Source organism: Micromonospora sp. WMMA2032, from assembly GCF_002688545.1.
Classification (GTDB): domain Bacteria; phylum Actinomycetota; class Actinomycetes; order Mycobacteriales; family Micromonosporaceae; genus Micromonospora; species Micromonospora sediminicola.
Genome location: NZ_CP024052.1, coordinates 4954854 through 5067848 on the forward strand (window position 1 = coordinate 4954854; position 112995 = coordinate 5067848).

Here is a 112995-nt window from a genome sequence, read left to right on the forward strand (position 1 = left end):
CAGGCGCACGCCGACCCGTGGCTGGGGTTCACCGAGCTGGACGGCGCCGGGCAGCTCGTCGCCGAGGTCTCCCCGTACGCGGCGGACCTCGACTGGGCCGACGTCAACGAGCCGGAGGAGCTGGGCGGGGTGCTCACCGACCTGGGCCGCGCGGTGGCCCGGATGCACTCGGTGGCCGACGACGAGTCCAGCCACGACCTGGTCGACTACTCGACCGAGGACTCGATCGTCGCGGCGGTCGACGCGGACGCCGACGGCTTCGTCGACTACCTGGTCGACTTCGCCCACCGGTACGGGATCCGGGCCCGCGAGGACCACCAGCTCTTCGTGGACCTGTTCCGCAACGGCCGGCTGCCCGGCATCTGAGCGGGGCGCCCGCCCCGCCTCACTGCGCGAAGTCCAGCACCACCTTGATGTCCTCGCCGGTCGAGGCGTACGCCTCCCGGTAGGCCGAGACCGGCACCCGGCGGGTGATCAGCGAGTTCAGCCACGACCGGTCGGCCCGGGCGAGCGCCTGGGCGGCCAGGTCCCAGTGCCGGCGGCCGGCGTTGACCGAACCGAAGACGACGTTGTTCTCCAGCACCAGCTCCCGGTTCAGGGCGCCCGCGTCGAAGTCGATGGTCCGGCCGCCGCTGGAGACGCCGGTCAGGCAGACGATGCCGGTGGGGCCGGCCTTGCACATCGCGTCCAGCACCACCGGCGGCGCGCCGGTGCACTCGACCACCACGTCCGGTTGCAGGTCCAGCTCGGCGACGCTCGACGTGTGGTACGTGGCGCCGAGCGCACGGACCAGGTCCGGCTTCGGGCCGGTGGTGTTGCGGTCCAGCACGTGCACGGACAGCTCCCGCTGGCTGGCCAGCAGCGCGGCCAGCAGGCCGATCGGCCCGGCCCCGGTGATCAGCGCGGTCTTCGGCTTCCACTCGGCCCGGCGGCCGATCCGCTCGATGTGGTCCCAGGCCTTCGCCACCACGCTGGTCGGCTCCAGCAGCATGCCCACCGACGCCAGCGCCTCGTCCAGGCCGACGGCGAACTTGGGTTGCAGCCGCCAGCGGTCCCGGGCGAACCCGGGCAGCCCCTTGATGCCGTGCTCGGTGTACCGACCGTTGCGGCACATGTCCCACTCGTCCACCGCGCAGTTCGCGCACGGTACCGGGTCGGGGTGGCGGACCACGCCGGCCACCAGGTCGCCCGGGTGCAACGTGCCGGTCGGGTCCTCCAGCACCCGGCCCAGCGACTCGTGCCCGAGCACGAGCCGCTCCTGTCCCGGCGGCGCCTCGCCGTACTCCCCGGCGATGATCTCGTGGTCGGTGCCGCAGACGCCCACCGCCAGCGCCTCGACCAGGATCGCGCCCTCCTCCGGCTCCGGTTCGGGCCACTCGTCGGTGAGTCGGAGCGAGTCGGGGACGCCCGGGGTCACAGTCACAGCGCGCACGGTCCTCATCTTTCCCCGCCGTGCGCCGGTCCGCTCGGCAAAGCGACGATCCGGGCCGGGCGGCCCGACCCGGCCCGCAGCCGCCGGCCATAGGATCAGCGCATGACTCCGGAAGAGGTCGGCCGGCGGGTGGTCGCGCTGCTCGCGCCCGTGGAGGCCGCCGCGTCGGTCTCCGGCGGTCAGGGGTACGCCCGCGCCACCGTCGACGTACCCCCGGCGAGCTGGGCCGACGCGGTGCGCGCGGCGCGCGACGACGCCGAGCTGGGCTTCGACTTCCTCGACTGGCTGTCGGCGGTGGACGAGCTGGCCGACGGCTTCGACGTGGTGGTGCACCTCTGGTCGGTGCGGCACCGGCACGGTCTGCTGCTGCGCACCCGGGTGCCCCGCGCGGCGCCGGTCGTGGCGTCCGTGGTCGACGTCTTCCCCGGCGCCGACTGGCACGAGCGGGAGACCCACGAGATGTTCGGCATCGACTTCGCCGGGCACGCCGAGCTGCGACCGCTGCTGCTGCCGCCGGAGTTCGAGGGGCACCCGCTGCGCAAGGAGTTCGTGCTCGCGTCCCGGGTGGCCAAGCCGTGGCCCGGCGCCAAGGAGCCGGGCGAGTCGGAGGCCGGCGGCGGGCGGCGACCGGTCCGGCCGCCGGGCGTGCCGGCGCCGGGGGAGTGGGGGACGACGCCCACCCCGGCCGGCGCGGCCGGGGCGGGCGAGGGCCCGCGCGGCGGTACGCCGGCCCGCCCGGCCCGGGAACGTCCGGCGCGCCCGGCCCCCGGTGGACGTCCCGCACGTCCCTCTTCCGGGGAGCGCCCGGCGGGTCCGGCGGGTCCGGCGGGTCCGGCGGTCGAGCGTCCGGTGCGGCCGGTTCCCGGGGAGGCCGCGACCGGACCGGGCGGCGCGGAGCCGGCCGGGGCGGAGACCGAGGAGCCCGCGACCCGACCGGGCCGCGCGGAGCCGGCCGGGGCGGAGACCGGTGAGCCGGGGCCGCTCGGGCGTCCCGTGCCCGGGGAGCGGCCGACCGGGCCGCCCCGCCAGGAACCGCGGCCCGACGCGGCGGGGGAGTCCTGATGCCCGACTGGTTGGAGCTGGTCCTGCGGGTGGTGGGCGTGCTCGTCGCGTTCCTCACCCTGCCGCTGATCGTCGGCCAGGCCGAGCACAAGGTGATGGCCCACATGCAGGGCCGGCTCGGCCCGATGTACGCCGGCGGCTTCCACGGCTGGGCGCAGCTGGTGGCCGACGGGATCAAGTTCGTGCAGAAGGAGGACGTCACCCCGCGCGAGGCGGACCGGCCGGTGTTCCGGCTCGCGCCGGCGGTGGCCCTGGTGCCCTACCTGCTCGCCCTGCTGGTCATCCCGCTCGGGCCGGGTGACCTGGTCGCCCAGCCGCTGGACATCGGCCTGTTCTTCGTGCTCGCGGTGGTGGGCATCGGCGTGCTCGCGGTGCTCATGTCCGCCTGGGCGTCGGCCAACAAGTACAGCCTGCTCGGCGGGCTGCGCGGCGCCGCCCAGCTGCTCGGCTACGAGCTGCCGCTGGTGCTGGCCGCCGCCTCGGTGGCGATGGCGGCGGGCACGCTCAGCCTGCCCGGCATCGTGGAGGCGTGGCATCCCTGGTGGCTGCTCTGGCAGGCGCCGGCCATGGTGATCTTCTTCGTCGCCGGGCTGGCCGAGATCCGCCGCCCGCCGTTCGACATGCCGGTGGCCGACTCCGAGCTGGTCTTCGGCTACATGACCGAGTACACCGGCCTGCGCTTCGCGTTCTTCCTGCTCGCCGAGTACGTCGGCATCGTGGTGATCGCGGCGCTGACCACGGTGCTCTTCCTCGGCGGTTGGCAGGGCCCGTTCGCGGACGCCCAGCTCGGCTGGCTGTGGACGCTGCTGAAGGTGTTCGCGGTCGCCTTCGTGATCATCTGGCTCCGGGTGAGCTACCCGCGGCTGCGCGAGGACCAGCTCCAGCGTCTCTGCTGGCTGGTCCTGGTCCCCCTGGCCCTGGCCCAGCTGGTCCTCACGGCCGCCGTCCGCCTGGCCCTGTAACCCCCTCACCCGCCCTCGTCGATCTTGCACTTCCTGCCCCGGCAAAAGGTGCGAGACACACGAACCGGGGGCCCGAAGTGCAAGATCGACGAGGGAGAGGGCTCAGCGCAGCGGGGTGTGTGCGGGGTCCACACGCTCGTCGGGGGTGGGGGGCGGGGGTGGAGTGCCGTCGCCGAAGGGGCGGCCGCCCAGGTCCTCCCGGCCGTGCGGGGTGAGCCAGTTGCTCAGGTCGGGGCCGAGCGGCACGATGCCGGTCGGGTTGATGTCGCGGTGGACCTCGTAGTAGTGCCGCTTGATGTGGTCGAAGTCGATCGTGTCGCCGAAGCCCGGGGTCTGGAACAGGTCCCGCGCGTACGCCCACAGCGCCGGCATCTCGCTCAGCTTCTGCCGGTTGCACTTGAAGTGGCCGTGGTAGACCGGGTCGAAGCGGACCAGCGTGGTGAACAGCCGCACGTCCGCCTCGGTGATCGTGTCGCCGACCAGGTAGCGCTGCCCGGCCAGCCGCTCGCTCAACCAGTCCAGCCGGTCGAAGAGCCGGTGGTACGCCCGCTCGTACGCCTCCTGGCTGCCCGCGAAGCCGCACCGGTAGACGCCGTTGTTGACGTCGGCGAAGACCTTCGCGTTGACCTCGTCGATCTCGGCGCGCAGCGGCTCCGGGTAGAGCTGCGGCGCGCCCGGCCGGTGGTGGGCCGTCCACTCGGTCGACAGGTCCAGGCTCATCTGCGCGTAGTCGTTCGTCACCACCTGCCCGGTCGGCACGTCCACCAGCGCCGGCACGGTGATGCCCCGCTCGTAGCCGGGGAAGCGGGCGAAGTAGGCGTCGGCGAGCCGCTCGATGCCGAGCACCGGGTCCCGGCCGCCCGGGTCCAGGTCGAACGTCCAGCTCCGCTTGTCGTGGGTGGGCCCGGCCACGGCCATCGAGATGGCGTCCTCCAGGCCGAGCAGGCGCCGGACGATGATCAGCCGGTTCGCCCACGGGCACGCCCGGCTGACCGCCAGCCGGTAGCGGCCCGGCTCCACCGGCCAGCCGTCCCGCGCGTCGGCGGTGATCCGGGTGGCGATGTAGCGCTGGTCCCGGGTGAACTCGCCGCCCGGTTCCACGTACTTGCCGCCGGTCCGGTCGAGAACCTCGTCGTTGCTGCCGGCCACGCCCACCTCCCGAGTCGACTTCCGCTCCCATCATGGTCGCTCCGGCCGGTCCCGGCAGGCCGAGCGGGGCAGCGGGGGGCATAGGCTGCCGGCCGTGACCGATGTGGAGGCGGCGGCCCGACGCTTCATCGCCGACGTGTGGAACGGCGGCCGCGAGGAGAGCGCGTACGAGCTGGTGGCCCCGGACTGTCCCGGGCTGGGTGGCACCGGGCCGGAGGCGACGCTCGCCTGGCACCGGGACCGGCGGGCGTCCTTCCCCGACCTGCGCTACAAGATCGTCGAGGTGGTGGCCGGCGCCGGTCGGGTCGCGGTGCACTGGCGGGCCGCCGGCACGCAGGCCGGGCAGTTCGGCCCGGTGCCGCCGACCGGCCGGGTGGTCAGCTATTCCGGCGCGACGTTCCTGCGCTTCGACGACGCCGGCCGGATCGTGGACGTGTGGAGCGTGAACGAGCTGTTCCAGGTGCTCCAGCAGCTGGGCGTGGAGATGCTGCCCCCGCTCACACCCGGCGGGGCGTGATCCGGCTGATCGGCAGGTTCACCGGGAACGGCTCACCGGTGTCGACGAACTTCGTCCACCGGCCGGTCTCCGTGTAGACCTCGTGCACCGGGTCGATCTTGTAGGTGTGGACGACGATGCCCTCGTCCTCGATCTCGATCCGCCAGTGGAACGGGATCCCGGCCTGCGCGTAGAGCGCCGGCTTGAGCACCCGGTCGATGGACCGGGTGCTGGGCGAGACGATCTCCACGGCGAGCACCACCTCGTGCGGCTCGTACCGGGACGGTTCGCGCGCGGCAGCGGTGGCGGTGGTGACCAGGACGTCCGGAATGAAGGAGCGGGTGCGGTTGATGCGCACCTCCACCCCCTGGGTCACGTCGTACCCGTCGGGGCAGTCCTCGTCGAGAGCCACCATGAGCAGGGCGGCGATGCTCTGGTGGATCCGGGTGGGGGAGGGGGACATGAGCAGCACTCCATCGAGCAGTTCGCGGCGGCGACCGTCCTCCGGCAGCGCGTCCAGATCGTCGGTCGTCCACCCGCGCTCCGGCGGGTGGTCGCTCTCCAGCGCGGCGGTCATCGACAGGTCCTTCCCGGTGTGCCGTTCTCCCCGCGCTCAGGATACCGCCGCCAAGAGTCGGGGGGTGGTCGCGCGCGCCCGGGCCACAGGGCAGGATGGGCGGCATGAGCGAGCACGGTGGAGTGCCCGGCGCCGGGCTGGTGAAGGGGCTGGCGGTCACGTTGAAGACGATGACCCGCCGCTCGACCACTCAGCAGTACCCGGACGTGGCCCCCGAGTTGCCGCCCCGCTCCCGCGGCGTGATCGCGCTGCTGGAGGAGAACTGCACGGTCTGCATGCTCTGCGCCCGCGAGTGCCCGGACTGGTGCATCTACATCGACTCGCACAAGGAGGAGGTGGCGGTGCCCGGCGCCGCCCGCCCCCGCCAGCGCAACGTGCTCGACAAGTTCGACATCGACTTCTCGCTCTGCATGTACTGCGGCATCTGCATCGAGGTCTGCCCGTTCGACGCGCTCTACTGGTCGCCCGAGTTCGAGTACGCCGAGTACGACATCAAGGACCTGCTGCACGACAAGGACCACCTGGGCGAGTGGATGGCCACCGTGCCCCCGCCGCCGGCCCACGACCCGCTCGGCGACCCCTCGAAGGAGGAGACCACCGCCGCCCGCAAGGCCACCGGCCCGCCCGCCCGTCCGACCCCGACCCGGGTACGCCCCGACGCCGCCGACTCCCCGGGCGGAGGCGCGGCCTCGTGACCGGCGCGGACGTGCTGCTGCTCGCCCTCGGCGCGGTCGCGGTGGGCGCGGGCGCGTTGGTGGTGGCCACCCGGCACCTGGTCCGGGCCGGGTTGTGGCTGGTGGTCTGCCTGGGCGCGCTGGCCGGCGACTACCTGGTGCTCACCGCCGAGCTGGTGGCCTGGGTGCAGGTGCTGATCTACGTGGGCGCGGTGGTGGTGCTGCTGCTGTTCGCGGTGATGCTGACCCGCGCCCCGATCGGTCCCTCCGACGACCTGGACCGGCCCGGCTGGCCGGCCGCGCTCGTCGGCGCCGGCAGCGGTCTCGGCCTGGCCGTGCTGCTGGTCGACGCGTTCCGCTGGTCCCGGGTGGAGCTGCCCGCCGCAGGCACCGCCGAGCGCCTCGGCGAGCAGGTTTTCCGCTCCTGGGTGCTGCCGTTCGAGGTGCTCTCGGTGCTGCTGCTCGCCGCGCTGGTCGGCGCGATCGTGCTCTCCCGCCCGGACATCGGCCGCCCGTCTTCGTCCGGCCCGACCGTGGCGCCGGCCGCCGGCAGCGGCCCGGCCGACGAGGGCCCGGCCCGGCCCGAACCGGCCGCCGTGGCCGCCGACGAGGGCGGGCGCCGGTGAGGCCGGTCATTCCGTACGTCACCGCCGCGCTCCTGTTCGGCCTCGGCGTCTACGGCGTGCTGCGCCGGCGCAACGCGGTCCTGGTGCTGATGGCGGTGGAGCTGATGCTCAACGCGGTCAACCTGGTCCTGGTCACCGCCGACACCACGGTCCGGGCGGCGCTGCCGCACTCCGGGCAGGTGTTCGCGCTGTTCGTCATCGTGCTCGCCGCCGCCGAGATCGGTGTCGGGCTGGCCATCGTGCTCCAGCTCTACCGGCTGCGGGCCAGCGTGACAGTTGACGACGTCCCGCTCGGCGAGCGGGCGCCGGCCGTACCGGACGAGGTGCGCCAGGGGCGACCCACGGGTGTGCCGGACGAGGTGCGTCCATGAGCACGTCGACGGTGTGGCTCGCGGCCGCGCTGCCGGGCGCGCCGCTGGCCGCCGGCCTGGTCGGGCTGCTGCTGCCGCCCGCGTCGAGCGGGGACCGGGCGCCGGCCCGGCGGTCCGCCGTCGCGCTGGGCGTGGCCGGCGCGGCGGTGGCCCTGCTGGCCGCGTTGGTGCTGCTGGTCCGGGTGGACGGGCCGGTCGAGGCGGCCACCACCTGGGTCGACCTGGGCGGTCTGCGGGTCACGCTGGGCCTGCGACTGGACGGCGTGGCGGTGCTGGTCGCCACCGCGGTCGCCGCGGTGGCGCTGGCGGTGCAGGTCTACTCGACCGGCTACCTGCGGCGCGGCCCGCACGACGACGTCGACGTCGACCACCGCTACCCGCCGTACGCGGCGCAGCTCAGCCTCTTCACCGCCGCCATGCTCACCGTGGTGGTGTCCGGTGACCTGATCATGCTGCTGGTCGGCTGGGAGGTGATGGGCATCTGCTCGTACCTGCTCATCGCCCACGACCGGCGGCTGCCCGAGGCGCCCGGCGCGGCGGTCAAGGCGTTCCTGGTCACCCGGGTGGGTGACGTCGGCTTCCTGCTCGGCATCGCGCTGCTCGGCGTGGGCGCGGGCAGCTTCCGGATCGCCGACGTGCTGGCCCACGACTACGGCGCCGGCACGCTGACCGCCGCCTGCCTGCTGCTGCTCGCCGGCGTGGCCGGCAAGAGCGCCCAGTTCCCGCTGCACACCTGGCTGCCCGACGCGATGGCCGGCCCGACGCCGGTCTCCGCGCTGATCCACGCCGCCACCATGGTCGCCGCCGGGGTGTACGCGGTGGCCCGGCTGTTCCCGCTGTTCGAGCAGGCCCCGGCCGCGCTCGCCGTGCTGGGCGTGATGGCGTCGGTGACCATCCTGCTCGGCGCGTTCGCCGCCACCGCCCAGGACGACATCAAGCGGGTGCTCGCCTGGTCGACGGTCTCCCAGATCGGCTACATGACCGGCGCGCTGGCGGTCGGCGCGCCGGCGGTCGCGCTCTTCCACCTGCTCACCCACGCCGCGTTCAAGGCGCTGCTGTTCCTCGCCGCCGGCGCGGTGATCCACGCCGTGGGCACCACGCTGATGTCCCGGATGGGTGGCCTGCGGGCCGGCATGCCGGTCACGTTCTGGTGCATGGTGGTCGGCCTCGGCGCGTTGGCCGGGGTCCCGCCGCTGTCCGGCTTCTGGAGCAAGGACGGCGTGCTCGCCGCCGCCGAGGCCGCCGCGCTGGACGGGGCCGGTCCGACCGCGCCCTGGGTGGGCTGGCTGGTCTGGCTGGCCGGGCTGCTCGGTGTCGCGGTCACCGCCTGGTACGCGACCCGCCTGCTGCTGCGCACCTTCTTCGGCGCCACCCGGATGCCGCTGGTCCGGCCGCACGACCCGCCGGCGTCGCTGCGCCTGCCGGTGCTGCTGCTCGCGGTCCCGGCCGCGCTGCTCGGCCTGGCCGCCTTCCTGCCCTGGTTCGCCGACCGCCTGCGGGTGCCGGCCGACGCGGCCACCGGCGAGGCGGTCGAGCTGGTCCACCTCGCGCCGAACCTGATCCTGCCGTTCGTGCTGCTGCTGGTCGGCGCGGGCGTCGGCTGGGCCGGCTGGCGCCGCGACCCGGCCGCCGACCCGGCCCGCTACCTGGGCCCGCTGCGGCCGGTGTTCGCCCGGGCGTTCCGGCTCGACGACGTCCAGCACGCCCTCGTCGTACGCCCGACCGGCGCGCTGGCGCGGGCAGTGCGGACCGGCGACGAGCTGGGCGTGGACGGTCTGGTCGAGGGGAGCGGCCGAGCGGCGGTGGAGCTGGGCGGCGGGCTGGCCGCGCTGCACCGGGCGGCGTTGCCGCGCGCGGCGGCCGGCGTGCTGGCCGGCGCGCTGCTGATCGGCCTGGCGGTCGCCCTGATCGGAGTCACCTCATGACGTTCGGGCAGGTCCTGCTGGTCGCGGTGCTCGCGGTCCCGGCGCTGGGCGCGATCGCGACTGCGGCCGTGCCCGGGGACCGGGCCGGCCGGCTGGTCGGCACCGTCGCCGCCGCGCTGACGCTGCTGGCGACGCTGCCGCTGGTCGGCGGCGAGCACGGCTGGTTCGGGTACGGGCCGCGCCCGGCCGTGCAGCCCTGGCACCGGCTCGACCTGCAGTGGGTGCCCGGGCTCGACCTGCGTTTCCACCTCGGGGTGGACGGCATCTCCTGGCCGCTGGTGGTGCTGACCGCGCTGCTCACGCTGCTGTGCTGCGCGTACACGCTGTGGCGGGTGCCGGCCGGCGGCGGCAGCGGGCGGGCCCTGGTGGCGCTGCTGCTGGCGGTCGAGGTGGGCATCCTCGGCACGTTCCTCGCGCTCGACCTGGTGCTCTTCTTCCTCTTCTTCGAGGTCGTCCTCCTGCCCATGTACGCGATCATCGCCGGCTGGGGCGGGAACGACCGGCGGCGCGCGGCGCGCAAGTTCGCGCTCTACACGCTGTTCGGCTCGGTGCTGCTGCTGGTCGGCGTCTACGTGGTGGTGGCCGAGGCGGGCACCGCCGACCTGGTGGCGTTGACCGGCGGCGTCGGCCTGTCCCGGGGCACCCAGTTCGCCGCGTTCACGCTGCTGGCGCTGGCGTTCGCGGTGAAGAGCCCGCTCTGGCCGCTGCACTCGTGGCTGCCCGACGCGCACACCCAGGCGCCCACCGTCGGCAGCGTGATCCTCGCCGGGGTGCTGCTCAAGATGGGCACGTACGGGCTGATCCGGGTCGCCGTCGGGGTGGCGCCGGAGGGCGCCCGCTGGGCGTCGCCGGCGCTCGGCGTGCTCGCCGTGGCGGCCATTCTGGTCGGCGGCCTGGTCTGCCTGGCCCAGGACGACCTGAAGCGGCTGATCGCCTACTCCAGCGTGGGCCACATGGGCTTCGTGCTGCTCGGCGTGGCCACGCTCACCGCCACCGGGCTCCAGGCCGCGTTGATCGGCAACATCGCCCACGGGGTCATCACCGGCCTGCTGTTCTTCCTGGCCGGCGCGGTCAAGGACCGGACGCACACCGGCGCGCTGGCCGAGCTGTCCGGGCTGCGGGAGACCGCGCCCCGGCTGGCCGGGCTGCTTGGCTTCGCGGCGGTCGCCTCGCTGGGGCTGCCCGGGCTGGCCGGCTTCTGGGGCGAGGCGTTCGCGGTGGTGGCGGCCGTGCGGCGGGGCGGCCCGCTGTGGCTGACGCTGGCCGTGCTGGCGGCGCTGGGCGGGGCGCTGACCGCCGCGTACTTCCTCCGGCTGCTGCGCCGGGTCACCCACGGCCGGCCCGGCCCGGCGGTGGCCGGCCTCACGCCCGGCCTGGCCGGCGCGGAACTGACGGCCTGGGCGCCGCTGGTGCTGCTCGCCCTCGCGGTCGGCCTGGCGCCCGCGCTGGTCCTCTCCTACGCCTCCGGTCCGGTGGAGGCCCTGCTGGGGGTCGTTCCATGAGCCTGGTGCAGAGCGTCGACAACGTGGCGCTGCTGCCGGCGTACCTGGCCGCCGGCACGGCCGTGCCGGTGCTCCTGGTCGACCTGCTGGTGGCGCGTCCCGCCGTCACCGTCGCCGTGGCGTCGCTCGGCGCGGCCGGCACGGCGCTGGGTGCCGGGCTCGTCGGCGCTGCCGGCGACCGGCGCACGTTCTGTGTCGCGGCGGACTGCTCCTGGGTGTGGAACGGCCGGGCCGCCCTGGTGGCGGTGGTGGTCGCCCTGCTCACCCTCGGTGTGCTGGCCATCTCCGGTCCGCTGCTGCGCGCCGGGCGCACCCCGACCGGCGAATACTGCTTCCTGCTCGCCTGCGCGATGACCGGCGGCGTGGTGCTCGGCGCGGCCGGCGACCTGATCACCCTCGTCGTGGCGCTGGAGACGCTGACCCTGCCGCTCTACGTGCTGGTGGGGCTGCGGCGGGGCAGCCTGGCCGGCGCCGAGGCGGCGGTGACGTTCTTCGTGGTCAGCGTGGTCGCCACCACGGTGACGCTGCTCGGCGCGGCGCTGCTCTACGCGGTGACCGGCACGCTGCACCTGGACCGGCTCGGCGCCACGCTGGCCGCCCGGGACGACCTGACCGACCTGCCGCTGACCACGGTCGCGGTGGCGTTGGTGGTGGCCGGGCTGGCGTTCAAGGTCGCCGCGGTGCCGTTCCACGCCTGGGCGCCGGCCACCTACGACGGCGCGCCGCTGCCGGTGGCCGCCTACCTGTCGACCGCCTCGAAGCTGGGCGGCGTGGTGGCGCTGCTGGCGGTGGTGCAGCGGGCGCTGCCGGGCGAGGTGACCGGTCCGGTGCTGGCGGTGCTGGCGGTGCTGACCATGACCGTGGGCAACCTGGTGGCGCTGCGCCAGCGGCGTACCGTGCGGTTGCTGGCCTGGTCGTCGGTGGCGCAGGCGGGCTACATCCTGGCCCCGCTGGGCGCGCTGGCGCTGGCCGCCGGCCGCACCCCCGACGCCCGGGCCGGGGCCTACGCGGCGGCGGTCGCGTACACCGTCTTCTTCGTGCTGCTGGAGCTGGCCGCGTTCGCCGCGGTGGTGGCGTTGCGGCCGGCGGACGGCGACGGCGGCACGCTGGCCGACCTGCGTGGCGCGGCCCGCCGGCACCCGTGGGTGGGCGGCGCGTTCGCGCTGGCGCTGATCGGGCTGGCCGGCCTGCCGCCGGGGCTGGCCGGGCTGTTCGCGAAGGTGACGGTGGTGCGGTCGCTGCTGGCCGGGCACGCCGGCTGGCTGGCCCTGGTGGTGGCGCTGAACGCGGTGCTCGGCCTGGCCTACTACCTGCGGGTGGCCGCGTCGCTCTACGCCGCGTCCGACCCGGCCGCCGCCCCGCTCCGCCCGGCGCGCCTGGTGCTGGTGGCGCTCGGCGTGGCCACCGTGGCGGCCGTGGTGATCGGTGTCGCACCGCAGCTCGTGCTGGACGTCGCCGCCCGCTGAGGCGGTTCGTGCCCGGGTGGGCGGTTGGTTCAGCGGGCACACAGCGATCCCCAGCCAACTTTCAGCCATGAGCCGGATGGTTGACGGGTACCGGTGTGTTGAACCGGTCAGCGGGTCCCCCGCGTGGGCCCGCGCACCGAAGGAGCGATCGTGCATCACAACCGTCTGAAGACCGCAGCGCTGCTCGGCCTGTTGACCTCGCTGATCCTCGCGGTCGGCTACTGGTTCGGCGGTAGCGGCGGTCTCGTCATCGCCGTCGTCGTCTCGTTGCTGATGAACGGTGTGACCTACTTCTACTCCGACAAGCTCGCCCTGCGCTCGATGCGGGCGCAACCGGTCAGCGAGGCCCAGTTCCCCGAGCTGTACCGGATGGTGCGGGAGCTCTCCACCCAGGCCGGCAAGCCGATGCCCCGGCTCTACGTGAGCCCGACGGCGCAGCCCAACGCGTTCGCCACCGGGCGCAACCCGGAGCACGCGGCGGTCTGCGTCACCCAGGGGATCGTGGAGATCCTCGACTACCGGGAGCTGCGCGGCGTGATCGGGCACGAGCTGTCCCACGTCTACAACCGGGACATCCTGATCTCCAGCGTGGCCGCCGGCCTGGCCGGCATCATCACCATGCTGGCCAACATCGCCTGGTTCATCCCGCTCGGCTCCTCCGACGACGAGGACGGCCCGAACCCGGCCGTGCTGCTGCTCACCCTGATCCTCGGCCCGATCGCGGCCACGGTGATCCAGCTGGCGATCAGCCGCAGCCGCGAATACCAGGCCGACGCGTCCGGCGCCGAGCTGAGCCGCGACCCGCTCGCCCTGGCCAGCGCCCTCCGAAAGATCCACATGGGTACGCAGAGCCGCCCGCTGGCGCCGCAGGGCCAGCTCACCAGCACCGCCCACCTGATGATCGACAACCCGTTCAAGCGGGGCGGCGGCATCGCCGCGATGTTCGCCACCCACCCGCCGATGGAGCAGCGGGTGGCCCGCCTGGAGCAGATGGCCCGCAACTCCGGGCCGGTGCAGTTCCAGCGCTGACCCGCCGCACTCCGCACCGCGCCCGCGTCCCACGACGCGGGCGCGGTGGTGTGTCCGGGCACAATGCGTTTCCCCCGGTCATGTCGCGCCGTTAGGGTCGAAACGTCTCCCGCTCATTACCACCCGGAGGTTCGACCGTGGCCGCACTGCGCCAGTACCTGGGCGTCTGGCGGATCCCCGGCGCGCCGATGCTGCTGATCCTCGGCATCGTCGGCCGGCTCGGGATCGGCATGACCCCGCTGGCGCTGCTGCTCGTCGTCGAGCAGGTCACCGGCCGCTACTCCCTGGCCGCCGTCGCCGGTGGCATCTACGCGCTCGCCGGCGCCGCGCTCAGTCCGGTCGCCGGCCGGATCGCCGACCGGGTCGGACCCACGCCGGTGCTGCTGGCCACCGCGCTGGCCCACCCGCTCGCCCTGCTCGGGCTGCTCGCCGCCAGCCGCTCCGGGGCCGGCAACCTCGCCGTGATCTACCTGGCCGCCGGCGTCGCCGGCGCCACCTACCCGCCGCTCACCGCCGCGATCCGGGGCGCCTGGAACGACCTCACCGCACCGGCCACCGGCCGGGCGCACCTGCGTAACACCGCGCTCGCCGCCGAGACCTCCCTCTTCGAGGTCGTCTTCGTGCTCGGGCCGCTGCTGGTGGCCGGGTTCGTGCTGCTCGCCGACGCGTCCGCCGCGCTGGTCGGCGCCGCCGTGGTCACCCTGGTCGGCACCGGCACGGTCGCCCTCGGCCGGGTCATGCGCGGCTGGCGCCCGCACCCCCGGGAGCACCACGCGCGCGGCCTCGGCCCGCTGCGGGTCGGCGGCTTTCCCGCGCTGCTCGTCTGTGTGGCCAGCCTCGGCATCGCGTTCGGCGCCTCCGGCGTGATCGTCCCGGCCTTCGCCGCGAACACCGGCACCGCCGACCCGGAGAGCCTGGCCGGCGTGCTGCTCGCCGTCTGGGGCATCGGCAGCGCCGTCGGCGGTTTCTGGTTCGGCGTGCGCAAGCCGGCCGCCAACATGACCCGCCAGTTCGCCTGGCTGCTCGCCATCGTCGCGGCCAGCCTCGCCGTCTTCGCGGTGATCCCCGACCCGGCGGCGCTCGGCGTCGCGCTGGTGCTCGGCGGCGCCGCCATCGCCCCCGCGCTCACCCTGGAGAACACCCTGGTCGGGCGCATCGCCCCGGCCGGCATGCTGAACGAGGCGTACACCTGGGTGGTCACCATGTCGGTGGCGGCCAGCGCCGCCGGCGGGTCGATCGCCGGGCTGATCGTCGACCACGCCGGCGGCGTGCCGTGGGCGTTCGTCTTCGCCGGGGCGGCGGTCGGCGTCGGCGCCCTGGTCGCCGCGCTGCCGGCCGGCCCGATCGCCCGGGCCGAAGCCACCGCCGTACGCGCCGAGCAGTCGCTCGCCGCCTGAGCGCTCACCGATCGCCGGTCACCACCACCCGCTCCACCCCGGGCAGCCCCGCCACCGCGTCCCGGATCGGCGTCGGGTCCTCACCGTCTGCCAGCAGAACCGAGGTGACGACCCGTCCGGTGGGGTCCGGCCGGGACGCGACGGTCAGGCCGCCGCAGCGCAGCCCGACGTCCCCCCGCGCCTGCGAGATCCGGTAGCTCACCTCCCCGAGCTGGGGATCACCCGTGCCCGGCCGGAACACGACGTCCAGCCGCACCGGCCGGTCGGCGTGACAGCGGGCCGACGGCGTCGCGGACGCCGCGCCCGCGCCGCCGCCGACCGGCACCGGCGACGCCGCCGGCCCGAGCAGCGCCGGCAGGGTCGCCGCGCCACCGGCCACCGCCACCGTCGCCACCCCGGCCAGGACCGTCGCCCGTCGCCGGCTGCGCGCCCGACCCCGGGCCCGTACCTCCGCCGACGGGCTCAACCGCAGCCCGGCCACGTCGTGCTCCAACGCCCGCAGGGCGTCACCGATGCGTCCCGACATCGATCTCCTCCTTCTCGTCGGTGAGCAGAACGGCGAGCGCGGCGCGTGCCCGGGACAGGTGCGACTTGACCGTCCCCACCGGCATGCCGGTGCTCCGGGCGATCTCCGCCACGGGCAGGTCGTGCAGGTGGTGCAGGACGACGACCAGTCGCTGCGCGTCCGGCAGCCGGCGCAGCGCCGCCAGCACCGCGACCCGGTCCGGGCCCGGGCCGGGCACCGGGGCGTCCCGGCCCAACCGCGCCCGGGCGGCGAACCAGCGCCGCAGGCCACGCCAGCGGTTGGCGGTCAGCCGCCAGGCCACCATCCGCACCCAGCCCTCCGGATCCTCGTACGCCCCGACGGTCGACCAGCGCTGCCAGGCCCGCGCGTACGCCTCCTGCGTCACGTCCTGGGCCTCGGCCAGGTCACCGCAGAGGGCGTAGACGTGGTGCACGACCCGCCGGGCGGTCGCGGTGTAGAAGGCGTCGAATTCCTCGGACCCGTCCATACCGACCTCCCCGTGTCCGCTCTCACCACACGACACCCCGCGGCGGGTCCGGCGGTTGCACCGGGCTCAGGGCACTCCGGGCCGTACCCGGTCCGCCTCGCCGGTCGACGGTTCCTCCCGGTTCCGGTGGGGGTGGCCGCGGCGGTCCTCCGCCGGCGGCCCGGCCCTCCTCCGGGAGCGCCGCGCCGGCCCGGGGCGGGCGAGGAACCCGGCCGTGACCACACCCAGCGCGAGGATCGCCGTGGCGCAGGCCAGCAGCGTGGGCCGCGCGCCGAGCGCGGCGGTCAGCGGGCCGCCGAGCATGGTCCCCAGCGGGACCGCCAGCACGGTGACCGCCCCGTTGGCCGCCAGCACGCGGGGCAGGTCCCCGGCGTCGGCACGGCTCTGGACCAGCGCGGTGGAGGTCGGCCGGTAGGGCGCCCAGGCCAGGCCGGCCAGGGCGAAGGCCGGCAGCGCCAGGGCGAACGGCGCACCCAGCCCGAGCGGCAGCAACGCGGCGCCGAAAGCCACCACCACGCCGACGAGCGTGGGCCGCAACGGCCACCCGCGCAGGTGGCCGGTGACCAGGCCGCCGAGCAGCGAGCCGACCCCGAACGCGGTGTAGTAGGCGCCGAGCGTCGCGGCGGAGGCGTGCGGGTCCTCGCTGACCAGCACCGGCATGGCGACGTAGAAGGGTCCGAAGAGGAAGAAGAAGCCGACGGTCAGCGACAGCAGGCCGAGCAACGACCGGTCCCGCCCGATGATCCGGAACCCGGAGGTACGCGACGGACCGTCCCCCGCCGCCCGCCCGGCGCGCCGCTCACGCGCCGGAACGGCGAGGCGGTAGCTCACCGCCAGCACGGCGAAGCTGGCGGCGTCGACCGCGAGCACCCACACCGGGCCGACCTGGACGATGAGGAGACCGGCCAGCGGCGGACCGACCACCGTGGCCGCCTGCCCGAAGAGACCGAGCAGCGCGTTGGCGGCCAGGTGGTGCCGCTGCGGCAGCAGCTCGGCCACCAGGGTGAACTGTCCGGCCGCCCCCCACGGGTGCAGCAGCGACGACACCGCGAGCAGGGCCACGTAGAGCCCGACGTCCAACACCCCGGCGAGGTGGGCGACCGGGATCGCCCCCAGCGCGACCGCGCGGACCGTCGCGTCCCAGCCGGCGAGCTGCGCGCCGCCGCGTCCGCCCAGCAGCCGGCCGAACAGCACCGTGCCGGCCGCGCCCGGCAGCGTGTACGCGGCCACCGCGAACGCCGTCCAGGTGCCCCGCTGATCGACCGGCGCGAGGTGCAGCGCCAACCAGGTGACCGCGACCAGGGCCAGCCCGTCGCCGAGAGCGGAGACGGCGAGCCCGGGCAGTAGCCGGCGGAGCACCGGTTGGGCGAACACCGGCCGGTAGGGGAGCAGCATCGTCGGTCGCATGGTGCCCAGCCGACCGCATCAGGGGCGCGTACCCCAAGCAAGTTGCCCGAGGGCAGAAGGCCGGCCGCCGTGCGGGCGGCCGGCGGGCGCGACTACCGGTAGTTGGTGAACTGGAGCGCGACCCCGAAGTCCTCGCCCTTGAGCAGCGTGATGACGGCCTGGAGGTCGTCCTTCTTCTTGCCGGTGACGCGGAGCTGGTCGCCCTGGATCTGCGCCTGGACGCCCTTCGGGCCCTCGTCGCGGATCTTCTTGCTGATCGCCTTGGCCTTGTCCGACTCGATGCCCTGGATCACCTTGGCGTCGATCTTGAAGATCTTGCCCGACGGCCGGGGGTCGCCGGCGTCCAGCGACTTCAGCGAGATGTTCCGCTTGACCAGCTTCTCCTTGAAGACCTCCAGCGCCGCCCGGACGCGCTCCTCGGTCTCCGCCTGGAGGCCGATCGCCTCCTCGCCCGACCAGGAGATCTCGGCGCCGGTGCCGCGGAAGTCGAACCGCGTCGCGAGCTCCTTCTCCGCCTGGCGGAGGGCGTTGTCGACCTCCTGGCGGTCGACCTTGCTCACGATGTCGAACGACGGGTTCGCTGCCATGCTTCTGCTCCTGCTGTCCGGCGGTGTGTCCTGTTCCGTCCCGTGCTGACCAGCCCGGGACCCCCTGACGGTACCCGCTTGCGACGGAGCCGGGGGCAACCGCTATCCTTGCTTCCGCCGCCGCGTTGCGACGCGGTGGGGTGCCCTGGCGGGTTGCCCGAGCGGCCAATGGGAGCGGACTGTAAATCCGTCGCGAAAGCTACAGAGGTTCGAATCCTCTACCCGCCACCAGGTGCAGATACGGCCCCTGACCAGCAGAGATGCTGATCAGGGGCCGTTGTCATTGGCCCTCCGGCCGGTCATGCTTCCTCGAGCAGCCGGCGCGCTTCGGCGACGACCTCGGCGTCCAGCTCCGCGGTCCCGGTGTCGGTCTGCCTGTGCAGCTCGTGGACGGCCTCCACGTACTCGTAGGCGTTCTCGAGGTCGATGAGTTCGCCGGCCAGGGGAGTGCCCGCACAGGTGATGAACCGGTCGACCCAGGACGTGAGGTCGCGAGGTGTGATCGCCCCGGCGAGCAGTCGTCGGGCCATGACGCGGAGGATTTCCTCCTCGGCCTTCCGGCTGTCGTCGCCGTAGTGGGTCAGGGAGAGCTCCGCGAGGGCGCCGGGCAGCCACCGGAGCAGCTCGTCGTCCTCGCTGCCCCGCACCGGGGAGACCCCGGCCAGGATCCGCAGGGTGGGAGTGTCGACCCCGGCCACCAGGCAGTCGCAGGCGGCCCCGACGACGTCGGTCGCGGTCGCGGCGCCGACGCGCCAGAAGGCGACGGTGCCCTGGAGGTGGGCAAGGGCCTCGTCGTCGGTCACCGACACATGATCGGTCGGTGGGCCGGAGTTGTCGCGAGGTTTCGGAGACGCCGGACCGGTGTCGCCCACGCCGGGATCCGCGGGTGTGTGGGGTCCGCCCGGATCCGCCGCGTCCGGCATGTGCGCAGTCACCTCCGGCGCCCCCGCCGGATGGGGACGGGTGTCCGCGAATCGGACAGCGTGGGCCCTTGCCCAGACATCGACGATGGTGGAGTCTGGTCGGGGGTCGCCGTCACCGCCCGGACCGCGGTCCACTGTCGTCAGCGTAGATGATCATGAAGCGTGGTGAGTGAATTCGGTCTTACGCGCAGTTGGTCGGGAAGGCGCTGTGTGGCGTCTTCCGTAGCAGCGCCGGAACCGATCGTGACACCGAGCTGGGTCGGAGGGACGGGCGCGGGAGTCGAACGGATGATTTCCCTGTCTGCCGCGACAGGGGCGGTTCTCCACGCCTTTTGCGCGTGCCCCCCGTGTGGCACCATCGTGGAACCTCCACCTTCGCTGAAACTCTCTCGACAGGAGCAATCATGTTTGGTCGAAGGTTTGGCCGACTGCTTGGCTCACTTTTCGTCCTGGCTGCCTTCTTGGGCGGCGCTGCTGGTCTCGTCGGCGACGGCAGCACCGGGGGCGCGGTCCTCGTGGACATCACCTGGAACTGACCGGGGCTGCCGGTCGGCGTCGTCGGTCGGGCTCGGGCGTGCCTCGACGCTCGCCGACCTACCCGTGACCCGCGACGGCCACGAAGCAGGGCGGCGCCAGCCCGAAGGAGCGGCATGACCGGACGCGACCATCCACGACGCCGGTCGTCCGAGGACGCGTGGATCATCACGGCGCCGATGGCGCTGGTCGCCGTCGCCTGCGCCACGGTGACGGCACTCGTGGCGGACCATCCTGTCGGCAGATGGCCGCAGGCGGTGCTTCTCCTCGTACTCATGGTCGTGGCGGGGTTGCCGCTGCTGACCCTCGTCGTCCGCCGGCAGACGGTCGGCGTCACGTTGGCCGAGCTTCCGCTCGTGCTGGCGCTGTTCTTCCTGCCGCCGCTGACCGTGGTGCTGGTGCACACCCTGGCGTCTCTCATCACGCACCTGCGGCACCGCTTCGCGGCGCCCAAGGTCTGGTTCAACGTCGCCCGGGTGGCCGCCGGCACCTCGCTCGCCGTGCTGGTCCTCCAGGCCTTTCCACCGCTGGAGGGGGTCGGGCCCCGCACCTGGCTGAGCATCTCCGCGGCGGTGGGCACGTTCATGCTGGTCAGCATGACCAGCGTGACGGCGGTGCACGTGCTGCTGCACGGGTGGCAGGCCGGCTGGGGCGTGCTTCGCAGCACCCGCACGGTGATGCTGACGGCCGCGATCAACGTGTCCGTCGGCCTGATCATGCTGATCCTGCTGCGGAGCAGTTGGTGGTCGCTGCTGCTGCTCGCCGCGTTGGGCGCGGGATTCGCCCTGGTCTACCGCTCCTACGCCCAGTTCTTCCGGCAGCACCGCACCCTGACCGACCTCTACGAGTTGACCCGGGCGGTGGTGGAGAGCGGGCAGAGCGGCACCCTGGCGGACGTCCTCATCGGTCGGGTCCGTGCCCTCATGCAGGCCGAGTACGCGACCCTCTGGCTGCCGGCCCAGGGGCGGCATCCGGCGACCCTGCTCACCGCCCGCCCCGACGACCCGGGTCTGCTCGACATGGCCCCCGTCCCGCAGGCGCTGCGGGACAAGGTGCGGGAAACCGGGCGTACGGTGGCGGTCGGGCACGGGGTGACGACCGACGGCGAGTTCCGGGCCCGGCTGACGCAGCAGCGGGTCAAGGACGCCGTGGTGGTGCCGCTGCGCTCCGGGCCGGTGGTGATCGGCACCCTCGAGGTGGCCAACCGGCTCGGCGACGGCAACTACTTCACCTCGGCGGACATCGCGCTCGTGGAGACGGTCGCGGCGCACGCCGCCGTGGCGCTGGAGAACTCCCGCCTGGTCGACCGCCTGCGGCACGACGCCGACCACGACACGTTGACCAAGCTGCCGAACCGGCGCCGGATCAGCGCGGCGGTGGCCGAGGCGGTCAAGATCGCCGCTCCCGGCGAGGTGGTGGCGCTGCTGCTCTTCGACGTCGACCGGCTGCGCCAGGTCAACGAGTCGCTCGGCCACGCGGCCGGTGACAAGGTCCTGGTCGAGGTGGCCCAGCGGCTGCGCGTCTGCGCGCCCTCGTCGGCCCTGGTCGGTCGCGCCGGCGGCGACGAGTTCCTGGTGACGTTGCGGTTGGAGAGCGCCGAGGCGGCGCTGGAGCTGGCCGGTCAGCTGCGGGAGCAGATCCGCGACGAGATGGTGTTCGACGCGCTCACCCTGGACGTGGACACCGCCGTCGGGGTGGCCGTGCACCCCGAGCACGGCAGCGACGCCCAGGCGCTGCTGCAGCGGGTGGACCTGGCGGCGACGGCGGCGAAGGCGGTGCCGGGCAGCGTCCAGCTCTACAGTCCGGGGCTGGAGTCCCGTTCGCTGCGCCGGCTCGACCTCGCCGGCGACCTGCGCCGGGCGCTCGACGACGCCGCGCTGGAGGTCTACTTCCAGCCCAAGGTGACCCTGCGCGACCGTCGGCTGGTAGGGGTCGAGTGCCTGGCCCGCTGGGAGCACCCGGCGCACGGCACGGTCGCGCCGGAAGACTTCGTGTCGGTGGCCGAGCACACCGGCCAGCTCGGCCGGCTCACCGAGTTCGTGCTGCGGGAGAGCCTGTGCCGCAGCCGCGACTGGAGCCACGGCGACCAGCCGCTCTCCGTCTCGGTCAACCTGGCCGCGCGGACGCTCACCGACCAGCACTTCCCCGCGCTGGTGCGCGACCTGCTCGCGGAATATGGCGTCCCTCCGCAGCGGCTCACCCTGGAGATCACCGAGGCCGGGGTGCTGGACGGCACCGAACGTCCCATCCCGACCCTGCGGAGCCTGCGCGACCTCGGGGTCCGGCTCTCGGTGGACGACTTCGGCACCGGCAACTCGTCCCTGGCGCAGCTGCGCCGGCTGCCGGTGCACGAGGTGAAGGTGGACCGGTCGTTCGTGCAGGGGATGGCGACCGATCCGAGCGACCTGGCCATCGTCAACGCCGTGGTGACGCTCTCCCAGCAGTTCGGGCTGACCGTGGTGGCCGAGGGGGTGGAGAGCGAGTTGACCCTGGAGCTGTTGCAGGACATCGGCTGCGAGATCGGCCAGGGCTTCCTGTTCAGCCGGCCCCTGCCGTACGAGCGACTGGAGACCTGGTTCGGCGCCCAGGTCGATCCGGAGACGGTCGCCGCCGGGGAGCTGCCGCGCCTGCGTGTGGTGCCCTGATCAGGTGTGACACCCGACGGGGGGATCCGATTTCACCTCGGCGGCGCGGTCGTGTACTGTTTCCTCTGCGCGACACCCCCCGGGGTGATCGGGTAGGCCCCCTTAGCTCAGTCGGCAGAGCGTCTCCATGGTAAGGAGAAGGTCTACGGTTCGATTCCGTAAGGGGGCTCAGAGGGTCCGGCTGGACCCGCCACGGCGGTGTAGCTCAGATGGCAGAGCAAGCGGCTCATAATCGCTGTGTCGCCGGTTCAAGTCCGGCCACCGCTACTCTCGTCCTCCGGCTGACCCCGGTGGTCGGTGGGATGGGCGCCACAGGCGCCCACTTTGCATGTCTGCGTCGTCAGCGCGTACGCTGACACGCCGTAGTTCGTTATCCGTGAGCGAGGAAGGCACTCCGCCGTGGCGAAGGCGACCGATGTCCGGCCGAAGATCACTTTGGCGTGTGTGGAGTGCAAGGAGCGCAACTACATCACGCGCAAGAACCGCCGTAACGACCCGGACCGCATCGAGCTGAAGAAGTTCTGCCCCCGGGACGGCAAGCACACCGTCCACCGCGAGACCCGCTGATCCGCGGCCGGCGCTGCCGGCCCCGTAGCAGCTTCCGAACGCCGATCCGCCCGGTCGGTGGCCCCCGGGCCGCCCGACCGCACGGATCGGCGTTCGTGTTTTCCGTGTAGGTTCGCGGCATGTCCCTGGACCCGTCCTTCGTCGGCCGGACCTATCCGCCGACCGCCCCCTATCAGGTGGGCCGAGAAAAGATCCGCGAGTTCGCCACCGCCGTCGGCGCGACCGACCCGGCGCACCACGACCCGGAGGCGGCCCGGGCGCTGGGCCACCCCGACCTGGTGGCGCCGCCGACGTTCCCGGTGATCGTGACCATGGCCGCCAGTCGGCAGATCGTCGAGGACCCGGCGTTGGGCGTCGACTACAGCCGGGTGGTCCACGGCGACCAGCGGTTCGCGTACACCCGACCGGTGGTGGCCGGGGACGAGCTGGTGTGCGCGAACACCATCGAGGAGATCACCAACCGGGGCGGCCACGGTTTCCTGACCACCCGCACCGACGTGAGCACCGTCGCCGGCGAGCCGGTGGTCGCGGTCTGGTCCAAGATCGTCGTACGCGGGGAGGCGTGAGGATGGAGCTGCCCGTCCAGACCTACCGGGTGACCCGGGCGGACCTGGTCCGCTACGCGGGCGCCTCGGGGGACTTCAACCCGATCCACTGGAGCGACCGGACCGCCACCGGAGTGGGCCTGCCCGGGGTCATCGCCCACGGCATGTTCACCATGGCCCTGGTCGGTCGCGCGGTCGCCGGCTGGGCCGGCTCGCCGGACGCGGTGGTCGACTTCGGCGTCCGCTTCACCCGCCCGGTGGTCGTGCCGGACACCGACGAGGGCACCGAGATCGAGGTCGCCGCGGTGGTCAAGGAGGTCACCGAGGACGGCCTGACCAGGCTCGACATCACCGCGACGTGCCGGGGAGAGAAGGTGTTGTCGCAGGCCCGGGCGTTGGTCCGGACGACGGGCTGAGGGTTCGCCCGACGCGCGAGGGGTGGACCGGTTGGGAAAGTCGCACGACTACCCGTACACTGGTCCGCCGTGGGGCAAGTGACCCCCGCTCGGCACCTTGTGCCCGGGCGGAGGTGAGTTGCCGCACAGGGGTGTAGCTCAATTGGCAGAGCAGCGGTCTCCAAAACCGCAGGCTGCAGGTTCAAGTCCTGTCACCCCTGCGCCTCAGGCCTGACCGTTCCCGTGGGTCGCGCCGCCTCACCGGCGGCGTCCGGCCCGTGGTGGTGGCACCGGTGGGGTGGTTCCGAGGCACTCGGGGCCCTCCCGGCCGGTCCGCCGGCCGCGGCCCGTCGCGGGACGGTTGGTCCGGCCGGTGTGATCAACACGCCGCGCACGCCGCCCGGCGTGCGACCCCATATCCCGCACGGAGGGCGAAGTGGCCGAGAGCAAGCGGCGCGGCGAGGACGACGGCGACGAGCGTCTGGACGACGCAACCGTCGACGGCGTGGCCGACGACGACGCCACCGACGCGGACGAGCCGGTTTCCCGGGGTGGCACCGCCACCCGTAAGCGGGCCAACGCCGAGCCGACCGAGGGCCGCAAGACCCGCAAGGACACCGAGCGGATCGGGCTGTTCGCCCGCATCGCGCGGTTCTTCCGCGAGGTTGTGGCCGAGCTGCGTAAGGTCATCTGGCCGACCCGCAAGGAGCTGCTGACCTACACGGCCGTGGTGGTCACCTTCGTGGCGGTGATGCTGGCGATCGTGGCCGGCCTGGACTACGGCTTCGCCAAGGCCGTGCTGTGGGTCTTCGGCAACCCCAGCTGACCTGCGGACAGCGATACTGACGGAAGTGAGCGAGCGTGCCTGAGTACGACGAGACCGCCGAGACCCCGGACGAGCAGTCCGCGGTGGCGACGGCGGCCAACAACGAGTCGGTCGAGGCCGCCAGCGAGCCGGAGTTCCCGACCACCGAGCCGGCCCCGGACGAGGACTTCGACCCGGTTGCCGAGCTGCGCCAGAAGCTGCGGTACGCGCCCGGCGACTGGTACGTGGTGCACTCGTACGCCGGCTACGAGAACAAGGTCAAGACCAACCTCGAGACCCGGATCACCTCCCTCGACATGGAGGACTTCATCTACCAGGTCGAGGTGCCGACCCGGGAAGAGGTCGAGGTCAAGAACGGCAAGCGGTCGCAGGTCCAGGCGAAGGTCTTCCCGGGCTACATCCTGGTCCGGATGGAGCTGACCGCCGAGTCCTACTCCTGCGTCCGGAACACCCCGGGGGTCACCGGCTTCGTCGGCGCCACCGACCGGGCCGACCGGCCGGCGCCGCTGAGCCTCGACGAGGTGCTCAAGTGGCTGGCCCCGGCGGTCGAGACCGAGCAGAAGAAGGCCAAGCCCGAGGTCAAGGTCCTCGACTTCGAGGTCGGCGACTCGGTCACCGTCACCGACGGCGCGTTCGCGTCGCTGCCGGCGACGATCAGCGAGATCAACGCCGACCAGCAGAAGCTCAAGGTGCTGGTGTCGATCTTCGGCCGGGAGACGCCGGTCGAGCTGAACTTCAACCAGGTCGCCAAGATCTGACGTACGTCGGCACCGGCGGCCCGCCCTCCCGGGGGTGGCCGCCGGTGCGTCGTCTCACCGGCTCGCCCACCTCGGCGAAAACTCGGTAGAGGTTTGCGCTACCCTTTAACGTCGGCCCTCCGCATCGCGCTGACCGTGCGCGCCCGCGGGCGGCGGAGAATCCCAGTTCCAAGCCCCAGGAAGAGACATGCCTCCGAAGAAGAAGCTCGTCAAGACGTTCACGCTTCAGCTGCCGGCGGGCCAGGCCACCCCGGCGCCGCCGGTCGGCCCCGCGCTCGGCCAGCACGGCGTGAACATCATGGAGTTCTGCAAGTCCTACAACGCGCAGACCGAGTCCCAGCGGGGCGACATCGTCCCCGCCGAGATCAGCGTCTACGAGGACCGCACGTTCACCTTCGTGCTGAAGACCCCGCCCGCCGCCCGGCTGCTGATCAAGGCCGCCGGCGTGCAGAAGGGCTCGGGCGTCCCGCACAAGGAGAAGGTCGGCTCGGTCACCCGCGCCCAGCTGCGCGAGATCGCCGAGAAGAAGATGGCGGACCTCAACGCCAACGACATCGACCAGGCCGAGAAGATCATCGCCGGCACCGCCCGGTCGATGGGTCTGACCGTCGCCGACTGATCTCGCTCCACCGCTCCACCCGATCTTTCTGTTCGTGGGAGGGCCGCATTCGTCGCGCGCCCGCCAGAGACCACAGGAGTCACCAGAAATGCAGCGCAGCAAGAGCTACCGCAAGGCCGCCGAGGTCATCGACCGGTCGAAGCTCTACACCCCCGCCGAGGCCGTCAAGCTGGCCAAGGAGACCACCAACGTCAAGTTCGACGCCACGGTCGAGGTCGCGATGCGCCTCGGCGTCGACCCCCGCAAGGCGGACCAGATGGTCCGCGGCACGGTCAACCTGCCGCACGGCACCGGCAAGACCGCCCGCGTGATCGTCTTCGCCGCCGGCGCGAAGGCCGAGGAGGCCGTCGCCGCGGGTGCGGACGAGGTGGGCACCGACGAGCTGGTCGCCCGCATCCAGGGTGGTTGGCTGGACTTCGACGCGGCGATCGCCACGCCGGACCAGATGGCCAAGATCGGCCGGATCGCGCGGATCCTGGGCCCGCGCGGCCTGATGCCGAACCCGAAGACGGGCACCGTGACCATGGACGTCACCAAGGCCGTCGCGGACATCAAGGGCGGTAAGATCACCTTCCGGGTGGACAAGCACTCCAACCTGCACCTGATCATCGGCAAGTCCTCCTTCTCGGAGGCCCAGCTGGTGGACAACTACGCTGCGGTGCTCGACGAGGTGCTCCGCGCCAAGCCGTCCGCCGCCAAGGGCACCTTCCTCAAGAAGGTCACCCTCACCACCACCATGGGCCCGGGCGTCCCGGTCGACCCGAAGATCGTGAAGAACCTGCAGGAAGCCTCCTCCGAGGCCTGATCGACGCGTACCGCCCGACGGGGCCCCGCCACCACTCGTGGCGGGGCCCCGTCGGTCTGTCCGCTGTGGCACGCTCGGCGCATGCGGCTCGAAGACGTCTGGCTCCGCTACCACCGGCGCGGCCCGTGGGTGCTGCGGCAGGTCGACGTGGCGATCGGTCCGGGTGAGGTCGCGGTCGTGCTCGGCCGCAACGGCGCGGGCAAGTCCACGCTGCTCCAACTCGCCGCCGGGGTGCTGCGGCCGACCCGGGGCCGGGTGGCCGACCGGCCGCCGACCGTCGGCTGGGTGCCGGAGCGGTTCCCCGCCGACCAGCCGTTCACCGTCGGGGCCTACCTGTCCGCGATGGGTCGCGTCGCCGGCCTCCCGGGTCCCGCCGCCGACCGGGCGGTGCGGCACTGGGTCGAGCGACTGGGCCTGAGCCGATTCCACGACGTGCGCCTGCCGCAGCTGTCCAAGGGCACCGCCCAGAAGGTCGGCCTGGCGCAGGCGCTGCTGCGGCCGCCCGGCCTGCTGGTGCTCGACGAGCCCTGGGAGGGGCTGGACGCGGCGGCCCGCGAGCTGGTCCCGGAGATGATCGGCGAGGTGCTGGCCGACGGCGGCGCGGTGCTGGTCAGCGACCACCGCGGGGAGACGGTCCGCCTGCCGGGCGCGCGGCAGTGGTCGGTCACCGCCGGCACGCTGACGGAGGCCGTGCCGTCCGGTGGCCCGGTCGTCGCGGTGGTCGAGCTGGCGGTGCCGGTCGCGGGGCTGGCCGCCGCCGTCGCCCGGCTGCGCGCCGACGGCCACCAGGTCCTGCGGATACGCGACCACGCGGCCCCGCCGGCCGTCGGGTCACCGGAGCGGGCCGCGGAGGCCGACGGCTCCGGGGAGCGGGCGTTCGCCCCCGAGCCGGGCCCCACCGATCCGCCGGTCGCCAGTTCCGGTGCCGACCCGGAGGTGCCGGTCGCCGGCTCCGACGCCGATCCGAGGGGGCCGGTCGCCGGTTCCGGTGCCGAGCCGGAAGTTCCGGTCGCCGGCTCCGACGCGGATCCGAGGGGGCCGGTCGCCGGCTCCGACGACGACCCGGAGGTGCCGGTCGCCGACTCCGACCGTTCCGGCGTGGCCTCGGAGGTGGGCCGGTGATCGCCCTGGTCCGGCTGCGGCTGGCCGGCTTCGTGCGGACCGGGCGGGCGTTGGCGCCGGTGCTGGCCGGCCTACTCGTGCTGGGGATCCTGCACGGCGGCGGTCGGGCCCGGCCGGCGGAGGCCTACGGGGTGTCCGCGGTGGTGCTGTTCCCGGTGCTGGCCTGGCAGACCAAGATCCTGCTGGACGTCGAGCCCGACGTGCAGCGCCGGCTGGCCCGGGTGGTGGTCGGGCCGGTCCGGGAGCGGCTCGCCGGCCTGCTCGCGGCGTTCCTGGCCGGGCTCGCCGTGGTGGTGGTCGCGCTGGCGGTGCCGTGGCCGCTCGGCGGGGTGACGCCGGCCGCCGGGCCGGGGGAGCGGTCCGTCCTCGTCGGGGTGGTCCTCGGGCTCTGGGCGCACCTGCTCGCCCTGCCGGCCGCGGTGGCGCTCGGCGCCCTGGCCAGCCGGGCGATCACCCGCAGCGCGGGCTACGGGGTGGCGGTGCTGGCGGTGGGCGCGGTCGGGGTGGTGGTGTTCGGCCTCTCCGACTCGGTGGCGCCGTGGCTGGTCCCGCCGGTGATGGCCACCGCGCGGGCGGTGACCGGCCCGGTCTCGCCCGACGCCGGCCTGCTCCTCACCGGGTGGGCGGCGCTCTGGGCGGTGGTGGCGCTGGCCGGCTACTCCTGGGGTCGTCGCACCCGGGCCTGACCCGGGGCGGGGTGACCGGGAGCACACGGGGCGATTTGGCGCTGCGCGAGGCGTCGCGTAACCTGGTGCGGTAGTTCCACCCAAAGACCGCTGGTCACCGTGCCCTGGCACGGTCGAAGGTCCCGCGACGACGGGCGACCCGCGCAGGGCGGCAAGCGAAACTCGGTGTCACGCACGGTCCGCCGACTGTGCCTGTGCCGCCGGCCCTCGCCCCGTGCGCCCTGCGCCGGGGCTTTTCTCGTTGTCGTGGTGTCTCCGCCGCCGTCGCGAGTTCCTCGTCGCCGGCGTACCAGCTCCGAGCAACGAGAGAGGAGGGACATGGCGGACAAGCCGATCCGGGCCGACAAGGCCACGGCCGTCGCCGAGCTGACCGAGAGCTTCCGCGCCGCGGGAGCCACCGTGCTCACCGAGTACCGCGGGCTCACGGTTTCGCAGCTCACCCAGCTGCGACGCTCGCTCGGCAAGGAGACCAGCTACACGGTCGCGAAGAACACGCTGGCCAAGCGTGCCGCGGCCGATGCGGGCATCTCCGGCCTCGATGAGCTGTTCACCGGTCCTACCGCGCTGACTTTCGTTTCGGGCGACGTCGTCGAGGCGGCGAAGGGCCTTCGCGACTTCGCGAAGGCCAACCCGAAGCTCGTCATCAAGGGCGGTGTCTTCGAGGGCAAGGCCATTTCCGCGGCCGAGGTCACGAAGCTCGCCGACCTGGAGTCCCGCGAGGTGCTGCTGGCCAAGCTGGCCGGCGCCATGAAGGGCAACCTGAGCAAGGCCGCGGCCCTGTTCCAGGCTCCGCTCGCCAAGACCGCGCGTCTGGCGGCCGCCCTGCAGGACAAGCGCGAGAAGGAAGAGGGCGCCGAGGCGGCCTGAGGCCCCGCGGCGCACCCACGTTCTTAGTTTTCACTTGTAGAAAGGACGCCAGACATGGCGAAGCTCAGCACCGACGAGCTGCTCGACGCGTTCAAGGAGATGACGCTGATCGAGCTCTCCGAGTTCGTGAAGCAGTTCGAGGAGACCTTCGAGGTCACCGCCGCCGCCCCGGCCGCGATGATGATGGCGGGCCCGGCCGCCGGCGGTGCCGCCGCCGAGGCCGAGCCGGAGAAGGACGAGTTCGACGTCATCCTCGACGCCGACGGTGGCAAGAAGATCCAGGTCATCAAGGTCGTGCGCGAGCTGACCGGCCTGGGCCTCAAGGAGGCCAAGGACCTGGTCGAGGCCGCTCCGAAGGCCGTCCTGGAGAAGGCCAACAAGGAGACCGCCGAGAAGGCCAAGGCCAAGCTCGAGGGCGAGGGCGCCAAGGTCACCCTCAAGTGACCTTGCGTTGACCTGACGCGCGTCCGGCTCACGTGAGCCGGGGCACACCGCGTCGCGGCGGGCGGTGATCCGGGAACGGATCACCGCCCGCCGTGTTGGTGGTGCCCGACGGCGGTGGCGTGAGCAGGGCGTACAGGTTCCTCGCACCGGCCTCCCAGCGACGCCCGCCGGTAGCCCGTCGGTGGGAAAGACACCCCGAGCGGTAACCGGCCCTTGACGCGGCACGGGCCCGGCAGGCACGCTGACATCAGCAAGACCTTCCGCGCTTGCAACGGCCGCCTCTCGGGTAAGGCAACGGCAGCACCACCGCCGCGGCACCCGAGCGGACCGGCAGGAGCGTCGCGTTCCGAGCGGCCCGGTGGACCCGGTTTTTCGAGGTCCCAGGGCTTGTTCCGCGACGACCTGCGGGGTGGGCTGGACAGCGGTTAGCCTCTCGGCTACACTGCTAGTTTGCGCTGCCTTCCGACTTGACCCCTGCTCGGAAATGTCCGTTTGCGGATATTTCTGGTGGGGTCATTGGAGTGCACGCGTACCAGCCGTTCTGCAGCACCGGTCCTCGGAAGGACGCATCTTGGCAGCTTCCCGCCCTGCGAAGACCAGTCGTACGTCGAGCGCATTCGCGCCCCGCCGAGTTTCTTTCGGTCGGATCACCGAACACCTCGAGGTCCCCAACCTCCTCGCCATCCAGAACGAGTCCTTCGACTGGCTCGTCGGCAACGAGGCTTGGCAGGGCCGGTCGGCGGACGACCCGCACGCACGCTCGGGTCTCGCGGAGATCCTCGACGAGATCAGTCCCATTGAGGACTTCTCCGGCACCATGTCGCTCTCCTTCTCGGCTCCGCGCTTCGACGAGGTCAAGGCCTCGATCGAGGAGTGCAAGGAGAAGGACCTGACCTACTGCGCGCCACTGTTCGTGACCGCGGAGTTCACCAACAACACCACTGGCGAGATCAAGAGCCAGACGGTGTTCATGGGTGACTTCCCGATGATGACGCCGAAGGGCACCTTCATCATCAACGGCACCGAGCGCGTCGTGGTCAGCCAGCTCGTCCGCTCGCCGGGCGTCTACTTCGACAAGCAGCCGGACAAGACCTCCGACCGCGACCTCTCCAGCGTCAAGGTCATCCCGAGTCGGGGTGCCTGGCTGGAGTTCGACATCGACAAGCGCGACACGGTCGGCGTCCGCATCGACCGCAAGCGTCGGCAGGCCGTCACCGTCCTGCTCAAGGCCATCGGGTGGTCCGCGGAGCGCATCCGCGAGAAGTTCGGCTGGTCCGAGCTGATGATGACCACGCTCGAGAAGGACCACATCGCCGGGCAGGACGAGGCCCTGCTCGACATCTACCGGAAGCTCCGCCCTGGCGAGCCGCCGACCCGTGAGAACGCCCAGACCCTGCTCGACAACCTCTTCTTCAACCCGAAGCGGTACGACGTCGCCAAGGTCGGGCGCTACAAGTTCAACAAGAAGCTCGAGCTGGACGTGCCGATCACCACCGGCACGCTCACCGAGGACGACATCGTCGCCACCGTGGAATACCTCTGCCGGCTGCACGCCGGTGAGGAGGGCTACGAGGCCGACGACATCGACCACTTCGGCAACCGTCGCCTGCGTACCGTGGGCGAGCTGATCCAGAACCAGGTCCGGGTGGGTCTCTCCCGGATGGAGCGGGTCGTCCGCGAGCGGATGACCACCCAGGACGTCGAGGCGATCACGCCGCAGACCCTGATCAACATCCGCCCGGTGGTGGCGGCGATCAAGGAGTTCTTCGGCACATCGCAGCTGTCCCAGTTCATGGACCAGACCAACCCGCTGGCGGGTCTGACCCACCGGCGCCGGCTGAGCGCGCTCGGCCCGGGTGGTCTGTCCCGTGAGCGGGCCGGCTTCGAGGTCCGCGACGTGCACCCGTCCCACTACGGCCGGATGTGCCCGATCGAGACGCCGGAAGGCCCGAACATCGGCCTGATCGGCGCGCTCTCCACCTTCGCCCGGGTCAACCCGTTCGGCTTCATCGAGACGCCGTACCGGAAGGTCATCGACGGTCGGGTCACCGACCAGATCGACTACCTGACCGCGGACGAGGAGGACCGGTTCGTCAAGGCGCAGGCCAACGCCCCGCTGCGGGCCGACGGCACGTTCGCCGAGGACCGGGTCCTGGTCCGCCGTAAGGGCGGCGAGACCGAGGACGTCGCGCCCGGCGCCGTGGACTACATGGACGTGTCGCCGCGGCAGATGACCTCGGTCGCCACCGCGATGATCCCGTTCCTCGAGCACGACGACGCCAACCGCGCGCTCATGGGCGCGAACATGCAGCGTCAGGCGGTGCCGCTGGTCAAGGCCGAGGCCCCGCTGGTCGGCACGGGCATGGAGTACCGCGCGGCCGTGGACGCCGGCGACGTGGTCGTCGCCGAGGTCGGCGGTGTGGTCGAGGACCTGTGCGCGGACTACATCACGGTCCACCAGGACGACGGCCACCGCCGGACGTACCTGCTGCACAAGTTCCGCCGCTCCAACGCCGGCTCCTGCGTCAACCAGAAGCCGGTCGTCTTCGAGGGCGACCGCGTCGAGGCCGGCCAGGTCATCGCCGACGGTCCGTGCACCGACGAGGGCGAGATGGCGCTCGGACGCAACCTGCTGGTGGCGTTCATGTGCTGGGAGGGTCACAACTACGAGGACGCGATCATCCTGTCGCAGCGCCTCGTGCAGCAGGACGTGCTCACCTCGATCCACATCGAGGAGCACGAGGTCGACGCCCGGGACACCAAGCTCGGCCCGGAGGAGATCACCCGCGACATCCCGAACGTCAGCGAGGAGATGCTCGCCGACCTCGACGAGCGCGGCATCATCCGGATCGGCGCCGAGGTCGTCCCCGGCGACATCCTGGTCGGCAAGGTCACGCCGAAGGGCGAGACCGAGCTGACCCCCGAGGAGCGGCTGCTCCGCGCGATCTTCGGTGAGAAGGCGCGCGAGGTCCGTGACACCTCGCTGAAGGTGCCGCACGGCGAGACCGGCACGGTCATCGGTGTGCGTACCTTCTCCCGCGAGGACGGCGACGAGCTGCCCCCGGGCGTGAACGAGCTGGTGCGGGTCTACGTGGCCCAGAAGCGCAAGATCCAGGACGGTGACAAGCTCGCGGGCCGCCACGGCAACAAGGGCGTCATCTCCAAGATCCTGCCGGTCGAGGACATGCCGTTCCTGGAGGACGGCACCCCGGTCGACATCGTGCTGAACCCGCTCGGTGTGCCGTCCCGGATGAACATCGGCCAGGTCCTGGAGACCCACCTCGGGTGGGTGGCCAAGACCGGCTGGAGCGTCGACGGTGACGACGAGGAGTGGAAGCGCCAGCTCAGGTCGATCAACGCGCACGAGTCCGAGCCGGACACCAACGTGGCCACCCCGGTCTTCGACGGTGCCCGCGAGGAGGAGATCTCCGGCCTGCTGGCGTCGACCCTGCCCAACCGGGACGGCAACCAGCTGATCGGGCGCACCGGCAAGGCGCAGCTGTTCGACGGTCGCTCCGGTGAGCCGCTGCCCGACCCGATCGCGGTCGGCTACGTCTACATCCTGAAGCTCAACCACCTGGTCGACGACAAGATCCACGCCCGCTCGACCGGCCCGTACTCGATGATCACGCAGCAGCCGCTGGGTGGTAAGGCGCAGTTCGGTGGCCAGCGCTTCGGTGAGATGGAGTGCTGGGCCATGCAGGCGTACGGCGCCGCCTACGCCCTGCAGGAGCTGCTGACCATCAAGTCCGACGACGTCCTCGGCCGGGTCAAGGTCTACGAGGCGATCGTCAAGGGCGAGAACATCCCCGAGCCGGGCATCCCGGAGTCGTTCAAGGTGCTGCTCAAGGAGCTGCAGTCGCTGTGCCTCAACGTCGAGGTGCTCTCCAGCGACGGTGTGGCCCTGGAGATGCGCGAGACCGACGACGAGGTGTTCCGCGCCGCGGAGGAGCTGGGCATCGACCTGTCCCGGCGCGAGCCGAGCTCGGTCGAAGAGGTCTGAGGCGGTGATTCGGGGGCCGGCTCGCCGGCCCCCGATCCCGCCCGTTAGCTAGCAGTACAGACGACGACATAGGGGACACAGTGCTCGACGTCAACTTCTTCGACGAGCTGCGCATCGGTCTCGCCACCGCCGACGACATCCGTCAGTGGTCCCACGGCGAGGTCAAGAAGCCCGAGACCATCAACTACCGCACCCTCAAGCCGGAGAAGGACGGGCTCTTCTGCGAGAAGATCTTCGGTCCGCAGCGGGACTGGGAGTGCTACTGCGGTAAGTACAAGCGGGTCCGCTTCAAGGGCATCATCTGCGAGCGCTGCGGCGTCGAGGTGACCCGCTCCAAGGTTCGCCGGGAGCGGATGGGTCACATCGAGCTGGCCGCTCCGGTGACCCACATCTGGTACTTCAAGGGCGTGCCGAGCCGGCTGGGCTACCTGCTGGACCTCGCCCCGAAGGACCTCGAAAAGATCATCTACTTCGCCTCGTACGTCGTGACGAGCGTGGACGCCGAAGCGCGTCACCGCGACCTCTCGACCATCGAGAACGAGATCCTGGCCGAGAAGCGGCAGTCCGAGAACAGCCGCGACTCGGAGATCGAGAAGCGGGCCGCCAAGCTCGAGGCCGACCTGGCCGAGCTGGAGGCCGAGGGCGCGAAGGCGGACGTCCGGCGCAAGGTCAAGGAGGGCGGAGAGCGCGAGATGCGCCAGATCCGCGACCGGGCCCAGCGCGAGATCGACCGCCTCGACGAGGTCCTCGACACCTTCCGCAAGCTGGAGCCGAAGCAGCTGGTCACCGACGAGCTGCTCTACCGCGAGCTGCGCGACCGCTTCGGTGAGTACTTCACCGGCAGCATGGGCGCCGAGGCCATCAAGGCCCTGGTCCAGAACATGGACCTGGAGGCCGAGGCGGAGAACCTCCGCGAGACCATCCGCTCCGGCAAGGGTCAGCGGAAGATCCGCGCGCTCAAGCGGCTGAAGGTCGTCGCGGCGTTCCAGAACACCCGGAACTCGCCGCTCGGCATGGTGCTGGACTGCGTCCCGGTCATCCCGCCGGACCTGCGCCCGATGGTGCAGCTCGACGGTGGCCGCTTCGCGACCTCCGACCTGAACGACCTGTACCGGCGTGTGATCAACCGGAACAACCGCCTCAAGCGGCTGATCGACCTCGGCGCGCCCGAGATCATCGTCAACAACGAGAAGCGGATGCTCCAGGAGGCCGTCGACGCGCTGTTCGACAACGGTCGTCGCGGTCGTCCGGTCACCGGCCCGGGCAACCGGCCGCTGAAGTCGCTCTCCGACATGCTCAAGGGCAAGCAGGGCCGGTTCCGCCAGAACCTGCTGGGCAAGCGCGTCGACTACTCCGGCCGTTCGGTCATCGTGGTCGGCCCGAAGCTCAAGCTGCACCAGTGCGGTCTGCCCAAGCAGATGGCGCTGGAGCTGTTCAAGCCGTTCGTGATGAAGCGGCTGGTGGACCTCAACCACGCGCAGAACATCAAGTCCGCGAAGCGGATGGTCGAGCGGCAGCGGCCGGTCGTGTGGGACGTGCTGGAAGAGGTCATCGGCGAGCACCCGGTGCTGCTGAACCGCGCGCCGACCCTGCACCGCCTGGGCATCCAGGCCTTCGAGCCGCAGCTGGTCGAGGGCAAGGCCATCCAGATCCACCCGCTGGTCTGCACCGCGTTCAACGCCGACTTCGACGGTGACCAGATGGCGGTCCACGTGCCGCTGTCCGCCGAGGCCCAGGCCGAGGCGCGGATCCTGATGCTGTCGTCGAACAACATCCTCAAGCCGGCCGACGGCAAGCCGGTCACCATGCCCACCCAGGACATGGTCATCGGCCTCTACCACCTCACCCACCTCACTCCGGGGGGCAAGGGCGAGGGCCGGGCGTTCAGCTCGGACGCCGAGGCGCGGATGGCGTACGACAACGGCGAGCTGCACCTGCAGACCCCGGTGAAGATCCGGCTGCACGACGTGGTCGGTGTCGACAACGGCGCCGGCGCCGAGCCCTGGACCGCCCCCGAGGGCTGGACCGAGGGCGAGCCGGTGACGGTGGAGACCACCCTGGGCCGGGTCCTGTTCAACGAGACGCTGCCCCCGGGCTACCGCTTCGTGAACTACGAGATCCGCAAGGGCCAGCTCTCCGCGATCGTCAACGACCTCGCCGAGCGCTTCCCGAAGGTGGCCCTGGCGGCCACCCTGGACGGGCTCAAGGAGGCCGGTTTCCACTGGGCCACCTGGTCCGGCGTCACCATCGGCATGGAGGACGTCATCGCTCCGCCGCGCAAGCGGGAGATCCTGGAGCGGTACGAGAAGGAAGCCGACCGGATCGACAAGCAGTACCAGCGTGGTCTGATGACCGCCGAGGAGCGTCGCGGCGAGCTCATCGAGATCTGGACCAAGGCGACCAACGAGGTCGCCAAGGAGATGGACACCGCGCTGCCGCAGGAGAACCCGCTGTGGAAGATGATCAACTCGGGTGCCCGCGGTAACCTGCTCCAGCTCCGGCAGATCGCGGCGATCCGTGGTCTGGTGGCCAACCCGAAGGGCGAGATCATCCCGCGGCCGATCAAGGCCTCGTACCGGGAGGGTCTGTCCGTGCTGGAGTACTTCATCTCCACGCACGGCGCCCGCAAGGGTCTCGCGGACACCGCCCTGCGTACCGCCGACTCGGGTTACCTGACCCGGCGTCTGGTGGACGTCTCGCAGGACGTCATCATCCGCGAGGAGGACTGCGGCACCGACCGGGCCATCCCGATGCAGATCGGTGAGCGGATCGACGGCAAGCTGGTCGTGCACGAGCACGCCGAGACCAGCGTGCACGCCCGGACGCTGGCCGACGACATCAAGGGGCCGGACGGCACCGTGGTGGCCCACCGGGGCCAGGACATCAACTCCATCGGCGTCGACGCGATCGTCGCCGCCGGGACCGAGACGGTGCGGGTGCGCAGCGTGCTCACCTGCGAGTCGAAGCTGGGCGTCTGCGGTGCGTGCTACGGCCGCTCGCTGCCGACCGGCAAGACCGTGGACGTCGGCGAGGCGGTCGGCATCATCGCCGCCCAGTCGATCGGTGAGCCGGGTACGCAGCTGACGATGCGTACCTTCCACACCGGTGGTGTCGCGGGTGAGGACATCACCCAGGGTCTGCCCCGTGTCCAGGAGATCTTCGAGGCCCGGGTGCCGAAGGGCAAGGCGCCCATCGCCGACACCCCGGGTCGCATCCGGATCGAGGACGGCGAGCGGTCCCGCAAGATCGTGGTCATCCCGGACGACGGCAGCGACGAGATCGTCTACGACAAGATCTCGAAGCGGGTCCGGCTCCGGGCGCACGACGGCGACCACGTCGAGGTCGGCGAGAAGCTCACCGAGGGCACCATCGACCCGCACGAGCTGCTGCGCATCCTCGGCCCGCGCGCGGTCCAGGTCCACCTGACCCAGGAGGTCCAGGAGGTCTACCGCTCGCAGGGTGTGCTCATCCACGACAAGCACATCGAGATCATCATCCGCCAGATGCTCAAGCGGGTGACGGTCATCGACTCCGGCTCGACCGAGTTCCTGCCGGGTGTGCTGGTCGACCGGGCGCTGTTCGAGTCGGAGAACCGCCGGCTCGTCGGCGAGGGCGGCGAGCCCGCCGCCGGTCGCCCGGTGCTGATGGGTATCACCAAGGCCTCGCTGGCCACGGATTCCTGGCTGTCGGCGGCCTCCTTCCAGGAGACCACCCGGGTGCTGACGGACGCGGCGATCCACGCCCGCAGCGACTCGCTGATCGGCCTCAAGGAGAACGTGATCATCGGTAAGCTCATCCCGGCCGGTACGGGCATCAGCAAGTACCGCAACGTCCGGGTCGAGCCGACCGAGGAGGCGAAGGCCAAGGTCTACTCGATGACCGGCTACCCCGAGACCGACTACGGCTTCGGGCCGGCCAGCGGCCAGGCCGTGCCGCTGGACGACTTCGACTTCGGGTCGTACCGCTAATCCGCACGAACGACGAGGCCCCCGGCATCCGCCGGGGGTCTCGTCGCGTCTCGGGGCATGATGGAGGGCATGACGACCGTGCCCGGGCAGGTGCCCGTCGTGCCGCAGGCGCAGCGCCATCCGCACGATCCTGAGCCGGTCCGCTCCACCAAGGCCCGCGCCGTCTTCGCCCTCGGTCTGATCGGGGCGCTGACCGGCTTCTTCGTCGGCGGGGTGGTGCCCGCGACGCTCGCGCTCACCCTGGCCCGCCAGGCCCGCCGGGAGGCGTACGCGTCGGGGGGTTACCTGACCGGCGCCGACTGGCTGCGCCGCGGCGAGCGGTTGGCCCGGGTCGGTCTGGTGCTGACCGCCGTCGCGGTGGTGGCCGCGGTGGTGATCGGGCTGGTCCGGCATGCCGACGCCTCGTTCGGGCACGACTACGCGCCGAACTTCGACTGACCCGGCGGGGGAGCGGCACCGCGCCCGCCCACCCGGTGGTGACCGGCGACGGTAGCCTGGCCGGTGTCCGCCGCGTGGCGGGTGAGCCATGTGGACAGGAGGACCCCGTGACGGAACCGGCTGCGCCGCCGGGAGGCGACCCGAACCGCCCCGGTGCCGGGCCGGATCCCGCCGCCCCGCCGGCCCCCGAGCCGGTGAGCCCGTGGGCGCCGCCGACCGCGCATCGGGAGGGCTCCGCCGGCGCTCCCGGCCCGTCGTCCGGGGCGACCCCGCCCGGGTACGCCCCGACGCCGCCGAGCCCGTCGTCCGCGGGCCCGTCCGAGCCGTTCACGGGAGCGCCGTCCGGTCCGTCCTCGGCCCCGCCCGGCGCACCGCATTCCGGGACGCCCGCCCCCTGGCCGCCGGCCGGCCCGTACCCGCCCGCCGGTCCGGCTCCGGGGCACCAACCCGGGCACGGATTCCCCGCCCCGGCGCCCGGGACCGGGCACCACCCGGGGCAGCCGGGCCACCTCACCGGCCCGCACCCCGGGAGTGGACCGGGCCAGGGATTCGGGGCGTATCCCGGAAGTGGGCCGGGCTTCGGTGGCCCCGGGGCGTACCCGGGGAGTGGGCCCGGGCACGGCGGCGGGTGGCCGGCGCCGGGGAGCGCGCCCGGCGGCGGCTGGGGCCCGGCCGGGCCGGCGCTGCCGCCGCCCCCGAGTGAGGCGCCCCGGCCACCGAAGCGGGTGGAGCCGGTCCCGGGCACCCCGTTCGGGGTGGTCCACCTGGACGTGCCGCCGGTCACCTCCGGGCTGGCCATCGGCTCGCTGGTCACCGGCGTCGGCTCGATCCTGGTGTCGCTGCTGGTCTTCTGCTTCGGCGTCGCGGGGCCGGACTACGGCGGCGCGTGGGCGGCCGGGGCGTTCACCCTGCTCGGCGGGCTGGCGGGGGTCGGCGCGATCGTGGCCTGGCTGCTGGCGCGGCGGCAGATCCGCCGTCCGGCCCCGCCGCCGGCGGTCCGGTTCACCGGTGGGGGACTGGCGGTCGCCGGGCTCAGCTGCGGCGCCGCGGGCCTGCTGCTGAGCGTGGTCGGGCTGGCGCTGGCCCTGGTGGTGCAGATCACGTGACGCCGTCGGCGCGTCGTCCGGGGCTGATGACCAGCGCCGACCGGTTTGTCCCGGTGTTCGGGAGGCGGGCGCTGCCGGGGGCGACGGGTCGCACGACGGACGAGCCGGTACACTTGTCATCGTAGGTGCCCATCAGGGGCGCACCGACGATCCGGGCGTCGACCGGCGGGGCTGTGAAGCAGCTTCTCCGGACCGATCCGTTTTGACCGGCGCGCTTGTGGTAGGTACTCTTTCCCCTTGTGCCCGGGCTCGCCCGGGCAATGCGTGCGTGCGCGGGAACCGGTCAGCCGGTCATCCACTGTCGCACCACCACAGACCCAAAGATCCGGTACGCCGCGCGAGCGAACGCACCGGACCGTGACTCGGGCGACACGCCCGACCGCGGGTGCTGGGGCCTCCGCCAGGCGGCCCTGGTTGGAATGTAGGAGAGCCGTCCATCAGGCCGGCTAGAGCAGACGGCGCGGTCGCCTCGCAGCGGCCGAAGGGAGCGGAGAAACCCGGTGCCCACCATTCAGCAGCTGGTCCGAAAGGGCCGTCAGGCCAAGACGACCAAGACCAAGACCCCTGCGCTCAAGGGGTCTCCCCAGCGGCGCGGCGTGTGCACCCGCGTGTACACCACCACCCCGAAGAAGCCGAACTCGGCGCTGCGCAAGGTCGCTCGTGTCAAGCTCAGCAGCCAGATCGAGGTGACCGCCTACATCCCGGGCGTCGGCCACAACCTGCAGGAGCACTCGATCGTGCTCGTGCGTGGCGGCCGTGTGAAGGACCTCCCCGGCGTGCGGTACAAGATCGTTCGCGGCTCGCTGGACACCCAGGGTGTCCGCAACCGCAAGCAGGCTCGCAGCCGTTACGGCGCGAAGAAGGAGAAGAGCTGACATGCCGCGTAAGGGACCCGCTCCGCGGAAGCCGCTGGTCGCTGACCCGGTGTACAACTCGCCGCTGGTCACCCAGCTGGTGAACAAGATCCTGCTGCGCGGCAAGCGTCAGCTCGCCGAGCGCATCGTGTACGCCGCCCTGGAGGGCTGCCGCGAGAAGTCCGGCACCGACCCCGTCGTCACGCTCAAGCGCGCGATGGACAACGTGAAGCCGACCCTCGAGGTGCGCAGCCGTCGTGTCGGTGGCGCCACCTACCAGGTTCCGGTCGAGGTCCGGCCGGCCCGCGCGACCACCCTCGGTCTGCGCTGGCTGGTGACCTACTCCCGGGCCCGGCGCGAGAAGACCATGGTCGAGCGGCTGATGAACGAGCTGCTGGACGCGAGCAACGGCCTCGGTGCCGCCGTCAAGCGGCGCGAGGACACGCACAAGATGGCCGAGTCGAACAAGGCCTTCGCGCACTACCGCTGGTAACACCTGAGGTTCCGGCGCCCCCGGGCGCCGGAACCACCACCAGTTGTGTCGAGACGACGATAAGTAGGGATTGAAGTGGCCGCCGCAGACGCGCTCGCCAACGTACGCAACATCGGCATCATGGCGCACATCGATGCCGGTAAGACCACTACCACCGAGCGAATCCTGTTCTACACCGGCATCACGTACAAGATCGGTGAGGTCCACGAGGGCGCCGCCGTCATGGACTGGATGGAGCAGGAGCAGGAGCGCGGTATCACCATCACTTCCGCCGCCACCAAGTGCGAGTGGAAGGGCCACACGATCCAGATCATCGACACGCCCGGCCACGTCGACTTCACGGTCGAGGTGGAGCGGTCGCTGCGTGTTCTGGACGGTGCGGTCGCGGTGTACGACGGCGTGGCCGGTGTGGAGCCGCAGACCGAGAACGTCTGGCGCCAGGCCGACAAGTACCACGTCCCGCGGATGTGCTTCGTCAACAAGCTGGACCGCACCGGCGCGGACTTCTTCCGCTGCGTGCAGATGATGATCGACCGGCTGAACGCCACCCCGCTGGTGCTCCAGATCCCGATCGGCCTCGAGGGCGACCACATCGGCGTCGTCGACCTGGTCGGCATGCGCGCCCTCACCTGGCGCGGGGAGACCCAGAAGGGTGAGGACTACGCCATCGAGGAGATCCCGGCCGAGCTGGCCGACTCCGCGGCGGAGTGGCGCGAGAAGCTGATGGAGACCCTGGCCGACGTCGACGACGCGGTGATGGAGAAGTACCTGGAGGGCGAGGAGATCTCCGTCGAGGAGATCAAGGCCGCCATCCGTCGGGCCACCATCGCCAGCAAGGCCAACCCGGTCCTCTGCGGCTCGGCGTTCAAGAACAAGGGCGTGCAGCCCATGCTCGACGCCGTCATCGACTACCTGCCGTCGCCGCTGGACGTCCCGGCGATCGAGGGCACGGCCACCGACGGCGAGACGCCGATGCAGCGGAAGCCGTCGCCGTCCGAGCCGTTCTCCGGCCTGGCCTTCAAGATCCAGACCGACAAGCACCTCGGCAAGCTCACCTACGTCCGGGTCTACTCCGGCGTGGTCGAGTCCGGGTCCCAGGTGGTCAACTCCACCAAGGACCGCAAGGAGCGCATCGGCAAGATCTACCAGATGCACGCCAACAAGCGTGAGGAGCGCGGCTCCGCCAAGGCCGGCGACATCATCGCGGTCCAGGGTCTGAAGCAGACCACCACCGGTGACACCCTGTGCGACCCGGCGAACCCGGTCATCCTCGAGTCGATGACCTTCCCGGAGCCGGTCATCGAGGTGGCCATCGAGCCGAAGACCAAGGCCGACCAGGAGAAGCTCAGCACCGCCATCCAGCGGCTGGCCGAGGAGGACCCGACCTTCCGCGTCAAGCTGGACGACCAGACCGGTCAGACGGTCATCTCCGGCATGGGCGAGCTGCACCTGGACATCCTGGTGGACCGGATGCGCCGCGAGTTCAACGTCGAGGCGAACATCGGCAAGCCGCAGGTGGCGTACCGTGAGACCATCCGCCGCACGGTGGAGAAGGCCGAGTACACCCACAAGAAGCAGACCGGTGGCTCCGGCCAGTACGCCCGCGTGATCGTGAGTCTCGAGCCGCTGCCCATGGGCAACGACTCGCCGACCTACGAGTTCGCGAACGCCGTCACCGGTGGCCGCATCCCCCGGGAGTTCATCCCCTCGGTGGACGCCGGCGCCCAGGACGCCATGCAGTACGGCATTCTCGCCGGCTTCCCGCTGGTGGGTGTCAAGCTGACGCTGCTGGACGGGCAGTACCACGAGGTCGACTCGTCCGAGATGGCGTTCAAGATCGCCGGTTCGATGGTGATGAAGGAGGCGGCCCGCAAGGCCGACCCCGCACTGCTCGAGCCGATGATGGCTGTTGAGGTCACCACTCCTGAGGAGAACATGGGTGACGTCATCGGCGACCTCAACTCCCGGCGCGGGATCATCCAGGCGATGGAGGAGCGCAGCGGCGCTCGCGTCGTCCGGGCCCTGGTCCCGCTGTCGGAGATGTTCGGCTACGTCGGCGACCTGCGGTCGAAGACCCAGGGCCGGGCTAGCTACAGCATGCAGTTCGACTCCTACGCCGAGGTTCCGCAGAGCGTGGCGAAGGAGATCATCGCCAAGGCGACGGGTGAGTGACGCTCACTCCGAGCTGACCCGGTGATCCGGGGCTGGTCGCGGGAGGGTTCTCCCGCCCGCGACCACCTCGGTCGGGTTGTGTGATTCCGGGCCTGTAGGCTTCATCGCCGCAGAACCCACCAAGGCTCTCCGGCCGTCAGGCCGGAAAGGCTGTCGACAGAGTCCTAAGCGCCGACCGGCGCACCGGGGCGAACGAACCAAGAAAGTCCACAGGAGGACACCAGTGGCGAAGGCGAAGTTCGAGCGGACTAAGCCGCACGTCAACATCGGCACCATTGGTCACATCGACCACGGTAAGACGACGCTGACGGCGGCCATCACCAAGGTCCTGCACGACCAGTTCCCGGACCTGAACCCGTACACGCCGTTCGACGAGATCGACAAGGCGCCGGAGGAGAAGGCCCGCGGCATCACGATCTCCATCGCGCACGTCGAGTACCAGACCGAGGCGCGTCACTACGCGCACGTCGACTGCCCCGGTCACGCCGACTACATCAAGAACATGATCACCGGTGCCGCGCAGATGGACGGCGCGATCCTGGTGGTGGCGGCGACCGACGGCCCGATGCCGCAGACCCGCGAGCACGTGCTGCTGGCCCGTCAGGTCGGCGTGCCGTACATCGTCGTGGCGCTCAACAAGAGCGACATGGTCGACGACGAGGAGCTCCTGGAGCTCGTCGAGCTCGAGGTCCGCGAGCTGCTCTCCTCGCAGGAGTACCCGGGTGACGACCTGCCGGTCGTCCGGGTCTCGGCGCTGAAGGCCCTGGAGGGCGACCCGGAGTGGACCGGGAAGCTCATGGACCTGATGAACGCCGTGGACACCGCGATCCCGCAGCCGGAGCGCGAGACCGAGAAGCCGTTCCTCATGCCCATCGAGGACGTCTTCACGATCACCGGCCGTGGCACCGTGGTGACCGGTCGCGCCGAGCGCGGCATCCTCAAGCCGAACGAGGAGGTGGAGATCGTCGGCATCCGCGAGAAGTCGATGAAGACCACCTGCACCGGCATCGAGATGTTCCGCAAGCTGCTCGACGAGGCCCGCGCGGGTGAGAACGTCGGTCTGCTGCTGCGCGGCATCAAGCGCGAGGACGTCGAGCGCGGCATGGTCGTCATCAAGCCGGGCACCACGACCCCGCACACGGAGTTCGAGGCGACGGTCTACATCCTCTCCAAGGAGGAGGGTGGCCGCCACACCCCGTTCTTCCAGAACTACCGCCCGCAGTTCTACTTCCGGACCACGGACGTCACCGGCGTCGTCACGCTGCCCGAGGGCACCGAGATGGTCATGCCGGGCGACAACACCTCGATGTCGGTGAAGCTGATCCAGCCCATCGCCATGGAGGAGAACCTGAAGTTCGCGATTCGCGAGGGTGGTCGTACGGTCGGCGCGGGTCGCGTCACCAAGATCGTCAAGTGAGCTGGGTAACCCCGATTAGCGTCGCCGCCGGTCGTGCGGCATACTAGTCAGGTTGCGTAACGACGGTCGGTCGCCCGCGTCCGGTTGAGGCTGGACCTCCGGGAGTCAGACTGTCTCGCGTTGGGTGGTTGACCGCCATCGGCGGTCAACCACCCTCGCGCGGCGTTCAGGTCGCGGTCCCCGCGATCGGCGCCACGACCCACCGCGTGGTCAGAGAATCGCTCCGGAGTCCCGGGGCGGAGCCTGGCCCACGGGCGCGACACGCCCGACCGCGGGGGTCGGCGGAAGTGGGCCTGTGCCAGCCGGTACAGGCGCCCGCAACACAGCGGCATCGAGAGAAGGAACAGAAGCCACCATGGCGGGACAGAAGATCCGCATCCGGCTCAAGGCCTATGACCACGAGGTCGTCGACTCCTCGGCTCGGAAGATCGTCGAGACGGTGACGCGTACCGGGGCGCAGGTCGCTGGCCCGGTGCCGCTGCCCACGGAGATCAACCGTTTCTGCGTCATCCGCTCGCCGCACAAGTACAAGGACTCGCGCGAGCACTTCGAGATGCGCACGCACAAGCGTCTGATCGACATCATCGACCCGACCCCGAAGACGGTCGACTCGCTCATGCGCCTCGACCTGCCGGCTGGCGTCGACATCGAGATCAAGCTGTAGGGATCGATCAAATGGACAGGCAAGTCAAGGGGATCCTGGGCGCCAAGCTCGGCATGACCCAGGTCTGGGACAACAACAAGGTTGTCCCCGTGACCGTGGTGCAGGCCGGCCCGTGCGTCGTGAGCCAGGTTCGTAGCGCCGACAAGGACGGTTACTCCGCGGTCCAGCTGGCGTACGGGGCCATCGACCCGCGCAAGGTCAAGAAGCCGGTCGCCGGGCACTACGCCAAGGCGGACGTCGCGCCGCGCCGGCACATCGTCGAGCTGCGCACCTCGGACGCCGCGGACTACTCCGCCGGCCAGGAGGTCACGGTCGAGGAGTTCCCGGCCGGCGTCGTGATCGACGTGACCGGCAAGACCAAGGGCAAGGGCTACGCCGGCCCGATGAAGCGGCACGGCTTCCACGGCCTGCGCGCGAGCCACGGTGTCGAGCGCAAGCACCGCTCGCCCGGCTCGATCGGCGCCTGCGCCACCCCGGGTCGCGTCTTCAAGGGCACCCGGATGGCGGGCCGGATGGGTGGCGTGCGCTACACCGTCCAGAACCTGACCGTCCAGGCGGTCGACACCGAGAACAACCTCCTGCTCGTCCGTGGCGCCATTCCCGGCCCCAAGGGCGCGCTCGTCCTGGTCCGTACCGCGGCCAAGGCGAAGGTGAAGAAGGGCGGTGCGGCCAAGTGACCACCGTTGACGTCCTCAACGTCGAAGGCGGCAAGAGCGGCTCCGTCGAGCTGCCGGCCGACATCTTCGACGCGCAGGCGAACATCGCGCTGATGCACCAGGTCGTGGTGGCTCAGCTCGCGGCGGCCCGGCAGGGCACGCACAAGACCAAGACCCGCGGCGAGGTCTCCGGTGGAGGCAAGAAGCCGTACAAGCAGAAGGGCACCGGTCGTGCCCGCCAGGGTTCGACCCGCGCGCCGCAGTTCGCCGGCGGTGGCGTGGTCCACGGCCCGGTGCCGCGCGACTACAGCCAGCGCACCCCGAAGAAGATGAAGGCCGCCGCTCTGCGTGGCGCCCTCTCGGACCGGGCCCGCGCCGGCCAGGTGCACGTCGTCGAGGCGTTCGTCTCGGGCGAGAAGCCGTCGACCAAGGCGGCTCTGACCACGCTGGCGAAGCTGACCACGGCCCGTCGGGTCCTGGTCGTGCTGAGCAGCACCGACGAGCTGAACTGGGTGTCGCTGCGGAACCTGCGCAACGCGCGGGACAGCCGGGTGCACCTGATCGAGGCCGGCCAGCTCAACACGTACGACGTGCTGGTGGCCGACGACGTGGTCTTCACCAAGGAGGCCCTGGACGAGTTCCTGGGTCTGCCGACGGAGGTCGGCCCCGCGGCCGAGTCCGCCGAGACCACCGAGGAGGGTGGCAAGTGAGCACGATCGCCGATCCGCGCGACATCATCGTCGCTCCGGTCGTCTCGGAGAAGAGCTACAGCGAGCTGAACCGCAACTGGTACACCTTCCTGGTGCACCCGGACGCCAACAAGACCGAGATCAAGATCGCTATCCAGCAGATCTTCAACGTCCGCGTCCTGACGGTCAACACGCTCAACCGTGAGGGCAAGCGCAAGCGCACCAAGACCGGCTTCGGTCAGCGCAAGTCCACCAAGCGGGCGATCGTGAAGCTGGCTGACGGAGACCGTATCGAGGCCTTCGGCGGCCCGGTCAGCTGAGGGGTGTAGACAATGGCTATCCGTAAGTACAAGCCGACGACGCCGGGCCGGCGTGGCTCGAGCGTTGCCGACTTCGCCGAGATCACCCGGTCGACGCCCGAGAAGTCGCTGCTGGCTCCGCTGCCGAAGAAGGGCGGACGCAACGCCCACGGCCGGATCACCACGCGGCACCACGGTGGCGGCCACAAGCGCCAGTACCGTCTGATCGACTTCAAGCGGGTCGACAAGGACGGCGTGCCGGCGAAGGTCGCCCACATCGAGTACGACCCGAACCGCACCGCGCGCATCGCGCTGCTGCACTACGCCGACGGCGAGAAGCGCTACATCCTCGCGCCGAAGGACCTGAAGCAGGGCGACGCCGTGGAGTCGGGCCCGGGCGCCGACATCAAGCCGGGCAACAACCTGCCGCTGCGCAACATCCCGGTCGGTACCACCATCCACAACGTGGAGCTGCGTCCGGGCGGCGGCGCCAAGCTGGCCCGCTCGGCCGGCGTCGGCATCCAGCTGCTCGGCCGTGAGGGCGCGTACGCGACCCTGCGTATGCCGTCCGGCGAGATCCGGCGGGTGGACGTGCGCTGCCGCGCCAGCATCGGCGAGATCGGCAACGCCGACCAGTCGAACATCAACTGGGGCAAGGCCGGCCGCATGCGGTGGAAGGGCAAGCGCCCGACCGTCCGTGGTGTCGCGATGAACCCCGTCGACCACCCGCACGGTGGTGGTGAGGGTAAGACCTCCGGTGGTCGCCACCCGGTCAACCCGCAGGGTAAGCCCGAGGGCCGCACCCGTCGTAAGGGCCAGCCGAGCGACCGGCTGATCGTCCGCCGCCGCTACGCCACGCGTAAGCGCGGCTGAGGGAGATAAGACATGCCTCGCAGCCTGAAGAAGGGCCCGTTCGTCGACGACCACCTGCTCAAGAAGGTGGAGACGCAGAACGACAAGGGCTCGAAGAACGTCATCAAGACCTGGTCGCGACGCTCGACGATCATCCCGGAGATGCTGGGTCACACGATCGCCGTGCACGACGGACGCAAGCACGTCCCGGTCTTCGTGACCGAGGCCATGGTCGGGCACAAGCTCGGCGAGTTCGCGCTGACCCGCACGTTCAAGGGTCACGAGAAGGACGACCGGAAGAGCCGCCGGCGCTGACGCCGCGGGCATACGGATAGAGGAACAAGGGGTTACAGCGATGCCAGGAAAGGGCGACGCTCCGGTGCTTCCGGGCGCGCGGGCGGTTGCGCGGCACGTGCGCATCTCGCCGATGAAGGCGCGCCGGGTGGTCAACCTCGTCCGCGGCCTGCCCGCGAAGGAGGCGCTCACGGTGCTGCAGTTCGCGCCGCAGGCGGCGAGCGAGCAGGTGTACAAGGTGCTCGCTAGCGCGATCGCCAACGCGGAGAACAACGAGCGGCTGGACCCCGATGCGCTGCTCGTCAGCGAGGCGTTCGTCGACGAGGGCCCGACGATGAAGCGGTTCCGGCCGCGGGCGCAGGGCCGGGCCTACCGGATCCGCAAGCGGACCTGCCACATCACCGTGGCGGTCGAGGCCGTGGCTGCGGCCGCGCCGAAGAAGTCGGCCAAGAAGGCCGCTCCGGCCAAGCAGGCCGAGCCGGCGCAGCAGAGCACGACGGAGGGTGCCGAGTAATGGGTCAGAAGGTTCACCCCACCGGGTTCCGGCTCGGCATCTCGACCGACTGGAAGTCCCGCTGGTTCGCGGACAAGCTCTACAAGGACTACATCGGCGAGGACGTCAAGATCCGCCGGATGATGTCCAAGGGCCTCGAGCGTGCCGGGATCTCCAAGGTCGACATCGAGCGCACCCGGGACCGGGTCCGCGTCGACATCCACACCGCCCGGCCGGGCATCGTCATCGGCCGTAAGGGTGCGGAGGCCGACCGGATCCGCGGCGAGCTGGAGAAGCTCACCGGCAAGCAGGTCCAGCTGAACATCATCGAGGTGAAGAGCCCCGAGTCGGACGCGCAGCTGGTCGCCCAGGGCGTCGCCGAGCAGCTGTCCAGCCGGGTCAGCTTCCGTCGGGCCATGCGCAAGGCGATGCAGTCCGCGATGAAGAACCCGGTCTGCAAGGGCATCCGGGTGCAGGTCTCGGGTCGTCTCGGCGGCGCCGAGATGAGCCGGACCGAGTTCTACCGCGAGGGCCGGGTCCCGCTGCACACGCTGCGGGCCAACATCGAGTACGGCTTCTTCGAGGCCCGTACCACCTTCGGCCGGATCGGCGTGAAGGTCTGGATCTACAAGGGCGACGCCGTGCCGGGCCGCGAGGCCCCGGCCGAGGCCGCCCCGTCGCGCGGCCCGCGCCGTGACCGTGGCGACCGGCCGGACCGGCCGCGCCGTGGTCGGTCGGGCTCGTCGGGTACGACCGCCGGTGGCACCGAGGCCGGCCGCGCTGCCGCGACCACCATCGCGCAGCAGGCGGAGACGCCGGCCGGTGAGCCGGTCGACAGCAGCGCTGTCGCCGCAGCCGCCTCGGCTCCGAACCAGCCGGCAGAACAGCAGCAGGAGGGCTGACAGATGCTGATGCCGCGCAAGCCCCCGAAGGGCTTCCGCAAGCCGCACCACCCGGACCGCCACGGCGCGTCCAAGGGCGGTAACCGGGTGGTGTTCGGCGAGTTCGGGATCCAGGCTCTCGAGCCGGCGTACGTGACCAACCGTCAGATCGAGTCGGCGCGTATCGCGATGACCCGTCACATCAAGCGTGGCGGCAAGGTCTGGATCACGATCTTCCCGGACCAGGCCCTCACCAAGAAGCCGGCCGAGACCCGGATGGGTTCCGGTAAGGGTTCGCCCGAGTGGTGGGTCGCCAACGTCAAGCCGGGGCGGGTCCTCTTCGAGATGTCCTTCCCCAACGAGCAGATCGCGCGAGAGGCGATGCGTCGCGCGATCCACAAGCTCCCGATGAAGTGCCGCATTGTTACGCGCGAAGTGGGTGAATCCTGATGGCAGCGGGCGTCAAGCCTTCCGAGCTGCGTGAGCTCTCCGAGGAGGAGCTGGTCACGAAGCTGCGCGAGGCCAAGGCGGAGCTGTTCAACCTCCGCGTGCAGGCCGCAACCGGGCAGCTGGACAACAACCGGCGGCTGCAGGTCATCCGTCGGGAGATCGCCCGGATCTACACGATCATGCGTGAGCGTGAGCTGGGTCTCTCGGCCGCGCCGACTGAGGTGACTGCATCATGAGTGAGAACACCACCACCGCCGCCGCGCGGTCCCGCCGCAAGGTCCGCGAGGGCCTCGTGGTCAGCGACAAGATGGACAAGACCGTCGTGGTCGAGGTCGAGGACCGGGTCAAGCACGCGCTGTACGGCAAGATCATGCGCCGTACGAGCAAGCTGAAGGTGCACGACGAGCAGAACTCGGCCGGCATCGGCGACCGGGTCCTGATCATGGAGACCCGGCCGCTCTCCGCCACCAAGCGGTGGCGGCTCGTGGAGATCCTCGAGAAGGCCAAGTAGCGAAGGCTCGAGCTCGGCCGGTATCGGTCGGGCGCAGGTTCCGCCAGGCTCCGGCCGCCCCCGGCGGCCGGAGAACCGGCAGACATAGGAGATAGACGTGATTCAGCAGGAGTCGCGACTGCGCGTCGCCGACAACACGGGTGCCCGGGAGATCCTGTGCATCCGGGTTCTCGGTGGCTCCGGTCGGCGCTACGCGAGCATCGGCGACGTCATCGTGGCCACGGTCAAGGACGCGATCCCCGGTGCCGGTGTGAAGAAGGGCGACGTCGTCAAGGCCGTCGTCGTTCGGACCGCCAAGGAGAAGCGGCGGCCGGACGGGTCGTACATCCGCTTCGACGAGAACGCCGCCGTCATCATCAAGGACGGTGGGGACCCGCGCGGTACCCGCATCTTCGGCCCGGTGGGCCGGGAGCTGCGGGACAAGCGGTTCATGAAGATCATCTCTCTCGCGCCGGAGGTGTTGTGACCGTGAAGGTCAAGAAGGGCGACACGGTCGTCGTCATCGCCGGCAAGGACAAGGGTGCCAAGGGCAAGGTCATCGCGGCCTACCCGCGGCAGGACAAGGTCCTGGTCGAGGGCGTGAACCGGGTCAAGAAGCACACCCGCATCAGCACCACCCAGCGTGGCGCCAAGACCGGTGGCATCGTCACCCAGGAGGCCCCGATCCACGTCTCGAACGTGATGGTCCTGGACTCCGACGGCAAGCCGACCCGCATCGGCTACCGGATCGACGACAACGGCCAGAAGGTCCGCATCGCGCGTAGCACCGGTAAGGACCTGTGATGACCACGGCTACCGAAACCAAGACCCTGCCGCGCCTCAAGGAGCGGTACCGCAACGAGGTCGTGGCGAAGCTGCAGGAGCAGTACGCCTACGGCAACCCCATGCAGGTGCCCGGCCTGGTCAAGATCGTCGTCAACATGGGTGTCGGCGAGGCCGCTCGGGACGCCAAGCTGATCGACGGCGCGGTCCGCGACCTCGCCACGATCACCGGTCAGAAGCCGCTGGTCCGGCGGGCGACCAAGTCCATCGCGCAGTTCAAGCTCCGCGAGGGCATGCCGATCGGCGCGAAGGTCACCCTCCGCGGCGACCGGATGTGGGAGTTCCTGGACCGGCTGCTGTCGATCGCGCTGCCGCGTATCCGTGACTTCCGCGGTCTGGACGGGCGCAAGCTCGACGGGCACGGCAACTACACGTTCGGTCTGACCGAGCAGTCGGTGTTCCACGAGATCGACCAGGACAAGATCGATCGCCAGCGGGGCATGGACATCACGGTGGTCACGACCGCCACGACCGACGACGAGGGCCGGGCGCTGCTCAAGCTCCTGGGCTTCCCGTTCAAGGAGAACTGAGATGGCCAAGAAGGCGCTGATCCTCAAGGCGGCCGCGAAGCCGAAGTTCTCGGTTCGCGCGTACACCCGCTGCCAGCGGTGCGGGCGTCCGAAGGCGGTCTACCGCAAGTTCGGTCTCTGCCGGGTGTGCATCCGGGAGATGGCCCACCGCGGTGAGCTGCCCGGCGTGTCCAAGGCTTCCTGGTAATAGCCCGGCGCGCTCCGGCGCGTCAGCTGAACTGTCTCTTCGCCGTAGGCCCCGGGCCTGGCCCGGGGAACCCCGGCGAGAAAGGTTGACGAGTTTTCATGACGATGACCGACCCGATCGCAGACATGCTCACGCGTCTGCGTAACGCCAACCAGGCGTACCACGACCGGGTGACGATGCCCTACTCGAAGATCAAGGCGAACATCGCCGAGGTCCTCAAGGCCGAGGGTTACATCGCCACCTGGTCGGTCGAGGAGCCCGAGGAGGGCGCCGTCGGCAAGCGACTGGTCGTCGAGCTGAAGTACGGCCAGAACCGCGAGCGGAGCCTGGCCGGCATCAAGCGCGTGTCCAAGCCCGGTCTCCGGGTGTACGCCAAGTCGGACGGGCTCCCGCGGGTGCTCGGCGGGCTGGGCGTGGCGATCATTTCGACGTCCCAGGGGCTGCTCACCGACCGGCAGGCCCGCAAGCGGAGCGTTGGCGGGGAAGTCCTCGCCTTCGTCTGGTAACGGGAGACAGGTAGAAATGTCGCGTATTGGACGTAAGTCGATCCCGGTGCCATCCGGCGTCGACATCACGATCGACGGCCAGACCGTCAAGGTCAAGGGCCCCAAGGGCGAGCTGAGCCACGTGCTGGCCGAGCCGATCACGGCGGAGCGGGGCGAGGACGGCGCGCTGCACGTCAACCGGCCCAACGACGAGCGCAAGGCCAAGGAGCTGCACGGCCTGAGCCGTACGCTGGTGGCCAACATGATCGTCGGCGTGACCGAGGGCTACCGCAAGAGCCTGGAGATCGCCGGTACCGGTTACCGCGTGACCGCCAAGGGCAAGGACCTGGAGTTCGCGCTCGGGTTCTCGCACCCGGTGCTCGTGCCGGCGCCGGACGGCATCACGTTCACGGTGGAGCGGCCGACGCTGTTCCACGTGGCCGGCATCGACAAGCAGCAGGTCGGCGAGGTCGCCGCCAACATCCGGAAGATCCGCCCGCCGGAGCCCTACAAGGGCAAGGGCGTGAAGTACCAGGGCGAGGTCATCCGCCGCAAGGCTGGAAAGGCAGGTAAGAAGTGAGCGCCACGCTGCTCAAGCGCCGCCGCGGCGTCGCCGCCAAGCGTGCCGTCGGGCGTGCGCGTCGGCACTTCCGGGTCCGCAAGAACGTCAACGGCACGGCCGAGCGTCCCCGCCTGGTCGTCACCCGCTCCCTGCGGCACATGGTCGCCCAGGTCGTCGACGACACCAAGGGTCACACCCTGGCGTCGGCCTCGACCATGGACGCCTCGCTGCGCGGCGCCGAGGGCGACAAGAGCGCCCTGGCCGGCAAGGTCGGCGCCCTGCTCGCCGAGCGCGCCAAGGCCGCCGGCGTCTCGAAGGTCGTCTTCGACCGCGGTGGCAACCGGTACGCGGGGCGGGTCGCCGCGCTTGCCGACGCCGCCCGCGAAGCCGGGCTCGAGTTCTAGAAACCCCGTCACGAGAGAGAAGGAAGGCTGCTGATGCCAGGTCAACAGCGCCGTGGCGGCGGGTCCGGTGGCAACGAGGGTGGTCGCCGCGACAACCGCCGTGAGGGCGGCCGCGGAAACGCGCCCGTCGAGAAGACCCCGCACCTCGAGCGGGTCGTCGCGATCAACCGCGTCGCCAAGGTCGTGAAGGGTGGTCGTCGCTTCAGCTTCACCGCCCTGGTGATCGTGGGCGACGGCGACGGCACCGTCGGTGTGGGCTACGGAAAGGCCAAGGAGGTGCCCGCGGCGATCGCCAAGGGTGTCGAGGAGGCCAAGAAGCACTTCTTCAAGGTGCCGCGGATCGGTCAGTCGATCCCGCACCCGGTGACGGGTGAGGACGCGGCCGGTGTGGTGCTGCTCAAGCCGGCCTCGGCCGGTACGGGTGTCATCGCCGGCGGTCCGGTGCGCGCCGTGCTGGAGTGCGCGGGCATCCACGACGTGCTCTCCAAGAGCCTCGGCTCGTCGAACCCGATCAACATCGTGCACGCCACCGTGGCGGCCCTGAAGGGGCTCGAGTCCCCCGAGCAGGTCGCGGCGCGTCGTGGTCTGCCGGTCGAGGACGTCGCGCCGGCCGCCATGCTGGCGTCGCGGGCGGGGGTGGCGTCCTGATGGCACGCCTGAAGGTCACCCAGGTCCGGTCCGAGATCGGGACCAAGAAGAACCAGCGTGACTCGCTGCGTTCCCTCGGTCTCAAGCGGATCAACGACGTGGTGGTCAAGGAGGACCGGCCGGAGATCCGCGGCATGATCTTCACGGTCAACCACCTCGTGAAGGTCGAGGAGGTCGAGTAATGACGATCAAGGTGCACCACCTGCGTCCGGCTCCGGGTGCCAAGACCGACAAGACCCGTGTGGGTCGCGGTGAGGGCTCGAAGGGCAAGACCGCCGGCCGCGGTACCAAGGGTTCGAAGGCCCGCAAGAACATCTCGGCGGCGTTCGAGGGTGGGCAGATGCCCATCCACATGCGCCTGCCGAAGATGAAGGGCTTCAAGAACAAGTTCAAGGTCGTGTTCCAGGTGGTCAACCTGGACCGGCTCGCCGAGCTCTTCCCGAACGGCGGCCAGGTCGGCCCGGTCGAGCTGGTCGAGGCCGGTGCGGTCCGCAAGGGCCACCCGGTCAAGGTGCTCGGCACCGGCGACCTCGGCGGTGTGTCCCTCCAGGTGACGGCGCACGCGTTCAGCGCGTCGGCCAAGGAGAAGATCACCGCGGCCGGTGGCTCGGTCACCGAGCTGTAAGGCATGTTCGTGGCGCCCGCTCAGTTGTTCACAACTGGGCGGGCGCCATGGTCTACCGGCGACGTGTGCGCCGGGTAACATCGGATTCGTTTTATGTAGCCGGGCACATCTGCCCGGACCGGGACCGGGCTGTTAGAGTCCGTTCCCAGCCATGGATATCGGGCGCTCCGCCCGGCACCCACCCCGCCCCGCCAGGGATCGTCACCGGCGGCCCGCGTCGCGCAGGAGGAAGAAGTTGCTGTCCGCCTTTCTCAGTGCGTTCCGTACGCCTGACCTGCGCAAGAAGCTGCTGTTCACAGTAGGCATCATCGCGGTCTACCGGCTGGGCGCCACGCTGCCCAGCCCGGGCGTCTCGTACGGCAACGTGCAGAAGTGCCTCGACACCATCCAGGGCAGCACCGGCGTGCTCAACCTGCTGGATCTCTTCTCCGGCGGCGCGCTGCTCCAGCTCTCGGTCTTCGCGCTGGGCATCATGCCCTACATCACCGCGTCGATCATCCTGCAGCTGCTGACGGTGGTGATCCCGCGGCTGGAGCAGCTCCGCAAGGAGGGCCAGGCCGGCCAGGCGAAGATCACCCAGTACACCCGCTACCTGACGCTGGGCCTGGGCATCCTCCAGTCCTCGGCGTTCGTGGCGCTGGCCCGCTCCGGGCAGCTGTTCAACAACCAGTGCGACCAGTTCCCGATCGTGCCCAAGGGCACCGGCATCCCGGACTGGCTGACGCTGACCATCCTGGTCATGACGATGACCGCCGGCACCGGCGTGGTGATGTGGCTCGGTGAGCTGATCACCGACCGCGGCGTCGGCAACGGCATGTCCGTGCTGATCTTCACCTCGATCGCGGCCCGCCTCCCCAGCGAGGGCTGGAAGATCAAGACCACCAAGGGCTGGGGGATGTTCCTCCTCGTCATCGCCCTGGTGCTCCTGGTCATCACCGCGGTGACCTTCATCGAGCAGGCGCAGCGCCGGATCCCGGTGCAGTACGCCAAGCGCATGATCGGCCGGCGGATGTACGGCGGCACCTCGACCTACATCCCGCTCAAGGTGAACCAGGCCGGCGTCATCCCGGTCATCTTCGCCTCGTCGCTGCTCTACCTGCCGCAGCTCGCGCTCCAGTTCTTCGATCCGAACGACCCGGGCAAGGTCCAGGCGTGGATCCAGAACCACATCGTGAAGGCGAGCGCGCCGGAGCACATCGCGATCTACTTCCTGCTGATCATCTTCTTCACCTACTTCTACGTGTCCATCACGTTCAACCCGACCGAGGTCGCGGACAACATGAAGAAGTACGGCGGCTTCGTGCCGGGCATCCGCCCCGGCAAGCCGACCGCCGAGTACCTCGACTTCATCCTCAGCCGGATCACCCTGCCGGGTGCGCTCTACCTGGGCATCATCGCGATCCTGCCGAACTTCTTCTTCATCTGGCTGGACAACCAGCAGTTCCAGAACTTCCCGTTCGGCGGCACCGCTGTGCTCATCATGGTCGGCGTCGGTCTGGAGACCGTGAAGCAGATCGAGAGCCAACTCATGCAGCGGAACTACGAAGGGTTCCTGCGGTAGATGCGACTCGTTCTGGTTGGCCCGCCGGGCGCGGGCAAGGGCACACAGGCGGAGTTCATCGCCGCCCACCTCTCGGTGCCGAAGATCTCGACCGGTGACATCTTCCGGGCCAACGTCACCCAGGGCACGCCCCTGGGTGTCGAGGCCAAGCGGTACATGGACGCCGGCAAGCTGGTCCCGGACGACGTCACCATCAACATGGTGCGCGACCGGCTCGCCGAGCCGGACGCCGGCGAGGGCTTCCTGCTCGACGGTTTCCCGCGCACCACGCCGCAGGCCGCCGAGCTGGACAAGCTCCTCGCCGACCTGGGCTCCGCGCTGGACCTGGTGCTGGAGCTGGTCGTCGACGACGACGAGGTGATCCGGCGGCTGTCCGGCCGGCGCACCTGCCGGGGCTGCGGCAAGATCTGGCACGTCGAGTTCGACGCGACCACCCGCGAGGGCATCTGCGACCGCTGCGGCGCGGAGCTGTTCCAGCGGGACGACGACAAGCCGGAGACCATCGCGGCGCGGCTGCGGGAGTACGCCGAGAAGACCGCGCCGCTGGTGGACTACTACGGCGCCCAGGGCAAGCTGGTCGGCATCGACGCGACCGGGCCGGTGGAGGACGTCACCGTCCGGGCCATCGACGCGCTGCGCTCCTACGGCGGCTGACGACCCACCGCCGTCCGGCGGATAGAGTGCGAACGGCGGGGTACGCGCGACGTGCCCCGCTGTTCCGCGTACGCGCGACGAAAGGTTAGACCGCCATGCGCCGTCCCCAGCTGGACATCCAGCTGAAGACCCCCGAGCAGATCGAGCTGATGCGGGCCGCCGGTCTGGTGGTCGCCCGTGCCCTGCGCCGGATGCGTGAGGCGGTCGCCCCCGGCGTGACGACGGCCGACCTCGACGCGATCGCCGAGGCCACCATCCGGGAGGCGGGCGCGGTCCCGTCGTTCAAGGGCTACCACGGGTTCCCGGCGTCGATCTGCTCCTCGGTCAACGAGCAGGTGGTGCACGCCATCCCGTCGGCCCAGCAGGTGCTGCGCGAGGGTGACCTGATCTCGATCGACTGCGGCGCGGTGCTCGACGGCTGGCACGGCGACGCGGCCGTCACGGTGGCGGTGGGGGAGGTCGACCCGGCACTGCTGCGGATGGCCGAGGTGGCCGAGGACGCGATGTGGGCCGGCATCGCCACCGCCGCCCGGGGCGCGGCCTCCGGCAAGGGCCGGCTCACCGACATCTCCCACGCGGTGGAGAGCGCGGTCCGCAAGGGCGGCCGGTACGGGATCGTCGACGGCTACGGCGGCCACGGCATCGGCACCGAGATGCACCAGGACCCGCACGTGCTGAACCACGGCCGCCCCGGCAAGGGGCCGCGCCTGGTTCCCGGCCTGGCGCTCGCCATCGAGCCGATGATCACGATGGGCTCTCCGCGCACGGTCGAACTGTCCGACGGCTGGACCGTGGTGACGCGCGACCGCTCGATGGCGGTACACGTCGAGCACTCGATGGCGCTGCTGGACGACGGCGTCTGGGTGCTGACCGCCGAGGACGGCGGCCGGGCCCGCCTCGGCGACCTGGTCACCGCCCGCCAGCCCGCGGACTCCCCGGCCCGCTGACCCGTCCGGCCGGCCCGCCGCTCACCCTCGCGGCGTCAGCCGCCCCCGGTGTTCCGCCGGGTTTGGCGGCCGGGACGGTCGCGGTGTCCTGTCGGGCTACGGCTCGACGGCCGGACGGCGCGGTGTTCTGTCAGGCTCGACCACTCGGCGGGCGCGGTGTTCGGCCGGGCCTGGCGACCGGCGTCCCGGCGCCCGGGCGTCGCGGCGTCCCGGCGACCGTCCGGCATTCTGCAGGGACGGCGGGGGCCACGGCGATCCCGACTGGCGGTTCGTCACTTCAACCGATATATCGCCTGGTCATAATTATGACCAGGCGGTATATCGGCGCGGGGTTGCCTCCCTGCCAGCCGGGTCACGCTACGTGGCGGGCGTCGAGGAGGCCGGCGGGCGCGGTTGGGGCGCGGGCCGGGTGGCGGGTTTCCGTCCGGTGGCGGGCCGGTGGCATCCTTGCCGTCATGGACGGGCAGCGGGAGATGCGGGCGGCCGACCGTGACCGGGAGGCCACGGCGGAACGGCTCCGGGTGGCGCTGGAGGAGGGCCGGCTCGGCCTGCACGAGTACGACGAGCGGCTGGCCCGCGCGTACGGCGCCCGCACCTACGCCGACCTGGACGAGGTGGTGGCCGACCTGCCGGGCCCGGCGCCGGCCGAGCGGTCCGCCGTGGTGCCCGCCACCCCGACGCCACCGCCCGCGACGCCACCACTCGCGCCGGCGCCGCCCGCGCCCGCAGCGGCCGTCCCGGGCGGCGAGCCGGCCGCCGGGGCCGGGACGCCGGCCGCGCCGGACACCCGCTCGCGGCTGCTCGGCCTCTGGATGCCCTGGCTGCGGGTGGCCGCGCTGCTGCTGCCGATCTGGCTGATCAGCGTGATCGCCACCGGCCACACCGCCGGTGTCTGGCCGCTCTGGGTGCTGGGGCCGTGGGGCGGCCTGGTGCTGATGCAGTCGGTCGGGCTGATCGGCGTCGACCACGGTCGGAAGCGAGGCGACCGCCACCGCTGAGGCGGCGGGAGCTGTGCCGCTGGTCACAGCCGCGCCGGAAATTCCCCGTCGGGGGGATCGGACGGCCGGCCGGTTTGGCGACGGTGCGCGTGCGGGCGTACACTTTCAGATCGGCGCACAGCGTCCACTCCGCCATGCCCACCCTGCGCTTCGGTGGGAGTCGGAGCCGCGGCTGGCGCGGGTGACCTGATCTTGGTCAGTTCACCCGTGTAAGACGTTGTGGGCCGTCCGGAGTAACCGACGTCAGGACAGCGGAGTACATGCCGAAAAAAGACGGAGCCATCGAGATCGAGGGTCGGGTCATCGAGCCCCTGCCGAACGCCATGTTCCGGGTGGAGCTCGCGAACGGCCACAAGGTGCTGGCTCACATCAGCGGCAAGATGCGGCAGCACTACATCCGCATCCTGCCGGAGGACCGGGTCGTCGTCGAACTGTCGCCGTACGACCTGACCCGCGGGCGCATCGTCTACCGCTACAAGTAAGCCTGACGACGGCCGGGACGTCCCCGTGTCCGTCTTCGACGTCCGGGTCGCGCTCCGTCGCGTCTCCGGGCCAGATGGGAAGTAAGGCAACCGTGAAGGTCAAGCCGAGCGTCAAGAGGATCTGCAACAAGTGCCGGGTGATCCGCCGGCACGGCCGGGTCATGGTCATCTGCACCGACCCGCGCCACAAGCAGCGCCAGGGCTGACGCCCCACACATCACCAGCTCGTCCCAGCCGCGGACGGTGCGCAGCGCGTACCTCTCGTGGTTGACCCCCGGTCGGAGGCCGGGGCCCGCTCGGGCAGCGGGGTGGGACGGGTCCACACCTCCGCCACAATCATGAGGAGTACGCCCGCACATGGCACGTCTAGTCGGCGTGGATCTCCCCCGCGAGAAGCGGATGGAGATCGCGCTCACCTACATCTTCGGGGTCGGTCGCACCCGCGCCCTGGAGACGCTCGCCGCGACCGGCATCTCGCCGGACAAGCGCGTTCGCGACCTCACGGACGAGGAGCTCGTCGAGCTCCGGAACCACATCGAGGGCAACTACAAGGTTGAAGGCGACCTGCGCCGCGAGGTCGCCGCTGACATCCGCCGCAAGGTCGAGATCGGCTGCTACGCCGGTATCCGGCACCGCCGCGGTCTGCCCGTGCGTGGTCAGCGCACCAAGACCAACGCGCGGACCCGGAAGGGCCCGAAGCGGACCGTGGCCGGCAAGAAGAAGCCCGGCAAGAAGTAACTAGGAGCGCACAGACTTATGCCACCGAAGGCTCGTGCCGGAGCCGCCGTCAAGAAGGTCCGGCGCAAGGAACGCAAGAACGTCGCCCACGGGCAGGCGCACATCAAGAGCACCTTCAACAACACCATCGTGTCCATCACGGACCCGACCGGTGCGGTCATCTCCTGGGCCTCGTCCGGCCAGGTGGGCTTCAAGGGCTCCCGCAAGTCGACCCCGTTCGCCGCGCAGCTGGCCGCCGAGGCCGCCGCGCGTCGGGCCATGGAGCACGGCATGCGCAAGGTCGACGTGTTCGTCAAGGGCCCCGGCTCCGGCCGGGAGACCGCCATCCGTTCGCTGCAGGCCGCTGGGCTGGAGGTCGGGCAGATCTCCGACGTCACCCCGCAGCCGCACAACGGGTGCCGTCCGCCGAAGCGTCGCCGGGTCTGAGAGGTTAGAGAGAGATGGCTCGTTACACCGGTGCTGACTGCCGCCGTTGCCGGCGGGAGAAGATGAAGCTGTTCCTCAAGGGCAGCAAGTGCGATGGTCCGAAGTGCCCGTTCGAGTCCCGGCCGTTCCCGCCCGGGCAGCACGGCCGCGGTCGGACCAAGGAGACGGAGTACCTGCTCCAGCTCCGTGAGAAGCAGAAGGCCCGTCGGGTCTACGGCGTGCTCGAGAAGCAGTTCCGCGGCTACTACGAAGAGGCCGTGGGCAAGAAGGCGAAGACCGGTGAGGTCCTCCTTCAGATCCTCGAGTCGCGGCTCGACAACGTGGTCTACCGGGCCGGCTACGCCAAGTCCCGGGACATGGCCCGTCAGCTGGTCAAGCACGGTCACTTCATGGTGAACGGCAAGAAGGTCGACATCCCGTCGTACCGCGTCAAGGAGCACGACATCATCGAGGTCCGGGGCAAGAGCAAGGAGCTCACCCCGTTCATCGTCGCGCAGGCCGAGGCCGGCTCCAAGACCGTTCCGGCGTGGCTCGAGGCCATCCCCAGCCAGATGAAGGTCCTCGTGCACTCGCTCCCGGCCCGTCAGGTGATCGACACCCAGGTCCAGGAGCAGCTGATCGTCGAGCTCTACTCCAAGTAAGGGCTCGCTGCGGTGGCCCGCCCTCCGGGGCGGGCCACCGGAACAGTTGTGTCGTGGGCGTCAAATAGCGGGCGCCCCGGAAGAGAAGAGAAAAGATGCTCATCAGCCAGCGACCGTCTCTCTCCGAAGAGTCGATCAACGAGACCCGCTCCCGGTTCACCATCGAGCCGCTGGAGCCCGGCTTCGGCTACACGCTGGGCAACTCGCTGCGGCGCACGCTGCTGTCGTCCATCCCGGGCGCGGCGGTCACCTCGATCAAGATCGACGGTGTGCTGCACGAGTTCACCACGATCCCCGGGGTCAAGGAGGACGTGGTCGAGCTCGTCATGAACATCAAGGAGCTGTGCGTCAGCTCCGAGCACGACGAGCCGGTCAGCATGTACCTGCGCAAGCAGGGCCCGGGCGACGTGACCGCCGGTGACATCCAGCCCCCGGCCGGTGTCTCGGTGCACAACCCGGACCTGAAGCTCGCCACCCTCAACGGCAAGGGCCGGCTCGACATGGAGCTGACCGTCGAGCGGGGTCGGGGCTACGTCACCGCGGCGCAGAACAAGCAGGCGGGCGCCGAGATCGGCCGGATCCCGGTCGACTCGATCTACTCGCCGGTGCTCAAGGTGACGTACCGCGTCGAGGCGACCCGGGTCGAGCAGCGGACCGACTTCGACCGGCTGATCATCGACGTCGAGACCAAGCCGTCGATGGGCCCGCGAACCGCGCTGGCCTCGGCCGGCTCGACGCTGGTGGAGCTGTTCGGGCTCGCCCGCGAGCTGGACGAGACCGCCGAGGGCATCGACATCGGGCCGTCCCCGCAGGACGCCCAGCTGGCGGCGGACCTGGCTCTGCCGATCGAGGAGCTGGACCTCACCGTCCGCTCCTACAACTGCCTCAAGCGCGAGGGCATCAACTCCGTTGGTGAGCTGATCGGGCGTACCGAGGCCGACCTTCTCGACATCCGCAACTTCGGTCAGAAGTCGATCGACGAGGTCAAGATGAAGCTCGCCGGGATGGGCCTGGGGCTGAAGGACTCGGCTCCGAACTTCGACCCGGCGCACGTCGTGGACGCCTTCGGCGAGGCCGACTACGACACCGACGACTACCGCGAGACCGAGCAGCTCTAGTCCGCGCTGCCGCCACACCTGAGGAGCACCAAGCATGCCCACGCCCACCAAGGGCCCCCGCCTCGGCGGCAGCCCCGCGCACGAGCGGCTGATGCTGGCCAACCTGGCCACCGCGCTGTTCCAGCACGGCAAGATCCAGACCACCGAGACGAAGGCCCGGCGGCTGCGTCCGCTGGCCGAGCAGCTCATCACCAAGGCCAAGCGCGGCGACCTCGCCTCGCGTCGGCGGGTGCTGGGCGTCGTCAAGGACAAGGACGTGGTCTACTCCCTGTTCGACCAGATCGCGCCCCGGTACGCCAACCGCAACGGTGGCTACACCCGGATCGTGAAGACCGGCCCGCGCAAGGGTGACGCCGCTCCGATGGCGATCATCGAGCTGGTGGAGGAGCTTCAGGTCGCCGAGCCGAAGGCGAACAAGAAGACCGCCGCCCGCAAGGCCGCCCAGCAGGACAAGGTCGAGGCCCTGGCCCCGGCCGAGGAGGCCCCGAAGTCCAGCGCCGGTGACCAGGACGCCGAGGCTCCGGTCTCCGCGTCCGGCGACACCGCCGCCGCCCGTGAGGACAGCGACGAGGCCACCGAGAACGACAAGGCCTGATCGCAGGCAGCATCGTCGGGCCCGGCACCCCCTCGTGGGGTGCCGGGCCCGACGCCGTCAACGGAGGTACGAGGTGAGCGAGCGGACCCGGCTGCGGCTGGACGTCTCGTACGACGGCACGGACTTCTCCGGCTGGGCGCCCCAGCCCACCCGGCGCACGGTCGCCGGGGTGCTCATGGAGGCCCTGGACCTGGTGCTCGGCGCGGGCACCGCGACCGGCCTGACCGTGGCCGGGCGCACCGACGCCGGGGTGCACGCCACCGGGCAGGTCTGCCACCTGGACCTGCCCACCGAGGTGTGGCGCGAGCACGACGGGCGGCTGCTGCGCCGGTTGGCCCGCCTCCTCCCGCCGGACGCCCGGGTCCGCGCGATGACCGAGGTCCCCGCCGACTTCGACGCCCGGTTCTCGGCCACCTACCGGCGCTACGAGTACCGGGTCACCGACGCGCCCTGGGGCGCCGAGCCGCTGCGCCGCCGGGACACCCTGGCCTGGCCGAAGCCGCTGGACCTGACCGCGCTCAACGCCGCCGCGACCGGGCTGGTCGGCGAGCACGACTTCGCCGCGTACTGCCGGCGCAAGGAGAACGCCACCACGCTGCGCGAGGTGACCCGGCTGGACTGGCGGCGCGACCCGGACGGGATCCTGGTCGCCACCGTGCAGGCCGACGCGTTCTGCCAGAACATGGTGCGCAGCCTGGTCGGCGCCATGCTGGTCGCCGGGGACGGGCGGCGGCCGGTGGAGTGGCCGGCCGGCCTGCTGAGCCGCCGGGAGCGGTCCAGCGAGGTGACCGTGGCGCCGGCACACGGCCTGGCGCTGGTCGAGGTCGGCTACCCGACCGACCCCGCCGAGTACGCCCGCCGCGCCGACCTCACCCGCCGGCTGCGCGTGCCCGTCGCGGAGGGCTGAGCGGACACGGAACGGCCCGCCACCCCGCGTGGGGTGACGGGCCGTCGGCGGGCCGGGTTCAGTCGTCCGAGCCGCGTTGTCCGGCGCTGTCCTCGGTCGGACCGTCGGTGGGCTGGCCGGCCGTCCCGCCGGCGGCCCGGCGGTCCAGCACGCTCCGGTTCAGGTGCAGCTCGATCAGGTCGTACATGATCTCGCGGGCGGTGGTGTCGTCGGTCGGGATGCGCTCCCCGTCGGCGCGGGTGACGAGGCAGTAGGCGACGTAGTGGCCGCGTACCTGCCAGCCGACCCGGGCGGCGGCCTTCTCCACCGCCTCGGTGTCGTCGCCCGCCTTCATGCCGCGGAAGCGGCCCTGCCGGTCGTCCAGCAGCGGTCGGATCCGGTCGCGCACCCGCTGGGCGCTGGCCACGTCGGTCAGGTTGAACAGGCCGGCGGTGACCAGGTGGTCGCCGTCGGGGGAGCGGAGCGTGCCCCGGACCACCTGGTTGCAGCCGAGCCGGACCAGCAGGTCGGCGATCTCGCCGGTGGCGGCGGAGGCGCAGTTGGCGCTCGCCTGGGTCTTGAGCACCCGGTAGGCCGGCTTGCCGTCGGTGATCACCAGGCTCTTGGCCGGGAAGACCTCCTTGGCGGTCAGCGCCGCCTGGTCGGTGTCCCGGGAGTCCAGGTCGGACCCGGCGGGCGCGGTGGTCTGCTCGACCGTCGGCTGCGGCGTCGGCTGGCCGGCCGGTGGGGTGGTGACCCGCTCGTCGAGCAGCGCCGCGACGGCCAGCCCGGTCAGCGAGAGCAGGAGCAGCACGGCGGCGCCGCCGATCAGCGTCTGCAGGACCCGGCCGCCGCGCCGGCGGTCGGTGTGCCGGGTCCGCGGCGGGTCCCACGCGTCGCCGGTACGCGCGGTCGGGCTGGCCGGGATCGGCACGGTCGGCCGGGCGGTCGCGGCCGGCACGGGCTGCGGGACCGGCGGCGCGGGCTGTGGCACCGGGGACGGCTCCCGGGGCGGCGCGGGGCGGCCCGGCGTCGGCGCCGGCGGCGCGGGCGCGGGCGCGCGGGCGGCGTCGCCGGCCGGCCGGGCCGGTGGCAGCGACGGGGTGGGGAAGCGGGAGGGCGACGGGCCCGCGGGCGGCGGCGTCGCGGCTCCGGGCCCGGTGGGGGCCGACCCGGGCTTCGGGTACTCCAGGAAGGCGTCCTCGTCGGACTCGTACCGGTACACCATGTGGGATAGAGTAGGGCCGATTGTCCCTTTCAGGGGTAATATCGGGAAATTCTGGCGGAGTGGCGTCCGATGCTCCCCGCCGCACCGTCGCCGGGCCCGCTGCCGGCCGGTGCGACAATGCCGGACGTGACCGGCGACCACTACTTCACCGCTGAACCGACGACCCCGGCCCGCCCGCGCGAGGTCGAGTTCTCCGTCGCCGGGCGCGACTACACCCTCACCTCGGCCGCCGGCGTCTTCTCCGCCGACCGGCTCGACCCCGGCACCGCGGTGCTGCTGCGCAAGGCGGCACTGCCCTCCGCCGGCGAGACCGGTCCGCTGCTCGACATCGGGTGCGGGTTCGGCCCGATCACCTGCGTCCTGGCCACCGTCGCGCCGGCCGCCACGGTCTGGGCGGTGGACGTCAACGAGCGGGCCCGCGCCCTCACCACCACCAACGCGGCCCGGGTCGACGCCGCCGACCGGGTCCGCGCCGTCGCCCCGGACGAGATGCCGGCGGACGTCACCTTCACCCAGATCTGGTCCAACCCGCCGATCCACATCGGCAAGGCGGAACTGCACGACCTGCTGCTGCGCTGGCTGCCCCGGCTCACCCCGGACGGCGTGGCGTGGCTGGTCGTCGCCCGCCACCTCGGCGGCGACTCGCTGCACCGCTGGCTGGTCGAGCAGGGATGGCAGGTCGACCGGCACGCCAGCCAGAAGGGCTACCGGGTGCTCCGGGTCACCCGGTAATCGGGTGTCGCCCGCGTGGCCCGCTCGGGCAGGATGCCCGCGTGGGATACGTGGACGTGGCAGGGGTCGGGCACATCCTCCCGGACGGCCGGGAGCTGTTCGGCGACGTGTCGTTCCGGGTCGGCGAGGGCGCCAAGGTGGCGCTCGTCGGGCCCAACGGCGCCGGCAAGACCACGCTGCTGCGCATGGTCGCCGGTGACCTGCCGGTGCGCACCGGCGCGATCGCCCGCAGCGGCGGGCTCGGCGTGATGCGGCAGTTCATCGGCATGATCGGCGACGAGTCGACGCTCGCCGACCTGGCCCTGTCGCTGGCGCCGCCGGCGCTGCGCGACGCCGGGCGGCGGCTCGCCGAGACCGAGGCGGCCATGCGGTCGGCCGAGGTCCGCGGCAAGTACAGCTCCGCCGCCGCCAAGACCCAGCTCGCGTACGCGGACGCGCTGGCCGCCTGGGGCGAGACCGGCGGGTACGACGCCGAGGTGCTCTTCGACACCGTCGCCACCGTCGTGCTGGACCTGCCCTGGGACAGCGCCCGGGACCGGCCGGTGCGGACGCTCTCCGGCGGCCAGCAGAAACGCTTCGCGCTGGAGCTGCTCCTGCGCGGCCCGGACGAGGTGCTGCTGCTCGACGAGCCGGACAACTTCCTCGACGTGCCCGGCAAGCGGTGGCTGGAGGCGCGACTGCGCGAGTCCGGCAAGTCGGTGCTCTACGTCTCGCACGACCGCGAGCTGCTGGCCCAGACCGCCGACCGGGTGGTGGCCGTCGAGGGCGGCAGCGCCTGGGTGCATCCGGGTGGCTTCGCGAGCTGGCACTCCGCGCGGGTGGCCCGGCACGACCGCCTCGACGAGCTGCGCAAGCGCTGGGACGAGGAGCACGAGAAGCTGCGCGAGCTGATGTTGATGTACAAGCAGAAGGCCGCGTACAACTCGGGAATGGCCTCGCGGTACCAGGCCGCGCAGACCCGGTTGCGCAAGTTCGAGGAGGCCGGGCCGCCGCCCGTACCCCCGAAGGACCAGGACATCCGGATGCGGCTGACCGGCGGGCGGACCGGCAAGCGGGCGGTGATCGCCGAGCAGCTGGAGCTGGACGGCCTGACGTACCCGTTCGACCTGGAACTCTGGTACGGCGACCGGGTCGCGGTGCTCGGCGCGAACGGCACCGGCAAGTCGCACTTCCTGCGGCTGCTGGCCCGCGGCGGCACCGATCCGGACCCGGGCAACACGCCTGTCGACGGCGCCGCCGCCCTCGCGCCGGTCGCGCACGGCGGCGTGGTCCGGCTCGGCGCGCGGGTCCGGCCGGGGCACTTCTCGCAGACCCACGACCGGCCGGAGTTGATGGACAAGACGCTGGTCGAGGTGCTGTGGCGCGGTGACGAGCACCGGGCCGGGATGGACCGGCACGCGGCCATGGGGGCGCTGTCCCGCTACGAGCTGGCCGGCCAGGGCGACCAGCGGTTCGGCACGCTCTCCGGCGGCCAGCAGGCCCGGTTCCTGGTGCTGCTGCTGGAGCTGTCCGGGGCCACGCTGCTGCTGCTCGACGAGCCGACCGACAACCTCGACCTGGCCTCCGCCGAGGCGTTGGAGGCCGGGCTGACCGCGTTCGAGGGGACGGTGATCGCGGTGACCCACGACCGCTGGTTCACCCGTACCTTCGACCGGTTCGTGCTGTTCCGGGGTGACGGCGACGTGGTCGAGACGCCGGAACCGGTCTGGGACGTCGGATGATCGACCAGGGACTGGTCGACCGGCTGTGCGCGGTCGACGGCGTGGTCGCGGTGGCGCTCGGCGGCAGCCGGGCCCGCGGCGACCACCGGCCCGACTCCGACTGGGACCTCGGGCTCTACTACCGGGGCGAGCCGGACCTGGCCGCGCTGCGCGCGGTGGCCGCCTCGGTCGCCGACGGCCCGGTGGACCTCACCGCGCCCGGTGACTGGGGGCCCTGGGTCGACGGCGGCGGCTGGCTGCGCGTCGGCGGGGCAGCGGTGGACTGGATCTACCGGGACCTGGACCGCGTGCGGCGGATCTGGGCGGACTGCCGGGCCGGCCACTACACGGTGCAGGTGCAGGCCGGTCATCCGCTCGGCTTCTACTCGCACGCGTACGCGGGGGAGGTGGCGCTCGGGCAGGTGCTCGGCGACCCGACCGGTGAGCTGACCGCGTTGCGGGCCGAGACCGTCGACTACCCGCCCGCGCTCGGCGCCGCGCTGCTGGCCGGCGGCTGGGAGACCGGGCTGCTGCTCGACGGCGCGGCGAAGGGGGCGGCCGGGGGCGACGCCGGCTACGTCGCCGGGTGTCTGTTCCGCGTCGTCGGGGTGCTGGCGCACGCGTTGCACGGCCGGGCGGGGCGGTGGCTGGTCAACGAGAAGGGCATGATCACTGCCGCCGGCCGGTTGCCGGGTGCGCCGCCGGACTTCGCCGACCGGGCGCACGCGCTGTTCGGCGCGGTGGGGCGTACCCCGCTGGAGTTGGCGGCGACGGTCGCCGACGCCCGCGCGCTGGCCGCCGACGTGCTGGGCTGAGCGGTCTGCGGCGGTCGTGCGGCGCGGCGCGTGGGCGGGCGGACGTTCGGTGCTGGTCGTGCGGCGTGGCGCGTGGGCGGGCGGACGTTCGGTGCTGGTCGTGCGGCGTGGCGCGTGGGCGGGCGGACGTTCGGCGATGGTGGCGCGGCGGCGGCGTGGCGTGGCGTGACGGCGGCGTGGCGTGACGGCGGCGTGGCGGCGCGGCGTGGCGCGGGGCGTCCGCCGGACGCCTGTGGAGCTGATGCCGCGGACGACTCACCTCGGCGGTGACCCGGCCCGGCGCTCGCCGGGTGGCGGCACGGGCGCGGGCATAGGGTGGATCTCGTGAGTGAGATGACCTACCGCCGGCTGGGCGACTCCGGACTCGTGGTGTCCGTGGTCGGCATCGGCTGCAACAACTTCGGCCGCAAACTCGACAGCGACGGCACCCGGGCGGTGGTGGACGCCGCGCTCGACGCCGGGATCACCTTCTTCGACACCGCCGACATCTACGGCGAGCCGCAGGGCGGCTCCGAGGAGCTGCTCGGGCAGGCGCTCAAGGGACGCCGCGACGACGTGGTGGTCGCCACCAAGTTCGGGATGGACATGCACGGCGCGAACGGGCCGGATCACGGCGCCCGGGGCGCCCGCCGCTACATCGCCCGCGCGGTCGAGGCGTCGCTGCGCCGGCTCGGCACCGACCACATCGACCTCTACCAGATGCACGAGCCGGACCCGGGCACGCCGATCGACGAGACGCTCGCCGCGCTGGACGACCTGGTGACCGCCGGCAAGGTGCGCTACCTCGGCAACTCCAACTTCGCCGGGTGGCAGATCGCCGACGCCGACTGGACCGCGTCGTCGCAGGGCCGCACCCGGTTCATCTCCGCGCAGAACCACTACTCGCTGCTGGAACGCGGCGTGGAGGACGAGGTGATCCCCGCCTGCGAGCGGTTCGGCCTCGGCATGCTGCCGTTCTTCCCGCTCGCCAACGGGCTGCTCACCGGCAAGTACAAGCGCGACGAGGCGCCCCCGGCGGGCAGCCGGCTGGCCGGCGGCGGCCGGTACGCCGAGCGGCTGGCCGCCGCGCGCTGGGACACCATCGAGGCGATCGAGGCGTACGCGGCCGAGCGCGGGATCAGCATGCTCCAGGTGGCCATCGGCGGGCTGGCCGCCCGGCCCGCGGTGACCTCGGTGATCGCCGGCGCCACCACGCCCGAGCAGGTACGCGCCAACGCCGAGGCGGGCACCTGGCAGCCGTCCGACGAGGACCTGGACGCCCTCGACGCCCTCCTCTGACGGATCCCCGCCGGCGTGGCCGCCCTTCGGCGTGGTGGGCCGCCGGGGCGATGCGGCGTGGCCGTTCTTCGGCGTGGCCGCCCTTCGGCGTGGTGGGCCGCCGGGGCGATGCGGCGTGGCCGTTCTTCGGCGTGGCCGCCCTTCGGCGTGGTGGGCCGCCGGGGCGATGCGGCGTGGCCGTTCTTCGGCGTGGCCGCCCTTCGGCGTGGCCGCCCTTCGGCGTGGTGGGCCGCCGGGGCGATGCGGCGTGGCCGTTCTTCGCGTGGCGGCCCTCGGGCGGGCTGACCGTCCGAGTGGCGACCGTCGGCGGCCACCTTCAGCGTGGCGGCCTGCGCCGCAGCCACCCTCGGCGCGCCACGTTTCCCCTGGCGATCCACCGGCGAGTGCCGCCCCGGCTAGACACCCATGGTGTTCCACTCAGCGCCAGCGCTCACCGTGAGTGGAACGTCATGGGTGTCAAACGAGCGCTGAGGCACCCATGGTGTTCCACCCACGGCCGGTCCTGGCGGCGGGTGGAACGTCATGGGTGCCTGCGGGCGGGGCTGACGTCCGTGGCGTCTCAGGACCGAGGAGCGCTACGACCGCCCGGACGGCGTCGACCTGGCCCGCCTACTGCGGGGCGGGGGCCGATGGGCGGGGCGGGCCGATGGGCGGGGCGGGGGCCGACGGGCGGGGCGGGCCGACGGGCGGGGCGGGGCTGACGGGCGGGGCGGCACGTCGGGCGGAGGCGGGCGTCGGGCTGGGCCGAGGAGCGGGGCGGCGCGCCGGGCGTCGGGCCGGGCCGAGGGGCAAGGCGTTCGGGCGGGGCGTCGGGCGTGGCGTTCGGGTGTGGGCGCTTGGGGGCGCGGCGCGTGGGGACACCGGGTCAGTGCGGCGGTGCGGTGGTGAGGCGTTCGGCGAGGGCCTGGCGGACCAGGGCGACGGTGGCGTCCGGACGGCGCAACACGTCGTCGGCGGTGAACCGGAGCACCACCCAACCGGCCGCGCGGAGCGCGTTCAGGCGCGCCACGTCGCGGCGGAAGTGAGCCCGCTCGCGGTGGTGGTCGCCGTCGTACTCGATCGCGAGGCGGAGCGCCGGCCAGGCCAGGTCGACCCGGGCCACGAAGTGCCGGCCCGCGCGTACCTCGTGCTGGGCGACGAGCGGGCCGAGGCCGGCGTCGAGGAGGAGCAGCCGCAGGCGGGTCTCCATCGGGGACTCGCTCGACGGCTCGGCCAGCGCCAACACCTCGCGCAGCAGCGGAGCGCCCGGCCAGCCCGGTCGGTCGGCGGCGTAGACGCGCACGGCGGGCAGCGTCACCACCCGGCGGCGTAGCAGCGCGTCGAGGGCGACCAGCGCGTCGACGCGTGCCCCCTGCCGACCCAGGTCGAACGCGGTGCGCAGGGTGGTGGTGACGGGGAGCCCGCCGAACCGGGTCCGATCCCGGTCGGGCAACGGAGACCGGGCGACCGACAGGCGTGGGTGCGGGCGCAGCCGGGCGGGGCGCGGCAGCAGCACCGTCACGGGCGCGTCCCGGCCGAGCAGGTCCACCCCGAACATCCAGGCGGCGCTGCGTCCCGCCAGCGCGGCACCCGGCGGCAGGCGCAACGCCACCGCCTCGCACCACATCCGGTGGTCGTCGGCGCGGTGGGCGTCGCGGTGCACGTACACGTCAGGCAACAGGCGGATCCATGTCGGCCCGCGCAGCATCGTCCAGGTCAGCAGCCCTTCGGAGACGGCACGGCTGCCCCGGAACGGCAGGATTGCCAGGCGGCGCGGGACCCGGACGGGAACGGACATCCCGGCAGCGTGTCGTGACGAGACGGTCACCCGTGGTCCCGGTACGGCATGTGGACGGTTCCTGGGAAAAACGTCACCCGGTCTTCCGTCCGACGGGGAGGCGTCGTACGGTAGGCCGCAAGTGACCCACGGGAGCCCGGTGTGGACCGGGCTGAGAGGGGGGCTGGGAGCCCCCGACCGTCGAACCTGATCCGGGTAATGCCGGCGCAGGGAGGAGCGTTGCCGTGCCGTCCTTGGGACGACTGCATCTCATCACCGACACCCGGCCGGGGCGTGACCCGCTCGCCGTGCTGCGCGCCGCCCTGCCCGTGGCGGGTGCCGATCTCGTCGTGCAGGTCCGGGTGGAGGACGACGCCACCGACCGGGAGGCGTACGAGCTGGCCCGCCTGGTGGTCGACGCCTGCCGGCCGTACGGGGCGCGGTGCCTGGTCAACGACCGGTTGCACGTGGCGGTGGCGGTGGCCGCCGGCGGGGGCCACGTCGGGGCGGACGACCTGCCGGTCGCCGCCGCGCGCCGGGTGCTCGGCCCGGACGCCGTGCTCGGCGCCACCGCCCGTGAGCCGGACGGCGCCCGAGCGGCCGTCGCCGCCGGCGCGAGCTACCTGGGCGTCGGCCCGTGCCACGCCACCGCCACCAAGTCCGGCCTGCCCACGCCGATCGGCCCGGCGGGGGTACGCGCCGTCGCCGGGGCGGTGGACGTGCCGGTGATCGCCATCGGCGGGGTGACCGCCGCCACCGTGCCGGCGCTGCGGGCCGCCGGGGCGTACGGGGTGGCGGTGGTGGGGGCGGTCAGCGGGGCGGCCGACCCGGCCCGGGCCACCGCCGAGCTGCTCGGTGCGCTGACGTGTTAAGCAGGGACCCTTCCTCTACCGGAGGCGTTAACAGGGGGCCCTTCCTTACCGACGTGGCGGTGGTGGGTGGCGGGCCGATCGGGTGGGCGATCGCGTGGCGGTGCGCCCAGCGCGGGCTGCGCGTGGTGGTGTACGACGACCGGCCCGGGTCGGGTGCCTCCTCGGTGGCCGCCGGGATGCTCTCGCCGGTCGCCGAGGCGTACTTCGGGGAGCACGAGCTGACCGGGCTGCTGGTCGCGTCCGCCGCCCGCTGGCCCGCGTTCGCCGCGGAGCTGACCGCGGCGAGCGGCGTCGACCTCGGGCATCGCACCGAGGGCACGCTCGTCGTCGGGCTCACCGCCGACGACCTGGCCGAGGCGCGGCGGCTGTGGTCGTACCAACAGGGTCTGGCACTGCCGATCACGCCGCTGCGCCCCTCGGAGCTGCGCGACCGCGAGCCGGCGCTGGCCACCCGGGTGCGCGGCGGCGCCGTGGCGCCCGGCGACCACCAGGTCGACCCACGCCGGCTGGTCACCGCGTTGCGCGCGGCGGCCGGGCGGGCCGGCGTCGCGCTGCGGCCGGTGCGGGTCGGCGCGCTGTCCGAGGTGGACGCCCCGGTCACCGTGGTCGCGGCGGGCTGCGGCGCGGCGGCGCTGACCGGCCTGCCGGTCCGGCCGGTCAAGGGCCAGGTGCTGCGACTCCGCGCGCCCGCCGGCGGCCCGCCGGGCTTCCGGCACGTGATCCGGGGGTACGCCGACGGCGAGGCGGTCTACCTGGTGCCCCGGGACAGCGGCGAGGTGGTGGTCGGCGCGACCGTCGAGGAGCGCGCGGACACCGAGGTCACCGCCGGAGGCGTGCTGACGCTGCTGCGCGCCGCCACCGAGCTGGTGCCGGAACTCGTCGAGTACGAGCTGGTGGAGGCCGTCGCCGGGCTGCGCCCCGGTACACCGGACAACGCCCCGGTCGTCGGGCCGCTGCCCGGCCTGCCCGGTGTGGTCGTGGCGACCGGCCACCATCGGCACGGCATCGTGCTCACCCCGGTCACCGCCGACCTGGTCACCGAACTGATCGTCACCGGCGAGCCGGATCCCGCGCTCGCCCCCTTCACCCCGGACCGCTTCGGGAAGGAACGCACGTGGAACTGATCGTCAACGGCACCGGCCGGACACTGCCCGAGGGCGTCACCGTCGCCGAGGTGGTCCGCACCGTCACCGACCGGGAGCGCGGCCTCGCGGTCGCGGTGAACGGCGAGGTGGTGCCGCGCGGCGGCTGGCCGTCGAGCGTGCTGCGCGACGGCGACCGGGTCGAGGTCCTCAGCGCCACCCAGGGTGGGTGAGGCGGATGTCCACGTTGGAGATCGGCGGGGTCGGGTTCGGCTCCCGGCTCGTCCTCGGCACCGGCGGCGCGGCCAACCTGCACGTGCTGGAGCAGGCGATCCGCGCCTCCGGCACCGAGCTGGTGACACTGGCGCTGCGCCGGGTGGACACCACGCCAGGCGGGTCGGGCGGCCTGCTGGACCTGGTGGAGCGGTGCGGCGTACGGCTGCTTCCCAACACGGCCGGCTGCCGGACCGCCGTCGAGGCGGTGAAGACCGCGCACCTGGCCCGGGAGGCGTTCGACACCGACTGGGTGAAGCTGGAGGTGATCGGCGACGAGCGCACGCTGCTGCCCGACGGGGTGGAGCTGCTGCGCGCCGCCGAGGAACTCGTTGCGGACGGGTTCACCGTGCTGCCGTACACCTCGGACGATCCTGTGCTGGCCCGGCGGCTGGCCGACGTGGGGTGCGCGGCGGTGATGCCGGCCGGGTCGCCGATCGGCTCCGGTCTGGGCATCGGCAACCCGCACCACATCCGGCTGATCCGGCAGGCCGTCGACGTTCCGGTGGTGCTCGACGCGGGCATCGGCACCGCCTCCGACGCCGCGCTCGCGATGGAGCTGGGCTGCGACGCGGTGCTGCTGGCCAGCGCCGTGACCCGGGCCGCCGACCCGGTGGCGATGGCCACGGCGATGCGGTACGCGGTCGAGGCCGGCCGCCTGGCGTACGGCGCGGGCCGCATCGCCCGCCGCTTCCACGCCCTGGCGTCCACGCCGGACGAGGGACGGCCCGACCTGTGACCGCCGTACGCGCTGCGGATCTTGGTACGGATGCGCCCCTGGAGGGGCGGCCCCGTACCAAGATTCACGCCGCCCCGACCGGGGTCGTGGTGCTGACCGATCGGCGGGTCGCTCGGGGGGCGCTCGTCGACGTGGTCGCGGGTGCCGTGGGCGGGGGAGTGCGGTGGGTGGTGCTGCGGGAGAAGGACCTGCCCCGCGCCGACCGCCTCGCGCTCGCCGTCGACCTGCGCGCGATCCTCGCCGAGGCAGGCGGCACGCTCGTCGTCGCCGGACCGGACCCGCTCGACGGGGACGCGGTGCATCTGCCCGCCGCCGGCCCGTACCCGCCGCCCGCCGTCGGACTGGTCGGCCGCTCCTGCCACGACACCGCCGAGCTGGCCCGGCTCACCACCGAGGACTACGTGACGCTGTCCCCGGTCCACGAGACAAGGACAAAGCCCGGCCACGGCCCGGCACTGCGCCCGGACGGGTTGCGCAAGCTGATCGCGGTCAGCCCTGCGCCGGTGCTCGCCCTCGGCGGCATCGAAACCCCGGCTCAGGTCACCGCATGCGTCGAGGCGGGCGCCGCCGGCGTAGCCGTGCTGGGCGCGATCATGCGCGCCGACGACCCGAGAGAAACCGCCACCACGCTGGGCAGAGCCTTCCAGGAGGCGGCCACCCACCTTGTCACCAGCCCTGCGCGTCCCGGCGAACGTCCCCACGAGACAGGGCTGCGGCCGACCGTGACCACGGAGGGATCAAGCCTGACCGCCCGGAGTGGGCACGGTCGGCCGCAGCCCTCAACCGCAACCACCGGAGAAGGAAAGCAGTGACGCCAGACACGATCCTCACGATCGCCGGCTCCGACTCCGGGGGCGGCGCCGGCATCCAGGCCGACCTGAAGACGTTCGCCGCGCTCGGCGCGTACGGCACGAGCGTGCTCACCGCCGTCACCGCGCAGAACACCCGGGGCGTCGACGCGGTCCTGCCGCTGCCCCCGCAGACCGTGCGCGACCAGCTGGACAGCGTGCTCGGCGACTTCGACGTCCGCGCGGTGAAGACCGGAATGCTCGGCACCCCGGCCGTCGCCGACGCGGTGGCCGGTGCGGCCCGGGCCGGGCGGCTGCCGCACCTGGTCGTCGACCCGGTGCTGGTCGCCACCAGCGGGCACCGGCTCGGCGTGGTGGAGGCGGTCGAGCGGCTGCTCCCGTACGCCGAGGTCGCGACGCCGAACTGCGCGGAGGCCGCGGCCCTCACGGGAGGCCCGGTGGGCACCGTCGAGGAGATGGTCGCGGCGGCCGAGGCGCTGGCGGCGCGCGGACCGGCGTTCGTGGTGGTGACCGGCGGTGACGTGGACGCGGCCGGCGAGTCGGTGGACGTGCTGGCGGGCGGGGGGACTACGCGGCTGCTGCGCGCGCCCCGGGTGGACACCCGGCACAACCACGGCACCGGTTGTTCGTTCGCGGCCGCCGTCGCGGTCCGGTTGGCCGCCGGCGACCCGGTGCCGGTCGCGGTGGAGGCCGCCAAGGAGTACGTCACCCGCGCGCTGACCGGCGCGCGGAGCTGGGAGCTGGGCGCGGGTCGCGGCCCGCTGGACCACTTCGGCTGGTCCGCTTGACCGACAGGGAGGCTGTCATGCAGGCACGTCGCAAGGTGTACGTGGAAGGGTCCCGGCCGGACGTCCGGGTGCCGTTCGCCGAGGTGGCGCTGACCGGGGACAACCCGCCGGTCCGGCTCTACGACACCTCCGGCCCCGGCTCCGACCCGGAGGTCGGGCTGCCCGCGCTGCGCGGGCCGTGGATCACCGAGCGCGGCGACGTGGCGCCGGTCCGGGGCGCCGGCACCCCGCTGGCCGGGGTGGACGGGAAGCGGCCGACGCAGCTCGCGTACGCCCGGGCCGGGATCGTCACCCCGGAGATGGAGTTCGTGGCGATCCGGGAGTCGGTGGCGCCGGAGTTCGTCCGGGACGAGATCGCGGCCGGGCGGGCGGTGCTGCCGTTGAACGTCAACCATCCGGAGTGCGAGCCGGCGATCATCGGCAAGGCGTTCCTGGTCAAGGTCAACGCCAACATCGGCACCTCGGCGGTGACCTCGTCGGTGGCGGAGGAGGTGGAGAAGCTCACCTGGGCGACCCGGTGGGGCGCGGACACCGTGATGGACCTGTCCACCGGTAAGCGGATCCATGAGACCCGCGAGGCGATCGTGCGCAACGCCCCGGTGCCGATCGGCACCGTGCCGATCTACCAGGCGCTGGAGAAGGTCGGCGGCGACCCGGTGAAGCTGAGCTGGGAGGTGTTCCGCGAGACGGTGGTCGAGCAGGCCGAGCAGGGCGTCGACTACATGACGGTGCACGCCGGGGTGCTGCTGCCGTACGTGCCGCTCGCCGTGGACCGGGTGACCGGCATCGTCTCCCGGGGCGGCTCGATCATGGCCGCCTGGTGCCTGGCGCACCACGAGGAGAACTTCCTCTACACGAACTTCGCCGAGCTGTGCGCGATCCTGGCCCGCTACGACGTGACGTTCTCCCTCGGCGACGGCCTGCGCCCCGGGTCCATCGCGGACGCCAACGACGAGGCGCAGTTCGCCGAGCTGCGCACGCTCGGCGAGCTGACGAAGGTCGCCTGGGAGCACGACGTCCAGGTGATGATCGAGGGCCCGGGGCACGTGCCGATGCACAAGATCAAGGAGAACGTCGACCTCCAGCAGGAGTGGTGCCACGAGGCGCCGTTCTACACGCTCGGTCCGCTGACCACCGACGTCGCGCCCGCGTACGACCACATCACCTCCGCGATCGGCGCGGCGATGATCGGCATGTTCGGCACCGCGATGCTCTGCTACGTCACGCCGAAGGAGCACCTCGGGCTGCCGGACCGGGACGACGTGAAGGCGGGCGTGATCGCCTACAAGATCGCGGCGCACGCGGCCGACCTGGCCAAGGGGCACCCCGGCGCGCAGGCGTGGGACGACGCGCTGTCCAAGGCCCGGTTCGAGTTCCGCTGGGAGGACCAGTTCAACCTGGCGCTCGACCCGGAGACCGCGCGGGCCTACCACGACGCGACGCTGCCGGCGGAGCCGGCGAAGACCGCGCACTTCTGCTCGATGTGCGGGCCGAAGTTCTGCTCCATGAAGATCACCCAGGAGTTGAAGGACTACGCGGCGCGCGGCATGCGCGGCAAGTCCGAGGAGTTCGTCGCCTCCGGTTCCCGGGTCTACCTGCCGCTGGCCTGAGCGTTTCCGGGGCCGGGGCTCTCCCCGGCCCCGGAGGGCTCAGTCGCGGTGGTGCCGGCCGGTCCGCAGCGAGCGGGCGTCGTCGGCGTTGTCGTCCGAGGCGAGACCGGCGACCCAGTCGACGTACTCGTCGTCGGTCGTGGCGTCCGGCTCGGCCGTACGGTCTGCCGGATCGGGCTCGCCCTTGGCCCGGTTGCGCCGGAACAAGCCCCGCCGGGCCCTGGTCTTCCCGCCGACTGCGTCGGCGTCCTCCGGGTCGGCGTGCCGCCCCCGCTCCCCGGTCGGGTCCGGCTCGGCGCCGTCCGGAACGGGACCGGGCTGCGCCGGCACGGTCGTGTCGGCGGCGGTCCGGGGCGGCTCCGGGACGGTCGGGCCGGCGGGCCGGGCGTTGGTGGCCAGCGCGTCCCAACCGGTGCTCCGGCCCGGCTCGGGCAGTCCCTGGTGCCGGGGGCGGGGGGCCGGCTCGGCGCGGGCGGCCCGGTCGTCGCCGTCCCGGCCGGTGGCCGGCCCGCCCGGCCCGCTCGCGCTGTCCGGACGCGTCGGCCGGCTGGCGATCGGCCAGGCCGGTCGCACCTCGCCCGGCCGTTCGGCGACGTCCTCGAAGATGGGGAACCGGGGCCGGGGCGACGGGGGCGCGGCGGGCGGGCCGGCCGGCTCGGCGTCGTCGAAGAAGAAGCTCCGGGCGCGGGCCAGCTTCGGCTCGACCGGTGACTCGACGGCCGGCGGGACGATCGGCATGTCCGCGCCGCCCGGCTTCTCCGTGGCGGCCGGCGTTCCCGTGGCGGCCGGCGCCGGGTCGGTCGGTGTCGGGCCGGTCGGTGTCGGGCCGGGCGGCGCCGGGTCGGGCGGTGTCGGGTCGGGCGGTGTCGGGTCGGCGGTGTCGCGCGGGGCGGAGGCGGTGGCCGCGGCGATCGGGCCCGCCGGCGGGCCGTCCCCGGCCGGTGGCGTGGTGGCGGACACCGGCGCGGCGTCGCTCCGGCTGGTCCGGGAGGCGCGCGTGCGGCGCGACCGGGTGGGCCGGCCGGTGCCCTCGTCACCCGGAACGGCGGCGTCCACCGCCGGTACGGCGGCGTCGCGCGTCGGGCTCCGCGTCGCGTCGGGTGCCGTGACCGGCTCGGGCGTACCGCTCTCGGCGGCGGGGGTGTCTCCGGTCGGCGTCCGGTCGTCGGTGGACCGCTCGGCCGCCCGGCCGCGTCGTGCCCGCGCGGCGCGTGCCGGGGCGGGGGGCGTCTCGGCCGGGCGGGGGGCGGACGCCGCCGGGTCGGTCCGCGGCTCCGGTTCCGGCTCGACGGCCCCGCTGGTCGAGGCGGTCGCCCCGCCGGTGGCCGTCGGCGCGTCGGCGGCCGGGCTGCCGCCGGTCGCGGTCTCCGCGACCGCCGGGGCCGGCTCAGTGACCGGGGCCGGCGCGGTGGCGGTCATCGGCGCGGCGGCGGCATCGGTTCGGGGACGCGGTGGGGTGTCGGTCGGGTCCGGCCCGGCCGACGGCTGCGGCCCGGGCCGGCCGGCGGCCAGCACGTCGATGGCCGAGGTCCGCCGGCCCGGGGACAACAGGCCGGACACCGGGCGGGTGCGGGCGTGGTCCTCGTCGTCCGGCTGGCCCGACCCGGTGGGTGGCCCCGGAACGGCCGGCTGCTCCGGGGCGACGTGCCGAGGGCCGGGGGACGCGCCGGCGGAGCCGCCGGTCTCTGGCCAGTCCCAGTGCGCGGGTGCGGGCCCGCCGGGCGCGGCCGGGGACGCCGCCGCGCCGGTGGCCGCGACGGTGGTGCCGGTGGCCGAAGCGGCGCCAGTGGTCGTGGGCGGCAGCGGCGCCAGGATGTCGGTCGGTTCCACGGCGTCGCCGGCCGCGCCGATCGGCCGGGGGAGCACGGTGGTGGCGGTCGAGCCGAGCGCTCCGGCGACGACCGCGATCAGCGCGCCGTAGTAGGGCGCGAGCTGGTAGCGGTCGGTCGCGGTCCCGGGGCCGGCGGTCAGGTAGGCGAAGGCGACCAGCACCGGGCCGGCCGCCCCGGCCGCACCGCCGACCAGCGGCGGGTGCCCGGCCCGCCGGGCCAGCACGCCGACCGCGCCGCCCGCGAGCAGGGCCAGCACCGGCAGCAGCAGCATGGCCAGCCGCTGCGCCGCGGCCGGGTCCAGCCAGGACGGTTCGAGGACCCCCAGCCGTACGGTGGCCAGCGGGCGGTTGGCGACGATCGTCGGCGCGACGGAGAGCAGGGCGAGCAGCCAGACGATCCCGGCGGTGCCCGCGACGCCCCAGCCGAACGGCGGCTTGAGCAGCACGGCGATGGCCGCGCCCGCGCCCACCACCGCGCCGAGGGCGGCGCATATGCCGGCGGCCCACACCGGGTCGACCGAGCCGCCCAGTTCGGCGGCGCGGGCCGGCTGCATGCAGAGCGGGGCGACCACGATCGCGCCCAGCGCGCTGACGCCGGCGACGGAGAGCAGCTCGGTGGTGCCGGCGGGGACCTCGTCCCGGCGGGCGAAGCGCTCGGTGAGGACGGCCCCGGCGACCGTGGCGACCGCGGCGAACCAGCCGACCCAGGCGAGCTGGGCGGGCCACCGGTTGACCGAGGCGTCGACGAACGCGCCGTCGAGTCGGACGACGCCGAAGCCGTACGCGATGCCGAGCTGGCCGGCACCGGCCAGCACACTCACCCCGAGCGCCGTGAGCAGCAGCCTGCCCCACGTCCGAAAGGCCATGTCGGGCACGTTACGGCCCGGTGCCGCCGATCGCCACCTTGCCGCCGCGCGGCGCGGCGAACCCCGTCGGCGTGGCTACGTCAACTCGACCAGACGGGCGAGGTAGGTGGTGTCACCGACGTTGGTCAGCATGTGCACCGCGCCCGGGTCGCGGTAGACCACCCCGCCGGTGGGCTCGTCGGCGTCGATCGTGACGCCGTCGATCGTCTGCACCACGTTCTTCGCTCCCTGGACCGCCACCACCAGGTACGGGTGGTCGTGCCGGTGCAGCGGCTGCCGCTCGCCCGGCTCCAGCCGGATGTGCCAGACGCGTACCCGGTCGTTCTCGAAGACGATCTCCTGGCCCACCGGGCCGAGTTCGGGTTCGGCGGAGAGGTCGGTCATCGTGGTCCGTCCAGTTGGGGGAGCACCTCGGCAGCGATCAGCTCCACGTGGTCGAGGTCGTCGAAGTCGATCAGCCGCAGGTGGACCCGGGTGGTCCCGACCGCGGCGAACTCGCCGAGCCGGTCGACGAGCTGGGCCGGGGAGCCGACCACCGGGTCCTCCGGCGGGAGCGCGCTGGTGACGTGCAGCGGCGCGGCCCGGCGCCGTGCCTCGGCGTCGGTGCGTCCGATCGCCACCACGACGCCGGCGGAGAGCGTCAGGGGCGCGCGGCCGGAGGCGTCGCGGCCGGTGCGGTCGCACGCCTCGCGGACCCGCTCGTACGCGGCGGCCGTCTCGGCGACGCTCTTGAACGGCATGTTGAACTCGTCGGCGTACCGGGCGGCCAGCTCGGGGGTGCGCTTCGGGCCGCGGCCGCCCACGATCACCGGCGGGCCGGGCTGCTGCACCGGCTTGGGCAGCGCGGGCGCGTCGGTCAGGCGGTAGTGCTCGCCGGTGAAGCTGTACGTCTCGCCGAGCGGGGTGCGCCACAGCCCGGTGACGATCTCCAACTGCTCGGCCAGGCGGTCGAACCGCTCGTTGACCGGCGGGAACGGGATGCCGTAGGCGGTGTGCTCGCGCTCGAACCAGCCGGCGCCGATGCCCAGCTCGACCCGGCCGCCGCTCATCCGGTCGACCTGGGCGACCATGACGGCCAGCGGTCCGGGCAGGCGGAAGGTCGCCGAGGTGACCAGCGTGCCGAGTCGGATCCGGGAGGTCTCCCGGGCCAGCGCGGCGAGCGTGAGCCAGGCGTCGGTGGGGCCGGGCAGCGCCGGCTCGTCTCCCATGGCCCGGTAGTGGTCGGCCCGGAAGAAGCCCTCGAAGCCGGTCTCCTCGACGAGCCGGGCGAACCGGAGCTGGTCGTCGTAGTCCGCTCCGCGGTGGGGTTCGGTGAAGACCGAGACCCGCATGGTCACCGTCCTCCCGCCGCCGCGGCCCGCGGCGGCGTCTCGGTCGACGCGGCCGGCGGGTCCGCCGGGCCGGCCGACGCGGGTACGCCCGGGGCGTCCCGCTCCATCAGCAGTTCGTGCAGCTCGGCGCTGATCCGCGCGACGTCGGCCAGGTGCGCGTGCCGGCCCAGGGTGCGGGGCCGGGGCACGGCCACCTCGACCACCTCGCGGATCCGGCCGGGGCGGGGGCTGAGCACGACCACGCGGTCGGCCAGCAGCACCGCCTCGTCGATCGAGTGGGTGACGAAGACGATGGTGGCCTTCGTGTCCATGTGCACCCGCTGCAGCTCGCCGGAGAGCTCCTCCCGGGTCAGCGCGTCGAGCGCGGAGAACGGCTCGTCCATCAGCATCACCCGAGGCGAACCGATCAGCGACCGGCAGAGCGAGACGCGTTGCTGCATGCCGCCGGAGAGCTCGTGCGGCAGGCGCTTCTCGAAGCCGCCCAGCCCGGCCATCTCCAGCAGCTCGCGGGCCCGGTCGCGGTGCTTGGCCCGGCTCCAGCCGAAGATCTCCACCGGCAGCAGGACGTTGTCGAGCACCGTGCGCCAGGGCAGCAGGGCCGGCCGCTGGAACAGCATGGCCACGTCCCGCCGCGGCTTCGTGATCGGCGTGCCGGCGACGGTGATCTCGCCGGCGGTGACCGGCAGCAGGCCGGCGATCATGCGCAGCAGCGTGGACTTGCCGCAGCCGGACCGGCCCAGGACGGCGACGAACTCACCCTCGGCGACGTCGAGGTCGATGCCGCGCAGTGCCTCCACCCGCCCCGAACGGCCGTCGAAGGTGCGGGACACCCCGGACAGTCGAATCATCTCCCGCCGGCTCCCTTCCACCGTCGTCGCGAACGTGAGCCGGGCTAGCGTAGCGGGGATCGTGCTTATAGCACCGTCCGGGGTGGACGTCAGTCCGCTTTCCGTCACGCAACTTCGTTTCCTTTCCGCAACCCGGACGGTTGCGGCGCGTCATCAGCCTTCTCGTACGCTGTTGCGCGCGAAGAGTCCCCTCACGACGGTCCAGTCGGCTGCCCCTCCTGCCGACCCCGTCGGACCCACGACCCGACCGGCGAAGAAGTCCTGGTCGGAAAGGACATGGTGCACTGATGAGAAGGTTGACCCGTACGGTCGCCGCCGCGGCGCTGGCGACCGCCCTCGCCCTCGTCGGCGGCTGCAGCAGCGACTCGGACAAGTCCGAGGGCGGCGGCGGCAACGGCGCGGCGCTGGAGAAGGTGACCTACCTCACCTCGTTCGGCAACTTCGGCCGTGACTCCTACGCCTGGGTGGCGAAGGACAAGGGCTTCTTCAAGGAGGCCGGCTTCGACGTCGACATCAAGCCCGGCCAGGGCACCGGTTCCGTCATCCAGACCGTCACCGGCGGCCAGGCCGACTTCGGCCCGATCGACCTGACCGGTGGCATCCTCCAGATGGGCAACGGCCAGGCCAAGGACTTCGTCGCGGTGGCCGCGATCCAGCAGCGCACCATGGCGGCCATCGTCACGGTCGAGGGCAAGAACATCGCCACCCCGAAGGACCTCGAGGGCAAGAAGCTCGCCGACACCCCGACGTCCGTCGTGCGCAACCTCTTCCCGACGTACGCCCGGCTGGCCGGCATCGACGGCAGCAAGGTGACCTGGGTCAACGGTGAGGCGCAGGGCCTGATCGGCATGCTCGGCTCGGGTTCGGTGGACGGCATCGGCCAGTTCGTCGTCGGCCAGCCGACGGTCGAGGCGGTGGCCAAGAAGAAGCCGGTCGTGCTGCCCTACAGCAACGTGATGCAGGACCTCTACGGCAACGCGCTGATCACCTCCACGAAGATCGCCAAGGAGAAGCCGGAGATGGTCAAGAAGTTCACGGCCGCTCTGCTCAAGGGCCTGGAGTACTCCCTGGAGCACCCGGAGGAGGCGGGCGAGATCCTGAAGAAGAACGTGCCGGCCGCGAACCCGGCCGCGTCCGCCGCGGAGCTGCAGCTGATGGCCGCGTACGTACGGTCGAGCAACTCCGGCACCGCGATCGGCACGCTGGACAGTGGCCGGGTGGCCAAGAGCATCGCGCTGCTGCAGGGCGCGGGCGCGCTCAAGCAGAACCTCACCCCGGACCAGATCATCGACTTCAACCTCGCGCCGAAGGCCTGACCGGTCGGCTCGGGTCACGGGGGTGCGCCCCGCCGGAACACCCGGTGGGGCGCACCCCCTTCGCGTGCCGGTCGTCCCGACCGGCCGAGAGAGGAGGACACGTTGACGCAGTTGACCGAGGCCCGGCCGGGGGCGCCGGAGGAGCCGGCCCCGACCGCGCGGCCCCGCCGCGGCCCGGCGGTACGCCCGGCGGCGGTCGGGTTGCCGGCGCTGGGGCTGGTCATCGCGGTGGCCGCCTGGTGGCTGGTCACCTCGGGGCTGCACCTGGTGCACCCGGTGGCGTTGCCGCCGCCGCAGGACGTGGCCCGCTCGCTGGCCGCCACCACCGACGTGCTGCTGCCGGCGCTGGGCATCACCACCTGGATGACCCTCGCCGGCTTCCTGCTCTCGGCGGCCGTCGGCGTGCTGATCGGGATGGCGCTGGCCGCGTCCCGCCGGGTGGAGCGGATGTTCGCGCCGCTGCTGGTGGCGGTGAACGCGGTCCCGAAGATCGCCTTCGGGCCGCTGCTCGTGGTGGCGGTGGGCTTCGGGCAGAAGCCCATCCTGACGATGGTGTTCCTGCTCTGCTTCTTCCCGATCGTGCTCTCCACCGCCACCGGGTTGACCACCACCCCGGCCGACCTGGCGGAGCTGGGCCGGTCGCTCAACGCGTCCTGGTGGCAGTCGTTCCGCAAGGTCCGTTTCCCGGCCGCCCTGCCGCAGATCTTCGTCGGCCTCAAGGTGGCCATGCCGCTGGCCGCGATCGGCGCGGTGATCGGGGAGTTCTACTCGGACCGGCCCGGCCTGGGCTACCAGATCCTGCAGTACAACGGCGTCGGCGACACCGCGACCGCCTGGGCGGCCATCGTGCTGGTGGCGCTGATGAGCATCGTGCTCTACGCGGTGCTGAGCCTGATCGAGCGCCTCGCCCTGCCCTGGGTCCGGGCCACCACCTCCGCCCGCTGACCCCCGGAAGGACCCACCGTCGACCAAGGCCGGCCCGACCCCACCCCGCCGACCGGGAACCCGCCCCGTCGACCGAGAACCCGACGTCGACCGAGGGCACCGACAGATCGAGCACAACCCACGGTCGGCGGCCGACCACGACAGGTGTGGCCCCACCGCAACCGGCGTAGGGATCAAGCCTGACCGCCCGGAGCCGGTCGCGGTGGGGCCACACCCCCACCGCGACGGAGAACTCAGCCGGCGAGCCGCCAGCGACCACCACGAGCGACAAGCGTCGTCAACGCCTGCGGCATCAGCCCGGAGTGGTTGTCCGGGGTCATCCGGATCGGCCCGGAGAGGCCGTCGAGCTGCGAGGTCTCCAGGACGTCGCGCAGCGCGTCCCGGTTCACCTCGCCCGGCTTCCCGCCGGCGCGCTGCTCGGCATCGGCGATGAGCTGCACCGCGTCCGCGGCGAACGAGGAGAAGCCGTTGTAGCCGCCGAACCGGGCGGTGTAGTCCTGGAACCACTGCCGGCGGGCGGCCTTGGCCGGGGTGGTGGCGATGACGTCGTCGATCACCATCGTCTGGGTGAAGATGAGCGTGGCCTGCTCGGTGGAGCGGGCCGACGGGCCGAGGAACAGGTCACCGGCGGCCGAGGCGTCGAAGAAGAACGAGCCGCCGAACTTGCTCTGCCGCGCGGTGGTGGCGGCCAGCGTCGCCTGCTCCGGCGTGGTCCAGAGGACCAGGGCCTGCGGCTTCTTGGCGATCAGGTCGCTGATCTGGGTGCTCACCTCGGTGTCGGTGGTGCGCACCGACTCGGCGCCGACGAGCCGCACCGTGGTCTTGTCGAACTCGCGCTTCAGCGCGGTCAGCCCCTCCTGGCCGTAGCCGTCGGCGCTGTGCAGCACGGCCACCTTGCGGATCTGACGCCGGCTCAGCTCGGTGGTGAGCACCGCCGCGCTGTCGGCCGCATTCGGCGCGAGCTTGAAGACGTATCGGCGCTGGCCGACCGGCTCGGTGACCGCGCCGGCGGAGGCGAGCGCGATGGTGGGAATGCGCTTGTCGCCGATCGTGCGGGCGGCGCCGACGGCGCATTCGTTGCAACTGCCCATGATGACGGCGCTCACCTGTGCGTCACCGCTGAAATCGTTGATGTTCCGCAAGGACTCGGCCGCGTCCGAGCGGTTGTCCTTCACCCTCAGCTTGATCTGCCGGCCACCCAGCGCGCCCGAGGCGTTCAACTGGTCGACCTTCAGTTCCAGCGCCCTTTGGTAGACCTTGCCGATCGGCGCGGAAGCGCCGGAGAGTTCGAGGTCGGCGGCGATCACGATCGGGCTGGTGTCCTGCGGTTCCCCGCCGATCCCACAGCCGGTGAGCGTGGTGGCCAGCACGGCCGATGCGAGCACCGCGATGCGCGCGGAGCGGATGGGGCTCAACTCAGTCCTCCAGGTGCGGCGCGGGTCGACGCCCGATCACCGCCGCTCGTCCGTCCTCAGTGGAGGAACGGGATTGGTGTGCCGTACGGTGTGCGCGAAGCCTGCAAAACCTTGCCAATGCCGGGCCCTGTGGTCAAGCGCGGCTGCCGGAAGCCGTTTCGGGACGCTCATCCCACATGCTGGGGACACGAAACGTTAACCGACAATTACTGCCCAGATGCGCGTGACCACTCTGGAGTGACATCCCCTGTTCAGGGGGTTGGAGAAAAGAAGGTATTAGGTGATCGGATCTCGGGTTGAGTCGACCCCGACCGTTTCCTGCCTCACTGCGGCTTCCCAAACAGGATCTCGTCTGATGAAATCGCGGCCGTGCCGCGCGTGGCGCTGGCCGCTGCACCAGGCACGGGTCAGCGGGTCGCGCGTGGAAGAAACGACGGAGGCGATGTCGTGAGCACCGGACCTACGACCCTGCCCGGGAGCCCCAACGCCGAACAGCGGAACCGGCGACGGCGCCTGCCCAGGCTGCGGGACGCGCGGATCCGCTCCAAACTCGCCCTCATCCTGGTAGTTCCGGTCGCCGCTGTCATCGCACTGGCAACTATCCGACTCATTTCCGTGGGCCAGGGCGCGTACGAGGCGGACCAGGTCCGCGCGCTCACCGCGGTCTCGGTCGACGTCTCGGCGCTCACCCAGGACCTGCACAAGGAGCGGATGGCGGCGGCGGCCTTCCTGGCCGATCCGGAGCAGAAGCCCGACGACTACAACCTGCGGGTGCGCCGCACGGACGAGCGGATCGCGGCGTATCGCGAGGAGCGCGACAAGCTCGGCGACGTGTCGGCCGCGATCCGGGACCGGCTGAAGGTGATCGACGACCACCTGGCCACGCTCAACGGCACCCGCCAGGAGGTGCTCGACCGCCTGCAGATGCCGGTGGCCGAGGCGAGCCTGCGCTACGGGATCGTCCTCGACGACCTGGTCTCGTACGGCGACGCGCTGGCCCAGCAGCCCGGCGCGGAGAGCCTCGCCGACGCCCGCCGGGCGGTGGCCGCGTTCGCCCACGCCAAGGCCGAGGTGGCGGAGGAGCAGGCGGTCGCGTTCACCGCGCTCGCCGCCGGCGGCCGGATCGACGAGGAGCAGTTCTCCTCCTTCGTCGCCACCCTGACCGGCCAGCAGGAGGCGCTGCTCGCCTTCTCCCGGGCCGCCGCGCCGGAGCAGCGGGGCCTGGTGGACCGCACCGTCTCCGGCGACGCGGTCCAGCTCGCCGACCGGGTCGCCAACGACCTGTCCCGGTCGGTCGGCAAGCCCACGCAGGTCACCCGGGACGAGGCGTCCGCCGCCATCGGCGCGGTCGACGACCTGATGCGGTGGGCGGAGATCCAGCTCCTGGACGAGCTGCTGGCCGACGCCGACGCGGTGCGCGCGGACGTGATCCGGCAGGCCTTCGTGGAGAGCCTGCTCGTGCTGCTCACCCTGGCCGTCGCCGTCACGCTCGCGGTGGTGCTCGCCCGCTCGCTCAACGACTCGCTGCGCCGGCTGCGTGAGGGCGCGCTCTCGGTGGCCAACCACGACCTGCCGGACGCGGTGAGCCGGCTGCAGAACGTCAACGCCATCGGCGACGGCGGCGTGGACGAGATCGTCCAGCAGGTCCGGGACCCGATCAAGCTGTCCAACCGGGACGAGGTCGGCCAGGTGGCGGTGGCCTTCAACGTGGTCCACCGCGAGGCGGTCCGGGTCGCGGCCGAGCAGGCCGCGCTGCGCACCAGCGTCTCGGCGATGTTCCTCAACCTGGCCCGCCGCTCGCAGAGCCTGGTCGACCGGATGATCGGCGAGCTGGACGCGATCGAGCGCGGCGAGGAGGACCCGAAGCGGCTGGCCCAGCTCTTCGAGCTGGACCACCTGGCCACCCGGATGCGCCGCAACGACGAGAACCTGCTGGTCCTGGCCGGGGCCGACTCGGCGGTGCCGCGCCGGGACGACGCGCTCCTGGTCGACGTGCTGCGTGCCGCCCAGTCCGAGGTGGAGCTCTACAACCGGATCGAGTTCGGCACCGTCGACACCGACATCTCGGTCGCCGCGCACGCCGTCAACGACGTGGTCCGTCTGGTGGCCGAACTGCTCGACAACGCCACCCGGTTCTCGCCGCCGAACACCTCGGTGGTGGCCGACGGTCGCCGGATCCGCGACTACGTGCTGATCCAGATCGAGGACCGGGGTCTCGGCCTCAGCGACGAGCAGCTCGACTCGCTCAACCGACGCCTGGCCGCGCCGCCGACCGTCGACGTGGCCGCGTTCCGGCTGATGGGTCTGGCCGTGGTCAGCCGGCTCGCCTCCCGCTACGGGATCCGGGTCGAGCTGCGCCGCAACGTCGAGGGCGGCACGGTCGCCCAGGTGACGCTGCCGAACCCCACCGTGGTGCTGCCGGTCAACCGGGGCCAGGCCCCGCTGACCCGGCCGCGTCAGCCGCTCGCCGTGGAGCAGTCGCCGCTGAGCCAGGTCGGCGCCGCCGACGCGCTGGCCGGCGCCGGCCGGGGCGCCACCGCGACCCTCGCCGACCAGTGGCGCGGGGCGACCACCCCGCCGCCCGCCCGCTGGCAGGCCCCGGCCGAGGCGCGGGACACCGCCGCGCCGGTCGTGCAGCTCGGCGGGGCGACCGGCGCGATGCCCACCGTCTCCAGCCCGGTCGCCGCCGCGCCGACGACCGCGCCCACGTCGGTGTCCGGCGCCGGCTGGTCGGCGGGTGGGCCGACGGTCGCGTACCCCGCGCTGGACCCGCTGCCGCAGCGGACGCCGAGCAGCGACACGGCCGCCACCGCGGCGCCGCCGGCCTACCAGCCGCCGGCCGTGCCGCCGCCGGCGGAGCCCACCCCGGCCGCACCGGTGGTGGCCCGGCCGGACAAGCCGGCCGAGGCGCCGATATTCCGGGAGATGGAGGCGGTCTGGTTCCGCTCGCACGGAGAGGACGAGACCACCATCTTCACCCGGCCCCGGTTCGACGAGCCGCCCGCACCGACGCAGCCGGCGGCGCCGTCACCCGCACCGGTGCCGCCCGCCGTGCCGGAGCAGGCCGCATCGATGCAGCCGGCCGCCGCAGCCCGGCCGCCGCTGCCCACCCGCACCCCCGGCGCCCAGGCGTCCGGGATCACCACGCCGCCGCCGTACAGCCCGCCGGCGGTGCCGCCCACCCGGCCCGCCGCGGCGGCCCCGCCGCCGGCGAACCCGGTGTCGCCGGCCCCCGCGCCCGCCTCGCCCGTCGACCCGGAGGCCTGGCGGACGGCGGCCGACGAGGGGTGGACCCGGGCCAGCCGGGCCGCGGAGCCCACCACCGGCGGCACCACCCGCTCCGGCCTGCCCAAGCGTGTGCCGCAGGCCCAGCTCGTGCCCGGTGGGATCGAACCGAAGAGCGGGCGGGACCGCAGCCGACGTACCCCGGACGAAGTGCGGGGGCTGCTCTCCGCGTACCACCGCGGCGTCCAGCGGGGCCGTACGGCCGGCGCCGACCCGAACAGCACCTCGACCAAGGAGACGAACCGATGAACAGGCCGGCTGCCATGCAGGACATGGGTTGGCTGCTCACCAACTTCGCCGACAGCGTGGCCGGCATCGCCCACGTGGTGGCGGTGTCCGCGGACGGGTTGCTGCTCGCCTCCTCCCGGGACCTCCCCGGGGACCGGGCCGACCAGCTGGCCGCGATCACCTCCGGCGTGGTGAGCCTGACCGAGGGCGCGGCGCGGATGTTCAGCGCCGGCGGGGTGTTGCAGACCGTGATCGAGATGGACAGCGGATACCTGTTCCTGATGTCCATCAGCGACGGCTCATCGATGGCCGTGCTCGCGGCCCGCAGCTGCGACGTCGGTCAGGTGGGCTACGAGATGGCACTGCTGGTGGAGCGGGTCGGCCAGGCGTTGGTCCCGTTGCCGAGGGACGCCGTCCGGTCCTGACCGGGCCGGTCGACCTGGTGATCCGGAGCCGCTTCGGCTCCGTACGAGGGGAGGTGATCGCGAGTTGGAACCGCGACGTGATCCGCGTGGCGCGCTGGTGCGACCGTACGCGGTCACCCGGGGCCGCACCGAGCCGTTGCAGAACATCGCGCTCGAGGCGGTGCTGTCCAGCACGCCCACGCAGTCGGCCGAGGCGCGCTTCGCCGGGCACGACAAGTACCGCATCTCCTCGGTCTGTGAGGGCCGGGCACAGTCGCTGGCGGAAATCGCCGCTTACACCCGGATGCCGCTGGGCGTCACCCGGGTGCTGGTCGCCGACATGGTGGCCGAGGGCCTGCTGACGCTACACACTGCCGCTCCCGCGACGGGCTTCGCGGCGCGCATGAACCTGCTTGGAAGGGTGCTAAGTGGACTTCGCGAACTATGACCCCGACGGGGCGAACCGCGGCCGGGAGATCATCTCCGCGAAGATCGTGATCGCGGGCGGCTTCGGGGTGGGCAAGACCACCCTGGTCGGGGCGATCTCCGAGATCCAGCCGCTGACCACCGAGGCCCTGATGACCGCGGCCGGGGTGGGCATCGACGATCCGTCGAAGGTGCCGGGCAAGGAGACCACCACGGTCGCCATGGACTTCGGGCGTATCACCATGGCCGAGGACCTGATCCTCTACCTCTTCGGCACCCCCGGCCAGACCCGGTTCTGGTTCATGTGGGACGAGATCATCCGGGGCGCGGTGGGCGCGGCGGTGCTGGTGGACACCCGCCGGATCACCGACGCGTTCGCGCCGCTGGACTACTTCGAGAACCGCAAGCTGCCGTACGTGGTGGCGCTGAACCGCTTCGACGACGCGCCGCACTACGAGCTGGAGGAGATCCGGGAGGCGCTGGCCATCTCGCCGGACGTGCCGCTGGTGATGTGCGACGCCCGCCGGCGGGAGTCGGTCAAGCAGGTGCTGGTCACGGTGGTGGAGCACGCCATGCTCCGGCTCCAGGCCGAGCACGGCTTCCCGGCCTCGGTCGGCTGAGACCGCCTGCGGGTCAGTCGACCCGCAGGCGGTAGCCGCGCTTGACCACTGTCTGCACCACGCGGGGGGCCTTCAGGCCGACCCGCAGGCGGGCGACCGCCATCTCCACCGCGTGCTCGTCGGCGCCGCGCGGCAGCGTGCGCAGCAGCGCGGTGCGCGACAGCACCTTCCCGGGCGACGCCGCGAGCGCCCGCAGCACCGCCATCGGAGCCGGCGCCAGCGGGCGCAGCTCCCCGTCGACCACCGCGGCGTGTCCGCGCAGCGTGAGCACGTGCCCGGCGGCCTTCACCGAGACGGTACGCCGGGGCAGCTCCTCGACGATCGTGCGCACCAGGGCACCCAGCCGGGCCCGGCTCGGCGCGCTCACCGGCACCCCCCGCCGCACCAGCGGCTCGGCGGTGACCGTGCCGACGCATCCGGCCAGCACGTCGCCGCGCAGCGCCTCCAGCACCGTCTCGGCGCGGTCCCCGGCCGCCCGCAGCAGGGCCTCGGCCGCCGGCGCGGAGGTGAACGTGACGGCGTCGACCAGCCGTCCCGCGACCAGGTCGATGAGCCGGTGCAACGGCGCCGGGTCGGCCGGCGGCGCCCAGCGGTAGACCGGCACCTCGATCACCGTCGCCCCGGCCGTGACCAGCGCCTCGGTGCACTCCGGCTGCCGGTCACCGTGCAGTTGCAGCGCCACCACCTGGCCGGCGACGCCACGCCGGACCAGGTGCTCGACCACCTCGTCGCAGCTCTCCGACGCGGGCGACCAGTGCTCGCGCAGCCCGGCGGCACGGATCGCCCCGGTCGCCTTGGGTCCGCGGGACACCACGTATGCGCGGGCGAGGGCGGCGCGCAGCGGCTCGGCCAGCCCCCACCCCTCGGCGGCCTCCAACCAGCCCCGCATCCCGATGCCCGTGTTGGCCATCAGTACGTCCGGCGGGTGCGCCAGGCAGGCCCGGGTGGCCTCGCGCAGGTCGGTGTCGTCGGCGAGCGGCACGATCCGCAGCGCCGGGGCGAGGACCACCCGCGCTCCGCGCCGCTGGAGCAGGGCGGCCAGCTCGTCGCGGCGCCGGTCCGCGGTGACCCCGATGGTGAAGCCGGCCAGCTCGTCGCGCATCATTCCTCCTGCCGCAACCGCACCTCGACCAGGCCGTCCCGGCAGCGCGCCCGGTGCCGCCGCAGCGTCACCCCGGGCAGGTCCAGGCAGCGCCCGGTGGTGAGGTCGTACACCTGCTTGTGCAGGGGGGAGGCGAGCGTCGGCACCCCGCCCCGGCTGCCGACCAGGCCCCGGGACATCACGTACGCGCCACCGACCGGGTCCAGGTTGTCCACCGCGAACAGCCCGGCGGCGGTGCGGAAGAGCGCGACCTGCACGCCGTCGACGAGCGCGGCGACGCCCCGGTCGAGGTCGAGCCGGTCCGGCGGGCAGACCGGCGTCCAGCCGAGCGTCACGGTCGGGCTCATCGCCGCACCTCCGGCAGGCCCAGCACGACCGGTTGCCGGTGGCCGCCCGGCGGCGCGCCCCGGGCCGGCACCGGCTGGCCGCGTTCGACCGCGAAGGTGATGGACGGGTCGGGCACGTCCGGCGCGTTGACGAACGAGGTGAAGCGGCGCAGCCGGTCCGGGTCCTCCAGCACGTCCCGCCACTCGTCGGAGTAGCCGGCGACGTGCCGGGCCATGGCCGCGTCGAGGTCGGCGCAGAGGCCCAGCGAGTCGTCCACGAGCACCGACCGGAGGTGGTCGAGGCCGCCGTCCATGGCCTCGATCCAGGCGGCGGTGCGCTGCAACCGGTCGGCGGTGCGGACGTAGTACATGAGGAACCGGTCGATCAGCGTGACCAGCTCCCCGGTGCCCAGGTCGGTGGCGAACAGGTCGGCGTGCCGGGGTCGGAAGCCGCCGTTGCCGCCGACGTAGAGGTTCCAGCCGGTTTCGGTGGCGATCACGCCGAAGTCCTTGCTCCGCGCCTCGGCGCACTCGCGGGCGCAGCCGGAGACCGCCGACTTGAGCTTGTGCGGGGCGCGCAGGCCCCGGTAGCGCAGCTCCAGCGCGACGGCCAGCCCGACCGAGTCCTGCACCCCGTACCGGCACCAGGTATCGCCGACGCAGGACTTCACCGTGCGCAGCGCCTTGCCGTACGCGTGGCCCGACTCGAAGCCGGCGTCGACCAGCCGGCGCCAGATCTGCGGCAGCTGGTCGACCCGCGCGCCGAACAGGTCGATCCGTTGCCCTCCGGTGATCTTGGTGTAGAGCCGGAAGTCCCGGGCCACCTCGCCGATCGCGATGAGCTTCTCCGGGGTGATCTCGCCACCGGGTATCCGGGGCACCACCGAGTAGCTGCCGTCGCGTTGCAGGTTGGCCAGGAAGTGGTCGTTGGTGTCCTGGAGCGACGCCGCCTCGCCGTCGAGCACGTGGCCGGTGCCGAGGGAGGCCAGGATGGAGGCCACCACCGGCTTGCAGATGTCGCAGCCGCGCCCGCGCCCGTGCTCGGCGACGAGCCGGGAGAACGTGCGGATGCCGCGCACCCGGATGAGGTCGAACAGCTCCTGCCGGGTGAGGTCGAAGTGCTCGCAGAGCGCGCGGGACTGGCGTACCCCGGCGGCGTCCAGCAGCTGCTTGAGCATCGGCACGCAGGAGCCGCAGCTGGTGCCCGCCCGGGTGCACGCCTTCAGCGCCGGCACGTCGGTGGCCCCACCGGCGATCGCCGCGTCCAAATCGGCCCGGGTGACCGCGTTGCAGGAGCAGACCTGGGCGGCGGCGGGCAGCGCGCCGGCGCCCGCGCCGCCGGCGGGCGCGAGCAGCGCCAACGGGGGAGCGGGCAGCGGCCCGCCGACGCTCGCCCGCAAGGTCGGGTAGGCGCTCGCGTCCCCGACCAGCACGCCGCCGAGCAGCGTCCGCGCGTCGTCGGAGAGGACCAGCTTCGCGTACGAGCGGGTGGCCGGGTCGGTGAACGTCACGTCGAGGCAGCCGGGGGTGACCCCGTGCGCGTCGCCGAACGACGCCACGTCCACGCCGAGCAGCTTGAGCTTGGTCGCGGTGTCCGCGCCGGGGAACGTGGCCGCCCCGCCGAGCAGCCGGTCCGCGACCACCTCGGCGGTCGCGTAGCCGGGCGCGACCAGGCCGTGACAGACGCCGTCCACCGCCGCGCACTCGCCGACCGCCCAGATCCGCTCGTCGGCGGTCCGGCAGGCCGCGTCGACCAGCACGCCGCCGCGCGGGCCGACCGGCAACCCGGCCGCCCGGACCAGCTCGTCCCGGGGCCGGATCCCGGCGGCCACCACCACCAGCTCCGCGTCGACCGTGCGGCCGTCCGCGAGCGACAGCGCGGCCACCGTGCCGTCCGGCCCGGGCCGCAGCGCCGTGGTGGCCACCCCGAGGTACGACGTGACGCCCAGCTCCTCGACGTACCGCCGGAGCATGGCGCCGCCCGCCTCGTCCACCTGCACCGGCATCAGCCGGGGCGCGAACTCGACCACGCTGGTGGCGAGCCCGAGCAGCCGCAGCGCGTTGGCCGCCTCCAGGCCGAGCAGGCCGCCACCGATCACCGCGCCGGTCCGCCGGCCCCGGGCGTGCTCCCGGATCGCGGTCAGGTCGTCCAGCGTCCGGTAGACGAAGACCCCCGGCAGGTCCGTGCCGTCGACCGGCGGGACGAAGGGGTACGACCCGGTGGCCAGCACCAGCGCGTCGTAGGGGTGCTCACCGTCCGCCGTCGTCACCACCCGCCGGGCCCGGTCGACGCCGGTGACCGGTTCGCCCAGCCGCAGCTCCACCCCGTCGTCGGGGGTGTGCAGGCTCAGCTCGTCCGCGTCCACCCCGTCGAAGAGGGCGGAGAGCCGCACCCGGTCGTACGCCGGACGGCGCTCCTCGGCGAGCACCGTGACCCGCCACCGCCCGTCCCGGTCGCGGGCCCGCAGCGCCTCGACGAAGCGCTGCCCGACCATGCCGTTGCCGACGACCACCAGCCGCTCGCTCATCACACCTCCACCGCCTCGCGGTTCGCATCCGGGTCGCGTACCTCGTCGGTTGTGGGCGGGTCCGCCTCGGCGAGCCACTCGACGATGCCGGCGACCGCCTCCCGGCAGCCGCCGCAGCCGGTGGCGGCGCGGGTCGCGGCGGACAGCGCCGCGACGGTGCGCGCGCCCGCGCGCCAGCAGGCGACCAGCGCGCCCTTGCTCACGTCGTTGCACCGGCAGACGACGGCGGCGTCCGGCATCAGCGCCGGGGACGCGGCCGGTTCGGCCGGGGCCGCGCCGAACGCGCGGCCGAGCAGCAGCGACCGCCGGTCCGCCGGCACCGGCGCGCCCCGGTCGAAGAGCTGCACCACGGTGCCGACCGCCGGGTTGTCGCCGAGCAGGATCGCGCCGGTCAGTCGCTCGTCGCGGATCCGCAGCCGGGCGTAGGTGCCGCGGGCCGGGTCGGTGAACGTCAGCTCCTCGACCGGCCCGCCCCCGGTCGGGTCGCCGGCCACGTCGCCCATCGCGGCCAGGTCGATGCCGGCGGCCTTGAGCCGGGTCACCACCGGCCGGGGCCGGTAGCGGACCAGCGGGTCGCCGCCGGCCAGCACGTCGGCGACCACCCGCGCCTGTGCCCAGGCCGGCGCGACCAGCCCGGTCGGCGTGCCGTCGTGCTGGGCGCAGTCGCCGATCGCGGAGATGCGCCGGTCGCTCGTCCGCATCCGGTCGTCCACCACCACGCCCCGCTCGACGGTGAGCCCGGCGGCCGCGGCCAGCGCGGTGTCGGGGCGTACGCCGCAGCAGAGGACCAGCAGGTCGGCGGCGAGCGGTCCGGCGTCGCCCAGGTGCAGGCGGACGCCGTCGGCGTCGGCGGTCACCCCGGTGGCGGGGACGCCCAACCGGACCCGGACGCCCAGCGCGGCGAGGGTGTCCGCGAGGACCGCCCCGGCCGGGGGGTCGAGCTGGCGTTCCATCAGGTGGCCGACCGGGTGGACCACGGTCACGGCGAGGCCCCGGGCGGCGAGCCCGCGGGCCGCCTCCAGCCCGAGCAGCCCGCCGCCGAGCACCAGGGCGTGGCGCGCGTCCCGGGCGGCGGCGAGGATCCGCCGGCAGTCGGCCAGCGTGCGGAACGGGACGACCCGGTCCGGCAGTGGGTCGAGCCCGGGCAGCGGCGGCACCACGGACCGGCTGCCGGTGGCGAGCACCAGGTGGTCGTAGCCGTGCCGGGCGCCGTCGGCGGTGCGCACCTCCCGGGCGGCCCGGTCGATCGCGGTGACCGGCGCGCCGGTCCGCACGTCCACGCCCGGGCCGACGGCCTCGACCAGTTCCAGGTCCGGCTCGTCGATCCGGCCGGCGAGCAGGGTGGAGAGCATGATCCGGTTGTACGCGCGGTGCGGCTCCGCCCCGAGCACGGTGACCCGGTGGTCGCCGTCGCACGCGTGCAGCTCGGCGGCGAGGCGGGCCCCGGCCATGCCGTACCCGACGACCACGATCCGGGCGGTCATGCCGGCTCCACCCGGACCGCGCAGATCTTGAACTCGGGCATCCCGGAGACCGGGTCGAGCGCGTCGTTGGTGACCGAGTTGGCCCGGGCCGCGCCGGGCCAGTGGAACGGCGCGAAGACGGTGTCCGGCCGGATCGTCGGGGTGAGCCGGGCCGGCGCGCGCAGCTCGCCCCGGCGGGAGACCACGCGGACCGGCGTGCCGTCGGCCACGCCGAGCCGGGCGGCCAGGTCGGGGTGCAGCTCCACGAAGCCGCCGGGGGCGGCCCGGCGCAACGCGGCCACCCGCCTGGTCTGGGTGCCGGACTGGTACTGGGCCAGCACCCGCCCGGTGGTCAGGTGCAGGGGGTAGTCGGCGCAGACCGGCTCGGCGGCCGGGCGGTGGGCCACCGGGTGGAACCGGGCGCGGCCGTCCGGGGTGGGGAACCGGTCGGTGAAGAGCCGGGGGTGGTCCGGCCCGTCGGGGTCCGGGCAGGGCCAGAAGACGCCGGTGTCGGCGTCGATCCGGTCCCAGGTGATCCCGGCGTAGTCGGCCGGGCCGCCGGCCGAGGCCCGGCGCAGTTCCTCGAACACCTCGCGCGGATCGCTCGGCAGCGGTGTCGGGCCGGGCAGCCGGTCGGCGAGCGCGGCGAGGATCTCCAGGTCGCTGCGGACGCCGGCGGGCGGTTCCCGCAGCGCGCGGCGGCGCAGCACCCGACCCTCCAGGTTGGTCATCGTGCCGTCCTCCTCGGCCCACTGGGTCACCGGCAGCACCACGTCGGCCAACTCGGCCGTCTCCGAGCGGAGCAGGTCGGCGACCACGAGCAGGTCCAGGTCGCGGAGCCGGGCCTCGATCCGGGCCGCGCGCGGGGCGGAGACGACCGGGTTGGACCCGAAGACCAGCAACGCCCTCGGCCCGGCCGGGGTGCCGAGCGAGTCGAGCAGTTGGTAGGCCGGCACGCCCGGCCCCGGCAGCGTGGCCGGGTCGACGCCCCACACCCGGGCCACGTGCTCCCGGGCCGCCGGGTCGTCGATCCGCCGGTAGCCGGGGAGCTGGTCGGCCTTCTGCCCGTGTTCCCGTCCGCCCTGCCCGTTGCCCTGCCCGGTCAGGCAGCCGTAGCCGGAGCCGGGACGCCCGGGCAGGCCCAGGGCGAGCGCCAGATTGACGAAGGCGGTGACCGTGTCGACGCCCTTGGCGTGCTGCTCGGCGCCCCGGGCGGTGAGGACGATCGCCCGGTCCACCGTGGCCAGTGCGCGGGCAGTCGTCTCCAGGTCGGCCGCCGGCACCCCGCTGAGGCGCTCCACCTCCGCCGGCCAGTAACCGGCCACGGTCCGCCGGACCTCGTCGAAACCGGTGGTCCGGGCCGCCACGTACGCCCGGTCGACGAGGCCCTCGGTGAGCGCGACGTGCAGCAGCGCGTTCGCCACCGCCAGGTCCGTTCCGGGCAGCGGTTGCAGGTGCAGGTCGGCCTGGCGGGCGGTGGCGGTGGCCCGGGGGTCGACCACGATCAGCCGCCCGCCGCGCTCCCGCAGCTCGGTGACGTGCCGCATGAGCGGCGGCATGGTCTCGGCCGGGTTCGCGCCGACCAGCAGCAGCGTGTCCGCCCGGCCGAGGTCGGCGAGCGGGAACGGCAGCCCCCGGTCGACGCCGAAGGCGCGGTTGCCGGCGGCGGCGGCCGACGACATGCACCAGCGTCCGTTGTAGTCGATGTGCCGGGTGCGCAGCGTGACCCGGGCGAAGCGGCCCAGCGCGTACGCCTTCTCGTTGGTCAGCCCGCCGCCGCCGAAGACCGCGACCGCGTCCGGCCCGTGCCGGTCCCGGACCGCGCCCAGCCCGGCGACGATCCGGTCCAGCGCCTCGTCCCACCCGGCCGGGCGCAGCGCGCCCCCGGGCCGGTCCCGCAGCAGCGGGGTGGTCAGTCGATCCGGGTGGTCGAGCAGCTCGGCGGCGGTCCAGCCCTTCTGGCACAGCCCACCCCGGTTGGTGGGGAAGTCCCGGGGGGCCACCTCGACGCGGTCGCCGGTCGCCCGCAGCACCATGCCGCACTGGAGCGCGCAGTACGGGCAGTGCGTGGCGACCTCCCGGGGGCGTACCCCCGTTCGCGTCGCCGTGCGTGCACCGTCTGTCATGTCGGGAAAGCGTGCCGGCGGGCGGTTTCCGGGCCGGGTCCCTTCTGTTTCGGTCCTGTCAAGAGCGCCTCACACCGCACGGGGCTGACGGGTCGGATCGTCGGGTTTAGAATATGGGAACACTGTTCCATATCCTGGGAGGCGATCGTGAGCGTGACGGACGCGTTCGACGCGGTGGCGGGCACCTACGACCAGGCCCGACGACGGCTGGTGCCGTGCTTCGACGCCTTCTACGGCACCGCCGTCGAGGTGGCCGCGCCACCGTTGCGGGCGGCGCTCGTCGCCGGGCGTACCCCCGAGGTGCTGGACCTCGGCGCGGGCACCGGTTTGCTCTCCCTGCTGCTGGCCGCCGCGGTCCCCGGCGTCCGGCTGACGCTGGTCGACGGCGCACCCGCGATGCTGGCGGTGGCCACCGGCCATCTGGCCGCCCGCGGCGTGCCGCACCGCACGGTCCACGCCGACCTGGGCGACCCCCTGCCCGCGGGCCGGTACGACGCGGTGGTCTCCGCGCTGGCCGTCCACCACCTCGACGACGACGGCAAGCGGGCGCTCTACCGCCGGGCGGCGGACGCCCTCGCGCCGGGCGGGGTGTTCGTCAACGCCGAGCAGGTGGCCGGCCCGACCCCGGCGCTCGACCGGCGCTACGACGAGGTGTGGACGGCGCGGATCACCGAGCGGGGCTCCGACGCCGCCGAGATCGCCGCCGCGCGGCAGCGGATGCGGCACGACCGCCCGGCGACCGTGGCCGAGCAGTGTCGCTGGCTCGCCGAGGCGGGCCTGGTCGACGTGGACTGCTTCTTCAAGGAGTGGCGGTTCGCCGTCTTCGGCGGGCACCGTCCGGGATGAGGTCGGCTGTCCGGTTCGCCGACCGGTGCGCGCGGGGATGACTGGTGGTCATACCAACGGGTAATCTCTCCGGCATGACCGCCAAGGTGACGCTGTCGTTCTCCGACGAGACGATCGAGGAGGCGCGCCGGTTCGCCAAGCGGGAGGGCCTGTCCCTCTCCGCCTGGATGGACCAGGCAGCCCGGGAGAAGGCGCTGCGCGAGGTCTTCACCGCGCACGCCGCCGCCGTCGGCCGTGCCGGCCTGGACCTGGAAGCCGCCGCCCTGGCCGACGCCCAGGAGGCCGCGCTGGTCGACGACGCCCTGTTCGGCGGTGGGCGCCCGCGTGCTGCGTAGGGGAGAGGTCTGGCGCATCTCCGGCGCCCGGGAACGGTTCGGCCTGGTGATCAGCTCCGACGTCTACAACTCCACCGACGTGCCGATCGTGATCGTGGCCGAGGTGGTCGAGGAGTCGCTGCTGCGCGACTCGCCGCTGGCCGTCCGGATGGGCGGCTTCGTGGTGATGCCCGACCGGCTCTCCTCACCGATGAAGAAGTGGTTCAGCGAGTGCGTGGACGTGGCCGACACCGAGACCATGCAGCGGGTCGGCCGGGCGCTGCGCATCCTCCAGGAGCTGTGACCGCCTCACCGCCGCCGCCCGGCGGACGTGCGATCTCCGTTTCCGGACCGACGCGCGCGGGGCACCCCGGGGAAACCGGCCGTTCCTAGCGTCCCCCTCGTCACCGACGAGGAGGAGCCGCCGTGAGCACGCTCGCCACCAGCACCACCACGACCCCGGCGCCGGTCGCCACCGGCCGGCCCGGGCGGATCACCGAATGGCGTCCCGAGGACCCGGCGTTCTGGGCCGCCGGCGGCGCCCGGGTCGCCCGGCGCAACCTGTACGTCTCGATCTTCGCCGAACACGTCGGCTTCTCCGTGTGGAGCCTCTGGTCGGTGGTGGTGCTCTTCCTCGGCCCGGAGTACGGCATCGACCCGGCCGGGAAGTTCCTGCTCACCGCCGTGCCGGCCGCGCTGGGGGCGGTGCTGCGGCTGCCGTACACGCTCGCCGTGGCCCGGTTCGGCGGCCGGAACTGGACCATCGTGAGCGCCCTGCTGCTGCTCGTGCCGGCGGTGCCGATGGCGGTGCTGATCGAGCCCGGCGTGTCGTACGCCACGCTGATGGTGCTGGCGTGCCTGTCCGGGGTCGGCGGCGGCAACTTCGCCTCCTCCATGGCCAACATCAACCTGTTCTTCCCGGACCGGCTCAAGGGCCGGGCGCTGGGGCTCAACGCCGGTGGCGGCAACCTCGGCGTGCCGGCCGTGCAACTCGTCGGGCTGGCGGTGCTGGGCGTCGCGGGCGCCGCGTACCCCCGGCTGGTGCCGGCGGTCTACCTGCCGCTGATCGTGCTCGCCGCGCTGGCCGCGGCCCGCTGGCTGGACAACGTGCCCGGGGCGCGCAACGAGCCGGGCGCGCTGCGGGCGGCGGCCCGGGACCCGCACACCTGGGTGATGTCGCTGCTCTACGTCGGCACGTTCGGCTCGTTCATCGGCTTCGGCTTCGCCTTCGGCCAGGTGCTCCAGCTCCAGTTCCACGACCGGTTCCCCACCCCGGTCGACGCCGCCTGGCTGACCTTCCTCGGGCCGCTGGTCGGCTCGCTGGTCCGGCCGCTCGGCGGCCAGCTCGCCGACCGGCTCGGCGGGGCCCGGGTCACGTTCTGGAACTTCGTGGCGATGGCCGGCGGCGCCGCGCTGGTGCTGTACGCGGCCCGGGACCGGTCCTTCCCGCTCTACCTGGCCGGGTTCCTGGCACTCTTCGTCTTCTCCGGGATCGGCAACGGTTCGACGTACAAGATGATCCCGGCGATCTTCCGGGCCCGGGCGGCGGCCGAGGCGGAGCGGACCGGCGACCCGGAGGCGGCGCGGCGGCGGGCCCGCCGGCTCTCCGGTGCGCTGATCGGCATCGCCGGCGCGGTCGGTGCCTCCGGCGGGGTGCTGGTGAACGTGGCGTTCCGACAGTCGTTCCTGACCTCCGGCACCGCCGACGCCGCCTACTTGGCCTTCATCGGCTGGTACGCGCTCTGCTTCCTGGTGACCTGGGTGGTCTACCTCCGACCCGGGCCGCGTACGCTGGCCGGCGTGTGACCCGCGCCATGGAAAACGCGCAGGCCACGCGTGGTGCGACCCCGTTTTGACCTGCCGCCGGGCGGCCGGGTATCGTTGCCTGCTGTTGTACGACATTCTTAGGCGTGCCGCATCAGGTACGCTTGGTCGTTCGTGCGCGCTGGTTCGACTGGGAAGCCCCGGTTACCTCGGCGCGCGACCCCAGACCGACGACGAGACAAGGTAGACCTGTGCGTACGTACAGCCCGAAGCCGGGTGAGATCGAGCGTCAGTGGCACGTCATCGACGCCTCTGATGTCGTGCTGGGCCGCCTGGCGACCCACGCCGCCACGCTGCTGCGTGGCAAGCACAAGCCGACTTTCGCGCCGCACGTCGACACGGGCGACTTCGTCGTCATCGTGAACGCGGGCAAGGTCGCGCTGACCGGCAACAAGCGCCAGACCAAGGTCGCTTACCGCCACTCCGGTTACCCGGGTGGTCTGAAGCGGGTCGGCTACGACGAGCTGCTCACCAAGCGGCCCGAGCGGGCCATCGAGCTGGCCGTGAAGGGCATGCTCCCGCACAACAAGCTGGGCCGTCAGCTCCTCAAGAAGCTGAAGGTCTACGCCGGTGCCGAGCACCCGCACGGCGCGCAGCAGCCGGCGCCGTTCGAGATCAAGCAGATCGCGCAGTGAGCGCGGGCGAAGGAAGCAGCATGACCGACATCACCGAGACCGAGGTCGCCCCCGAGGCCACCGAGGCGCCGGCGCCCGTCGCGCGCGCGCCCCGCGGTGACCGCCCGATCCAGACCGTGGGTCGGCGCAAGGAAGCCATCGTCCGGGTCCGGATCGTCCCGGGCAGCGGCAAGATCACCTGCAACGGCCGCGACCTCGAGGCCTACTTCCCGAGCAAGGTGCACCAGCAGCTCATCAAGGACCCGCTGGTCACCGCCGAGAAGCCCGAGGCGTTCGACGTGATCGCCAACCTGCGTGGCGGCGGCACCACCGGCCAGGCCGGCGCGCTGCGGCTCGCCATCGCCCGGGCGCTGATCGTCAACGAGCCCGACGACCGCCCGGCCCTGAAGAAGGCCGGCTTCCTGACCCGTGACGCCCGGGTCAAGGAGAGCAAGAAGTACGGCCTCAAGAAGGCCCGTAAGGCTCCCCAGTACTCGAAGCGCTGATCACCACCAGCGACTTGTACTTCTGACGGACGGCCGGGTCCGCCTCCCCTCCCGGGAGGCGGCCCGGCCGTTCCGCGTTTCTCCTCTCAACGGCACGGAGGTTGGCGGGTATGGGCCGGTTGTTCGGCACGGACGGCGTACGCGGGCGGGCGAACGCGGATCTCACCCCGGAGTTGGCGCTCGCGGTCGCGGTGGCCGCGGCTCACACGCTGGCGGAGGCGGACCGGAGCCACCCGCCACTGGCGGTGGTCGGCCGGGACACCCGGGCCAGCGGCGAGATGCTGGAGGCGGCCGTCGTCGCCGGCCTGACCAGCGCCGGCGCGAACGTGGTCCGGGTCGGCGTGCTGCCCACGCCGGCGGTGGCGTTCCTCACCGCCGAGATCAAGGCCGACCTGGGTGTCATGCTCTCCGCCTCGCACAACCCGATGCCGGACAACGGGATCAAGATCTTCGCCGCCGGCGGGCACAAGCTGCCCGACGAGATCGAGACGCGGATCGAGGAGGCGGTGGAGGCCAACGCCACCACCGCCTGGAAGCGCCCCACCGGTGCCGGCGTCGGCCGGGTGAACGACCTGCTCGACGGCGCCGACCACTACGTCCAGCACCTGGTCGGCACCCTGCCGCACCGCCTCGACGGGATCAAGGTCGTGGTCGACTGCGCCAACGGCGCGGCGGCCGACGTCGCCCCGGTCGCCTACCAGGAGGCCGGCGCCGAGGTGATCGCCATCCACGCCGAGCCGGACGGGCTCAACATCAACGACGAGTGCGGCTCCAACCACATCGAGGCGCTGCGCGCCGCCGTGGTCGAGCACGGCGCGCACCTGGGCATCGCCCACGACGGCGACGCCGACCGCTGCGTCGCGGTCACCGCCGACGGCGAGGAGGTCGACGGCGACCAGGTCATGGCGATCCTCGCGCTGGCCATGCGGGACGCCGGCCAGCTGACCCAGGACACCCTGGTCGCCACCGTGATGAGCAACCTCGGCCTGCGGCTGGCCATGTCCGAGCACGGCATCCGGCTGGTCGAGACCAAGGTCGGCGACCGGTACGTGCTGGAGGAGCTGCACGCCTCCGGCCTGGCGCTGGGCGGCGAGCAGAGCGGGCACATCGTGCTGCCCGCGTACGCCACCACCGGCGACGGCGTGCTCACCGGGCTGCACCTGATGGCGCGGATGGCCGCCACCGGCACGTCCCTGGCCGAGCTGGCGTCCGTGGTCACCAAGCTGCCCCAGGTGCTGATCAACGTGCCGGTCGGGGACCGTACCGTCGGCGCCGCCGCGCCGGCCGTCCGCGCCGAGGTCGAGCGGGCCGAGTCCGAGCTGGGCGAGACCGGCCGGGTGCTGCTCCGCCCCTCCGGCACCGAGCCGCTGGTGCGGGTCATGGTGGAGGCGGCCACCGAGGCCACCGCCCGTGAGGTCGCCGAGCGCATCGCCGACCAGGTCCGCACCGCCAGCCCGGTCGCCTGACCGGTCCGGCGGTGCGCGGCCGCGCGGCCGGCGTCGTCCCCGGTGCGCGGCCCGCGTCACTCCTGTGCGAGCAGCCGTGCGGTCGGTAGGCGGCGTAGCAGGTAGGCGGGGACGAGCGCGGCCAGGCAGGTGACCAGGACGCCCGCCAGGGCGGCCAGGACGGCGGTGGTGACCAGCGCTGCGGGCAGGTCACCGACGAGCCAGGCGGCGCCGCCGAGCCCGAGGCCGGCGCCGCTGAGCGCGCCGAGGCCGCCGAGGAACAGCGCCTGGTAGCCGACGAGACGGGTGAGCGCCCCGTCGGTCCAGCCGGTGGCCTGGAGGGCGGCCAGTTCGGTGGCGCGGTCCCGGACGTCCAGGTAGAGCACGTCCGCGACGGCGGCCGCGCCGAGGAGCACCGTGGCCACGGCGGCGAGGGTGTCCGCGCCGCGTACGTCCAGCGACACCGTGTCGCCCAGCAGGCTGCCGACGATCGCGCCGCGGAAGGCGTAGGCGACGGCGCCGACCACCGTGAGTGAGGCGACACCGATGGCGAGGGCGGCGGCGCCGAGCACCGTGCGCGCGGGGACACGGGCCAGGTTGACCACTGCCATTCCGGCGACGGTCCGGGTGCGGTGGGCGCGGAGGGCGGCGGCCACCGGTGGGCGCAACGCGGCGGCGGGGTGGGCGCGGGCGGCCCGCAGCGCGGGTGCCAGACCCGCGACCAGGGCCAGGAGCAGCGCCACCGGCACGGCGAGCAGCGCGCGGTCCCACTCGACGTCGATGCCGAGGGCGCGGCCGAGGGGGACGGCGAGGCCGACGCCGAGCAGCCCGGCGGCCAGGCCGAGCGTGGCGACCTCGCCGAGGACGAGCGCGCCGATGCGGCGTGCGGACCAGCCGAGGCAGGCCAGCACGGCGAGTTCGGCACGGCGGTCGCGGACGGCGGCGGTGACGGCGTTGCCGAGGAACAGCGTGCAGACCACGAGGACCAGCGCGAACAGCACGGCGCTCTTGCGGTCGACGGCCTTCGTGATGATCGAGGCGACGCCGAGGGCGGACCAGTTCTCGGTCAGCCTCAGGTCGGGGCGGCCGAAGGCGCCGGCGGGCAGGTCCACGGTCTGCGGCGCGGGCGAGGACCCGAGGGTGATGTCCACGTCGAGGCCGGTGGTGGTGGCGATCCGTTCGGCGATCAGGCGGACCCGCTCGGCCGAGCGTTCGTTGTAGCCGTCCACGTCGGCCACCCTCACCCGGATCGCGCTGATCGGCGCCTTGCGCTGCCGGGCGGGAGCGCCGACCAGCAGGTCCGGGACGCTGGCCAGGTTGGTGAGCAGCAGCGGCGGTGCGGAGAGGTAGCCGCCGGGGCTGCCGTTGGGCAGCAGCGGCCGGTCCCCCAGCGCCTGCCGGCTGCGGTCGTCGGCGCCCTCGACGGTCGGTGGCTCGTAGGTCTCCAGCGGCACCCGGGACAGGTCGTCGAATCCGGTCAACCGGAGCGGGTCGAACGTGCCGACCGGACGCCAGCTGTGGGAGAGGGCCTCGTCGCCGATGCTCGTCGGCACCTGGTTGAGCGGCCGGAACGACCGGTCGTCGGCGAGCCAGGACCGCTGCCGTCGGATCACGAATTCGGAGCCGTAGACCGACGGGTCGACAGTGACCGTCCGCGGCCGCAGGACGCCGTCCGGTCCCTCGTCGTAGTCGACCGGGCCGGCCTGCAACACGAGGTCGAGCACGCCGCCGCAGCACTCCCCAGGACGCTCGATCAGGTTCCGGATGTCCCCGAGGTAGCGGTCGGCGAAGTCCTCCCGCCCGCCGCCCGCCGGCCTGCCGGGGAGCGTGGCGAGGGCCGACCCGACCGTGGCGGCCGGCAGGCCGGCGATCCCGGACGGCACGAGCTGGCGGTACGTCGCCGAGACCGACCCGTCGACGAACGGGCGGCTGGTGGCCAGGACCGGGAACTCGGTGGCCTGACCCCAGGAGGAATAGTCCACCCGGGCCGGCCGGCGGTCCGGCGGAAGTGGGATGCCGTCCTGGATCGCCTTGTTCAACCCGACCAGCCGGTCCTCGGCCACCGGGTCGACGGCGGCGAGCAGCAGCGCGACACTGACCCCCACCGGGAGCAGCAGCCGGTCGGTGGGCGCCGGTGGCTTTCCCCGGCGGGCCGGGCCGAACTCGAACCGCCCGTCCGGTCGCAGGTGGGCCGCGCTGAGCGAGGTCATGTCGAGTTCGGACATGGTGGATCCGGCCGCGCCGTCGCTGGCGACCGCCAACGGGTCGCAGACCGGCAGCGAACGCCCGTCCGGTTGGACCTCGCGCGGGACCGCGTACTCCCGGCCGCAGGCGTCGACGGGGTGTTCGCTGCCGTCGGTGTACCGGAGCTTCCGGCCGGGCGGCCCGGAGAAGTCCGGACGGATCAACGGGTGCTTCGTGAGGTAGAGGTATCGGGGTGCGGCCCGCCCGACCGACCGACCACGGTCCGTGTCGAAGGTCAGGTCGATCCGGATGACCTGCCGGTCCAGGGCCGGGTCGACCGCGCCGGTGAGGTCGAGCGAGCCGCTGATGATCTGGTCGGCGTGCCCGAGCATCGCGATGGGCGCGGCCACCTCGATGCCGGGCAACGCCTTGACCTGGTCGTACTGGGCCGTGGTGATGCCGCCGAAGAGGCCGGACAGGTAGTTGGGACGGACCAGCCCGCGCTGCGCCTCCAGCGGGGTGCGGCTGCCCGTGGGACGCACGAGAATGTCGTAGGACGCGCGGGTGTGCCGTTCGAGGCTGCCGATCACGGCGAGCCGCGAGGTGGTGGTAGCCCCGGTGAGGACGACGAAACCGGTGGTGGCGACCAGGACGCCGGTCAGCAGTGCCACCGAACGGCCCGCACGCCCGCGCAGCTGTCGCCAGACGAATCGGAACACGCGCGCTCCCTCGGTCAGAGACGCAGGCGGGAGGCACGGTCGAACGTGTCGGCCGGATCCTCCCCGTCGGTCAGGTCCACGTCCTCGACGACCCGTCCGTCGCCGAGCCGGATCAGACGGTCGCAGCGGGCGGCGATCGCCGGCTCGTGGGTCGCGAGCAGGATCGTCATGCCGTGCCGGTCGCGCAGGTCGAGCAGCAGGTCCAGGATCTGGGCGCCGGTGGTCGAGTCCAGGTTGCCGGTCGGCTCGTCGGCCAACAGCAGCCGGGGCCCGCCCATCAGCGCCCGCGCGATCGCCACCCGCTGCTGCTGGCCGCCGGAGAGCTCCGCCGGCAGGGCCCGTTCCCGGCCGGCGAGGCCCACCGCGTCCAGCAGTTCGCGGGCGCGGGCGGCGTGGTCGGCCCGGCCCCGGCGCGGCAGCACCGGCGCGATCACGTTGTCCAGCACGGTGAGCGCCGGCAGCAGGTGGTAGCGCTGGAAGACGAAACCGACCCGCTGCCGGTAGCGGGCCAGGGCCGCCCGGCGCAGCGCGGTGACCTCCACGTCGTCCACCGTCACCGTGCCCCGGTCGGCCTGCTCGATCGCACCGATCAGGTGCAGCAGCGTGGACTTGCCCGAGCCGCTCGGGCCGGTCAGCGCCACCACCGACCCCGCCGCGATCTCCAGCGACACGTCGTCGACGGCGGTGAGCCGCTCGGGGCCGGTGCGGAACTGCCGGACCAGCCCGGCGATGCGTACCGTACTGCCCGTCGTCCCTTCCATTGTCACTCCTCTGCCAGCAGTCGTGCGGTGGGTAGGCGGCGCAGCAGCGCGGCCGGTACGAGCGCCGCCAGGCAGGTGACCAGCACACCGGCCAGGGCGACCAGCGCCGCCACGGTCACCAGGCCGGCCGGCACCTGGCCGACCACGAGGGCCGCCCCACCGAGCCCGAGGGTGGCGCCGCCGACCGCGCCGAGCGTGCCGATGACGAAGCCCTCGTAGCCGACCAGGCGGCCCAGCGCCGCGTCGGTCCAACCGGTCGCCCGCAGCGTGGCGAGTTCGGCGGCCCGGTCGCGGATGTTCAGGTAGAGCACGTCGGCCACGGCGGCGGCTCCGAGCAGCACGGTGGCCACCGCCGCGAGGGCGTCCGCGCCGCGCACGCTGAGCGACACCGTGTCACCGAGCAGGCTGCCCACGATCGCGCCCCGGAACGCGTACGCGGTGGCGGCGACCAGGGTCAGCGCGGCCACCCCGATGGCCAGCGCGCCCGCGCCCAGCATGGTGCGGCCGGGGCTCCGCATCAGGTTCACCAGCGCCAGGCCGGGCACGGTGCGGGGTCGGCGTACCCAACGGGCCGCGGCGACCGGCGGACGCAACGCCTCGGCCGGATGGGCGCGCGCGGCTCGCAGCGCCGGCGCCACGCCGGCGACCAGCGCCAGCAGCAGGGCCACCGGTACGGCGACCAGCGCCCGCCGCCAGTCGATGCCGATGTCCAGGGCCGCGCCGAGCGGGAACGCCAGGCCGACGGAGAGGAGCCCGGCGGCGAGACCCAGCGCGGCGACCTCACCGAGGATCAACGCGCCGATCCGGTGGGCCGGCCAGCCCAGGCAGGCGAGCACCGCCAGCTCGGGGCGCCGGTCCCGGACCGCGGCGGACACCGCGTTGCCGAGAAAGAGCACGCAGACCACCAGCACCAGGACGAAGAGGGCGGCGCTCTTGCGGTCCACCGCCTCGGTGATCACGGAGGCGACCCCGAGTGCCGACCAGCTCTCGGTCAGGCGCAGGGCGGGACGGCCGTACCTGCCGGCCGGTAGCTCCACGGTCTGCGGCGCGGGAGAGGACCCGAGCGTGATGTCGACGTCGAGGCCGGTGACCTGGGCGATCCGCTCGGCGATCAGGCGGACCCGCTCGGCCGAACGCTCGCTGTAGCCGCCCACGTCGGCGACCCGGACCCGGATCGCGCTGATCGGCGCGGTGCGCTGCGGTGTGCCGGCGCCGTCCAACAGCTGGCCGGCGCTGGCGAGATTGGTCAGCAGCAACGGCGGCGCGGACAGGTAGCCGGCCGGGTTGCCGCTCGGCTCCAGCGGCCGGTCGCCCAGCGCGGCCCGGCTGCGGTCGTCGGCACCCTCGGCCACCGGCGCCTCATACGTCTCCAATGGCACCGCGCCGACGTCGCTGAAGCCGGTCAGCCTCTCCGGGTCGAACACGCCGACCGCCCGCCACTGGCGGAACGGGGTGACCGCGCCGCCGTCGGGCAGGGGAAGCCGGCGCAGGGTCCGCGCCCCGATGTCGTCGGTGAGCCAGGGGCGGGGCAGCCAGCTGAACTCGCGCTCCTTGCCGAAGATCTCGGGTGCGGCCGGTGGCGCCGGCGCGGCGTGCAGCTCGCCGCCGGGTCGCTCGTCGTACCTCACGGGGCCGGGCTGCGTCATGATCTGGAGCTGCCCGGAACAACAGCCCCCCGGGTCGGAAATGCCGGCCGCGAGCCGGCTCCGGTAGGCGTCCGCCAGCTCGGCCCGAGCCACCCCGGCCGGTGTGCCGGCTGCCCGCCGCAAACCGTCCTCCAGGTCGACGGCCGGCATTCCCGCCGGGCGGGCGGCGGGCAGCCGGGTGAGCGTGGCTCGCAGCTCGCTGTCGAGATAGGGGCGGCTGGTGGCGAGCACCGGGACCGACCGGTTGAGCGCGGTGCCGAGCAGCTTCTCGTCCACCGCGTCACCGGCCCGCAGGGGGCGGCCCGTCGTCACGGCGCCGGCGAGGCCGACCAGACGCTGCTCCGCGTCCGGGTCCACGGCGGCGAGCAGGAACGGCACGGTGACCGGCTCGGTGAGCGTCAACCGGTCGGAGATCGCCGTCGCGGCGTCGCCGTTCTCCGCGAGCACGTGGTTCTCCGCCTCGAAGCGGCCGTCCGGCAGCAACCGGACCGGCGTGACCCACCAGTTGTCCCGCTCGGAGAGCGTGGCGCGGTTGCCGATCAGGGCACCCCGCTGCGGGTCGCAGATCGGCCGGCTGCTGCCGTCCGGCTGCACCTCGCGCGGGACCGCTCCGCAGACCTCGTCCACCGGATAGCGCCTGCCGTCGGTGTAGCGGAGCTCGTCCAGATGTTCCGGGTCGACTATCGGATGGATGAGGGGGCGTGTGGTCACGTACACGTACCGTGGCTTGCCCGGCGCGGTGGACAGGCCGCGCTCGGCCACCCAGGTGGGATCGACCCGGATCACCTGCCGGTCGAGGGACCGGTCGACCGCCGAGGTGAGGTCCAGCCGCAGCGGCACCGCCGAGGTCGAGTAACCGATCATCGCGATGGGCGCGGCCACGTCCACTCCGGGGACCGTTCTGACCTGCTCGTACTGCGCTGTGGTGATGCCGCCGTAGGTGTCGGAGAGGTAGTTGGGCCGGACCAGCCCGCCCGTGGTCTCCAGGGGCGTGCGCGTCCCCTGTGGGCGGACGAGGATGTCGTAGGCGGCCCGGGTGTTGCGCTCGACGGTGCCTTCGACGGCCAACCGCGAGGTGGTGGTGGCGCCGGTCAGGACGACGAAGCCGGTGGTGGCCACCAGCACGCCGGCCAGCAGCGCCACCGACCGTCCCGCACGGCCACGAAGCTGCCCCCAGACGACCTGGAACATGTCGCGCCTCCCCGTGTGCTGACCACACTGTGCGCGATACATTGTGACAATGCAAGGCCCCCGACGGGTGCCTGTCCGGAACCGGATCGGAGAAGACGGTGGCGATCCAGCACGCGGTCCTGGCCCTCCTCGCCCGCGGCCCGAGCTACGGCTACGAGCTGAAGGGCGCGTTCGAGGCGGCGGTCGGACCGCAGTGGGGCCCGCTCAACATCGGGCACCTCTACCAGATCCTCGACCGGCTCTCCCGGGACGGCCTCGTGGTCGCCGAGCGGAGGTCACAGCCGGTCAAGCCCGACCGGGTCGTCTACGAGATCACCGCCGACGGCCGCGCCGAACTCGACCGTTGGTTGACCGCGCCCAGCCCGCGCAGCGGCGGCTTCCGGGACGACTTCTTCCTCAAGGTGACCGCCGCGGCCCGCTCCGGCGAGGCGTCCGTCGTCCGTTCCGTGCTCACCAACCAGCGCGGCCATCTCCTGCGCGAGCTGCGCAACCTCGACGGGTTGCGCCGCCGGGCCGACGACCCCGTGGTCCGGCTGCTGCTGTCGGCCGCGGGCCGGCACGTCGAGGCCGACCTCGCCTTCGTCGACGACGCCGAGGCGGCGCTGCTCGCCGACGGCGGCGTCACGCTCGCCGGCCTCGCCGACGCGCCCCCGTCCGACCGGTCCGCCGGGCGAGCGGCTCGGGCCGACCCCATCGACGCGGCGGCCCGGCCGGACGACGGAACCGGCCCGACGCGGGCCGCCGGCTGACGCGCGAGCCGGTCGCGACGCGTCGGTCAGGCCGCCAGTCGGCGCAGGAAACGGTCGGCCAGCTCGGTCACCGCCTCGGCGTCCAGCTCCCGCGCCGGGCCGGCCACCGTCACCTCGGCCAGCGCCAGCCCGGGCACCTCGGTGTCCCGCCAGCCGCCGACGAACCACGCCCGCTCCTCCTCGGCCAGGGCGAGGTTCGCCGCGTTCAGCGCCGCCGCCGGGTACGGCAGCCAGAACCGGAACTGGTGGGTGTGCGGCGGCGTCGGGTGGACCCGGGCGCCGGGCAGGGCGGCCAACGCCTCGGCCACCACCTTCGCGTGCCCCACGTGCCCGGGCAGCTCCGGCAGCTCCCGGGTCAGCCCGGCGAGCGCGGCCAGGGCCGCCGGCCACTGCTGGAACAGCGTGCCGCCGTAGCGGTGCCGCCAGGCGCGCGCGTGGCGGGCCAACTCCGCGTCCCCGGCCAGCGCCGCCCCGGAGTGGCCGCCGAGCGACTTGTAGAACGAGACGTACGTGCTGTCGGCCAGCGCCGCGATCTCGGCCGTCGAGTAGCCGAGGTGGACGGTCGACTCCCAGAGCCGGGCGCCGTCGAAGTGCACCCGGACGTCCCGGGCCCGGGCCGCTGCGACCACGGCGACCAGCTCGTCCCAGGTCGGCAGCACGAACCCGGCGTCCCGCAACGGCAGCTCCAGGAAGAGCGTGCCGATCGGCTCGTCGAGCGCGGCGACCTCGGCGGCCGTCGGGTTGCGCGGGGCGGCCGTGGTCGACACCGCGCGCACGCCGGCGAGCAGCGCGTACGCGTCGCGTTCGTGCACCAGCGGGTGGCTGAGCGGGTGCAGCCCGACCCCGGCCCGGCCGGTCAGCTCCGCCCCGTGCCGCATCGCCACCTGCTGCGCCATCGTGCCGGAGGGGAAGAACACCGCGGCCTCCACGCCGAGCAGCTCGGCGACGCGCAGCTCCAGCTCCGCCACCGGCCCGCCCTCGCCGTAGAGGTCGGGCAGGTCGTCACCGGCCACCGCGCCGAGCGCGGCGAGCTGCTCCCGCACCGACGTCGGGCGTACGCCGGAGAGCATTGTTGTGCAGCCGCGCTGGGCGGCGAGCCGCCGCAGCCGTTCGGCGTGTCCGTCGCTCATCCGTCCTCCCGGAGCCGGCGCAGCCGGGTCACCGCCTCGGCGAGCACCTCCGGCCGCTTGCAGAACGCGAACCGGACGAGCCGGCGGCCCGCCTCCACGTCGTCGTAGAAGACCTGTGTCGGCACCCCCACCACGCCGCAGCGCTCCGGCAGGGACCGGCAGAACTCCACCCCGTCCCGGCCGCCGAGCGCGCCGATGTCGGCGGTGACGAAGTAGGTCCCCTCGGGCGGGAGGACACCGAAACCGGCGTCGGCGAGCCCGGCGACCAGCTGGTCCCGGCGGCGTTGCAGGTCGTCCCGGAACCCGGTGAAGTAGGCGTCGGGCAGGCCGAGGGCCACCGCCACGGCCGGCTGGAGCGGGCCGGCGTTGACGAACGTGAGGAACTGCTTCACCCGCAGCACCGCCGCGACCAGCGGTGCCGGCCCGCTCACCCAACCGACCTTCCAGCCGGTGCAGGAGAACGTCTTGCCGGCCGAGGAGATGCGCAGCGTCCGCTCCCGCATGCCCGGCAACCCGGCCAGCGGCAGGTGCGGCCCGGCGGCGTCGGTGTAGACGAGGTGCTCGTAGACCTCGTCGGTGACCGCGTAGACCCCGTGCTCCCGGCACAGCCCGGCGACCACTGCCAGCTCGTCGGCGGTGAAGACCTTCCCGGTCGGGTTGTGCGGCGAGTTCAGCAGCACCAGCCGGGTACGCGGACCGAACGCCGTGCGCAGTTCGTCCGGGTCGAAGGCGTACCGGCCGTCGGCGCCCGGTCGCAGCGTCACCGGGCGGCGGACCGCGCCGGCCAACGCGATCGAGGCCGCGTACGAGTCGTAGTAGGGCTCGAAGCAGACCACCTCGTCACCCGGCTCGCAGAGGGCGAGGACGCTTGCCGCGACCGCCTCGGTGGCGCCGGCGGTCACCACGACCTCGCCGTCCGGGTCGTAGTCCAGGCCCCAGAACCGGCGTTGGTGGGTCGCGACGGCCGCGCGCAGGGCGGGGATCCCCGGACCCGGCGGGTACTGGTTGTGGCCGCCGCGCAGCGCCTCGGCGGCGGCGGCGAGCATCTCCGGCGGGCCGTCGGTGTCCGGGAAGCCCTGCCCGAGGTTGACCGCGCCGGTGCGCACGGCCAGCGCCGACATCTCGGCGAAGACGGTGGTGCCGAACGGCCGCATCCGGGCCACCAGGGGATCGGTCGTCGTCACGGCGGCCAGCCTACGGCCCACCTCCGACGCGTCACCAGCCGAAGCAGGTCGCGCCCCACCGGCCGGAGTTCCGGTACACCTCCCGGCCGTCGACGGTGATCCGGCAGGTCACGTCGCCGGCGTCGGGTCCGGCCGGGGTTGCGGTGACCTGCACCCGCTCGCGGTTGTTCGCGGTGAGGC

The 112995-nt window shown here is 72.8% G+C and carries 115 protein-coding genes, 4 tRNA genes, 1 pseudogene and 1 riboswitch (2 of these 121 running past the window's edge); of the genes and pseudogenes, 94 read left to right on the top strand and 26 right to left on the bottom strand.

The annotated features are described in order from the left end of the window. Positions 1 to 366 carry the end of a DUF2252 domain-containing protein gene (locus CO540_RS22975; RefSeq protein ID WP_099163613.1) on the top strand. It extends 951 nt beyond the left edge of the window, so only the last 366 of its 1317 coding nucleotides appear in the window; the start codon falls outside the window, past its left edge; it ends in the stop codon at positions 364 to 366. Positions 367 to 385: 19 nt separating this feature from the next. On the opposite strand, the gene CO540_RS22980 is transcribed toward CO540_RS22975, so the two are convergent. After that, positions 386 to 1432 carry a glucose 1-dehydrogenase gene (locus tag CO540_RS22980; RefSeq protein ID WP_172967914.1) on the bottom strand — a complete coding sequence of 349 codons (1047 nt, stop codon included), beginning with the start codon at positions 1430 to 1432 and terminating at the stop codon, positions 386 to 388. Between the two features lie 102 nt (positions 1433 to 1534). Between CO540_RS22980 and CO540_RS31065 the strand changes: the two are divergent. Continuing rightward, positions 1535 to 2134 (top strand): annotated as a pseudogene (locus CO540_RS31065) (NADH-quinone oxidoreductase subunit C); the annotation flags it as partial. A 359-nt stretch (positions 2135 to 2493) separates the two neighbouring features. Beyond that, a complete protein-coding gene (gene nuoH, locus CO540_RS22990; protein WP_091569914.1) occupies positions 2494 to 3456 on the top strand; it encodes an NADH-quinone oxidoreductase subunit NuoH in 963 nt (320 codons plus the stop codon). Positions 3457 to 3558: 102 nt separating this feature from the next. On the opposite strand, the gene CO540_RS22995 is transcribed toward nuoH, so the two are convergent. Continuing rightward, entirely contained in the window at positions 3559 to 4611 is a 1053-nt protein-coding gene (locus CO540_RS22995) for a glutathione S-transferase family protein (protein WP_099163616.1), read from the bottom strand. Positions 4612 to 4699: 88 nt separating this feature from the next. On the opposite strand from CO540_RS22995, the gene CO540_RS23000 reads away from it, so the two are divergent. Next, positions 4700 to 5122, top strand: coding sequence for an ester cyclase (locus tag CO540_RS23000; RefSeq protein ID WP_099163617.1), 423 nt, complete (start codon positions 4700 to 4702; stop codon positions 5120 to 5122). Here CO540_RS23000 and CO540_RS23005 read toward each other — a convergent pair. Continuing rightward, positions 5103 to 5678, bottom strand: coding sequence for a Uma2 family endonuclease (locus tag CO540_RS23005; protein ID WP_099163618.1), 576 nt, complete (start codon positions 5676 to 5678; stop codon positions 5103 to 5105). The two genes, CO540_RS23000 and CO540_RS23005, sit on opposite strands and share 20 nt — an antisense overlap. 104 nt (positions 5679 to 5782) lie before the next feature. Between CO540_RS23005 and CO540_RS23010 the strand changes: the two genes are divergently transcribed. The 8 genes from CO540_RS23010 (at position 5783) to CO540_RS23045 (ending at position 14668) form a co-directional block, all read left to right on the top strand. Further along, the gene (locus CO540_RS23010) at positions 5783 to 6373 is read left to right on the top strand and encodes an NADH-quinone oxidoreductase subunit I (RefSeq protein ID WP_172967915.1); all 591 of its coding nucleotides are present in this window, start codon (positions 5783 to 5785) and stop codon (positions 6371 to 6373) included. Continuing rightward, positions 6370 to 6978 carry an NADH-quinone oxidoreductase subunit J gene (locus CO540_RS23015; RefSeq protein ID WP_099163619.1) on the top strand — a complete coding sequence of 203 codons (609 nt, stop codon included), beginning with the start codon at positions 6370 to 6372 and terminating at the stop codon, positions 6976 to 6978. The genes CO540_RS23010 and CO540_RS23015 overlap by 4 nt, the downstream gene beginning before the upstream one ends. Beyond that, complete coding sequence (gene nuoK / locus CO540_RS23020) at positions 6975 to 7349, top strand: NADH-quinone oxidoreductase subunit NuoK (RefSeq protein ID WP_099164902.1); 375 nt, start codon at positions 6975 to 6977, stop codon at positions 7347 to 7349. The genes CO540_RS23015 and nuoK overlap by 4 nt, the downstream gene beginning before the upstream one ends. After that, complete coding sequence (locus CO540_RS23025; RefSeq protein ID WP_099163620.1) at positions 7346 to 9274, top strand: NADH-quinone oxidoreductase subunit L; 1929 nt, start codon at positions 7346 to 7348, stop codon at positions 9272 to 9274. Before nuoK ends, CO540_RS23025 begins: the two co-directional genes overlap by 4 nt. Beyond that, positions 9271 to 10776, top strand: a complete 1506-nt coding sequence (locus CO540_RS23030; protein ID WP_099163621.1) for a NuoM family protein — start codon at positions 9271 to 9273, stop codon at positions 10774 to 10776. Before CO540_RS23025 ends, CO540_RS23030 begins: the two co-directional genes overlap by 4 nt. Continuing rightward, positions 10773 to 12242, top strand: a complete 1470-nt coding sequence (locus CO540_RS23035; protein ID WP_099163622.1) for an NADH-quinone oxidoreductase subunit N — start codon at positions 10773 to 10775, stop codon at positions 12240 to 12242. Before CO540_RS23030 ends, CO540_RS23035 begins: the two co-directional genes overlap by 4 nt. 150 nt (positions 12243 to 12392) lie before the next feature. Further along, entirely contained in the window at positions 12393 to 13271 is an 879-nt protein-coding gene (gene htpX / locus CO540_RS23040) for a zinc metalloprotease HtpX (RefSeq protein WP_098747885.1), read from the top strand. A gap of 137 nt (positions 13272 to 13408) precedes the next feature. Further along, positions 13409 to 14668 carry an MFS transporter gene (locus CO540_RS23045; RefSeq protein ID WP_099163623.1) on the top strand — a complete coding sequence of 420 codons (1260 nt, stop codon included), beginning with the start codon at positions 13409 to 13411 and terminating at the stop codon, positions 14666 to 14668. Positions 14669 to 14672: 4 nt separating this feature from the next. On the opposite strand, the gene CO540_RS23050 is transcribed toward CO540_RS23045, so the two are convergent. The 4 genes from CO540_RS23050 to CO540_RS23065 all read right to left on the bottom strand — a co-directional run bounded on the left by CO540_RS23050 (position 14673) and on the right by CO540_RS23065 (position 17675). Next, positions 14673 to 15194: a hypothetical protein gene (locus CO540_RS23050; protein WP_099163624.1), complete on the bottom strand. Its 522-nt coding sequence runs from the start codon at positions 15192 to 15194 to the stop codon at positions 14673 to 14675. Further along, positions 15175 to 15681, bottom strand: coding sequence for a SigE family RNA polymerase sigma factor (locus tag CO540_RS23055; RefSeq protein ID WP_099163625.1), 507 nt, complete (start codon positions 15679 to 15681; stop codon positions 15175 to 15177). The genes CO540_RS23050 and CO540_RS23055 overlap by 20 nt, the downstream gene beginning before the upstream one ends. Before the next feature lie 66 nt (positions 15682 to 15747). Beyond that, positions 15748 to 17088 (bottom strand): MFS transporter, encoded by a 1341-nt coding sequence (locus tag CO540_RS23060; protein WP_099163626.1) that lies wholly within the window; start codon positions 17086 to 17088, stop codon positions 15748 to 15750. Positions 17089 to 17180: 92 nt separating this feature from the next. Beyond that, the gene (locus CO540_RS23065) at positions 17181 to 17675 is read right to left on the bottom strand and encodes a YajQ family cyclic di-GMP-binding protein (RefSeq protein ID WP_091569971.1); all 495 of its coding nucleotides are present in this window, start codon (positions 17673 to 17675) and stop codon (positions 17181 to 17183) included. Positions 17676 to 17822: 147 nt separating this feature from the next. Here CO540_RS23065 and CO540_RS23070 point away from each other — a divergent pair. Next, positions 17823 to 17906, top strand: a tRNA-Tyr gene (locus CO540_RS23070). Between the two features lie 68 nt (positions 17907 to 17974). Here CO540_RS23070 and CO540_RS23075 read toward each other — a convergent pair. Further along, positions 17975 to 18478 (bottom strand): hypothetical protein, encoded by a 504-nt coding sequence (locus tag CO540_RS23075; protein ID WP_157779172.1) that lies wholly within the window; start codon positions 18476 to 18478, stop codon positions 17975 to 17977. 770 nt (positions 18479 to 19248) lie between these two features. Between CO540_RS23075 and CO540_RS23080 the strand changes: the two genes are divergently transcribed. From CO540_RS23080 to truA, 56 genes are all read left to right on the top strand, one after another. Further along, the gene (locus tag CO540_RS23080; RefSeq protein WP_099163628.1) at positions 19249 to 21777 is read left to right on the top strand and encodes a bifunctional diguanylate cyclase/phosphodiesterase; all 2529 of its coding nucleotides are present in this window, start codon (positions 19249 to 19251) and stop codon (positions 21775 to 21777) included. Positions 21778 to 21873: 96 nt separating this feature from the next. Next, positions 21874 to 21946, top strand: a tRNA-Thr gene (locus CO540_RS23085). Between the two features lie 25 nt (positions 21947 to 21971). Continuing rightward, positions 21972 to 22044, top strand: a tRNA-Met gene (locus CO540_RS23090). Positions 22045 to 22176: 132 nt separating this feature from the next. Further along, positions 22177 to 22344 carry a 50S ribosomal protein L33 gene (gene rpmG, locus CO540_RS23095; protein WP_013288652.1) on the top strand — a complete coding sequence of 56 codons (168 nt, stop codon included), beginning with the start codon at positions 22177 to 22179 and terminating at the stop codon, positions 22342 to 22344. Positions 22345 to 22463: 119 nt separating this feature from the next. Then, positions 22464 to 22910, top strand: coding sequence for a MaoC family dehydratase N-terminal domain-containing protein (locus CO540_RS23100; protein WP_091569995.1), 447 nt, complete (start codon positions 22464 to 22466; stop codon positions 22908 to 22910). Between the two features lie 2 nt (positions 22911 to 22912). Further along, on the top strand, positions 22913 to 23305 hold the full coding sequence (locus tag CO540_RS23105; RefSeq protein WP_099163629.1) for a MaoC family dehydratase: 393 nt from the start codon (positions 22913 to 22915) through the stop codon (positions 23303 to 23305). 127 nt (positions 23306 to 23432) lie between these two features. After that, positions 23433 to 23505: transfer RNA gene (locus CO540_RS23110), tRNA-Trp, on the top strand. Between the two features lie 215 nt (positions 23506 to 23720). Then, positions 23721 to 24110 carry a preprotein translocase subunit SecE gene (gene secE / locus CO540_RS23115; RefSeq protein WP_091570011.1) on the top strand — a complete coding sequence of 130 codons (390 nt, stop codon included), beginning with the start codon at positions 23721 to 23723 and terminating at the stop codon, positions 24108 to 24110. 35 nt (positions 24111 to 24145) lie between these two features. Then, positions 24146 to 24868, top strand: coding sequence for a transcription termination/antitermination protein NusG (gene nusG / locus CO540_RS23120; RefSeq protein WP_091570014.1), 723 nt, complete (start codon positions 24146 to 24148; stop codon positions 24866 to 24868). Between the two features lie 187 nt (positions 24869 to 25055). Then, positions 25056 to 25487 carry a 50S ribosomal protein L11 gene (gene rplK / locus CO540_RS23125; protein WP_013288647.1) on the top strand — a complete coding sequence of 144 codons (432 nt, stop codon included), beginning with the start codon at positions 25056 to 25058 and terminating at the stop codon, positions 25485 to 25487. Between the two features lie 88 nt (positions 25488 to 25575). Beyond that, positions 25576 to 26292 carry a 50S ribosomal protein L1 gene (gene rplA, locus CO540_RS23130; protein ID WP_091570020.1) on the top strand — a complete coding sequence of 239 codons (717 nt, stop codon included), beginning with the start codon at positions 25576 to 25578 and terminating at the stop codon, positions 26290 to 26292. 81 nt (positions 26293 to 26373) lie between these two features. Continuing rightward, the gene (locus CO540_RS23135) at positions 26374 to 27414 is read left to right on the top strand and encodes an ATP-binding cassette domain-containing protein (protein WP_253866154.1); all 1041 of its coding nucleotides are present in this window, start codon (positions 26374 to 26376) and stop codon (positions 27412 to 27414) included. Beyond that, positions 27411 to 28100 (top strand): hypothetical protein, encoded by a 690-nt coding sequence (locus tag CO540_RS23140; RefSeq protein WP_099163630.1) that lies wholly within the window; start codon positions 27411 to 27413, stop codon positions 28098 to 28100. Before CO540_RS23135 ends, CO540_RS23140 begins: the two co-directional genes overlap by 4 nt. A gap of 318 nt (positions 28101 to 28418) precedes the next feature. Further along, positions 28419 to 28967, top strand: coding sequence for a 50S ribosomal protein L10 (rplJ, locus tag CO540_RS23145; RefSeq protein ID WP_091570029.1), 549 nt, complete (start codon positions 28419 to 28421; stop codon positions 28965 to 28967). A 54-nt stretch (positions 28968 to 29021) separates the two neighbouring features. Next, positions 29022 to 29411 carry a 50S ribosomal protein L7/L12 gene (gene rplL / locus CO540_RS23150; RefSeq protein ID WP_091570033.1) on the top strand — a complete coding sequence of 130 codons (390 nt, stop codon included), beginning with the start codon at positions 29022 to 29024 and terminating at the stop codon, positions 29409 to 29411. Positions 29412 to 29982: 571 nt separating this feature from the next. Continuing rightward, on the top strand, positions 29983 to 33414 hold the full coding sequence (locus CO540_RS23155; protein ID WP_099163631.1) for a DNA-directed RNA polymerase subunit beta: 3432 nt from the start codon (positions 29983 to 29985) through the stop codon (positions 33412 to 33414). Positions 33415 to 33494: 80 nt separating this feature from the next. Further along, positions 33495 to 37382, top strand: a complete 3888-nt coding sequence (locus CO540_RS23160; RefSeq protein WP_099163632.1) for a DNA-directed RNA polymerase subunit beta' — start codon at positions 33495 to 33497, stop codon at positions 37380 to 37382. Between the two features lie 69 nt (positions 37383 to 37451). Further along, positions 37452 to 37820: a hypothetical protein gene (locus tag CO540_RS23165; protein ID WP_172967916.1), complete on the top strand. Its 369-nt coding sequence runs from the start codon at positions 37452 to 37454 to the stop codon at positions 37818 to 37820. A gap of 725 nt (positions 37821 to 38545) precedes the next feature. Beyond that, complete coding sequence (locus tag CO540_RS23170) at positions 38546 to 38926, top strand: hypothetical protein (RefSeq protein ID WP_091576935.1); 381 nt, start codon at positions 38546 to 38548, stop codon at positions 38924 to 38926. A gap of 500 nt (positions 38927 to 39426) precedes the next feature. After that, positions 39427 to 39801 carry a 30S ribosomal protein S12 gene (rpsL, locus tag CO540_RS23175; protein WP_007465318.1) on the top strand — a complete coding sequence of 125 codons (375 nt, stop codon included), beginning with the start codon at positions 39427 to 39429 and terminating at the stop codon, positions 39799 to 39801. Position 39802: 1 nt separating this feature from the next. Next, on the top strand, positions 39803 to 40273 hold the full coding sequence (gene rpsG, locus CO540_RS23180; protein WP_013735957.1) for a 30S ribosomal protein S7: 471 nt from the start codon (positions 39803 to 39805) through the stop codon (positions 40271 to 40273). Positions 40274 to 40348: 75 nt separating this feature from the next. Then, positions 40349 to 42445: an elongation factor G gene (gene fusA / locus CO540_RS23185; RefSeq protein WP_091570045.1), complete on the top strand. Its 2097-nt coding sequence runs from the start codon at positions 40349 to 40351 to the stop codon at positions 42443 to 42445. Positions 42446 to 42668: 223 nt separating this feature from the next. Next, positions 42669 to 43862, top strand: a complete 1194-nt coding sequence (tuf, locus tag CO540_RS23190; RefSeq protein WP_091570050.1) for an elongation factor Tu — start codon at positions 42669 to 42671, stop codon at positions 43860 to 43862. A gap of 355 nt (positions 43863 to 44217) precedes the next feature. Further along, positions 44218 to 44526 carry a 30S ribosomal protein S10 gene (rpsJ, locus tag CO540_RS23195; protein ID WP_007073037.1) on the top strand — a complete coding sequence of 103 codons (309 nt, stop codon included), beginning with the start codon at positions 44218 to 44220 and terminating at the stop codon, positions 44524 to 44526. Positions 44527 to 44537: 11 nt separating this feature from the next. Then, positions 44538 to 45203, top strand: a complete 666-nt coding sequence (rplC, locus tag CO540_RS23200) for a 50S ribosomal protein L3 (RefSeq protein ID WP_091570055.1) — start codon at positions 44538 to 44540, stop codon at positions 45201 to 45203. Then, entirely contained in the window at positions 45200 to 45892 is a 693-nt protein-coding gene (gene rplD, locus CO540_RS23205; RefSeq protein WP_099163633.1) for a 50S ribosomal protein L4, read from the top strand. Before rplC ends, rplD begins: the two co-directional genes overlap by 4 nt. Next, the gene (gene rplW, locus CO540_RS23210) at positions 45889 to 46191 is read left to right on the top strand and encodes a 50S ribosomal protein L23 (RefSeq protein ID WP_091317975.1); all 303 of its coding nucleotides are present in this window, start codon (positions 45889 to 45891) and stop codon (positions 46189 to 46191) included. Before rplD ends, rplW begins: the two co-directional genes overlap by 4 nt. 12 nt (positions 46192 to 46203) lie before the next feature. After that, positions 46204 to 47043, top strand: a complete 840-nt coding sequence (rplB, locus tag CO540_RS23215) for a 50S ribosomal protein L2 (protein WP_091570064.1) — start codon at positions 46204 to 46206, stop codon at positions 47041 to 47043. Positions 47044 to 47055: 12 nt separating this feature from the next. Further along, positions 47056 to 47337: a 30S ribosomal protein S19 gene (rpsS, locus tag CO540_RS23220; protein WP_007073032.1), complete on the top strand. Its 282-nt coding sequence runs from the start codon at positions 47056 to 47058 to the stop codon at positions 47335 to 47337. 40 nt (positions 47338 to 47377) lie between these two features. Beyond that, positions 47378 to 47830, top strand: a complete 453-nt coding sequence (gene rplV, locus CO540_RS23225) for a 50S ribosomal protein L22 (protein WP_091570068.1) — start codon at positions 47378 to 47380, stop codon at positions 47828 to 47830. Further along, the gene (gene rpsC / locus CO540_RS23230; protein ID WP_091570073.1) at positions 47830 to 48711 is read left to right on the top strand and encodes a 30S ribosomal protein S3; all 882 of its coding nucleotides are present in this window, start codon (positions 47830 to 47832) and stop codon (positions 48709 to 48711) included. Before rplV ends, rpsC begins: the two co-directional genes overlap by 1 nt. Positions 48712 to 48714: 3 nt before the next feature. Then, complete coding sequence (gene rplP / locus CO540_RS23235) at positions 48715 to 49140, top strand: 50S ribosomal protein L16 (protein WP_073834927.1); 426 nt, start codon at positions 48715 to 48717, stop codon at positions 49138 to 49140. Continuing rightward, on the top strand, positions 49140 to 49376 hold the full coding sequence (rpmC, locus tag CO540_RS23240; RefSeq protein WP_013288628.1) for a 50S ribosomal protein L29: 237 nt from the start codon (positions 49140 to 49142) through the stop codon (positions 49374 to 49376). Before rplP ends, rpmC begins: the two co-directional genes overlap by 1 nt. Further along, on the top strand, positions 49373 to 49651 hold the full coding sequence (gene rpsQ, locus CO540_RS23245; RefSeq protein ID WP_098747837.1) for a 30S ribosomal protein S17: 279 nt from the start codon (positions 49373 to 49375) through the stop codon (positions 49649 to 49651). Before rpmC ends, rpsQ begins: the two co-directional genes overlap by 4 nt. Positions 49652 to 49748: 97 nt before the next feature. Beyond that, on the top strand, positions 49749 to 50117 hold the full coding sequence (rplN, locus tag CO540_RS23250; protein WP_007073026.1) for a 50S ribosomal protein L14: 369 nt from the start codon (positions 49749 to 49751) through the stop codon (positions 50115 to 50117). Beyond that, positions 50114 to 50434, top strand: coding sequence for a 50S ribosomal protein L24 (gene rplX, locus CO540_RS23255; RefSeq protein WP_172836497.1), 321 nt, complete (start codon positions 50114 to 50116; stop codon positions 50432 to 50434). Before rplN ends, rplX begins: the two co-directional genes overlap by 4 nt. After that, positions 50434 to 51003 carry a 50S ribosomal protein L5 gene (gene rplE, locus CO540_RS23260; protein WP_091065804.1) on the top strand — a complete coding sequence of 190 codons (570 nt, stop codon included), beginning with the start codon at positions 50434 to 50436 and terminating at the stop codon, positions 51001 to 51003. Before rplX ends, rplE begins: the two co-directional genes overlap by 1 nt. Position 51004: 1 nt before the next feature. Next, positions 51005 to 51190 (top strand): type Z 30S ribosomal protein S14, encoded by a 186-nt coding sequence (locus tag CO540_RS23265; RefSeq protein ID WP_007073023.1) that lies wholly within the window; start codon positions 51005 to 51007, stop codon positions 51188 to 51190. Positions 51191 to 51288: 98 nt separating this feature from the next. Then, a complete protein-coding gene (gene rpsH, locus CO540_RS23270; protein ID WP_013288624.1) occupies positions 51289 to 51696 on the top strand; it encodes a 30S ribosomal protein S8 in 408 nt (135 codons plus the stop codon). Between the two features lie 16 nt (positions 51697 to 51712). Beyond that, the gene (gene rplF / locus CO540_RS23275) at positions 51713 to 52255 is read left to right on the top strand and encodes a 50S ribosomal protein L6 (protein WP_098747838.1); all 543 of its coding nucleotides are present in this window, start codon (positions 51713 to 51715) and stop codon (positions 52253 to 52255) included. Next, complete coding sequence (gene rplR, locus CO540_RS23280; protein WP_091570085.1) at positions 52252 to 52641, top strand: 50S ribosomal protein L18; 390 nt, start codon at positions 52252 to 52254, stop codon at positions 52639 to 52641. The genes rplF and rplR overlap by 4 nt, the downstream gene beginning before the upstream one ends. Positions 52642 to 52674: 33 nt before the next feature. Continuing rightward, positions 52675 to 53289, top strand: coding sequence for a 30S ribosomal protein S5 (rpsE, locus tag CO540_RS23285; protein WP_013288621.1), 615 nt, complete (start codon positions 52675 to 52677; stop codon positions 53287 to 53289). Then, positions 53289 to 53471 (top strand): 50S ribosomal protein L30, encoded by a 183-nt coding sequence (gene rpmD / locus CO540_RS23290; protein ID WP_013473693.1) that lies wholly within the window; start codon positions 53289 to 53291, stop codon positions 53469 to 53471. Before rpsE ends, rpmD begins: the two co-directional genes overlap by 1 nt. After that, positions 53471 to 53914, top strand: a complete 444-nt coding sequence (gene rplO / locus CO540_RS23295; RefSeq protein ID WP_099163634.1) for a 50S ribosomal protein L15 — start codon at positions 53471 to 53473, stop codon at positions 53912 to 53914. Before rpmD ends, rplO begins: the two co-directional genes overlap by 1 nt. A 235-nt stretch (positions 53915 to 54149) precedes the next feature. Further along, positions 54150 to 55475, top strand: a complete 1326-nt coding sequence (gene secY, locus CO540_RS23300; RefSeq protein ID WP_091570092.1) for a preprotein translocase subunit SecY — start codon at positions 54150 to 54152, stop codon at positions 55473 to 55475. Beyond that, complete coding sequence (locus tag CO540_RS23305) at positions 55476 to 56129, top strand: adenylate kinase (protein ID WP_091570097.1); 654 nt, start codon at positions 55476 to 55478, stop codon at positions 56127 to 56129. 95 nt (positions 56130 to 56224) lie between these two features. Then, a complete protein-coding gene (map, locus tag CO540_RS23310; RefSeq protein ID WP_099163635.1) occupies positions 56225 to 57076 on the top strand; it encodes a type I methionyl aminopeptidase in 852 nt (283 codons plus the stop codon). Between the two features lie 455 nt (positions 57077 to 57531). Further along, entirely contained in the window at positions 57532 to 58074 is a 543-nt protein-coding gene (locus tag CO540_RS23315) for a DUF1707 domain-containing protein (protein WP_253866156.1), read from the top strand. Positions 58075 to 58334: 260 nt separating this feature from the next. Further along, positions 58335 to 58556: a translation initiation factor IF-1 gene (gene infA, locus CO540_RS23320; RefSeq protein WP_007073013.1), complete on the top strand. Its 222-nt coding sequence runs from the start codon at positions 58335 to 58337 to the stop codon at positions 58554 to 58556. 92 nt (positions 58557 to 58648) lie between these two features. After that, complete coding sequence (gene rpmJ, locus CO540_RS23325) at positions 58649 to 58762, top strand: 50S ribosomal protein L36 (protein ID WP_012184307.1); 114 nt, start codon at positions 58649 to 58651, stop codon at positions 58760 to 58762. A gap of 151 nt (positions 58763 to 58913) precedes the next feature. After that, positions 58914 to 59294: a 30S ribosomal protein S13 gene (rpsM, locus tag CO540_RS23330; RefSeq protein ID WP_013288614.1), complete on the top strand. Its 381-nt coding sequence runs from the start codon at positions 58914 to 58916 to the stop codon at positions 59292 to 59294. 18 nt (positions 59295 to 59312) lie between these two features. Further along, positions 59313 to 59720, top strand: coding sequence for a 30S ribosomal protein S11 (rpsK, locus tag CO540_RS23335; protein ID WP_014440747.1), 408 nt, complete (start codon positions 59313 to 59315; stop codon positions 59718 to 59720). A 14-nt stretch (positions 59721 to 59734) separates the two neighbouring features. After that, entirely contained in the window at positions 59735 to 60361 is a 627-nt protein-coding gene (rpsD, locus tag CO540_RS23340; protein WP_091570104.1) for a 30S ribosomal protein S4, read from the top strand. A gap of 95 nt (positions 60362 to 60456) precedes the next feature. Next, positions 60457 to 61479 (top strand): DNA-directed RNA polymerase subunit alpha, encoded by a 1023-nt coding sequence (locus tag CO540_RS23345; protein WP_007073009.1) that lies wholly within the window; start codon positions 60457 to 60459, stop codon positions 61477 to 61479. Between the two features lie 34 nt (positions 61480 to 61513). Beyond that, positions 61514 to 62074 (top strand): 50S ribosomal protein L17, encoded by a 561-nt coding sequence (gene rplQ, locus CO540_RS23350; RefSeq protein ID WP_091570109.1) that lies wholly within the window; start codon positions 61514 to 61516, stop codon positions 62072 to 62074. A gap of 73 nt (positions 62075 to 62147) precedes the next feature. Then, complete coding sequence (gene truA, locus CO540_RS23355) at positions 62148 to 62981, top strand: tRNA pseudouridine(38-40) synthase TruA (RefSeq protein ID WP_099163636.1); 834 nt, start codon at positions 62148 to 62150, stop codon at positions 62979 to 62981. A 58-nt stretch (positions 62982 to 63039) separates the two neighbouring features. Here truA and CO540_RS23360 read toward each other — a convergent pair whose 3' ends face one another. After that, complete coding sequence (locus CO540_RS23360) at positions 63040 to 64188, bottom strand: hypothetical protein (RefSeq protein ID WP_253866158.1); 1149 nt, start codon at positions 64186 to 64188, stop codon at positions 63040 to 63042. Between the two features lie 126 nt (positions 64189 to 64314). Here CO540_RS23360 and CO540_RS23365 point away from each other — a divergent pair, with 126 nt between their 5' ends. From CO540_RS23365 to CO540_RS23380, 4 genes are all read left to right on the top strand, one after another. Further along, positions 64315 to 64920 (top strand): class I SAM-dependent methyltransferase, encoded by a 606-nt coding sequence (locus CO540_RS23365; protein ID WP_099164906.1) that lies wholly within the window; start codon positions 64315 to 64317, stop codon positions 64918 to 64920. A 41-nt stretch (positions 64921 to 64961) separates the two neighbouring features. Further along, complete coding sequence (locus CO540_RS23370; RefSeq protein ID WP_099163637.1) at positions 64962 to 66641, top strand: ABC-F family ATP-binding cassette domain-containing protein; 1680 nt, start codon at positions 64962 to 64964, stop codon at positions 66639 to 66641. Continuing rightward, positions 66638 to 67435 carry a nucleotidyltransferase domain-containing protein gene (locus tag CO540_RS23375; protein WP_099163638.1) on the top strand — a complete coding sequence of 266 codons (798 nt, stop codon included), beginning with the start codon at positions 66638 to 66640 and terminating at the stop codon, positions 67433 to 67435. The genes CO540_RS23370 and CO540_RS23375 overlap by 4 nt, the downstream gene beginning before the upstream one ends. A 315-nt stretch (positions 67436 to 67750) precedes the next feature. Beyond that, positions 67751 to 68713, top strand: coding sequence for an aldo/keto reductase (locus CO540_RS23380; RefSeq protein WP_172967917.1), 963 nt, complete (start codon positions 67751 to 67753; stop codon positions 68711 to 68713). A gap of 865 nt (positions 68714 to 69578) precedes the next feature. Here CO540_RS23380 and CO540_RS23385 read toward each other — a convergent pair. After that, the gene (locus tag CO540_RS23385) at positions 69579 to 70490 is read right to left on the bottom strand and encodes an endonuclease domain-containing protein (RefSeq protein WP_099163640.1); all 912 of its coding nucleotides are present in this window, start codon (positions 70488 to 70490) and stop codon (positions 69579 to 69581) included. 118 nt (positions 70491 to 70608) lie between these two features. Beyond that, positions 70609 to 70720, top strand: a riboswitch (TPP riboswitch). Here CO540_RS23385 and thiE point away from each other — a divergent pair. The 7 genes from thiE (at position 70715) to thiC (ending at position 76642) form a co-directional block, all read left to right on the top strand. Beyond that, the gene (gene thiE / locus CO540_RS23390) at positions 70715 to 71341 is read left to right on the top strand and encodes a thiamine phosphate synthase (protein WP_099163641.1); all 627 of its coding nucleotides are present in this window, start codon (positions 70715 to 70717) and stop codon (positions 71339 to 71341) included. (Overlaps the previous riboswitch by 6 nt.) Further along, the gene (thiO, locus tag CO540_RS23395) at positions 71335 to 72465 is read left to right on the top strand and encodes a glycine oxidase ThiO (protein ID WP_172967918.1); all 1131 of its coding nucleotides are present in this window, start codon (positions 71335 to 71337) and stop codon (positions 72463 to 72465) included. Before thiE ends, thiO begins: the two co-directional genes overlap by 7 nt. Continuing rightward, entirely contained in the window at positions 72456 to 72656 is a 201-nt protein-coding gene (gene thiS, locus CO540_RS23400; RefSeq protein WP_099163643.1) for a sulfur carrier protein ThiS, read from the top strand. The genes thiO and thiS overlap by 10 nt, the downstream gene beginning before the upstream one ends. Positions 72657 to 72661: 5 nt before the next feature. Next, on the top strand, positions 72662 to 73435 hold the full coding sequence (locus CO540_RS23405) for a thiazole synthase (RefSeq protein WP_099163644.1): 774 nt from the start codon (positions 72662 to 72664) through the stop codon (positions 73433 to 73435). A 62-nt stretch (positions 73436 to 73497) separates the two neighbouring features. After that, positions 73498 to 74247, top strand: a complete 750-nt coding sequence (locus CO540_RS23410) for a thiamine phosphate synthase (protein ID WP_253866769.1) — start codon at positions 73498 to 73500, stop codon at positions 74245 to 74247. Then, complete coding sequence (thiD, locus tag CO540_RS23415) at positions 74244 to 75032, top strand: bifunctional hydroxymethylpyrimidine kinase/phosphomethylpyrimidine kinase (protein ID WP_099163645.1); 789 nt, start codon at positions 74244 to 74246, stop codon at positions 75030 to 75032. Before CO540_RS23410 ends, thiD begins: the two co-directional genes overlap by 4 nt. A gap of 17 nt (positions 75033 to 75049) precedes the next feature. Next, positions 75050 to 76642: a phosphomethylpyrimidine synthase ThiC gene (gene thiC, locus CO540_RS23420; protein ID WP_099163646.1), complete on the top strand. Its 1593-nt coding sequence runs from the start codon at positions 75050 to 75052 to the stop codon at positions 76640 to 76642. Positions 76643 to 76681: 39 nt separating this feature from the next. Here thiC and CO540_RS23425 read toward each other — a convergent pair whose 3' ends face one another. The 4 genes from CO540_RS23425 to CO540_RS23440 all read right to left on the bottom strand — a co-directional run bounded on the left by CO540_RS23425 (position 76682) and on the right by CO540_RS23440 (position 81518). Beyond that, complete coding sequence (locus tag CO540_RS23425) at positions 76682 to 79339, bottom strand: hypothetical protein (RefSeq protein WP_099163647.1); 2658 nt, start codon at positions 79337 to 79339, stop codon at positions 76682 to 76684. A 75-nt stretch (positions 79340 to 79414) separates the two neighbouring features. Then, positions 79415 to 79723, bottom strand: a complete 309-nt coding sequence (locus CO540_RS23430; RefSeq protein ID WP_091570158.1) for a cupin — start codon at positions 79721 to 79723, stop codon at positions 79415 to 79417. After that, positions 79720 to 80670 carry an LLM class F420-dependent oxidoreductase gene (locus CO540_RS23435; RefSeq protein WP_099163648.1) on the bottom strand — a complete coding sequence of 317 codons (951 nt, stop codon included), beginning with the start codon at positions 80668 to 80670 and terminating at the stop codon, positions 79720 to 79722. The genes CO540_RS23430 and CO540_RS23435 overlap by 4 nt, the downstream gene beginning before the upstream one ends. 2 nt (positions 80671 to 80672) lie before the next feature. Continuing rightward, positions 80673 to 81518, bottom strand: a complete 846-nt coding sequence (locus tag CO540_RS23440) for an ABC transporter ATP-binding protein (RefSeq protein ID WP_253866160.1) — start codon at positions 81516 to 81518, stop codon at positions 80673 to 80675. A gap of 287 nt (positions 81519 to 81805) precedes the next feature. Between CO540_RS23440 and CO540_RS23445 the strand changes: the two genes are divergently transcribed. Both CO540_RS23445 and CO540_RS23450 read left to right on the top strand, forming a co-directional pair. Then, on the top strand, positions 81806 to 82834 hold the full coding sequence (locus CO540_RS23445; RefSeq protein ID WP_099163649.1) for an ABC transporter substrate-binding protein: 1029 nt from the start codon (positions 81806 to 81808) through the stop codon (positions 82832 to 82834). Between the two features lie 102 nt (positions 82835 to 82936). Further along, positions 82937 to 83779, top strand: coding sequence for an ABC transporter permease (locus CO540_RS23450; RefSeq protein WP_091570168.1), 843 nt, complete (start codon positions 82937 to 82939; stop codon positions 83777 to 83779). A 233-nt stretch (positions 83780 to 84012) separates the two neighbouring features. Here CO540_RS23450 and CO540_RS23455 read toward each other — a convergent pair whose 3' ends face one another. After that, positions 84013 to 85194, bottom strand: coding sequence for an ABC transporter substrate-binding protein (locus tag CO540_RS23455; protein ID WP_099163650.1), 1182 nt, complete (start codon positions 85192 to 85194; stop codon positions 84013 to 84015). A gap of 447 nt (positions 85195 to 85641) precedes the next feature. Between CO540_RS23455 and CO540_RS23460 the strand changes: the two genes are divergently transcribed. The 4 genes from CO540_RS23460 to CO540_RS23475 all read left to right on the top strand — a co-directional run bounded on the left by CO540_RS23460 (position 85642) and on the right by CO540_RS23475 (position 90157). Next, a complete protein-coding gene (locus CO540_RS23460; RefSeq protein WP_099163651.1) occupies positions 85642 to 88728 on the top strand; it encodes a sensor histidine kinase in 3087 nt (1028 codons plus the stop codon). Then, positions 88725 to 89132, top strand: a complete 408-nt coding sequence (locus tag CO540_RS23465) for a roadblock/LC7 domain-containing protein (protein WP_013288588.1) — start codon at positions 88725 to 88727, stop codon at positions 89130 to 89132. Before CO540_RS23460 ends, CO540_RS23465 begins: the two co-directional genes overlap by 4 nt. Before the next feature lie 64 nt (positions 89133 to 89196). Continuing rightward, complete coding sequence (locus tag CO540_RS23470; RefSeq protein WP_030501578.1) at positions 89197 to 89559, top strand: DUF742 domain-containing protein; 363 nt, start codon at positions 89197 to 89199, stop codon at positions 89557 to 89559. Further along, on the top strand, positions 89540 to 90157 hold the full coding sequence (locus CO540_RS23475; RefSeq protein WP_091570183.1) for an ATP/GTP-binding protein: 618 nt from the start codon (positions 89540 to 89542) through the stop codon (positions 90155 to 90157). The genes CO540_RS23470 and CO540_RS23475 overlap by 20 nt, the downstream gene beginning before the upstream one ends. Positions 90158 to 90170: 13 nt before the next feature. Here the strand turns inward: CO540_RS23475 and CO540_RS23480 are convergent, their stop codons facing one another. From CO540_RS23480 to CO540_RS23500, 5 genes are read right to left on the bottom strand one after another with little or no spacing between them, the layout of a single operon-like run. After that, the gene (locus CO540_RS23480; protein WP_099163652.1) at positions 90171 to 91259 is read right to left on the bottom strand and encodes a uroporphyrinogen-III synthase; all 1089 of its coding nucleotides are present in this window, start codon (positions 91257 to 91259) and stop codon (positions 90171 to 90173) included. Next, entirely contained in the window at positions 91259 to 91606 is a 348-nt protein-coding gene (gene nirD / locus CO540_RS23485) for a nitrite reductase small subunit NirD (protein ID WP_091570192.1), read from the bottom strand. The genes CO540_RS23480 and nirD overlap by 1 nt, the downstream gene beginning before the upstream one ends. After that, positions 91603 to 94116 (bottom strand): nitrite reductase large subunit NirB, encoded by a 2514-nt coding sequence (gene nirB / locus CO540_RS23490; RefSeq protein WP_172967919.1) that lies wholly within the window; start codon positions 94114 to 94116, stop codon positions 91603 to 91605. Before nirB ends, nirD begins: the two co-directional genes overlap by 4 nt. Then, positions 94113 to 95597 carry an FAD-dependent oxidoreductase gene (locus CO540_RS23495; RefSeq protein WP_099163654.1) on the bottom strand — a complete coding sequence of 495 codons (1485 nt, stop codon included), beginning with the start codon at positions 95595 to 95597 and terminating at the stop codon, positions 94113 to 94115. Before CO540_RS23495 ends, nirB begins: the two co-directional genes overlap by 4 nt. Further along, on the bottom strand, positions 95594 to 97702 hold the full coding sequence (locus CO540_RS23500; RefSeq protein WP_099163655.1) for a molybdopterin oxidoreductase family protein: 2109 nt from the start codon (positions 97700 to 97702) through the stop codon (positions 95594 to 95596). Before CO540_RS23500 ends, CO540_RS23495 begins: the two co-directional genes overlap by 4 nt. A 147-nt stretch (positions 97703 to 97849) precedes the next feature. Here CO540_RS23500 and CO540_RS23505 point away from each other — a divergent pair, with 147 nt between their 5' ends. The 7 genes from CO540_RS23505 (at position 97850) to glmM (ending at position 103272) form a co-directional block, all read left to right on the top strand. Beyond that, positions 97850 to 98548 carry a class I SAM-dependent methyltransferase gene (locus CO540_RS23505; protein ID WP_099163656.1) on the top strand — a complete coding sequence of 233 codons (699 nt, stop codon included), beginning with the start codon at positions 97850 to 97852 and terminating at the stop codon, positions 98546 to 98548. A 74-nt stretch (positions 98549 to 98622) separates the two neighbouring features. Next, positions 98623 to 98883 (top strand): DUF6364 family protein, encoded by a 261-nt coding sequence (locus CO540_RS23510; protein WP_098747860.1) that lies wholly within the window; start codon positions 98623 to 98625, stop codon positions 98881 to 98883. Continuing rightward, positions 98861 to 99166 carry a hypothetical protein gene (locus CO540_RS23515; protein WP_172967920.1) on the top strand — a complete coding sequence of 102 codons (306 nt, stop codon included), beginning with the start codon at positions 98861 to 98863 and terminating at the stop codon, positions 99164 to 99166. Before CO540_RS23510 ends, CO540_RS23515 begins: the two co-directional genes overlap by 23 nt. A gap of 122 nt (positions 99167 to 99288) precedes the next feature. Continuing rightward, positions 99289 to 100668: an MFS transporter gene (locus CO540_RS23520; protein ID WP_099163657.1), complete on the top strand. Its 1380-nt coding sequence runs from the start codon at positions 99289 to 99291 to the stop codon at positions 100666 to 100668. 209 nt (positions 100669 to 100877) lie between these two features. Then, positions 100878 to 101321 (top strand): 50S ribosomal protein L13, encoded by a 444-nt coding sequence (rplM, locus tag CO540_RS23525; protein ID WP_091570221.1) that lies wholly within the window; start codon positions 100878 to 100880, stop codon positions 101319 to 101321. A 20-nt stretch (positions 101322 to 101341) separates the two neighbouring features. Then, positions 101342 to 101806, top strand: a complete 465-nt coding sequence (gene rpsI / locus CO540_RS23530; RefSeq protein ID WP_088998399.1) for a 30S ribosomal protein S9 — start codon at positions 101342 to 101344, stop codon at positions 101804 to 101806. Positions 101807 to 101916: 110 nt separating this feature from the next. Next, complete coding sequence (gene glmM, locus CO540_RS23535; RefSeq protein WP_099163658.1) at positions 101917 to 103272, top strand: phosphoglucosamine mutase; 1356 nt, start codon at positions 101917 to 101919, stop codon at positions 103270 to 103272. A 56-nt stretch (positions 103273 to 103328) separates the two neighbouring features. Here the strand turns inward: glmM and CO540_RS23540 are convergent, their stop codons facing one another. From CO540_RS23540 to CO540_RS23550, 3 genes are read right to left on the bottom strand one after another with little or no spacing between them, the layout of a single operon-like run. Continuing rightward, positions 103329 to 106154, bottom strand: coding sequence for an FtsX-like permease family protein (locus CO540_RS23540; RefSeq protein WP_157779173.1), 2826 nt, complete (start codon positions 106152 to 106154; stop codon positions 103329 to 103331). 14 nt (positions 106155 to 106168) lie between these two features. Further along, on the bottom strand, positions 106169 to 106915 hold the full coding sequence (locus CO540_RS23545; protein WP_099163660.1) for an ABC transporter ATP-binding protein: 747 nt from the start codon (positions 106913 to 106915) through the stop codon (positions 106169 to 106171). Positions 106916 to 106917: 2 nt separating this feature from the next. After that, positions 106918 to 109752 carry an ABC transporter permease gene (locus tag CO540_RS23550; protein ID WP_157779174.1) on the bottom strand — a complete coding sequence of 945 codons (2835 nt, stop codon included), beginning with the start codon at positions 109750 to 109752 and terminating at the stop codon, positions 106918 to 106920. Positions 109753 to 109850: 98 nt separating this feature from the next. Here CO540_RS23550 and CO540_RS30450 point away from each other — a divergent pair, with 98 nt between their 5' ends. Next, positions 109851 to 110501 carry a PadR family transcriptional regulator gene (locus CO540_RS30450; RefSeq protein ID WP_099163662.1) on the top strand — a complete coding sequence of 217 codons (651 nt, stop codon included), beginning with the start codon at positions 109851 to 109853 and terminating at the stop codon, positions 110499 to 110501. A gap of 26 nt (positions 110502 to 110527) precedes the next feature. Here CO540_RS30450 and CO540_RS23560 read toward each other — a convergent pair whose 3' ends face one another. The 3 genes in view from CO540_RS23560 to CO540_RS23570 are tightly spaced (at most 31 nt apart) and all read right to left on the bottom strand, a layout consistent with a single transcriptional unit that may run on beyond the window. Beyond that, positions 110528 to 111631: a low specificity L-threonine aldolase gene (locus CO540_RS23560; RefSeq protein WP_099163663.1), complete on the bottom strand. Its 1104-nt coding sequence runs from the start codon at positions 111629 to 111631 to the stop codon at positions 110528 to 110530. Next, the gene (locus tag CO540_RS23565) at positions 111628 to 112815 is read right to left on the bottom strand and encodes a pyridoxal phosphate-dependent aminotransferase (protein ID WP_099163664.1); all 1188 of its coding nucleotides are present in this window, start codon (positions 112813 to 112815) and stop codon (positions 111628 to 111630) included. Before CO540_RS23565 ends, CO540_RS23560 begins: the two co-directional genes overlap by 4 nt. A 31-nt stretch (positions 112816 to 112846) precedes the next feature. After that, positions 112847 to 112995: the 3' end of an MmpS family transport accessory protein gene (locus CO540_RS23570; RefSeq protein WP_099163665.1), read on the bottom strand. The gene runs 922 nt beyond the window's last position; the window shows 149 of its 1071 coding nt (coding positions 923-1071); its start codon lies off the right edge, out of view; its stop codon occupies positions 112847 to 112849.

Bases quoted from the DNA above. Each gene is read 5' to 3' on its own strand.
- nuoH (WP_091569914.1), top strand. From the start codon at position 2,494: ATGCCCGACTGGTTGGAGCTGGTCCTGCGGGTGGTGGGCGTGCTCGTC.
- CO540_RS23005 (WP_099163618.1), bottom strand. From the start codon at position 5,678: ATGACCGCCGCGCTGGAGAGCGACCACCCGCCGGAGCGCGGGTGGACG.
- CO540_RS23010 (WP_172967915.1), top strand. From the start codon at position 5,783: ATGAGCGAGCACGGTGGAGTGCCCGGCGCCGGGCTGGTGAAGGGGCTG.
- CO540_RS23025 (WP_099163620.1), top strand. From the start codon at position 7,346: ATGAGCACGTCGACGGTGTGGCTCGCGGCCGCGCTGCCGGGCGCGCCG.
- CO540_RS23030 (WP_099163621.1), top strand. From the start codon at position 9,271: ATGACGTTCGGGCAGGTCCTGCTGGTCGCGGTGCTCGCGGTCCCGGCG.
- CO540_RS23035 (WP_099163622.1), top strand. From the start codon at position 10,773: ATGAGCCTGGTGCAGAGCGTCGACAACGTGGCGCTGCTGCCGGCGTAC.
- CO540_RS23050 (WP_099163624.1), bottom strand. From the start codon at position 15,194: ATGTCGGGACGCATCGGTGACGCCCTGCGGGCGTTGGAGCACGACGTG.
- CO540_RS23055 (WP_099163625.1), bottom strand. From the start codon at position 15,681: ATGGACGGGTCCGAGGAATTCGACGCCTTCTACACCGCGACCGCCCGG.
- CO540_RS23060 (WP_099163626.1), bottom strand. From the start codon at position 17,088: ATGCGACCGACGATGCTGCTCCCCTACCGGCCGGTGTTCGCCCAACCG.
- CO540_RS23065 (WP_091569971.1), bottom strand. From the start codon at position 17,675: ATGGCAGCGAACCCGTCGTTCGACATCGTGAGCAAGGTCGACCGCCAG.
- CO540_RS23080 (WP_099163628.1), top strand. From the start codon at position 19,249: ATGACCGGACGCGACCATCCACGACGCCGGTCGTCCGAGGACGCGTGG.
- CO540_RS23100 (WP_091569995.1), top strand. From the start codon at position 22,464: ATGTCCCTGGACCCGTCCTTCGTCGGCCGGACCTATCCGCCGACCGCC.
- CO540_RS23105 (WP_099163629.1), top strand. From the start codon at position 22,913: ATGGAGCTGCCCGTCCAGACCTACCGGGTGACCCGGGCGGACCTGGTC.
- rplK (WP_013288647.1), top strand. From the start codon at position 25,056: ATGCCTCCGAAGAAGAAGCTCGTCAAGACGTTCACGCTTCAGCTGCCG.
- rplA (WP_091570020.1), top strand. From the start codon at position 25,576: ATGCAGCGCAGCAAGAGCTACCGCAAGGCCGCCGAGGTCATCGACCGG.
- CO540_RS23135 (WP_253866154.1), top strand. From the start codon at position 26,374: ATGCGGCTCGAAGACGTCTGGCTCCGCTACCACCGGCGCGGCCCGTGG.
- rplJ (WP_091570029.1), top strand. From the start codon at position 28,419: ATGGCGGACAAGCCGATCCGGGCCGACAAGGCCACGGCCGTCGCCGAG.
- rplL (WP_091570033.1), top strand. From the start codon at position 29,022: ATGGCGAAGCTCAGCACCGACGAGCTGCTCGACGCGTTCAAGGAGATG.
- CO540_RS23165 (WP_172967916.1), top strand. From the start codon at position 37,452: ATGACGACCGTGCCCGGGCAGGTGCCCGTCGTGCCGCAGGCGCAGCGC.
- rpsG (WP_013735957.1), top strand. From the start codon at position 39,803: ATGCCGCGTAAGGGACCCGCTCCGCGGAAGCCGCTGGTCGCTGACCCG.
- rpsJ (WP_007073037.1), top strand. From the start codon at position 44,218: ATGGCGGGACAGAAGATCCGCATCCGGCTCAAGGCCTATGACCACGAG.
- rplC (WP_091570055.1), top strand. From the start codon at position 44,538: ATGGACAGGCAAGTCAAGGGGATCCTGGGCGCCAAGCTCGGCATGACC.
- rplB (WP_091570064.1), top strand. From the start codon at position 46,204: ATGGCTATCCGTAAGTACAAGCCGACGACGCCGGGCCGGCGTGGCTCG.
- rpsS (WP_007073032.1), top strand. From the start codon at position 47,056: ATGCCTCGCAGCCTGAAGAAGGGCCCGTTCGTCGACGACCACCTGCTC.
- rplV (WP_091570068.1), top strand. From the start codon at position 47,378: ATGCCAGGAAAGGGCGACGCTCCGGTGCTTCCGGGCGCGCGGGCGGTT.
- rpsC (WP_091570073.1), top strand. From the start codon at position 47,830: ATGGGTCAGAAGGTTCACCCCACCGGGTTCCGGCTCGGCATCTCGACC.
- rplP (WP_073834927.1), top strand. From the start codon at position 48,715: ATGCTGATGCCGCGCAAGCCCCCGAAGGGCTTCCGCAAGCCGCACCAC.
- rpmC (WP_013288628.1), top strand. From the start codon at position 49,140: ATGGCAGCGGGCGTCAAGCCTTCCGAGCTGCGTGAGCTCTCCGAGGAG.
- rpsQ (WP_098747837.1), top strand. From the start codon at position 49,373: ATGAGTGAGAACACCACCACCGCCGCCGCGCGGTCCCGCCGCAAGGTC.
- rplE (WP_091065804.1), top strand. From the start codon at position 50,434: ATGACCACGGCTACCGAAACCAAGACCCTGCCGCGCCTCAAGGAGCGG.
- CO540_RS23265 (WP_007073023.1), top strand. From the start codon at position 51,005: ATGGCCAAGAAGGCGCTGATCCTCAAGGCGGCCGCGAAGCCGAAGTTC.
- rpsH (WP_013288624.1), top strand. From the start codon at position 51,289: ATGACGATGACCGACCCGATCGCAGACATGCTCACGCGTCTGCGTAAC.
- rplF (WP_098747838.1), top strand. From the start codon at position 51,713: ATGTCGCGTATTGGACGTAAGTCGATCCCGGTGCCATCCGGCGTCGAC.
- rpsE (WP_013288621.1), top strand. From the start codon at position 52,675: ATGCCAGGTCAACAGCGCCGTGGCGGCGGGTCCGGTGGCAACGAGGGT.
- rpmD (WP_013473693.1), top strand. From the start codon at position 53,289: ATGGCACGCCTGAAGGTCACCCAGGTCCGGTCCGAGATCGGGACCAAG.
- rplO (WP_099163634.1), top strand. From the start codon at position 53,471: ATGACGATCAAGGTGCACCACCTGCGTCCGGCTCCGGGTGCCAAGACC.
- CO540_RS23305 (WP_091570097.1), top strand. From the start codon at position 55,476: ATGCGACTCGTTCTGGTTGGCCCGCCGGGCGCGGGCAAGGGCACACAG.
- map (WP_099163635.1), top strand. From the start codon at position 56,225: ATGCGCCGTCCCCAGCTGGACATCCAGCTGAAGACCCCCGAGCAGATC.
- CO540_RS23315 (WP_253866156.1), top strand. From the start codon at position 57,532: ATGGACGGGCAGCGGGAGATGCGGGCGGCCGACCGTGACCGGGAGGCC.
- infA (WP_007073013.1), top strand. From the start codon at position 58,335: ATGCCGAAAAAAGACGGAGCCATCGAGATCGAGGGTCGGGTCATCGAG.
- rpsM (WP_013288614.1), top strand. From the start codon at position 58,914: ATGGCACGTCTAGTCGGCGTGGATCTCCCCCGCGAGAAGCGGATGGAG.
- rpsK (WP_014440747.1), top strand. From the start codon at position 59,313: ATGCCACCGAAGGCTCGTGCCGGAGCCGCCGTCAAGAAGGTCCGGCGC.
- rpsD (WP_091570104.1), top strand. From the start codon at position 59,735: ATGGCTCGTTACACCGGTGCTGACTGCCGCCGTTGCCGGCGGGAGAAG.
- CO540_RS23345 (WP_007073009.1), top strand. From the start codon at position 60,457: ATGCTCATCAGCCAGCGACCGTCTCTCTCCGAAGAGTCGATCAACGAG.
- rplQ (WP_091570109.1), top strand. From the start codon at position 61,514: ATGCCCACGCCCACCAAGGGCCCCCGCCTCGGCGGCAGCCCCGCGCAC.
- CO540_RS23360 (WP_253866158.1), bottom strand. From the start codon at position 64,188: ATGGTGTACCGGTACGAGTCCGACGAGGACGCCTTCCTGGAGTACCCG.
- CO540_RS23375 (WP_099163638.1), top strand. From the start codon at position 66,638: ATGATCGACCAGGGACTGGTCGACCGGCTGTGCGCGGTCGACGGCGTG.
- CO540_RS23385 (WP_099163640.1), bottom strand. From the start codon at position 70,490: ATGTCCGTTCCCGTCCGGGTCCCGCGCCGCCTGGCAATCCTGCCGTTC.
- CO540_RS23405 (WP_099163644.1), top strand. From the start codon at position 72,662: ATGTCCACGTTGGAGATCGGCGGGGTCGGGTTCGGCTCCCGGCTCGTC.
- thiC (WP_099163646.1), top strand. From the start codon at position 75,050: ATGCAGGCACGTCGCAAGGTGTACGTGGAAGGGTCCCGGCCGGACGTC.
- CO540_RS23425 (WP_099163647.1), bottom strand. From the start codon at position 79,339: ATGGCCTTTCGGACGTGGGGCAGGCTGCTGCTCACGGCGCTCGGGGTG.
- CO540_RS23430 (WP_091570158.1), bottom strand. From the start codon at position 79,723: ATGACCGACCTCTCCGCCGAACCCGAACTCGGCCCGGTGGGCCAGGAG.
- CO540_RS23435 (WP_099163648.1), bottom strand. From the start codon at position 80,670: ATGCGGGTCTCGGTCTTCACCGAACCCCACCGCGGAGCGGACTACGAC.
- CO540_RS23440 (WP_253866160.1), bottom strand. From the start codon at position 81,518: ATGATTCGACTGTCCGGGGTGTCCCGCACCTTCGACGGCCGTTCGGGG.
- CO540_RS23445 (WP_099163649.1), top strand. From the start codon at position 81,806: ATGAGAAGGTTGACCCGTACGGTCGCCGCCGCGGCGCTGGCGACCGCC.
- CO540_RS23465 (WP_013288588.1), top strand. From the start codon at position 88,725: ATGAACAGGCCGGCTGCCATGCAGGACATGGGTTGGCTGCTCACCAAC.
- CO540_RS23480 (WP_099163652.1), bottom strand. From the start codon at position 91,259: ATGCGCGACGAGCTGGCCGGCTTCACCATCGGGGTCACCGCGGACCGG.
- nirD (WP_091570192.1), bottom strand. From the start codon at position 91,606: ATGAGCCCGACCGTGACGCTCGGCTGGACGCCGGTCTGCCCGCCGGAC.
- CO540_RS23495 (WP_099163654.1), bottom strand. From the start codon at position 95,597: ATGACCGCCCGGATCGTGGTCGTCGGGTACGGCATGGCCGGGGCCCGC.
- CO540_RS23500 (WP_099163655.1), bottom strand. From the start codon at position 97,702: ATGACAGACGGTGCACGCACGGCGACGCGAACGGGGGTACGCCCCCGG.
- CO540_RS23510 (WP_098747860.1), top strand. From the start codon at position 98,623: ATGACCGCCAAGGTGACGCTGTCGTTCTCCGACGAGACGATCGAGGAG.
- rpsI (WP_088998399.1), top strand. From the start codon at position 101,342: ATGACCGACATCACCGAGACCGAGGTCGCCCCCGAGGCCACCGAGGCG.
- glmM (WP_099163658.1), top strand. From the start codon at position 101,917: ATGGGCCGGTTGTTCGGCACGGACGGCGTACGCGGGCGGGCGAACGCG.
- CO540_RS23545 (WP_099163660.1), bottom strand. From the start codon at position 106,915: ATGGAAGGGACGACGGGCAGTACGGTACGCATCGCCGGGCTGGTCCGG.
- CO540_RS23550 (WP_157779174.1), bottom strand. From the start codon at position 109,752: ATGTTCCAGGTCGTCTGGGGGCAGCTTCGTGGCCGTGCGGGACGGTCG.
- CO540_RS23560 (WP_099163663.1), bottom strand. From the start codon at position 111,631: ATGAGCGACGGACACGCCGAACGGCTGCGGCGGCTCGCCGCCCAGCGC.